Here is a 107,057-nt window from a genome sequence, read left to right on the forward strand (position 1 = left end):
TCTGACGGTTGATTACCAGATCGTCGACAACTTCTACGCCAAGGCTTCGGTTCAGTACCTCGATCCGGAAGATGCTGACGACTCCACTTCGGGCTACTTCCGTCTGCAGCGTTCGTTCTAATCTGATCTGACTTCGGTCAATCAGGAAAGCCCGGCTCTCTGAGCCGGGCTTTTTTGCATTGAGCGGACCGCATGTCAGCCCGCTGCCCGGCTCCGATGAGGCCAATTCATGTCGCCCGGAAGTGCGACGCTTCCCGGATGACGACATGCATCAAAACAACGAGCGAAAGCGCGTCGCTGATTCAAATTAGTGCTGTAGGCTTTATCGGCGGTAGGCGAGAAAAGCTCGAATGGCTGTGGGGATGCCGCCGTGATGCAGAAGCGGCGCGTGTCCCTGTCCTTCGGCGGTATGCAGGACCAGACCCGGATGCCGGCAGGCCATTTCATCGGCCGTCTCATTTGAAAGCAGAGGCGTATTTTCGCCGCGGATCACCATCAGCGGAAATTGACTCAGGCTTTCGAATTGCCCCCAGAGATCGGGCAGCGGCTGGCTGAGATCGACCGATTTCAGCGCTTCGGCAATCGCCGGGTCAAAATCGGCGACCGGCCTTCCGCCGATGTCGCGATAAAGGGCAAGCGCCATCTCGCGCCAATCATGCTCTGCAAGTGCGGTGAACGAGGCGCCATGATTACCCCTCACTATATCGACCGCCTCGCCCCAGTCTGTCGGCCTTCTGCCGCAGTTGAGGTAGTCTCGAATGCGCGCCAGCCCTTCGGCCTCGACCACAGGCCCGATATCGTTGAGGATGACGGCCTCGAGAAGATCCGGCCGTGTCGCCGCGAGCAGATGCAGGATCAGCCCGCCCCGCGACGTGCCGATGAAGATCGCCCGCTCGATGTCGAACGCCGCGCAGGCGGTAACGACGTCGCGGGCTTCCGTAGTGAGATTGTAGTTCGCCTTTTTCTCGTCCCAGGCCGAGTTTCCCCGTCCGCGCGAATCGAGCGCGATGACCCGCCGTGGTGCCGTCGTGTCCTGGGAGAGAAGCAGCGCCAGCCGATGAAAATCCCGCGTATTGCGGGTCAGGCCTGGCAGACAGATGACCGGCAGCCGTCCTGTAGTTACCGTCTCGTCCGGCCGGTAGTCGCGGGCATAAAGCGTCAGACCATCGGGAGAGGTGTAAAATCGTTCCTGGAAACCGCTTGCATAAGTATCCGGCATCGCATCCCTCGAAATCTGTTGATCCGGAAGATGTAGCCTGCTTTTCCAGCCGCGCAAACAGCGTCAGGAGGCGCTACGCCCGCCGATCAGGTCACGCTCGATATCTGTGGGCTGGCCGAGACGGGCCTTGTAGACCTCGTAATTCTCCATCACCCGCTGGACGTAGTTCCGCGTTTCGGGGAAGGGGATGCGCTCGATCCAATCGACGATCTCGTCGATCGATTTGCCGCGTGGATCGCCGTAGCGGCTGATCCATTCCGGTACCCGCTTCGGCCCGGCATTATAGGCGATGAAGGTGAGGATATAGGAGCCGCCGAAGGCGTCGATCTGCTCGCCGAGATAATGCGCGCCGAGCGTGGCGTTGTAGCCGGCATCGGCGGTCAGCTTGTCTTTCGAATAGGCGATGTTGTGGCGCTTGGCCACCGCCTGGGCAGTCCCCGGCAGAAGCTGCAGCAGGCCGCGTGCGTTCGCCGCCGAAACGGCCGCCGGGTTGAAGGCGCTTTCCTGCCGGGCGATGGCATAGGCAAGCGCCTTACCCGAGCCTGATATATTGGCATTCGACGGGATGACGCCGACCGGAAAGGCGAGCGCTGCGACATCGATGCCGCGTCCATAGGCGATCTTGCCGATCTGCAGCGACAGATGATGGTCGCCGGATTGTTCGGCCTGGGCCGCAAGCACTGCCAGTTCACCGGGGCTCTGCAGTTGCTCGGCAAGCGCGAGATAGAGAATGGCGGCCCGCCATCCATGGCCCGCCGCTTCCAGCCGGGCGATCGCCTGCACGGCTTCGCGTGCCTGGAGGCGTTGCCGGTCGGCCGTGCTCGGCGAGGGATAAGTCACGTTCAGCGTCTTTTGCCCCAGCCGTTCTGCCGCGAGTTGGCCATAGAAGGTGCCGGGGAAGGTCGCAGCCTTCCCATAAAATTCGCTGGACTTTCCAGGACCTCCGGCTTCCGCCGCGCGTCCCAGCCAATACCAGGCGCGTGAAACCGAGATCGGTCCGTTTGATGTCTGCAGGATTTTGCGGAAGTGTTTTTCCGCCGTTGCCGGATCCTGCAGGCCGCGAAGCGCGTACCAGCCGGCATGAAACTCAGCCTCGACGATATCTGTTGGGCTCGTTGCGGCGTAGTCGGCGACGATGCGATAAGCAGGTTTGAACTGTCCCTGGTCGACGAGGCCACGACTGACGATGCGCTGCTCGTTCCACCACTCGCCGGAATTGACAAGCTCGCTGCGCTCGGGCGGCATCCGGTCGAGCAGTGCCGCAGCCTCGGCATATTTGTCCTGTTTGCGCAGATATTCGATCCGCGCAAACAGCAAGCCGGCATCGCTGCGCCATCTCGCATCGACGGCGTCGAGCAGCGCGCCAGCATTGCCGGCCTTGGCGTCGACGGCGGCCCATGCCTTGTAGAGCGACTGCGCCTGGCCCATGTCGCCGAAACGCTTGGCCTGCGCCACCCGGCCGCGATACATCAGATAGTCCATCCGCGCCTTATGGTCGGCCGGCGTCAACAGCGCGGAAAATTCGATGAGGATCTTGTCCTCGGTCGCCTTGTCGAGAGCCTCTCCACGCCAGACCTTGCGGACATATTTTGCTGCCTGCGCCTGTTTGCCTGTTGCAACCAGCGCCCGGCCGAGAATGACGGCGCCCTGCATCGTCTCAGGCGCGGTATCGCCGAAGGCGGCAAGCACGGCGGATGGGGCGGGGTTTTCGTCATAGAGCGCGCGTTCGGAATAGGCACGCAGCCGCGAAAGCCCCGGCCAGCTCTTGAGCTCCTGCGCAGCACTGGCGATCTCATAGGAGGGAACGCCCTTCAATCCAGAAACGGCAATCGCCCAGGTGAGGATATGGCGGTCGAGCGTACCGTCTCGCATATTGTCTCGGATCGACAGCGCCAGCCGCGGATCCTTGTCGGAAAGTGCGTCGAGGCCGGCTTTCAGGTCGCCATTGACGGGTGCGACTGCCGGATTATGCGGAATGGCGCCTGTTGTGATCGATTCAGGCAGTGAAGTTTCAGGGATGAAGCCGAGCGGCTTCACACCGGGAATGGCGGTGCTCTCGCCGGGAAGCGGCGACGCTACGCTGCTCCACGCAGCGGCAAGAAAGCCGAAGGCGGTCAGAATCAGCACAGCTTTCTTCATCCGGGATCTCGCAACGAAAACACGCCCTGCCATTTGGCTAGAGGCATCTTAACGAAACCTTACCGTACCAGGTAAAATTCATTCACATCTGCTATCGGAATTTGCCCTAAACCGAACTCTCCGCGCTTGTCGCGATGATTTCGGCGCTCTATGGTGCGCAAAATATTCATGGAATGCGGCCGAAGCAAGGATTTGGTCGTGAGGAGCTTTGCATGTTCAATGGGTCCATTCCCGCCCTCGTCACCCCCTTCACCGATGCCGGACTGATCGACGAAGACAGCTTCGCCGCGCATGTCGACTGGCAGATCAAGGAGGGCAGCAATGGTCTCGTTCCTGTCGGCACGACGGGCGAATCCCCGACGTTGTCGCATGCCGAGCACAAACGGGTCGTGGAGCTCTGCATCGAGGTTGCCGCAAAACGCGTTCCCGTCATGGCCGGCGCCGGTTCAAACAATACAGGTGAGGCGATCGAGCTTGCCCAGCACGCCGAAAAGGTCGGCGCGGATGCTGTTCTGGTCGTCACTCCTTATTACAACAAGCCGACGCAAAAGGGCTTGATCGCGCATTTTTCGGCGATTGCCGAGGCCGTCGATCTGCCCATCTATATCTACAACATCCCCGGCCGCTCGGTCGTCGACATGACGCCGGAAACGATGGGTGTGCTCGCCAAGGCGCATGGCAATATCGTCGGCGTCAAGGATGCGACGGGCAAGATCGAGCGTGTCTCCGAACAGCGCATGACCTGCGGCAAGGATTTCCGGCAATTGTCCGGCGAGGACGCGACGGCGCTCGGCTTCAACGCCCATGGCGGCGTCGGCTGTATCTCGGTCACGGCCAATGTGGCTCCGCGCCTCTGCGCCGATTTCCAGGCGGCGACGCTGAAAGGCGACTATGGCAGCGCGCTGGAATATCAGGATCGACTAATGCCGCTGCACAAGGCGATCTTCCTGGAACCCGGTCTTTGCGGCGCCAAATACGGGCTCTCCCGGCTTGGTCGCATGAGCCGCAACGTCCGCTCGCCGCTGCTGTCGACGCTGGAGCCGGCAACCGAAGCGGCGATCGACGCCGCCCTTCGCCATGCCGGGCTGCTGAACTGAGGAGACCGGCCGTCTTCACAAGGCCGAGTCGTTCCCTTACATAAAGGGTAAGCAATGAGGGCGCGGTCTTTCGCGCGCCCTGAAGGGAATATTGTCATGGCCCCCAAAGGCAGCCAGCGCGTGGTGAACAAGGTCGTGGCCGAAAACCGCAAGGCCCGCTTCAACTACGAGATCATCGATACCTATGAGGCCGGCCTCGTGCTGATGGGCACAGAGGTCAAGTCGCTGCGCGAAGGCAAGGCCAATATCGCCGAATCCTATGCGTCGGACGAGGGCGGCGAAATCTGGCTGATCAACTCCTACCTGCCGGAATATCTGCAGGCGAACCGCTTCAATCACGAACCGCGCCGGCGCCGCAAGCTGCTTTTGTCTGGCCGTGAAATCCATCGCCTGCGCTCTGCCGTCAACCGCGAGGGCATGACGCTGATCCCGTTGAAGATCTATTTCAACGACCGCGGTCGGGCGAAGATGGAACTGGCGCTCGCCAAGGGTAAGAAACTGCACGATAAGCGCGAGTCCGAGAAGGAACGCGATTGGAACCGGCAGAAGAGCCGTCTGCTGAAGGACAATGGCTAACTAGGCCGCTTGGGGGACGATTGCCGTTTCGCACGGCAATGCTGCCGGATCAGTCCTCGATATCGCTGGCCGGAGCTACGACTTCCACCGGGCGTGGAGCCCGCTCCGCAGGGTCGCGACCGATTTCAGCCTTCAAAGACAAGAGATCGATGAAGTGGTCGGCCTGACGGCGCAGGTCGTCGGCGATCATCGGCGGCTGCGTTGCCATGGTCGAAATCACCGAAACCTTGCGGCCCCTGCGCTGTAGAGCCTCCACAAGATTGGTGAAGTCGCCGTCGCCCGAGAAGATGACGAGATGATCGACCGTCTCGGACTGTTCCATGGCATCGATCGCAAGCTCGATGTCCATGTTGCCCTTGATCTTTCTGCGACCCATGGAATCTGTGAATTCCTTGGCGGGCTTGGTCACGACCTTGTAGCCATTATAGTCGAGCCAGTCGATCAACGGCCGGATCGAGGAATATTCCTGATCCTCGATCAGAGCGGTATAATAGTAGGCGCGCAGGAGATAGCCGCGTTTCTGGAATGCTTTCAATAGTTTGCGATAATCTATGTCGAAACCGAGGCTCTTGGATGCAGCGTAGAGGTTGGCGCCGTCAATGAAGAGTGCAATTTTTTCGCGTGGGTCAAACATCGCTTACCAATCCAATGAGAGCAATCGAAATCCGCAGGACCAAAATTCAATAAAATCAATGAGTTGTGTTTTGATTCTGCTTTGATCCATATTTTAACAATTATTCATATATGAAAGATTTAGGGCACGATTCGGCATATTCCAAGCAACCCCAGGTGGAATTGTGACATTCTCCATGGAAATTTAGATCAGCCGCTTATAAAGACGAGGGGAGCCGGAATGAAAAACTTGTATTTGCCCGGTTTTAATTGTATCGGGCGTGCTAATCCCGAAATGACGACCGTAAAGGACAGGCAATGGCCCGTGTCACAGTTGAAGATTGCATCGACAAGGTGGAGAACCGCTTCGAGCTGGTTCTGCTCGCCAGCCACCGCGCCCGGCTGATTTCCCAGGGCGCCTCGATCACCATCGATCGCGACAACGATAAGAATCCGGTCGTGGCGCTCCGCGAAATCGCCGACGAAACGCTTTCGCCCGATGACCTCAAGGAAGATCTGATCCATTCGCTGCAGAAGCATGTCGAAGTCGACGAGCCCGAGCCCGATCCGGCCAGCATGATCGCCGCCGGCGGTGTCGCTGCAGCCGACAGCGAGGAGCAGGACGACCTGCCCGAAACGATCACGTTCGACCAGATGTCGGAAGAAGAGCTGCTTGCCGGCATCGAAGGCCTGGTGCCGCCTGAGAAGAGCGACGACTACTAAGCGCAGGCCGATCCCCGGTCTTATGATCCGGTCGCAGACGAACCGGAAATCATGCGATGCGAAAGTGCGATGATTACCAATCGTCAATCTTGCGCCTTTATTGCTTAGGCATATTATTGCCCATGTGTGCGCCAATCGTTGATTGGCGCGCTTTTATTTTTACCGGAGTGGCTTTGGAATGATGCGGCAGTACGAGCTCGTGGAGCGGGTTCAGCAATACAAGCCCGATGCCAATGAAGCACTGCTGAACAAAGCCTATGTCTACGCCATGCAGAAGCATGGCCAGCAAAAGCGTGCGAGCGGCGATCCCTATATTTCCCATCCGCTCGAAGTCGCCGCCATCCTCACCGACATGCACCTCGATGAATCGACGATTGCAGTGGCCCTGCTGCACGATACGATCGAGGATACGACGGCGACGCGCGCCGAGATCGACGAACTCTTCGGCGAGGATATCGGCCGCCTTGTCGAGGGGTTGACCAAGATCAAGAAGCTCGATCTCGTCACCAAGAAGGCCAAGCAGGCGGAAAACCTGCGCAAGCTGCTGTTGGCGATTTCCGACGACGTGCGCGTTCTGCTCGTCAAGCTTGCCGATCGCCTGCACAACATGCGCACCCTCGATCATATGTCGGCCGATAAGCGTGCCCGTATCTCCGAGGAGACGATGGAAATCTATGCGCCGCTCGCCGGCCGCATGGGCATGCAGGATATGCGCGAGGAGCTGGAGGAGCTCTCCTTCCGCCATATGAACCCGGAAGCCTACGACACCGTCACCAAAAGGCTGGAAGAGCTTTCCAAGCGCAACGAGGGCATCGTCAAGAAGATCGAGGCAGAACTGCGTGATCTGCTGGTCGCAAGCGGCCTGACTAGCGCCTATGTCAAGGGTCGGCAGAAGAAGCCCTATTCGGTCTTCCGCAAGATGCAATCGAAGTCGCTTTCCTTCGAGCAGCTTTCCGATGTCTACGGTTTCCGGTTGATCGTCGAAGACATCCCGTCCTGTTACCGGGCGCTCGGCATCGTCCACACCCGCTGGCGCGTCGTGCCCGGCCGATTCAAGGACTATATCTCGACGCCGAAGCAGAATGATTACCGCTCGCTGCACACCACCATCGTCGGTCCCTCCAGCCAGCGCATCGAACTGCAGATCCGCACCAAGCGCATGCACGAAATCGCCGAATTCGGCATCGCCGCCCACACGCTCTATAAGGACGGCGCCACCAATGCCGACGGCGACATTCTTTCGCGCGAATCCAACGCCTATTCCTGGCTGCGCCATACGATCGAGGCGCTGGCCGAGGGCGACAGCCCGGAAGAATTCCTCGAACACACCAAGCTCGAGCTCTTCCAGGACCAGGTCTTCTGCTTCACGCCGAAGGGCAAGCTGATTGCCCTGCCGCGCGGCGCCACCCCGATCGATTTTGCCTATGCGGTGCACACCAATATCGGCGATACCACGGTCGGCGCCAAGATCAACGGCCGCATCATGCCGCTGGTGACGCGGCTTGCCAATGGCGATGAGGTCGAGATCATCCGCTCCGGCGTCCAGGTCCCGCCCGCCGCCTGGGAGGAGATTGTCGTCACCGGCAAGGCGCGTGCCGCCATCCGCCGCGCCACCCGCATGGCGATCCGCAAGCAATATGCCGGCCTCGGCCACCGCATTCTCGAGCGCACCTTCGACAGGGCCGGCAAGATTTTCTCCCGTGAGGCGATGAAGCCGGCGCTGCATCGTCTCGGCCAGAAGGATGTCGAGGATGCGATCGCCGCCGTCGGCCGCGGCGAGATGTCCTCGCTCGATGTGCTGCGCGCCGTCTATCCCGACCATCAGGATGAGCGCGTCACGGTAAAACCCTCCGGCGATGACGGCTGGTTCAATGTCCGCAGCGCGGCCGGCATGATCTTCAAGATCCCCGGAAAGGCCAAGCCCGGTCTCGACGGCCGCCATCCGGAAGTCGACACCGACGTTGATATCGGCCCGATCCGCGGCCTGTCCGGCAATGTCGACGTCAAGTTCGCGTCGACAGGCGCGGTGCCCGGCGATCGCATCGTCGGCATCATGGACCAGGGCAAGGGCATCACGATTTATCCGATCCAGTCGCCGAGCCTCCAGCGCTTTGACGATCAGCCCGACCGTTGGATCGATGTCCGCTGGGATCTCGACGAGGCCAACAAGTCGCGTTTCATGGCGCGCATCATGGTCAACGGGTTGAATGAGCCCGGCACGCTTGCCAAGGTCGCCCAGACGGTTGCAGGCCTCGACGTCAATATCCGGTTATTGAATACGGTGCGGGTCGCTGCCGATTTCACCGAAATGATGCTCGAGGTTGAGGTCTGGGACCTGCGTCAGCTCAATCAGCTGCTCGCCCAGATGAAGGAACTGGATTGCATCGCCACGGTCCGGCGGCTCTACGAGTAGGCTTTTGTTAATCCTGACCAGCGGCTGGTCAATAAATTGCACATTTTGTGATCGTTATATGGTCGGAATGGCGCATCGAAAAGGCAAGCAATGCGCCTGATGCATGGCTGACTCCATGTTGCGGCGGTGGTAATTGACCTTTGCCGCGACTATCTTCTGGTCATCGAAACGCAAACAGAAGATGAGACAAGGTAATGTTTGAACCTATCAGGAAAATCGCTCGCGCCCTGCGCGCTCCGACCGCCCAGGAACGTGAAATGGCCTATTTGAACGGCTCGTTCGATCGTATCGATCTCGAGTTTCGTCAGCGCCAGGTCGACCGCGGTCTGTTCCGCAATCGCTGATACTGAGCTTTATACTTGAGACGAGTGAGGGACGTTATGCATAACGGACGCCCCTCGGCGTGAAAAAGCTCTTCTGTGCTGAGAGGGCTGAGCTGTTTTTTCGGCGCTATCATTTGCCGCTCTTGTCATGGTCATGTGCGCTGCACTAAATACCGGCCATGTTGTTTCGCCGTCGCAAGCCCGCGGGATTCAAGGAAAAGATGCGAGAGCTTCTATGGCCCCGCAAAGGTTTCCTTCGCCCGATCCGATACCTCTCAATGCGCATCCTGCGCCTGAGCGCTTCGCCGCACGCGGTTGCGGCCGGCGTTGCTGCCGGTGTCTTCGTCTCGTGGACGCCTTTCATCGGCGTGCATTTTGTCATGGCTTTCGTCATCACCTATTTCCTTTCCGGCAGTATGGTGGCCGCCGCCCTCGGTTGCGCCGCCTTCGGCAATCCGCTGACCTATCCCTTTATCTGGGGCATCACCTGGGAGATCGGGCATCTGCTGCTCAGCCGTGAGGATCAACTGGCCGGTCAGTCGATTGATCTCGCCGCCCTGTTTCACAAGCTGAACTTCACTGAATTGTGGAGGCCGGTGCTGGAGCCGATGCTCGTCGGCGCCATTCCGCCGGCGATCGTCACCTCCGTTGCGCTCTATGCACTGACATTCTACACCGTGAAGGGTTTTCAGACGCGCCGCCACACCCGGCTGCTGGAGCGGGCGCGTCTGCGTCTGGCGAGCCCTGCCGGCGACATGCCGAGCGTATGAACCTGGTCAATAAATCTAAGCGACGGAAGGTTCCGGCATGATCATCGGCATTGGCAGCGATCTGATCGACATTCGCCGCGTTGAGAAGTCCATCGAGCGCTTCGGCGACCGCTTCACCCATCGCTGCTTCACCGAGGTCGAGCGCGCGCGGTCCGACCGCCGGGCGAATCGATGCGCCTCCTATGCCAAGCGTTTTGCCGCCAAGGAGGCTTGTTCCAAGGCGCTCGGCACCGGTATCGCCCAGGGCGTCTTCTGGAAGGACATGGGCGTCGTCAACCTGCCGAGCGGCAAGCCCACGATGGTTTTATCGGGCGCCGCCGCCCTGATCCTCGAATCGATGCTGCCCGCGGGCCACAGGCCCGCCATTCATTTGACAATAACGGATGATTATCCCTTGGCGCAGGCCTTCGTAATTATTGAGGCGTTGCCCGAGAACCTTTGATCGCGACCTCGGGAGCGATTGAGCGCGACCCCGGACGCGATTGATGCGACCCCGGAAGCGTTTCGACGCGACCTCTCGTCGCTTTTGATGCTGTCGCCATTGCCGCAACCGGCCGAAGCCGCTAGAGAGAACGACAGAAAGAATTGCGCCGTCGCGGCGTCTTGAAGGAATAAGACTGCGTGTCCGAAAAAGTCGATACCAAGCCGAACGCCCTGTGGGAAAATATCAAAGTCATCATCCAGGCGCTGATTTTGGCGATGGTGATCCGAACCGTGCTGTTCCAGCCCTTTACGATTCCGTCCGGTTCGATGATGCCGACGCTGCTCGTGGGCGACTACATCTTCGTCAATAAGTTCGCTTACGGCTATTCGAAATATTCGTTGCCCTTCTCGCCCGACATCTTCAGCGGCCGCCTGTTCGGCGCCGATCCGAAGCGCGGCGACATCGTTGTCTTCCGCTTCCCGCCGAATCCCGAGGTCGATTACATCAAGCGCTGCATCGGCCTGCCGGGCGATCATATCCAGGTGACCGACGGCGTGCTCTACGTCAATGGAAAGCCGGTTCCGAAGGTGGCCGATGGTACCTTTACGTCGGACTACAAGCTTGATCCGGGCGCCGATGTGCCGGTCTTCCGCGAAACGCTCGATAGTGGCAAGACCTACGACACGCTCGATCAGTCTCCTGTGTCGCGCGGCGATAACACCCGTGAATTCATCGTGCCGGAAGGCCATTATTTCATGATGGGCGACAATCGCGACAACTCGCTCGACAGCCGCTTCGACGTGGGCTTCGTGCCCGCGGAAAATCTTGTCGGCCGCGCCAGCGTCATCTTCTTCTCGCTCGGCAACGACACCTCCTTCCGCGAAATTTGGAAGTGGCCGACGAACATGCGCTGGGACCGCCTCTTCAAGGTTGTTGAATGAGCAAGGCTCAGACGCTTTCTGCGGCGGACCGCGCAAAGCTTGAAGGCCTGATCGGTCACGACTTCGCCGAAAAGGAACGCCTCGACCGGGCGCTGACCCATGCCAGCGCCCGCACTGAGAAGGTCGGCAATTACGAACGGCTGGAATTCCTCGGCGACAGGGTTCTCGGCCTCTGCATCGCCGAACTGCTGTTCAGTACCTTCGGCACGGCGGGGGAAGGCGAGCTCTCGGTTCGCCTCAACCAGTTGGTCAGCGCTGAAACCTGCGCTGCGGTCGCCGACGAACTCAACCTTCACCTCTATATCCGCACCGGCGCCGATGTGAAAAAATTGACCGGCAAGCGGATGATGAACGTGCGCGCCGATGTCGTCGAAAGCCTGATCGCCGCGATCTATCTCGATGGCGGCCTCGAAGTTGCCCGCCGCTTTATCCTGCGCTACTGGCAGGGCAGGGCGGTCAGGGCCGATGGTGCCAAGCGCGACGCCAAGACCGAGCTGCAGGAATGGTCGCACGCGAAATTCGGCGTCACGCCCAATTACCGGGTTGATGAACGCAGCGGACCGGATCATGATCCGCGTTTCAAGGTGACGGTGGAAGTTGCTGGCATAAAGCCGGAAACCGGCGTAGAGCGGTCGAAGCGCGCCGCCGAACAGGTTGCGGCGACGAAGATGCTTGAGCGCGAAGGCATTTGGCAGCAATCGCCTGCCGGAAACTGACGGGACAATGACACAAGAAGAAGATATCGCGGCCGAAGCTGCCGTAGAAACCAGTGGTCCGACGCATTCGGGCTTCGTCGCGCTGATCGGGCCGACCAATGCCGGCAAATCGACGCTGGTCAACCGCCTCGTCGGCGCCAAGGTTTCGATCGTCAGCCATAAGGTCCAGACGACACGCGCGATCGTCCGCGGCATTGCCATCCACGACAACGCCCAGATCGTCTTCATGGATACGCCTGGTATCTTCAAGCCGCGCCGCCGGCTCGACCGCGCCATGGTGACCTCGGCCTGGGGCGGCGCGCGGGATGCCGACCTGATCGTGCTGCTGATCGACAGCGAACGCGGCCTGCGCGGCGATGCCGAAGCCATCCTCGAGGGCCTGAAGGAAGTCCGGCAGCCGAAGATCCTGCTGCTCAACAAGATCGACCGTGTCAACCGCGAGGATCTGCTGGCCCTGGCGGCCGCGGCCAATGAGAAGATCGCCTTCGAACGTACGTTCATGATCTCGGCCGAAAATGGCTCGGGCTGCGATGACCTCATGGACTATCTGGCGAAAACGCTTCCCGAGGGGCCGTGGTACTATCCGGAAGACCAGATCTCCGATCTGCCGATGCGCCAGCTCGCCGCCGAGATCACCCGCGAGAAACTGTTTCTGCGCCTGCATCAGGAGCTTCCCTACGCCTCGCATGTCGAAACGGAGAAGTGGGAGGAACGCAAGGACGGCTCGGTGCGGATCGAGCAGGTGATCTATCTCGAGCGCGACAGCCAGAAGAAGATTGCGCTCGGCAAGGGTGGTGAGACCATCAAGGCGATCTCGACTGCGTCACGTAAGGAATTGTCAGAAATTCTCGAGCAGCCGGTCCATCTCTTCCTATTCGTCAAGGTTCGCGAGAATTGGGGTGACGATCCCGAGCGGTTCCGCGAAATGGGCCTCGATTTTCCGAAATGAGCATGGCAAGGATTTCGTCGGCCGGCCGCCAGCTCCTTGTTTCCGCATAAAAAATCCATTTCGATCACGGAACAATTCGGTGGCTTGTGCATTCCTGGGTGAACGGCGCGCCAAGGACGGCGCGCCGGTTTTGCGACGGCAAGGGCGGGTATGGTGACGTCGAGATCGATCAATTCTTTCAAGACCCCTTGCCAGCAATGTCCTTTGCGGCCCCTGCCGCATTTCAGGGAATTCAGCCGCGACGAGCTGGAATTCGTCTCGACCTTCAAGAGGGGTGAGCTTGCCGTCGATGCCGGTTCCACCATCCTCGTCGAGGGCGCCCATAGCGCTCATCTTTTCACGGTACTTTCCGGTTGGGGCTTTCGCTACAAGATGCTGGAGGATGGCCGCCGCCAGATTCTGAATTATATTATGCCGGGCGACCTGATCGGCCTGCAGGGAACGATCGCCGGCGAGATGCAGCATTCCGTCGAAGCGCTGTCAGCGGTTTCCCTCTGCGTCTTCGAGCGCGACAGGCTGATGACGCTTTATAACAAACACCCGTCGCTCGCCTTCGACATCACATGGATCGCTGCGCGCGAGGAGCGCATTCTGGATGAGCATCTCTTGAGCATCGGCCGGCGCACGGCGCTGGAGAGAGCGGCCTACCTTCTGGCTTTCCTCTTCGAGCGCGGCAGGCAGCTTGCTCTCTTCAACGGCCGAAAATTCATCCCGATCACCCAGCAGCACATTGCCGACACGCTCGGCCTTTCCATCGTCCATACCAACAAGACGTTGAAAAAGCTCGGGGAACGTGGATTGATCCGCTGGCAGGAGCGCGGCTGTGAGGTGCTGAACGGCGAGGAATTGCTGGCCATATCAGGCTGGGAAGGGCTCGGAGAGGGCAAACGCCCGTTCATCTAGCTGGGTCCTATGTCTTTTTTAAATGCGCATTAGCATTTTGGAAAATAAGCTCGGCCGTTATCTTTCCTCGATTTGATTCTTATCGGCCGGGCAAAATGGTTTATTCAGAAATGGTGGCGGAATTCACCGATAGCGTGCCATACGGGGCACCGGAGGGCATTGATGTTGGCGAAAAGGCCGGGCGCCGAGGCAGCCGCCCGACGGAGTGCCTGGAATCATGAGCGCAATTCGTGTTCTGGTTCTTGAAGACAGTCTGATCATCGCGATGGAGGCGGAGGATATGCTGCGCTTGGCCGGCGTCGAGAATATCGATATCGTCGGGGGTGTGGAGCAGGCGAGGGCTGCCATCGCTGCGGAGACATATGATTTCGCCCTTCTCGACGTCAATCTTGGCGAAGGCATGAGCTTCGGATTTGCCCGTCATCTTCTCGATCTCGGTATTTCCTTCGGTTTCGTCAGCGGCTATTCCGATACCGGCGATTTCCCGCCCGATCTGCAGCATATTCCGCTCCTGGTGAAGCCTTTCGACGAGACGGCGATGCGTGAGTTCCTGCTGAGGCTTTTCCCGGCCGTCGCCTGATGCGGTCCATGACGGCAGACCTTTCCGATTTTCGGGGATATACGCTAGAATGGATTCGTCAGCCGTAAGGACTTCTTTCGATGCAGTGGCAGGACCATGCGATCATCCTGGGCGTCAAGCGCCACGGTGAGACGAGTGTCATCGCTGAGGTGATGACGCGTGATCGCGGCCGCCATCTCGGCCTGGTGCGCTCTGGCCGTTCGCGCGCCATGCAGCCGGTGCTGCAGGCCGGCAATGCCGTGGAGGTCCTCTGGCGTGCCAGGTTGGACGAACATCTCGGCGAATTTCGCGTCGAGCCGGTGACGCTACGCGCCGCCCGCCTGATGGAAACGGCGACCGCCGTTTACGGCGTCCAGGCGATGGGCGCTTTGCTGCGGCTGCTGCCGGAGCGAGATCCGCACCCCCACCTCTTCGATGCGCTGGAGGTCATCCTTGATCACCTGCACAACCCGGCCGATGCCGGCGAACTCTTCGTGCGTTTCGAACTTGCGGTGCTGAATGATCTCGGCTTCGGCCTCGATCTGGCCGAATGCGCCGCGACCGGCGGCCGTTCCGATCTCGTCTATGTCTCGCCGAAATCCGGCCGCGCCGTCAGCCGCAGCGCCGGCGCCCCCTGGGCGAACAAGCTGCTGCTCCTGCCGCCGTTTCTCGGTGCCGAAGGCAACCATGCGGCCGACTTCGATAGTCTCGCGGCGGCTTTCCGTTTGACGGGTTTTTTTCTGCATCGCCACGTCTATGAACCGCGCGGAATCGAAGCCGTGGCAGCCCGCGACGGTTTCGTCCAGGCGGCGCTCAAGGCGCTCAATCCGGCCTTGCCGGCGCTTTCGGGTCCGAATGGTATTTCCGCCTGAACACAGGTTTTTTACCAGTGCAAAACATCCTCCGAATTTGGCGGTTTACCCGTATGGAGGCCCTTCCTATGTCTTGGAGGACTGCCAGCCAAGGAGGATCTCATGCTGACCAAGACCGCCACCCCGACGACGATCACGCTCTGGAACGGCCGCGAAATTCCGCGTCTCGGCATGGGATGCTGGGCGATCGGCGGACCCTTCTTTGCGGGCGAGACGCCGCTCGGCTGGGGCGAAGTCGACGACGATGAATCCGTCGAAGCGATCGGCCGCGCCATCGAACTCGGCATCCGCTTCTTCGATACGGCCTCGAATTACGGCGCCGGCCATTCCGAGGAGGTACTTGGGCGGGCGATCGGCAATCGCGACGATATCGTCGTCGCCACCAAATTCGGCTTCGCCACCGACCCGGACACCAAGCAGGCAACTGGCGCCTTCGCCGATGAAGCCTTCGTCCGCCGTTCGGTCGAGACCTCGCTGCGCCGACTCAAGCGTGACCGTCTCGATCTCCTGCAGTTCCACATCAATGATTTTCCGTTGGAACAGTCGGATACCGTCTTCGATGTGCTGGAGGCGCTGCGCGCCGAAGGAAAGATCGATGCGTTCGGCTGGAGCACCGATTCTCCCGATCGCGCCGCCCGCCATACCGGCCGCCAGGGCTATGTCTCCGTTCAGCATACGATGAACGTCTTCGAGCCGGTGCCGGAAATGATTGCGGTGATCGAAAGACAGGGGCTGATCTCCATCAATCGCGGTCCGCTGGCCATGGGGCTTCTGACCGGCAAGTTCACCGCCGACAAGGCGGTGGGCGCCAAGGATGTACGCGGTGCTGCCCTCGATTGGATGGTCTATTTTAAGGACGGGCGCATGGCCCCGGAATTCGCCGCAAGGCTCGACGCCGTCCGCGATCTCCTGACCTCGGGCGGCCGCACGCTGACGCAAGGCGCACTTGCCTGGCTCTGGGCAAAGTCGCCGCGCACCTTGCCCATTCCGGGCTTCCGCACCGTCGCCCAGGTGGAGGAAAATGCAGGCGCGCTGGAAAAGGGACCGCTGCCAACCGATGTCATGGCCGGGATCGACGCCGCACTCGCGCGCGCGTGAAGATCGGTGACACTCGCCCACGCTCCCTTATTCCTGTGCTCGTCACAGGAATGAGGGAGAACGTTGCAGCGCGTGCGGAAGAAAGCAGCCTGCGCATTTCGACTCGACCTATCGCCGTGCACGAACCTTCAACGCCCAGCCCTCTGGCCTCTCTTCGACGACGCGGACGGTGTCGCCGATCTTAATCCTGCCGTTGCCGCGTGGTGTGACGTTCCAGCCGAAAAGCGGGCCGGGCACGCGCCGGTCGGCCGACATGCGGATGCGGCCCATGGCCGGCATCGGGTTCGGCACCTCACGTGAACCGGTCAGCTGGTCCTGCGTCGTCATGATGCAGCGCGAGCAGGGTTTGACGAGATCGAAGCGGATGCCGGATATTTCGATCGCCGCCCAGCGGTCCTCCGGCCAGGCCTCATCGATATCGATGACGATATTCGGCCGGAATCGTTCCATGCCGACGCTGCCTTCGCCATGGGCGGCAAGATCAACGTTCAGCGCCTTCAGCGAGCCGGTCGTCGTTACTAGGATCTGGTAGCCGTCGGTAAAGGTGACCGGCGTGCCTTCGCCGGCCCATTCGGCATTCGCCGTCCGCTGCGCCTGCCCATCGAAGAAGACCAGGCGCACCTCGCGGCCGAGCCATTCGGAAAGCTGCCGGTTGCTCTCGGGATCGGCGACGGCGGCGCTGACCGTCGATTTCCACACGGTCACATCCATGCGGCTGTCAGGCCGCGGTGGCGGCACCGATATCTCCTGTTTTCCCTCCATTAGCATCCGAAATGCGCCCGGTTCCGGGCGCAGCTCGATGCGCGCGAGATCCGGCGATTCGCGCTGGGTGATGAAATGGCCCTTGGGATCGGTGATCATCGCCCGCCGGTCGCCGTGAAGCCCGTAGGCGTCGATGTCGGCCGAAGGCAGTGCAATACCGCGGGCGCTCTTGAGCGGGTAAATAAAGAGGTCGCTGATACGCATACCCGTTCTCCTGGTTTCGTCCCCTGTTGCATGTCGCCCGGAAGTGTGCAGCGGTTCCGGGATAACGACATGCATAAAAACAAAGAGCTAAAGCGCGTCACGTGAGGCAAATTTAATGCGACGCGCTTTAGATTTCGCCCATGAAGTCCGAGAGGAAATCGCGCAGGCTCTTGTCCCGCGCGGCTGCCAGCCTGCGGCCGGTCTCGGTCTGGAATCCGTCCGCCAGTTTGAACAGCTTCGTCTGGAAATGGTCAATAGCGTAACGCTTGTCATCGAGCGGACGGTTTTCTGCCGCCGGGTCGAACGGATCATAGAGGCCAGAGCCCAGTCGGCCAGCGATATAGAAGCAGCGGGCGGCGCCGACCATGCCGATTGCGTCCAGCCGGTCGGCGTCCTGCAGGATCTTCGCCTCCAGCGTTTGCGGCGCAACCCCGGCCGAGAAACTATGCGCGGTGACGGCGTGAGCCACATCTTCGATATCCGCCGCTCTCCAGCCGAGTTCTGCCAGGATTGCCGATGCTTTTTCCGCCGCCAGAGCCGATGCTTTTGCCCGCAGCGGCGAATTCTTCTCGACGGCGACGCAGTCGTGCAGCATTACGGAAGCGGCAAGAACTCGCCCGTCGCCGCCTTCTTCAGCGTGGATGCGCATGGCGTTGCGGAAGACGCGCAGGATATGGGCAAGATCGTGCGAGCCGTCGTCGCCATCGGCCGCGTGGGCAATCAGCGCCGCTGCGAGCGTTTCATGAGGGGAGAAGGCTTGGGCTTCGAACATTGCGCCACCTTAGGACGGGGGATCGTTTTCCGTCGACAGAGCATCGGAGCGGAAGCGGATATGGATCTCGGTCAAAGCACGCGACAACGAAGGCTCGGGGACCGTTGCCGGATTTTGTAGCGGCTTGCCGTGCGAGTCGCAATTGAGGCTGGCTCAGCGTCTGGCTTCGCGAGAATGCAGCTCGCCGCCGTTCTGCAATAGGGAGAGAAGGTTAGGCACGTCAGGCGCCGGTCTCGGCGGACTGATGTGATAACCCTGGATCTCGTCGCATTCCTCGCGTTCGAGCAGCGCCAACTGCGCGGCCGTCTCGACGCCTTCGACAGTGACGCGCATGCCGAGCGCATCGCCAAGCAGGATGATCGCGTGCATGATCGCATGCGCCTCCTTGTTTTCGACGATGTCGTAGACGAAGGATTTGTCGATCTTGATCTTGTCGAAGGGGAAACTCGAGAGATAGCTCAGTGAGGAATAGCCGGTGCCGAAATCGTCCATCGAGATGCGGATGCCGCGCTCCTTAAGCGCATGCAGGATCGGCAGCACCTCGCTGAGATTTTCCATCAGCACGCTCTCGGTAATTTCAAGCTCGAGCCGCGACGGCGACAGCGCCGCGGCGGCAAGCGCCTCGCTGACATCCTGCGTGAGGTCGCTGCTGCTGAACTGGATCGCCGAAACGTTGACGGCGACCTTGATGCCCTCCGGCCATTGCGCCGCATCGCTGCAGGCCCGGCGCAAAACCCAGCGGCCGATATCGACGATGAGGCCGACTTCTTCGGCGAGCGGAATGAAATCCATCGGCGCAACGCGGCCGCGGATCGGATGGTTCCAGCGGATCAGAGCCTCGAAGCCGCAGATGCGGTGCTGCGAAAGGTCATAGAGTGGCTGGTAATGCAGCTCGAATTGCTCTCTCTCAACGGCTGCCCTGAGGTCTGCCTCGAGGGCATGGCGCAGCTGCATCTGCGCTTCCATCTCGCCGGCGAAGAAGCGCTCGCGCTTACGCCCGTCCGCCTTGGCGTGCGACAGTGCCACAGCGGCATTCTTCAGCAGGATATCGGTTTCCTTACCATCATCAGGGGCAATTGCGATCCCCATCGAGACGCTGAGCTCCACCTGTTTTTCCCCGTGCAGGATGGGCTGGGAGAGCTCACGGCGGATCTGCTCGGCCAGCACCGTCACGTTCCGTGGTTGCTGTCTGCCTGTCTGCAGGATGGCGAATTCATCCGAGCCGAGACGCGCCAGGGTGTTTTCCGAACCGGCCGAGGCTCGGATGCGCTCGGCGACCTGCTGCAGGATCTTGTCGCCGACTGACACGCCCATCGTGTTGTTGATCAATTTGAACCGGTCGAGATTGAGGTGAACAAGCGCGATCTGCTCGTTCGGCTTGCGCTGTGCGAGCGCCGCATCGACCTGCTCGCGGAAATGGATGCGGTTCGGGAGGCCGGTCAGCGGGTCGTGGTGTGCGAGATAGGTGATGCGCTCGGCCGCCTCCCGATCCTCGGTAATATCGGCATGAATGGCGATGCTGCTGCCGTCGGCAAGGATGGTCACCATGCTCTGGACGATGCGGCCGTCGTCCATCAGCCATTCGCGCCGCCGGATATTGCTGCTTGTTGCGGTCGCAGAGGAGTGCCGCCCGGCCCGGCGGGCAGCTTTGGCGCCGGCCCCCTCTGCGCCGCGCATTTTGTCGATGAGATCGGCAATGGTCGCGCCGGCGGTGACATCGTCCTGCGTCAGGCCGAAGAGCTGACCGAAGCGAATGTTGGAAAGCGTCAGCCGCTGGTCTGCATCGAAGACGCTGAGTCCGAGTGGCAGGTTGTTGAAGATGATTTCGAAGAGTCTCTGCTGTCCGTCGAATGCCTGACTGAGGGCTGACATATTTCCGCGCAGCCGGTGGTTCTCCCGCAGCAGCGTTTCAGCACATCTTTCGATCTCGTCATAATCGCTTTCATGGACGCGATAGGTCGCAATAACAAGCTCCATAAGACGCTGCGCATCGACCGATCCATCGGCCGTAACCGCCTGGCTGCATTGCTGCCAGAAGAGCGCTTCAGCTTTCATGTGGGAGCCCCTGCGGGGCGGCTTCGACCATGGTCTCCGTCCGTTGATGGACGTACCTCATCGCATTGAAAGTACTCCCTAAAGTGCCCATCAAATTGATTTTTCATAATTTAAACGTCCAGGTGGTGTCTTATTCCGCTCATTCTGGATGGGTTGGATTAATATTCGGTTGCAGTGCAGCAGCGGCAACACCTCGTTAGGCGTTTGTTTTATATGTGAAAAATCGCTGAAATACCGCAAGCCTCTTCGCCTATTTCAGGCGGGTGTTCTGCCTCAGGCCATTCCGTTAACGGTTGTCAATCATCGTTAATGAGAAGTTAACAACTTATTGACGCACCGCGCAAATCAGTTTAACCAGCGAGTCAATCAGTGATTTTCCACGTTCGTATTGCGTACAAACACCACCGACAAAAGGCGGTGAATGGAGGTTTGTATGGCCAGCACCACATCCGTTTCCGACACTTCATATGCCTATCTGGCGACACTCTCGCGGCTTGATGCCAATGGCGATGGTGTCCTCAGCCGCGGCGAACGTGCCGCCGATAAGAGGCCCGGCATCATCAAGGAACTGCTGGAAGAGGACGCCACCAGCGAGACGCAGCCGAAATTTTCCGGCAGCCTGATTGCGCTGATGATGGACTCGCGTGACAACAATACTGCAAGCAAAATCGCCGTTCCCTATCCGTTGCAGCAGATGGCGCCGATATCAGCCGATCAACCGGACGATCTCTATCGCAACACTTACGGCCAGTTCGACTTCAACGCCGTCGCCTGAACCATTCTCGAATAGGGTCATCTGCAAGCCGGCCGTTTGGCCGGCTTTGTCGTGTAAGCGTCCTTGATCAGGAACACCTTCCCGGTTGATACGTTCAGAAGGACAACCGCACGGAAGGAGACCTCCATGAAAGCCATGTGCACCATCGCCGCCCTGAGCCTGCTTGCCGTTGTATTGCCGGCAGGTGCTCAGGACAAGCAGACGGCGGTCGCCAATTTCGTCGGCAAGGACGGCAAGGAAGACGGCCGCGCGCAGCTGACAGCTGCCGCCAGCGGCGGTGTCCTGATCGAGGTCGAAATATCGGGGCTGCCGGCAAACAAATGGGTCGCTTTCCATGTTCATGAGACCGGCCGCTGCGACGCCGCAACCCACCACGAGTCGGCCGGCGGTCACTTCAATCCTGAGAAGGCCGAGCACGGCATCCTGGCGGCCAAGGGTCCACACGCCGGCGATCTGCCCAATCAATATGTCGGGCAGGACGGCATTCTCAGGGCGCAGGTCTTCGACAGCATGGTCACGCTCGACGGCAAGACCGACGGCATTCGCGGCCGCGCATTGATGGTGCACGCCAATTCGGATGATTATCGCAGCCAGCCTTCGGGTGATGCCGGGGAAAGACTGTCCTGCGGCGTCATTCAATAGCCTGCTGCATATCCCTGGACCAATATCTCACTGCCGCGTCGGTGCCGGCTTCTCCGCCGCCGCCCGGCCGTTGGACGTTTTTGCCGACGCGGCGTTCGGCGCATCCGGCACCGCGGCCGGATTGTTCTCGTCGAAGGCGAGTTTTACGCGCTTTGCCATGTCACGGCTAACCGTCCACCAGTCACCGGTCTTCGCCCAGTAGCGCAGCGTCACGAAGGTGGCGCCGTCGCCGGGACTATCGATGAAGACGCTGGGTTCCGGTGACGTCAGTACCCGGGAGTCGGCTTTGGCAAGGCCCATCAATGTTTCCATCGACCGATCGATGTCGTCCTCTACCTTGATCTTCAACTCGTTCCGCCGCGTCGCCTCGCGGCTGAAATTGGTAATCGGCGTATTCCAGAGCGTCGAATTCGGCGCCAACCGGTAGAGCCCGTCGGCGGTCCTGAGTTCGGTCGCAAACAGCCCGATTTCGCGCACCGTGCCGGCCACGCTGCTGGTCTCGATATATTCCCCGACCCGGAATGGCCTGAGTATCAGCAGCATGATGCCGGCGGCGATATTCTGCAGCGTTCCTTGCAGCGCCAGCCCAATCGCCAGGCCGGCTGCGCCGAGGGCCGCGATGATTGAGGCGGTCTGGACGCCGAACTGACCGAGCACGGTGATGAATACCAGGATGAGCAGCGCATAACGCAGCACATTGGTGAAGAATCGCGCCAGCGTCTCGTCGATGCCATGGACGCGTGACAGGCCTTCATAGGCCCAGCGGCTGGCAAAACCGGCGAGCGCCCAGCCGAGAACGAGCAGGATCACCGCCCCGAGCACGGAGAAGGAATATTGCACCGCCAGCGCGCTCGCCTGGCTGAGCGCCGTTTGCGTGGCGAGAAGGACGTCGGCTGCCTGTTGTTGCATGATCTGGCCCTGTCGGTTGTGCGTGGTCGGGGCCTAGATGGTGCGGCTGGCGGCAGCGTCAACCGCAGGCGGGCTCTCCGATCGCAAGCACGAACGGCGCGTTGCCGTCGGCATCGGCACCGCGTCCGATCGCCCGCACCGCCGCAACCAGCCGGCCGCCGCGGTCAAGCAGGGTGTCGCCGATCTCGATCAGCCGGGCATTTGGAGTCGCGAAAGGCGAGGCGGTCCGCAGCCGGCGGGCAAGGCTTTCCTCGCTCTGATCCGGCGCGAGCGAAAGGGCTGCGATCAGGGCTGCGGCGGGCGATCGCGACACGCCCATCCAGCAATGGATGAGCAGCGGCGTCTCCTGCCGCCACGATGAGGCAAAGTCGATAATCCCCCGCACATGCGTCTCGTCGGGCGCCACCAGGCCGCCGGTGCCCTTGAAGGTGATGTCGTTCATCGCAAGCGTCAGATGACGGTCAGCCGCGATCACGCCCGGTCGGTGAAAGGCCTGTTCCCTGGCGATCAGGCTGATCATGTCGCGTGCCTTGTGCCGCACCGCCATCTCGGCGATGCGCGACAGCGGTGAGACGATGATGAAGCTCACGACACCAACTCCCGCTCGGTCTCGATCGCCGCGAAGCGCTCGCAGAACAGCCGCTGTGCTTCGACTGCCGGCAGCGGCTCGATCATCAGCATCTCCCTGCTGACGCCGCGCGGCTGGCCGAAGAATTTTTGCGCCTCGGCGGGTGTGAAGCCGGCGAGCACTGTCGCCTCGAAATAGGCGGCGATCGTATCGGCCTTCTTGATCCGCTCCTTGAGGTCGCGTGAGGGATGCGGCGGTAGGCCGAAGCGCAGGTGCACAGCTGCCTCCAGCCGCTTTTCCACCGTCTTGTAGCCGCCGCCGACCACCGATTTGAACGGCGAGATCATATCGCCGATCACATATTCGGGCGCATCATGCAGCAGCGCCATCAGGCACTCCTGCGGGGACGCATCGTTGAAGCGGCGGAAAATGTCTTCGACGACGAGACTGTGCTGCGCCACCGAAAAAGCATGATCGCCCGATGTCTGGCCGTTCCAGCGGGCGACACGCGCCAGCCCATGGGCGATGTCGATCAGTTCGACATCCAGAGGCGAGGGATCGAGCAGGTCGAGCCTGCGCCCGGAGAGCATGCGTTGCCAGGCACGCGGAGCTTTCGCCACTGTCACGCGCTGGCCTCGTCGGCGCTGGTGGGAAAGGTAAGGCCGGACCATGCGGGCAGGACAAGGGAAACGGGTGTTTCGCCGGCGAGCAGCGGCGTGGCTGAGGCCATTGCTGCGCCAGCGCGGTCGATGCGCACGATCGCCAGTCCATGGTCGCCTTCGACCGAACCGAGTGTGCCCACAGGCTTGCCGGCGGCGGTGATCTCCGTGCCGCTCTCCGGCAGTGCCGTTGCGGCAGAAACGGTCACGACACGCCGGCGCGCGGTGCCGCGGTGCTGCATGCGCGAAACGACCTCCTGGCCGACGTAGCAGCCTTTCCGGAAGGACAGGCCGCCGTTGATATCCATCAGTAAGTCATGCGGGAAGGCGTCCTGCAGGGCGAAGTCCGATCCTGACGTGACGATGCCATGGCTGATCCGCAGCGCGTCGTAGAGCGCTTCTTCACCATCGCCGTGTTTGCCGGGCTGACGTATCAACGTAACACCTGCCTTGACGAAGCGACAGTCACGGACGCCCTGGCCGTCCTGAACACCCTCGGCACCTTCGCCCCAGGAAACGGTGACACCCTCTTCGGTACGCGGCGCCAGCGTGACGGCGGCGCGCAGTTTGTACATCGTCAGCCGCTTCAACAGGCCATCGCGCTGATCGGTATCCGTTTCGATCGTGTAGCCGTCACCTTCCAGCCAGATCATGAAGTCGAACAGGATCTTGCCTTGCGGCGTCAGCAGCGCCCCGGGCCGCGCCTCATCCGCCTCGAGCGAGATGATATCGGTGGTGATCAGGTTCTGCAGGAAGGATTGAGCTTCCGCGCCGCTGATAGAGAGAAGTGAGCGGTCTTTCAGGAATACAGCTGGCATGGCGGAACCTGTCGCGTTGGTCATCGCTCAGAGGTATGTCTTCATGAGATGGATCGCAAGCGCCATACGAGACGCGTAAGCGACGTGGGTCAATCACCCGCCGTGAAGAACTTCCATTTGCCATCAGGCTTAATGCCGAGGCGGTAGAAATTATATCCGCCGAATTCCTGCATGTCGGAAAGATCGCCAGCGGTGACGATGCGCAGCAGCTCGACGCGCTCCGGCGGCGTCAGCGACTTGAGGTCCTTCTCGGCGAAATAGGGCCAAACATACATCTCGTCTGCCGTACCCTGGCCGACATGCACGAAGCCGGTCGAGACGATGTCGAGCATGATGGCGAGGATCTCATCTCCGTCAGGATCGCCCGAAAGATCCTTCAGCGTGCCGATCGGATCGTCCGTGGGCTCGCCCACAGTCACCTGCGTCTGCTCGGTGCCGGTGCCCATCAATGGCCGCAGCCGTTCGAGATCGCCGGAGGCGGCCGCCTCGACAATCTGCTCGCGCATCTTGCGAACCGGCTCGGGCACCTTGTTGATGTCGTAAATCACCTCGACGGGCTTGGATGCCTCCTGAGCGCCGGGCGTCTTGTCGACACCCTGATTGTTCTGGACCAGCGGATCGGCCATGGGAACGCCTGAAGTGGTCCCGCCCTGCGGCTGGCTCTGTCCCTGAGCGCTTCCTGGCGCGGCGGGCGCGTCGTTGGCCGCCTGGCCGGGGATCTTGTGCAGTTCGGAAAGCGCGTGGGCTGCCGGCGCGAGGGAGATATTGCCGGCGGTGAGGCTGAACGCAAGCAGCACCGGCGCGAGCGGAATTCGCGAAACTTTCTCTTTACCGGTGCGCATTAAACTCTCTGATATCGATTATTGCAGGGTGCGGTTCGCGGAAAATTCGCCGGCGAGCATGCGCTCACGCAGCGAATCAAGCAGGGCTTCGGCGCTGCTTTCCCCGTGCAATCTGATGGTCTCTCTCAATGCATGCGCAATAGCGGCATCAGCGATGATCTCAGTCTCGATTCCGTCGGCCATACCGTCGGCCCAAGCCTCGTTCTGGTATTCCAGAGCCGCCTGCATCTTTTCGTGGACGATCATGTCGTCGATCTCGTTGAGGCTTGCTTCCATTGTCTTTTCCTCAAAACTTCTCATGTCTTACTGCACCGTTAACAACACTAACAGCCTTTTCCCAAAACGACACGTCCACATGCGAAAACAGGTTAATTAAACGTCAATTTCCAAAACGCGAGGTAATTTCTGTGGCAAGTGTTGCACCTTCGTTACGGTAGCGCTCTTCTGCCACGATGGCCGCTACGGTGCAATCCGTATAGACAGAGGCGAAGGCGCGGTAGCCTCGATTGAAGGCCGCAGTGAGCTTTTCCCTGCGCTGCTGCTCGCCCCCAGTCTCCGAATCGAGCAACTGCTGCATGCCGTTTCGCCACTCGTCGCCACCTGCCGCCTTGCAGAGCGTTCTGAGATAATGCACCGAACCCAATACCTCAGCGAGACGCGCCAGCTTATCGTCATAGGGCACGGTGACGGCTGGCGGCGGCGCAATCTCCTCCTGCTGAGGCGGCGTATTCTTGCCCCCCTGCGCCATGGTGGGGCCGGCGAGCACGAGCAGGAGCAAGAAAACGCGTCGAACGGGAATCATGCTCATAGTTGATATGCTGAGCATGACGGCAACAAGGCGCGCCCGATAATTTCCACTTCTATTCGCAGCCGCCAGAGCATGATGCCGAAAAGTGTGAGCGGCTTTCGGACGACATCATGCCCTAACTCTTAATCCAGAACAGCATATGCGGCCTTTCCGGCCGAATCATCCTGTTCTAACCGCTCCGCGCATTCGAGCACGCTCTGCGGCACGGGCAGCCGCCGGATCTCTTCCACCGTGTACCAGCCAAGCGCCGCCGCATCGTCGGCGGCTTCCGCCACCAGCTCCCGATCCGCCTCGACGCGAAAGACCGACAGGAAGAAGTGGCTGCTGAGGCTGCCATCGGCCGCATGCGTCTTCAGGTCATAGGTCGAAAACAGCTGGGGATTGCGCACCGAAATGCCGGTTTCTTCGCGAAATTCGCGCAGCGCCGTTTGCTCCGGCGTTTCGCCCGGTTCGGCGCGGCCGCCCGGAAAGGCATACATGTCGGCGGAAGGCGGGTTGCGCCGCAAAACCAGAAGGAATCGTCCATCGCGTTCGAGAATGGCGGAGGAGGCGGCTTTGGCGGTGGAGATCATGAGATGGCTCTTGCTGTGATGGCTCATCCTACCCGATGAATACCGCCGAAGAAATGCGAGGCTCGAAAGGTGCTTCCGTGACCTACATCATCTACGCCTTCGCCGCGGTCTTTGAGATCGCCGGCTGCTTCGCCTTCTGGGCGTGGCTGAAACTTGGAAAGCCAATCTGGTGGCTGGCACCGGGCATGGTCTCGCTGGCGCTTTTCGCCTGGTTTCTGACGCTGGTGCCGAGCGAGGCAGCCGGCCGCACCTTCGCGGCTTACGGCGGCATCTACATTGTCGCTTCGCTGCTATGGCTCTGGTTGGTCGAAAGCCGCATGCCTGATCGCTACGACGTCGGCGGGGCGCTGATCTGCCTTGCGGGAACGAGTATTATCCTCTTTGGGCAGAGAGGCTGAGGCGCCTTGACCGGACTCAAACCGGGTGCAAAGACAAGCCGATGTGTGGACGTTTCGCCCTGACAAACTCCAGCGCCGACCTGCGCGAATTTTTCTCCGGCGTCGATCTCGATGAATTTCCGGCGCGCTACAATATCGCGCCGACGCAGCCGATCCTCGTCGTCATGGCGGGCGAGGGCAGGGAGCAGGGCAGCAACTTGGCCGACCGGCGTGCCGTGCTCGTGCGCTGGGGCCTGACGCCGGGCTGGGTCAAGGACCCGAGGGACTTCCCGCTGCTGATCAATGCGCGATCCGAAACCGCGATCGGCAAGGCCTCCTTCCGGGCGGCCATGCGCCACCGCCGCGTACTCATTCCGGCTTCCGGTTTCTACGAATGGCATCGCCCGCCCAAGGAAAGCGGCGAGAAGCCGCAAGCCTATTGGATCAGGCCGCGTCAGGGCGGGGTCGTCGCCTTTGCCGGGTTGATGGAGACGTGGTCCTCGGCTGATGGTTCCGAAGTCGATACCGGTGCGATCCTGACGACATCGGCCAATGCGGGCATATCGGCCATCCACGATCGCATGCCTGTCATCATCAAGCCCGAGGACTTCTCGCGCTGGCTTGATTGCAAGACGCAGGAGCCGCGCGAGGTGGTCGACCTGATGCAGCCCATTCAGGAGGATTTCTTCGAGGCCGTCCCGGTCTCTGACAAGGTCAACAAGGTCGCCAATATGGGACCTGACCTGCATGAACCGGTGGTGATCGAAAAGCCGCTGAAGACCCCCGAGAAGCAAAGGCCTGACGGCGGCCAGCTTAGTTTCTTCTGAACGCTATCGGCCGCTTTCCTTGCTCGCGGCGATGCTTCAAGCGGATTTCTTGACGCTCGTCGGCTTGTTCTTCGCCATTAGCGATGCCGCGGCAACGGCCTTGAGACCAACGGGGCGATAGTTGGCGGCGAGATCCGGCTTAGCCGTCTGCTGTTCGCCGGTACTACTCTTCTTCGAAGTCACGGATACTCTCCTTACGTGGTTCTTCCCAGGTATTTTGTATTTTGAAGTTTCATCACGAATAGCGACAAAATGGGGACGCAGCTTATCAGGATTTGTAAACGCGCACCATAATTCGCGAGGCTTAACTGAAGCCTACGTTGGTTAATACTTACTGAAGGGGAGGGTTCCAATAAAATTGCGCAGCCGTTTTTCCCCGGGGAAAAGCGCGCAACAGTTTTCCCGCGAATGCGGGCAGTGAAGAGAGAAGGCATTTCCATCACCCGAGGAGATCAGGAAATGCGCCCGCGTCAGATGTGCCGGCCGATATCGTCGTCGCCGACGCCAGGTTCCTCGATCGTCAGCGTCCCGTACTTCCGGCGCCATTTCCGCGCGCCGAAGGGAAGCGAGATGAGGTAGGCGGCAACGGTGAAGACCATCACCTCCCAGGTGTAGCTCATCAGCAGAGCCACATAGAGCACGACGCCGAGCATCATCGGCAGCACGAGATCGCGCCGCAGCCGGTTGCCTTCCGATTTGCCCGACCAGACCGGTAGCCGGCTGATCAGCAGGAAGGCGATGACGACGGTGTAAATCGACGAGACATAGGCGAAGGTGCGGTCCGTCGCCAGGCCGAGGAAGCCGAGATAGACCGGCAGCAGCACCAGCATGGCGCCGGCCGGTGCCGGCACGCCGACGAAATATTCCGATTGCCAGCTCGCCTTGTTCTCGCGTTCGGCCATGACGTTGAAGCGGGCAAGCCGAAGCCCGGCGGCGATCGCATAGATCAGCGCGGCGATCCAGCCGAGCGAGCGCGCCTGGTCGAGTGCGAAGACATAAACGACGAGGGCAGGGGCGACGCCAAAATTGACGATATCGGCAAGCGAATCCATCTGCGCGCCGAACTTCGAGGTCGCCTTCATCAGCCGCGCTACGCGCCCGTCGATGCCGTCGAGGAAGGCGGCGAGCAGCACCATGGCGACGGCGAGCTCGTAACGGTTTTCGAAAGCCAGCCGGATGCCGGTCAGCCCGGCGCAGATTGCCAGAATGGTGATTAGGTTCGGAAAAACGAGACGGAGCGGGATTTCACGCAGGCGCGGGCCGCGGGCGGAGTCATCCGGACCATTGGGCTCGAAAGGCGGAAAGGGCGTTTCCATATCGCGTTCCAATCTGAAGCTAGAGTTTAGCTGCGGCGGCTGATGATGGGACCCTTGGTGGAGGCGAATTCGGCAATCACAGTTTCGCCGGCAATCGCCACTTGGCCGAGCGAGACGCGTGGCGCCGCACCGGCCGGCAGGAACACGTCGAGCCGCGAACCGAAACGGATCAGCCCGAAACGCTCGCCGGCATCGACAGGCTCGTTGGGGTTTGCCCAGCAGAGGATGCGCCGCGCCACGAGGCCGGCGATCTGGACGACGCCGATCTGGCCATGGCGGGTTTCGATCACCAGCCCGTTGCGTTCATTGTCCTCGCTCGCTTTGTCGAGCTCGGCATTGACGAAGCTGCCGGAGCGGTAATTGATGCTGACGATGCGCCCGCGCATCGGCGCCCGGTTCACATGGCAGTTGAAGACGTTCATGAACACCGAGATGCGCAGCATCGGCTCGGAACCGAGGTTGAGTTCGCCCGGCGGGGTGACCATCTGGATCGCAGAGACCTTGCCGTCTGCGGGAGAGATCACCAGATCGTCGTCCTGCGGGGTCACGCGTTCGGGATCGCGGAAGAAATAGGCGCACCACAGCGTGAAGATCATGCCTATCCAGAAGAGAGGCTTGAAGATCCACCCGAGGATCAGCGACGCGACGAAGAAGGCGGCAACGAAGGGATAACCCTCCTTGTGCACGGGGACGATCGTGTTGCGAACCGTGTTGAACAGGCTCATGCTGCCGGTCTCCTTGCGTTGTCGTTTTTTGCTGGTTAGCGAAAAACCGTCTCCGGGGCAATGCTGTGGCCCCAGACCTGGTTCCGACGCCGCAGTTCTGAACAACAAAAGCTTGGCCGCTGTCGCTCCCCGCTCAGCTTGCCGGGGCTAGCCGCGTGATTACGCCAAGGTCGTCGCTTTCGCGCACCTGCTTCAGATGTTCCTCCGCCTGTGTCGCCTCGCGCTGGCGGTTCCACATCGAGGCGTAGAGACCGTTCCGCTCGAGCAGGGCGGCATGCGTCCCGCGTTCGGCGATCTCGCCGCTTTTCAGCACGATGATTTCGTCGGCGCCGATCACCGTCGACAGCCGGTGGGCGATCACCAGCGTCGTGCGGTTCTTCGAAACCACGTCGAGCGCTGTCTGGATTTCCCGTTCCGTCGTCGTGTCGAGCGCTGATGTCGCCTCGTCGAGGATCAGGATCGGCGGCGCCTTGAGAATGGTGCGGGCGATGGCCACGCGCTGCTTTTCGCCGCCCGAAAGCTTGAGCCCGCGCTCACCGACCTTGGTTTCGAAACCCTCGGGCAGTGTCTCGATGAAATGAGCGATCTGTGCCACCTCGGCCGCTGCAAAGACCTCGCCATCGCTCGCCGATGTGCGGCCGTAGCGGATGTTGTAGGCGACGGTATCGTTGAAGAGCACGGTATCCTGCGGCACCATGCCGATCACCGAGCGCAGGCTCTTCTGCGTCACCGTTCGGATATCCTGGCCGTCGACGGTGATCGCGCCGCCCTGGATGTCGTAGAAGCGATAGAGCAGCCGCGACAGGGTCGATTTGCCGGCGCCCGAAGGGCCGACGACGGCAACCGTCTTGCCGGCCGGCACCTCGAAGGAAATGCCCTTCAGGATCGGACGGGCAGGGTCGTAGGCAAACTGCACGTCTTTGAAGGCGATCGCGCCCTGGCCGATGCGAAGCTCGGTCGCATCGGGCGCGTCCTTGACCTCGGCCTTGACCTCCAGGAGATCGAACATCTGCTCGATGTCGGTCAAGCCTTGACGGATTTCCCGGTAGACGAAGCCGATGAAGTTGAGCGGCGCGGAAAGCTGCAGCAGCATCGAATTGACGAAGACGAAATCGCCGACCGTCTGCTCACCACGTTGCACGGCCAGCGCCGACAGCACCAGCATGATCGTCGTGCCGATACCGAAGATGACGCCCTGGCCGAAGTTCAGCCAGCCGAGCGAGGTCCAGACATCGGTCGCCGCCTTCTCGTAGCGCTCCATCGATTTGTCGAAGCGTTTTGCCTCCATCTCTTCGTTGCCGAAATATTTGACGGTCTCGAAATTGAGGAGGGAGTCGATCGCCTTGGTGTTGGCGTCGGTATCGCTGTCATTCATCGACCGGCGGATGGCGATCCGCCAATCGGACGCGCGGATCGTGAACCAGATATAGGCCCAGACGGTAAAGGCGGTGACCGCGAGGTAAGAGAAGCCGTAGCCCCACCAGAAGATCGCCGCCGTCAGCAGGAATTCGATGACGGTCGGCACCGAATTGAGGATCGTGAAACGCACGATCGTCTCGATGCCCTTGGTGCCGCGCTCGATGATGCGTGACAGGCCGCCGGTCTTGCGCTCCAGATGGAAGCGCAGCGACAGCTCGTGCATATGCACAAAGGTCCTGAAGGCGAGCTGGCGCACGGCGTGCTGCCCGACGCTGGCAAACAGCGCGTCGCGCAGCTGGTTGAGGCCAAGCTGGATCAGGCGGGTGATGTTGTAGGCGATCACCAGGGCGATGGCGCCGGCCAAGAGCGGCGGCACCGAGCCGGCCAGATCCATCCTGCCGTTCAGCGCATCGGTCGACCATTTGAAGAAATAGGGAACCAGCAGCAGGACGAATTTAGAGATCAGCAGGAAGACCGAAGCCCAGACGACGCGCATCTTGAGGTCGGGCCGTCCGGCCGGCCACATATAGGGCCAGAGGTTGAGAAGCGTTTGCAGCAGGTTGGATTCAGAGACTGTCTTGCTGTTTGCCATGCGTGTCTCCAGCCCGGTTGGGCTTGCCGCGGTCGCGCGCTTCGATACCGGCAAGAGCGCGAAACCGGGATATGCCCGAAGCGCTTCCCCCGCCACCGCCAAATAGGATGCCGGGCAGATGAATACAACAAGTGCGGGGTTCAGGAAAAGAGAGGCCGGGCGGTTATCCCGCCCGGCCTCGTCATGTTGTTTGGCGCTTAGAGACGCTGGTGGGACATGCGCTTGCGGTGCAGTTCTTCGGCGTTCGGCAACGCATCCTTTGGCAGGCCGAAGATCTGGCCGGGGCGGATGCGATCCGGATCGATGATCTTGTCCTCGTTGGCGATGTAGATCGTCGTGTAGCGAACGCCGAGGCCATAGGTACGGCGAGAGATCTGCCACAGCGTGTCGCCGCGGCGAATGATCACCGCCGCGTTATTTGCCGTCAGTGGCGCCTGTTCGATCGTCTTCGGCTGGTTGCCGACAGCCTCGTTTACGGCCGGTGCCGTGGCCGCGGGCGCAGCCGGGGCGGGGGATGGCGAGAGTTCGGCGATCATAGCGCCGAGCTTCTCGAGTGCTGCGCCGACGGATTTTGCATCCGTCGGCAGACCCTGCAGCACTGTCAACGCGTTGGTCGCGGTCTGGGAGGCGGAGCCGGATGCCTGCTTGAAGGTATCGGGCGCGTCTACCGCCGGGCGGAAGTCGGCGAGTGAGCGCAACGCGAATTCCGTTGCCGAGCGCGCCGCCGCAAGCTGTTCGACGCCGGGCAGCTTGCCGTCGGCAAACAATCCCTTCAGCAGGCCGAAGGCCTTGCCGGCTTCGGCCTTGCGCTTGCCGAGTTCGCCTTCGTCGAGCGGCACCATCGAGGAGGCACCGTTCGCGTCGGCGGGGACGGATTGCGCGGCGACCCTGACCTGATCGCCGGCCGGGCGATTGAAATTCACCGCGGCGCGCACGATCACCTTGCCGGCGGGATCGACGACATCGACGCGGATCTTGTGGTCGCCCACCGAGAGCGCCACCACGCCGTCGATAATGAAATGGCCATCAGAACCCGCCGTGTCCTGGCCGACAAGGCTGTCGTCGGCATAACCGAGGACCTTGGCGTGGGCGCGCGTCGTGCCGGCGATGAAGATCTTGTTGCCTTCGATCTCGACGGCATTGACCATCACATCGGGCGCATTCGACTTGTCGGGTTCTGCGCCGCCGGGAATGGCCGGTGCAGTGGCCACACTGGAGGCGGCGGCAGTGAGATTAGGCGTCTGCAGTGCCAGTTCGCCGGTTGGCGCAACTATTGCACCAGGTGCAGCCAAGCTTTCGCCCGCTGCCGGCTTGTCGCCAGCCGGCGCCATCGGGTTGGAGGCATCGGCGACTTCGGTACCGGCCTTGGGCGCGGTGATGATGCGGCTTGCCGCGCCGGGTTTGGAGACCATGGCGAGCAGATTGGCGCCGTTACCGTCCTTCGGCACGGAAATGGTCGCGACTTCTTCGGAAAGTGTGCTCTTGCCGTCCTTGCCGGTGAACTTGAGTACCAGCTGGTGGTCGCCCGCCGGCAGCGGATCGTCAAGCACGGCGGCGAAATCGCCGCTCGCATCGACATCGGCAGTGGTCACCACCTTCTCGCCGTCAAGCACTTCGAGCTTGCCGTTCGGTTCGGCCGAGCCGGCAATCACGGTCGAGCCGTCGGGTTCGACGCGCAGCACGTCGAAAGCCGGAAGCTTTGGCCCGCTGTTCTCCGCTGCCGCATTCGCCGCAGCGGCGGCAGATGCGGGCGCTCCTCCGGTCAGCGCAACTTCGGCCTTGGCGATCGCGGCCAGCGCATCGGCGACATTGTCAGGCAGCGATTGCACGATGGCGAGCGCCTTTGCCGCGCCATCGCTAGCCTTGGCGGCGAGAGCCTGGGTCGCGGGATCGAGGCCATCGGGGATGGTGAAATCGGCAAGCGCCTTCAGCGCACCGACCGCTTTGGTTTTGGAGGCGGTGAGCGCATCTGCGGCCGGCCCCTTGCCGTCGGCAAACAGTGTCCTAAGTTCGCTAAGCGAAGTGCCGGCGTCGGCGGAGAGGCGGCCCACCTTTTCGGCGACCGCAGCCGAGTCGGCCACGGCGGAGCGTGATGTCTTTGCCGACTCGTTAACCGTGTTCTTGAGGTCCGTGCTGGCCTGGTTTATGGCATCGCCGACTTTGTTGGCATCGCCGCCGATACGCGGCATGACGAAAAACACCATCAGTAGGATTGCGATTACGAGCACTGCAAGGGCCAGCAAGCCGGCACGGTTCTTCATCATTATGTCTCCCAAGGCGGCAATTTGCCGTAGTAACCAAAATTGCTAGCGATTCCCGTTGCTTTTCACAAGCATTCAAAGCAATTAGGCAAGCTAGACACGCTGCTTTTCAGTCAATTTTCTTGACTGCATTGAAATGGAATAGTTGTTTCGCCTCCATGACCGACCAATCTGTATCGATTCGATCCATCTGCGTTTACTGCGGCTCAAGGCCGGGACGCGATCCCTCTCACATGGCGGCCGGGCGTGCTCTCGGAAGAGAGATCGCCGAATACGGCCTGCGCCTCGTCTATGGCGGGGGCACCAAAGGCATCATGGGCGCGGTTGCAAGCGGGGTGCTTTCAGGCGGCGGTCAGGTCACCGGCATAATTCCCGAATTCCTGATCGATATGGAAGCGACTCGCCACTCGCTCGGTCAGCTCAACGAACTTATTGTAACCCCTGACATGCATGCGCGCAAACACACGATGTTCGAGCGTTCCGACGCTTTCGTCGCGCTGCCCGGCGGCATCGGCACACTGGAAGAGATCGTCGAGATCATGACCTGGGCGCAGCTCGGCCGCCACGAAAAGCCGATGGTCTTTGCCAATATCAACGGGTTCTGGGATCCGATGATGGAACTGATGCGCCATATGACCGATGAAGGCTTCCTGCACACCGCCCACCGCGTGCAGCCGCTCGTCGTCGACGAGATCTCCGGCATCATTCCGGCGATCATGGCCCAGGCCGCCCAGCTCGCCGCCGATCGTGACGGCGAGGATGAGGTGATTTCGAAGATGTAGGTGGACGGACGGCGGGCGTCTCCTGCGCGCGCGGGTTCAGCGCCCGCGGCTTCCCTTCAGCATCGACCAGCTATAGAGGAACAGCCCCGCCCAGATTAGCGGGAAGGCGATCATGCGCGCCGTGCCGAGCGGTTCGTGAAAGACAAACACCGCGATCAGGAAGATCATCGTCGGCGCGATATACTGCATGATGCCGATCGTCGACAGTTTTAGGAGCTTGGCGCCGTTGGCATAGATCATCAGCGGCACGGCGGTAATGACGCCGCAGCCGAGCAGCAGCGTCGTGTCGGCAAGGCCGGTGCGGTAGAGATGGCCCTGGCCGCTGCCGAATTCGAGATAGAGGATATAGAGGAGGGCAGGCCCGCTGAGGATCAGCACTTCGAGGAAAAAACCCTGGTTCGGCCCGAGCGGCAGCGTCTTGCGCAGTAACGCATAGAAACCCCAGCTGATGGCCAGCGTCAGCGCCACCCACGGAATGCCGCCGCTATCGAAGGCGAGAATGGCAACGGCAAGCGCTGCCAGTGCGATCGCCGCAATCTGCAGCGGCTGCAGCTTCTCCTTCAGCAGTACCGCGCCGAGGAAGATGCTGAACAGCGGATTGATGAAATAACCGAGTGCTGCGTCGAGCGAATGGCCGGCGCCGATCGCCCAGACATAGGTGCCCCAGTTGACGGTGATCAGCGACGCCGTCAGCGCTGCCATCGCCAGCATGCGCGGCGAGCGTAGCGCCGTGGCGATATCGCTCGTGCGTCCAAGCAGGATCAGCACGATGCCGGCGAGCGGCAGCGACCAGACGATGCGGTGGGCGATCACCTCGGCCGGCGAAATATGCGCCACCGCCTTCATGTAGATCGGCAGGAAGCCCCAGAGCAGATAGGCAGTCAGCGCGAAGGCGAAGCCGCGCGGACTGTCTTCGTTCTTGGCCAAAGAAACGGATGCATCGGTCGACATCGGGTGTTTCCATCTTTGTTCTTCTTCTGATCCGGCCTAGCTTAAGCGCCGTGAATAGGCCAATTCATTTCTTTGAATGAAGGGTGAGGATTTGAAGCGGAAACGGGGCAAGGGACGGATGATGGCGGCCAAAGCCGGCATCGCCTTCTGGCAGGACCGAGCGGAATAACTTATTCCGCCGCGATCTTTCCCGCCAACTGCCGGTTCTTCATCAGCTTGTAGATTACGGAATCCATTAGCGCCTGGAACGACGCGTCAATGATGTTCTCCGAAACGCCGACCGTCCACCAGCGCACGCCGTCGCTGTCGGTGGATTCGATCAGTACGCGCGTGATTGCCTCCGTGCCGCCATTGAGGATACGCACTTTGAAATCGGCGAGCACGAGATCGTCGATTTCATGCTGATACTTTCCGAAATCCTTGCGCAGCGCCAGATCGAGCGCGTTGACCGGGCCCTCGGCATCGGCAACCGACATCAGCGTCTGGCCGTCGATGGTGATCTTGACCACTGCTTCGGACACGATCTTCACACGGCCAAGACTATCGAAGCGGCGCTCGACCATCACCCGGAAGCCTTCGATGGTGAAGAATTCCGGGATAGTGCCGAGCGTGCGGTGCGCCAGCAATTCGAAGCTCGCATCGGCGCCCTCATAGGCATAGCCGATGGACTCGTGTTCCTTGACGATAGACATCAGCAGGTCGAGCTTCGGATCGTCCTTGGCGACGGTAATGCCGCGTCGCTTCAGCGCATTGATGAAGTTCGCCTTGCCTCCTTGGTCTGACACCATGACCTTGCGGAAATTGCCGACGCTCTCAGGCGGCACGTGTTCATAGGTGCGCGGGTCCTTGATCAGCGCCGAAGCATGGATGCCGGCCTTGGTGGCGAAGGCGGAAGCGCCGACATAGGGCAGCTGGTGATCGGGCGAGCGGTTGAGCAACTCGTCGAAGGCATGCGAGAGCCGGGTGAGGTTGAGCAGCCGCTCCTCGTCGATCGCCGTTTCGAAGCGTGTGTTGTAAGCGCTTTTCAGCGCCAACGTCGGGATCAGCGTCACCAGATTGGCGTTGCCGCAGCGCTCGCCGATGCCGTTCAGCGTGCCCTGGATCTGCCGGACGCCGGCTTCGACTGCGGCGAGTGAATTGGCGACCGCTTGGCCGGTGTCGTTATGGGCATGGATGCCGAGACAGCGGCCGGGAACACCTGAAGCGATCACCGCCTCGACGATCGCGCGCACCTCCGGCGGCTGCGTGCCGCCATTGGTGTCGCAGAGCACGATCCAGTGGGCGCCGCTTTCATAGGCGGTTTTCGCGCAAGCCAGCGCATAGGCCGGATTGGCCTTGAAACCGTCGAAGAAATGCTCGCAATCGACGATCGCCTCCTTGCCGGCGCCGACCGCCGCCTTGACGCTTTCGGCGATGCTTTCGAGGTTTTCTTCATTGGTGCAGCCGAGCGCCACCGCGACATGATAATCCCAGCTCTTGGCGACGAAACAGATGGCGTCGCTTTTCGCCTGCAGCAGCCCGGCAAGACCGGGGTCGTTGGAAACCGAAACGCCCGCCCGCTTCGTCATGCCGAAGGCGACGAAGCGGGCCTGGCTGGTACGCTTCTCGCTGAAAAAGGCGGTATCGGTCGGATTGGCGCCGGGATATCCGCCCTCGACGTAATCGATGCCGAATTCGTCGAGCATCGCGGCGATCGCAATCTTGTCCTCGACGGAAAAATCGATGCCGGGCGTCTGCTGCCCGTCCCGGAGCGTCGTGTCGAAGAGGTAGATGCGTTCTTTCATGTCGTTTCCTCCCGGCGAGCGGGTGTTGTTGGAATGCGAATGCTGCCCCTCATCCGGCGCAGGACACGTCCCCTCTCCCCGCGCGCGGGGAGAGGGCTAGGGTGAGGGGCTGTCCCCGAATTTTCAGTCCGGTTTCCCGGCAAATCCATCCGTCGCCCGGATCAGCCGATCGAGAATTCCGGGCTCCGAATAGGCATGGCCCGCACCCTCAATCAGGTGGAATTCCGCCTTCGGCCAGGCCTTGTGCAAGAGCCAGGCATATTTTGCCGGGCAGGGCATGTCGTAGCGGCCATGCACGATGACACCGGGAATATCCTTGAGCTTGACGGCATCGCGGATCAATTGGCCCTCGTCCATCCAGCCGGCATTGACGAAGAAATGGTTCTCGATGCGGGCGAAAGCATAGGCGAATTCCGCCTCCTCGAACTTGCCGCTTGTCGAAGGTTCGGGCAGCAGCGTGATCGTTTCGCCTTCCCAGATGCTCCAGGCCTGTGCGGCTGCAAGGCGCACGGACCGATCCTCATGCGTCAGGCGGCGATGATAGGCATGCATCATCTCATGTCGCTCCTCCGGCGGAATGGGAGCGATGAAGCGCTCCCATTTATCCGGGAACATTTCCGAGACGCCGAACTGATAGTACCAGTCGAGCTCGGCCTTGGTCAGCGTATAGATGCCGCGCAGAATGAGTTCGGAGACGCGTTGCGGATGCGCCTCGGCATAGGCGAGCGCCAGCGTCGAACCCCAGGAACCGCCGAACACTTGCCAGCTGTCGACGCCAGCCATTTCCCGCAGCCGCTCGATATCGGCGACGAGGTGCCAGGTCGTGTTGGCGTTGAGATCCGCATGCGGCGTCGACCTGCCGCAGCCGCGCTGGTCGAACAGCATGACGTCGTAGAGGGCGGGATCGAAAAGCCGGCGATGGGTGGGCGAGAAGCCGCCGCCGGGGCCGCCATGCAGGAAGACGGCCGGCTTGGCGCCCGGCGTTCCCGAGCGCTCCCAATAGATCACATGGCCGTCGCCGACATCGAGACGGCCTGAGGCATAGGGTTCGATTTCGGGATAGAGCGTGCGCAGTCTCTCGGTCATATCTTCACGCCTTTCGCGGGCCAGACTGATGTATCGTGGTCGGGATGCTGGAAGGAGATGATCGCCTCCTGCCGGGCGTAGAAATCCGGGTCCTTATGAACAGGTGCTGCGAAGATCTCCTCGACCCAGGGCAGGCGGGCATCGTAATTCACCTGGACCTGCGGTGCGAGATCGCTGCGGTCGTCGAAGGTGCCGATCGCAAGCTCCAGCCCGCCCGGATGGCGATAGGTCATCGGCGTGCCGCAATTGCTGCAGAAGCCGCGCTCGATATTGACCGAGGACTGGAAATAGCTCGGCTCGCCGCGCGTCCATTCCATCCCCTCCTCAGGCGCGGTGACGAGCGCGGAGAAGAAGCCGCCGAACTGCTTCTGGCACATGCGGCAATGGCAGATCGAGGGCCGCCCGAGTGCGCCTGATATGCGGAAGCGCACGGCGCCGCACTGGCATCCGCCTGTTCTGATTTTATCCGTCATAGGGTTTCTCCGGGGGGCCAGCTTTTCGTATCATGGTCGGGATGCTGATGATTGCTTGCAGCGATCGCATCTTCGCGGTCGGACGTGTCTGGCTCCGGTTCCAGCGGCAGGCAGTCGATCGCGTGAAACCAGGACATCTTGCGGCCTGTATTCGACTGCATCACCGGTTTGACTGCATCGGGATCATCCAGCGAGCCGAGCGCGATGTTGATGAAATCCGTCTCCGGAATATCGTAAAACAGCGGCGTGCCGCAATCGCCGCAAAAGCCGCGCCGCACGAGATCGGACGAGCGGAACCATTTGGGCTCCCCACGCGTCAGCTCGAAATCCTCAAGCTTGGCCGCAGCAAGCGGTAGGAAATAATTGCCGGCCGCCTTCTGGCACATGCGGCAATGGCAGATATGGGGATAGCCGAGTTCGCCGCGGGCGCGATAACGAACCGCGCCGCACTGGCATCCGCCGGTATGCCCTGCCGTTTTCGTCATGCGCGATCCTCCGGTGGCCAGACTGGCGTATCGTGGTCGGGGTGCTGATAGGAAACCAGTTCGTGCAGGAACGAACCTGCCGTGAGATCCGCCTCGGTTCGCTCTGCGGGCAGCTCATGCAGGTGGTCGACGAAGCCGATCTTGCCTTCGACACCCCATTGGATGGTCGGCGGAAGCAACGACGGATCGTCGAATGCGCCCGCGGCAACCGCCATTCCATCCGGCGCCTCATAGGTCAGCGGCGTGCCGCAGTCACCGCAGAAACCGCGCTCGACGAAATTCGATGAGCGGAAGGACTTGCGCTGCCCCCTGGTCCATTCGAACTCCATCCCGCGCACGGAAACCAGCGGTGCATAATAGGCCCCGAACGCCTTCTGGCACATGCGGCAATGACAGATCGACGAATCCGCCGGTGTCCCCCGCGCCCGAAACCGGATCGCCCCACATTGGCAGCCGCCGGTGTAGGTGGTCATGGCAGATTCCTCCACCGGGATTCCAGGCTGGGCGCCAAGACCCCTCCCAACCCTCCCCACAAGGGGGAGGGCTCTCTCGTGGCGCCGCCTTCATTTCCGCTTGGAATACTTGCAATTGCGGTGAAGTCGCTTCGGAGCAGTGCCGCACCGTAGCCCCTCCCCCTTGTGGGGAGGGGTTGGGGAGGGGTTTTGACCCAACACACCACTCTCACCGCTTGACCTCCCACGTCGTCACCCGCTCGCCGGTTGCGGCATCCTTGCCGTCCTTCAGCTGAATGCCCTTTGCCGTCAGCTCGTCGCGAATCTTGTCGGCTTCGGCGAAGTTCTTCGCCTTCAGCATTTCAAGACGCATTGCGACCAGCGCATCGACCGCCGCTGCGAGAGCGTCGTCGATTTCGGCCTTCTTCGGCAGCAGGCCGAGGAGGGCAGCCGTTGCGGCAAAGGTGGCGCCCGCCGCGGCATCCGTGTGGGCGGCCTGTGCCAGCGCATGCAATGCCTGCACCGCCGCAACCGTGTTGAGGTCGTCCGCCAGCGCGTTCAGCACGCTGTCGTCGGGCTTTGCATCGCCGGCTTCCGTCGCCGGCCATTTGGCGAGCAGGCGTTCGGCCTCTTCCAGCCGCTTGATCGAGAAATCGATCGGCTCGCGATAATGCGTCATCAGCATGGCAAGGCGCAGCACTTCGCCCGGCCATTTGCGGCCGCCGAAAATCTGTGTGTGCAGCAGATCGTGGATGGTGACGAAATTGCCCTCGGATTTCGACATCTTGCGGCCTTCGACCTGTACGAAGCCGTTATGCATCCAGACGTTTGCCATCACCTCGGTGCCGTGGGCGCAGCGCGACTGGGCGATCTCGTTTTCGTGGTGCGGGAAGATCAGGTCAAGCCCGCCGCCGTGAATGTCGAAGACATCGCCGAGATAACGCCGGCTCATCGCCGAGCACTCGATATGCCAGCCCGGCCGGCCGCGGCCCCAAGGGCTCTCCCAGCCGGGTTCGTTGTGGCTCGACAGTTTCCAGAGCACGAAATCGCCCGGGTTCTTCTTGTGCACATCGACGGCGACGCGGGCGCCGGCCTGCTGCTCGTCGAGCGGGCGTTTCGAAAGCTGGCCGTAATCCGCCATGGATTTGGTGTCGAACAGCACTTCGCCGGCTGCGACATAGGCATGACCGTTGCCGATCAGCTTGTCGATGATCTCGGTCATCTCGGCGATATTGTCGGTGGCGCGCGGCTCGACATTCGGCTCCAGGCAGCCGAGCTCGGCGACATCGGCGTGAAACTGCGTCTCGGTCTTTTCGGTGACGGCGCGGATCGCATCGTTGAGCGGCAGGCCCGGATGATCTCTCAGCGCCCGCGCATTGATCTTGTCGTCGACGTCGGTGATGTTGCGGGCATAGGTGACATGATCTTGGCCATAGATATGGCGCAGCAGCCGGAACAGCACGTCGAAGATGATGACCGGCCGGGCATTGCCGATATGGGCGAAATCATAGACGGTCGGGCCGCAGACATACATGCGGACATTGTCGGCATCGATCGGCGAAAACACCGATTTCTCCCGCGTCAGCGTGTTGTACAGCTTCAGTTCCGGCGTCGCGTCCATTCCATTCTCCCAAATGCACGATCAGACAAATATCGCGACCGGCGGGCCGGGGCGTTTCGCATCTTGACTATTTGGGAGACGAAAACGGCCGGGCCAGCGCTGGCGCTAGCGAATAATCTTCCGGCAGACAATGCAGGTAACCGTTTTCATGGCGCGATTTATGGCGTGGGAATGGCATTTGGTCAAGAGGGGCGAGGAACGATCCGGCGGTACGGTTCGGCCGCCATTTTCGCGGCACAAATCGCGAATAGCCAAGTAGGAGGCTATTGAAAATAGGGGGAAATGCGTGAGAAGACTGGGCCGATGGACGATTGGAGCGACTGTAATTCTGGCAGTCGCATCCGCCGCATATTTCGCATACGATTTCGGCATGCTTCGCTTCAACAATCCATCCTTGAGCCGCTATCCGATCCAAGGCATTGATGTCAGCCATCACCAGGGCGATATCGACTGGAAGACAGTTGCCTCGCAACCGAATGTTCGCTTCGCGATGATGAAGGCGACCGAAGGCGGCGATCACCGAGATTCCAAGTTTGCTGACAACTGGCAGCGCGCCGGCGATGCTGGACTGGTCAGGGGCGCCTATCATTTCTTCACCTTCTGCCGCGCTGGCAGGGATCAGGCGCAGAATGTCCTGGCGACCGTGCCGAAGCTGCCGGGAACCCTGCCCATCACAGTCGACCTGGAATTTGTCGGCAATTGCAACAAGGTGCCGACGCTCGAGGAAATGGCGACTGAGGTGAACGCCTTTTTCACCGAGTTGAAAGGCACCTTTCCGGAAAAGCCGATTTTCTACGTCACTCGGGAGTTCTACGATCAGTATCTGAAAGGCAATGAAGCCCGCTTCCCCGAGCATTACCTCTGGCTGCGAAGCGTGTTCCAGGAACCGGCGCAGGAAGGATGCAGTCATTGGTCGATCTGGCAATTTGCCGACAACGGCACTGTCGACGGCATTCAGGGAGCGGTGGACCTCAATGCGCTATGCCCGTCGGAAACGGGCTTGACGCGTCTCTTCCCGGCCGTTGCGGCGAGGTGAGACGTCCGGCCTATTCCGGCAGGCGGTAATCGACGAGCTTGTTTTCCCGCACGATGAACAGCTTGCCCGTCTCGGTCACGCCGGGGCCCAGCAGCGGCAGGATCGCCTTGGCGACCTCGGAAGGATGCGGCAGCGTCTGCGGATCTTCGCCGGGCACGGCCTGCGCCCGCATCGCCGTGCGGGTCGCGCCGGGATCGACGCTGGTGATGCGCAATGGCGTTGACTGGCTCTCGCCGGCCCAGGTGCGCGCCAGCGCCTCGACGGCGGCCTTGGAAGCGGAATAGGCGCCCCAGAAGGGACGGCACTTGTGCGCAGCCCCGGAGGACAGGATGACGGCGCGACCAGCATCCGAGCGGGCAAGCAGCGGATCGACCGAGCGGATCAGCCGCCAGGTCGCGGTGACGTTGATGGTCATGACCTTTTCGAACACCTTCGCCTCGATATGGCCGATCGGCGAAATGACGCCGAGCACGCCGGCATTGGCGACGAGGATGTCGAGCTTGCCCCAGCGTTCGAAGATCGAGCCGCCGAGGGCGTCGATCGCGCTCATGTCGGCCAGGTCAAAGGGCACCAGCGTCGCCGTGCCGCCGACCGCCTTGATCGCGTCGTCGAGATCCTCGAGCCCGCCGACCGTGCGGGCGCAGGCGATCACATGGGCGCCGGCTTTCGCAAGCTCAAGCGCCGTGAAATAGCCAATGCCGCGCGATGCGCCGGTAACGAGCGCGATCTTGCCCTCAAGATTGATGTTCATCTGCTCCGGTTCCGGATTTGCTTGCGAAGGCGAGGGGCGTCATAGCCCCTCGGGAGGAAGTTAAAGCAGCGGCGGCTCAGCCGTTGCTGGCAAGCATCGAAAGCTTGTTGCCCATCGACTCGCCGTTCTTGTCGAGCAGGCGGGTCGGATAGTCACCGGTGAAGTAATGGTCGGTGAACTGCGGACGGGCGGGATTGCGGTCCTCGCCGCCGACGGCGCGGTAGAGCCCGTTGATCGACAGGAAGGCAAGCGAATCCGCGCCGATATATTTGGCCATGGCTTCGACATCGGCATACTGGTTGGCCAAGAGCTTTTCGGCATCGGGCGTGTCGATGCCGTAAAAGTCGGGGAAGAAGATCATCGGGCTGGCAACGCGCAGATGGACTTCGCGCGCGCCGGCCTCACGGATCATCTGCACGATCTTCAGAGACGTCGTGCCGCGCACGATGGAATCATCGACCAGCACCACACGCTTGCCTTCGATCATCGCCCGGTTTGCCGAATGCTTCAGCTTCACGCCGAAGGCGCGGATCTGCTGCGTCGGCTCGATGAAGGTTCGGCCGACATAGTGGTTGCGGATGATGCCGTATTCGAAGGGAATGCCGCTTTCCTGTGCGTAGCCGAGAGCCGCCGGCGTGCCGCCATCCGGCACCGGCACGACCACGTCGGCATCGACGGGCGATTCCTTGGCGAGGTTCATGCCCATATTCTTGCGGGTCGTATAGACGTTGCGGCCGCCGACGACCGAGTCCGGCCGGGCGAAATAGACATATTCGAACAGGCAGAGGCGCTCCGGCTGCTGTTTGCCGGGCTTGCGCGCATCGATGCTGATCGAGCCGTCAGGCTGGATTTCGCAGATGACGACTTCGCCGTTTTCGACATCGCGGACGAACTTGGCGCCGATGATGTCGAGCGCGCAGGTTTCCGAGCAGAAGATCGGCTTGCCGTCGAGTTCGCCCATGACAAGCGGGCGGATGCCGGTGGGGTCGCGCGCCGCAATCAGCTTGGTGCGCGTCATGGCGAGCATCGAATAGCCGCCTTCCATCTGGCGGATGGCATCGATGAAGCGGTCGGATGTGGAAGCGTGGCGGGAGCGGGCGATGAGGTGGAGGACGACTTCGGTATCCGAGGTCGACTGACAGATGGCGCCGGTCGCGATGATCTGGCGGCGCAGCGTCAGGCCGTTGGTGAAATTGCCGTTATGGGCAATGGCGATGCCGCCTTCCTCAAGTTCGGCAAAGAGCGGCTGGACGTTGCGCATGGCCACTTCGCCTGTTGTCGAGTAGCGCGTATGACCGATCGACATACTGCCGGGCAGCCGGGCGAGCGTCATCGGATTGGTATAGTGATCGCCGACGAGGCCCATATGGCGCTCCTGGTAGAAGCGCTTGCCGTCGAAGGAGACGATGCCCGCCGCTTCCTGTCCGCGATGCTGAAGCGCATGCAGACCGAGAGCTGTGAGTGTCGCGGCATCCGGATGCCCCAAGATTCCGAAAACCCCGCACTCTTCATGCAGCGTATCTCCGTCGAGCGGATCGTCGGTCGGGAAGGAATGGGACTGGTTCATTTCTGCGGGCCTCTGCTCTCACAAGAATGGATCGGCATTTCCAGAAATAGCTAAGCCCGGCGGAGCTGAACGCCCAGCCGGACCCCACTGCATAATTCCTTAAATCGGAATCGATTTAAGGATAAAATTATGCAGAATTCAAAGTGCTACCGTCCTTTGCGCGTCTGAAAGACGCGCGGCGCTGTAGTTCATGCTCCGCTCAAATGGCAATTGCCGGAAGGCGGGTCAAGCTCTTGAACACTGTGTCAATTCGCCGGCTGCTGTGCAGGCGCTGTCGGTGCGTCTTCCGCCGGCGCCTGGTCGCCCGTCGGCGGATTGGTGCCTTCAGCGCCCTGTGCCGGCGGCTGAAGCTTATCACGGATGCTCGCCGGTATCATCTGGGCAAATTGTTCCGGCAGAGCCGATTTCAGCTTCACGACCATCGAGTCCAGGAAGGGCTTCGACTTCGCTTCGTTGACCCAGGTCGGGCGGTGGTCGGCATCGACCAGCCAGTTCCAGAAGGCGACGGCGACGACCAGCAGCAGCACGCCGCGTGCGGCCCCGAACAGGAAGCCGAGCGTGCGGTCGAGCGCGCCGACGCGGCTATCGATGATGAAATCGGCAATCTTCATGGTGATGAAGGAGATGACGATGAGCGCGATCAGGAAGACGACCGCTGCCGAACCTATGATCGCGATGCGGTCGTCATCGGTGTATTTCTTCGCATAGGGCAGCAGGTACGGATAGAGGTAATAGGCCGCCGCTGCCGAACCGCCCCAGCTTGCGATCGAGAGGATCTCACGGGAGAAGCCGCGGACCATCGCCAGCACGGCGGAGAAGAGCACGACGCCGATGACAATACCGTCGAAAATCGTAATGGGCATGTAATTTCAACTCCAGGACTGCCGCTTGGCGGCCGTGTCGTGCCTTATCGTGTGCCTCCTATATCATCACCAATCTTGGCAATGAAAGGATCAAACCTCGTCTTCCACACGCAGCGCCCCCTTCGACCCGGCGATGCGCGCAACCAGATCCGGCAGGCTTTCGACCTCGCTCCAGCGTCCGCCGGAGCCCTTCGGCAGTTCGGTGGAGGCGGATGGAAGCAATGCTGCGGAAAAGCCCAGCTTCTCGGCTTCCTTGAGGCGCTGGGCGGTGTGCGCAACCGGCCGGATGGCGCCCGACAGGCTGACTTCGCCGAAATAGACGCAATCGGCGGGAAGGGCAATACCGGCAAGCGAGGAAACGAGCGCCGAGGCGACGGCGAGATCAGCGGCCGGTTCGGTGATGCGGTAACCGCCGGCGACATTGAGATAGACGTCGTGCTGGCCGAGCCTGACGCCGCAATGGGCTTCCAGCACGGCCAGGATCATCGACAGCCGGGCCGAATCCCAGCCGACCACGGCGCGCCTGGGCGTGCCGAGCGAGGTCGGCGCCACCAGCGCCTGGACTTCGACCAATACCGGGCGCGTGCCCTCCATGCCGGCAAAGACCGCAGCACCGGGCGATTTTTCGTTGCGCTCGCCGAGGAAGAGCTCGGACGGATTGGCGACCTCGCGCAGTCCCTTGTCCGACATTTCGAAGACGCCGATCTCGTCGGTCGGGCCGAAGCGGTTCTTGACCGTGCGCAGGATGCGGTAGTGATGGCCGCGATCGCCCTCGAAATAGAGCACCGCGTCGACCATGTGCTCGACGACGCGCGGGCCGGCGATCTGCCCGTCCTTGGTCACATGCCCGACGAGCACCATGGCGGCGCCCGTCTGCTTGGCGAAACGGATCATCGCCTGCACGCCGGTGCGCACCTGTGTCACCGTTCCCGGCGCGGATTCGGCAAGTTCGCTCCACAGCGTCTGGATGGAGTCGATGATGACGAGGTCCGGCCGCTTGCCCTCGGCAAGCGTTGCCAGAATATCCTCGACATTGGTTTCGGCCGCCAGCATCACGTCGGTATCGGCCGCCGCGAGGCGCTGCGCCCGCAGCCGGACCTGGGCCACGGCTTCTTCGCCCGAAACGTAGATGATCTTGTGGCCGCGCCGCGCAAGGGCGGCGGCCGCCTGCATCAGCAGCGTCGATTTGCCGATCCCGGGATCGCCGCCGATCAGCACCGCCGATCCCCGCACGAAGCCGCCGCCGAGCGCCCGATCGAGCTCCGACATGGCGGTATGGATGCGCGGCGCCTCCTCGATCTCACCCGACAGCGCCGTCAGCGTCACCGGCCGGCCCTTCTTCGGCGTTTTGCCGGGACCGGAGCCGATCCCGCCCATCGGGTCTTCTTCGACGATAGTGTTCCACTCGCCGCAGTTCTCGCATTTGCCGGCCCAGCGATTATGAACCGTGCCGCAATTCTGGCAGATGAATTGTGTCCTGGCCTTCGCCATCAAATACTCTTTCAGTCCGGGGTCCCGCGTGAAGCAGACGCCTGCTTCATCGAATCATTGTCGTGCCTGAGATAATGGCTATCGCGACGGATCAAAACTAATGATTTTCCCATCAGCGCCTGCCGTGCCTATCCTTTGCCTCTGCTCATCCTGAACGGTGGAAGATGTTCGATTATTCGCTCGCGCACTGGTTTGCATTTCTCTCGGCCGCGGTTCTGCTGAACCTCTCACCCGGGCCCGACATCGCCTTCATCCTCGGTCACACGATGAGAGGTGGAAAACGCGCCGGTTTTTCCGCGCTGTTCGGCGTCTGGTCAGGTGCCTGCCTGCATGTTCTGATGGCAGCGCTCGGCCTTTCCGCCGTGCTGGCCGCTTCCGCCGTGGCTTTCTCCGCGGTTAAATGGATCGGTGCCGTCTATCTCGTCTGGCTGGGAATCCAGGCTCTGCGCGCCGGCGGCGGCGATGGCCTGATAAAGGCTGCCGGTGAAAAACTGCCAGCCGCAAGGATCTACCGGCAGGGGATTCTGGTGTCGCTGCTCAATCCGAAGGTCGCGATTTTCTTCTTGGCTTTCCTGCCGCAATTCGTCGTCGAAGGGGCCGGGCCGGCATGGGCCCAGCTCATGCTGCATGGCGGGCTTATCATCGCCGTCGCCGCCTTCGTCGAGCCGCCGCTCGTCCTTCTCGGAGGGCGCCTCGCCGAGGCACTCAGACACAATCAAAAAATCGGGCTATGGCTCGATCGCGGCCTCGGCGCACTTTTCCTGGCGCTCGGCGTGCGCCTTGCACTGAGCAGCCGCTGAGGGGCGCCCTACTCCTCGTCGGCGACATAGCGCCGTTCGTGGCGCAGGCCCATGCTGGTCAGGATCTCGTAACCGATCGTGCCCGCTGCCCGCGCCACGTCATCCAGCGGCATGTTCTTTCCGAACAGCTCGACGTAATCTCCGGCGCGCACGGCGTTGTCGGGCAGGTCGGTGATATCGAAGATCGTCAGGTCCATGGTGATCCGGCCGGCGACGGGCACCTTGTGTCCGGCGACGAAGCCTTGCCCGCCCTGCGGCACGGCCTGGCGCAGCGGCACGCCGCCGCTCGACTGGCTGCGCATGTAGCCGTCGGCATAACCGGCGGAGACGATCGCCAGCCGGCTTTTGCGGCCAAGCTGCAGCGCCCGCCCGTAGCTGACCGTTTCGCCGGCCTCGACGCTGCGCACCTGGATGATCCGGGCTTCCGCCGTTGCGACCGGCCGCATCGGATTGGCCATGCCGCCGACCGCTTCGCCGCCATAAAGCGCGATGCCGGGACGGGTCAGGTCGAAGTGGTAATCCTCGCCAAGGAAAATCCCGGCCGAGGCGGCAAGGCTTGAATCGATGCCTTCATAGGCGGCGCTAACCCTGCGGAATGATTCGAACTGCCGCCGGTTCATCGCATGGCCGGGATCGTCGCCGCAGGCGAGATGGCTCATGACGAGCACCGGCGCGAAGCTTGCCGGTCGCGAGACGTCGTCGGCGAGCGCGATCGCATCGTCCATATGCAGTCCGAGCCGATTGAAGCCGGTATCGACATGCAGGGCGCAGGGATAGTCGCCGTAATCGGCAAGCACCGCCATCCAGAAGGCGAGCTGCTCGTCGGAAGAAATCACCGGCACCAGATCGTTTTCGAAAAAGCGCCGCTCGGTTCCCGGCCATATGCCTGAGAGCACGAAGATGCGCGCCTCGGGCGCATAAAGGCGAAGCGTGACACCCTCGTCGACGGTGGCAACGAAGAAATCCCGGGCGCCTGCCATATAGAGCGCTTCACCGGCATCCTCGATGCCCATGCCGTAGGCATCCGCCTTGACGACCGCTGCGGCGCGCGCCGCACCGGAGCGGCGGGCCATGTCGCGCCAGTTCTCGGTCAGCGCCGTTAGATCGACGGTCAGCCGCAGGCCCGCAGAAGCGAAAAGATCGTCATCTTCGAAGGGGATGGGAAAATCTGTCATGAATCGCCGTGAAGTAATGGAAGGAAATCGCCTAAGCCAGTCTAGAGAGCATTATGGCCAAGCGAGGTCACATACCATCCTTTGCCTGTCGCAGGATCACTTTTGTTCAAGACGCGTGCGGGCTTCCGCGATAATCTGACTGGATGCAGAACGTATCGCAAAAAGAGGCGGCGGAGGCCATGCCGCTTGCGCACGTGGAATCGGCCCGCTTCTGGCGGGATAGCCGCTTCCGCGACATGGAGTGCTTGAGCGCCACCTTCCTGACGCACGAATATGCGCCGCATGCGCATGACACGTTCAGCATCGGCGCGATCGAAAGCGGCACCCAGATCGCCACTCTCAGCGGCAGGCGGGAGGAAACCGGTCCGGGCGACCTTTATCTCATCGATCCCGGTGTAATCCATGACGGTGCTCCGGGCGGCGAGGGATACCGCTACCGGATGATCTATCCCGACATGAAGCTGTTCGTCGATATTCTGGAGGATGTGACCGGCAAAGCCTTCCATGCGACGCCCTCTTTCTCCGGCGGGCTTCCACGCGACCCACAGCTCGCCAATGCGTTTCACGCCGCCCATCGAACGCTCGAGGGCAGGGCAGGCGCGCTGGAATCCGATGAAGGAATGTTTTCGGTGCTGGCAGCGATCTTTGCGCGTCACGGCAGCGCAATCATCGTTCCCGTCGATACGCAGGAACGAAGCGCGGTGGCTCGCGCCCGCGAATACCTCATCGAAAACTTCGACAGCGATGTCGGCCTCGAGGAACTGGCCGGGGTGGCGGGTTTGAGCCGCGCTCACCTCATCCGCGCCTTCCGCAAGGAATATCACATCACCCCGCATGCTTTTCTGACGGATCGGCGCGTGCAGGTGGCCCGCCGGATGCTGCGGCAGGGGCGCATGCCGGCCGATATTGCGCTTGAATGCGGTTTTGCCGATCAGGCGCATTTCACCCGGCACTTCAAGGCGCGCACAGGCGTAACACCCGGCCAATTCCGCGCGGGCTGATCACTTTCGTTCAATACGGCGGTTTCGGGCTGGGCTACTGCTCCGCAATCTCAATAGGGAGGTTGCCATGTTGCAGCACAGCCGGCCATCCGGCGAATTTCTTGCCGGCGAGTTTTTTGCCGGAATGCGTGCCATTTTTCCGCTTGTTGTCGCCGTCCTGCCGATCGGCCTGGTCTTCGGCGCGGTTGCGGCCACCAAAGGGCTTTCGCCGCTGGAAACGACGTTGATGAGCGCGCTTGTCTTTGCCGGCGGTTCGCAATTCGTGGCCATGGACATCTGGACCCATCCGGCAAGCTGGATCGGCATTGGCTTCGCGGCCCTGCTTGTCAATATCCGCCACGTGCTGATGAGCGCGTCGATCGGCACGAAGATGCAGTCCTTCTCCGGTGTCAAACGGTATATCGCCATGCTCTTTCTCGCAGATGAGCTGTGGGCAATGGCGGAATTCCGCGCCGGCGCCGCGCGGCTGACACCGGCCTGGTATGCCGGGATCGTCACGCCATTTTATCTCACCTGGGTTGGCTCGTCGCTCATGGGCGCACTGCTCGGCGCCTTTCTCGGCGATCCTGCCGTCATCGGCCTCGACTTCGCCTTTCCGGCTGTCTTCATCGTACTGGTCATGGGTTTCTGGAAGGGGCCGGAAACCGGCGCCGTCCTTGCCGCCAGTGGTGCCGCATCCGTTGCAGTCCACCATTTCGTGCCGGGGGTCTGGTATATCGCTGCCGGCGCTCTGGCCGGGCTGGCAACGGCTCTATGGCAGAGCAGGGTGCGGGAGCAGGCGGCATGACGCTCGACCTCAACACCTTTCTCGCCATCTTCGCAATGGCTGTCGCAACAGTCTTTACCCGCGTCAGCGGCCTCGTGTTGATCCGTCATGTCGAGATGAATGAGAGGCGGAGAACGGCGATCGAGGCCATTCCGCCGGCCGTGCTGATGGCGGTCATTGCCCCGACCGCCTTTGCGGCGGGCTGGGCAGAGACCTTGGCCTGCGCGGTAACGGCAATCGCCGCGCGCCGTCTGCCAATGCTTGTGAGCGTCGTGATCGGCGTCGCAACGGTTGCGCTGTTGCGGGCCGTCGGCCTCTAAGGAAAATCGACGCGGGAAACCGCGTCAATGTTCCTCGTAATGGGTGAAGGATGGATCGGCGAGATCGGCGAAGCGGGTGAATTCCGACTGGAAGGCGAGCTTCACCGTGCCTGTCGGCCCGTGGCGCTGCTTGGCGATGATGACGTCCGCCGTGCCCTTTACCTTGTCGAACAGCGCTTCCCATTCCGGATATTTCGGATCCTGGATGTCGCGCGGCTCCGAATTTTTGACGTAGTATTCCTCGCGGAACACGAACAGCACGACGTCGGCGTCCTGCTCGATCGAGCCGGATTCGCGAAGGTCGGAGAGCTGCGGCCGCTTGTCGTCGCGGCTTTCGACCTGACGCGAGAGCTGCGACAGCGCGATGATCGGAACGTTGAGCTCCTTGCCCAGCGCCTTCAGGCCGGTGGTGATCTGGGTGATTTCCTGGACACGGTTGTCGCTGGATTTGCCCGAACCGGTCATCAGCTGGATGTAGTCGACCACAAGCACGTCGAGGCCGCGCTGGCGCTTGAGACGGCGCGCGCGCGCCGAAAGCTGGGCGATCGAGATGCCGCCGGTCTGGTCGATATAGAGCGGCACCTTCTGCATCATCATCGAGCAGGCGACGAGCTTTTCGAAGTCGGCGTCGTTGATGTCGCCGCGGCGGATCTTCGAGGAGGAGACTTCTGTCTGTTCGGAGATGATACGGGTGGCAAGCTGTTCCGACGACATTTCGAGCGAATAGAAGCCGACGACGCCGCCGTTCTTTGCCTTCATGCTGCCGTCCGACTGGACTTCGCCTTCGTAGGCGGCGGCGATATTGTAGGCGATGTTGGTCGCCAGCGAGGTCTTGCCCATGCCGGGACGTCCGGCAAGGACGATCAAGTCCGAACGCTGCAGGCCGCCCATCTTGGAGTCCAGCGAATGGATGCCGGTGGAAATGCCGGAAAGCCCGCCATCACGTTCCTTGGCGACGGCCGCCATGTCGATCGCCAGTGCTACCGCATCGTTGAAGGCCTGGAAGCCGCCGTCGTAGCGGCCGTTTTCCGCCAGTTCGAACAGGCGGCGTTCGGTATCCTCGATCTGCGACTGCGGCGGCATGTCGAGCGGCGCGTCATAAGCGATGTTGACGACGTCCTCGCCGATGGTGATCAGCGCACGGCGCAGCGCTAGGTCATAGATCGCCCGGCCGTAATCCTCGGCATTGATGACGGTGACGGCATTGCTGACGAGGCTCGCCAGATATTGCGAAACCGTCATGTCGCCGACCTTCTCGTCGGCTTTCAGGAAGGTCTTGATCGTCACCGGGTTGGCGATCTTGCCCATGCGGATGATGTCGCCGGCAACCTCGAAGATCTTTCGGTGCAGCGGTTCATAGAGATGAATCGGCTTCAGGAAGTCGGACACCCGGTAATAGGCGTCGTTGTTCATCAGGATAGCACCCAGAAGCGCCTGCTCGGCTTCGATATTGTTGGGTGCTTCGCGATAATGCTGCTCCGACGGAGCAACGGCTGCAATCTTTCGAGCGGCGTCGTTCATCATCATCCGTTCTGTCTTTTTCCAGCTCCGGATTTGCAATTCCGGACGCGAAAATCAAGAGGCTGCGAAAGGAGCCGGGGCTCGCTTTGCTTAAATCCTGAACGCTGTGCACGTTGTTCGACTTCTCCACAGTCCCGGGCGACACAAAGGAGAAATACTGCCAGTGTCACCCGCACGACACGGTCTGGGGCCGACTCAGCCCATCCGTTTCGGAGAACATTATTTTAGCGCGATGCCATGAGGCACGCAGCAAAAACATCCGGACCATCCCCAACGAAAAAGCCCGGCGCGGTGGCCGGGCTTCCCTCACGCGGATTGCTCCGGCGATATTATGCTTCGTCTTCGTCGACGCCGTCGGCTTCCGGATCGAAGAAATCTTCCGGACGCAGAGCGTCTTCGTCGACGCCGTAGATCGCGTCGACCGAGGTGAGTTCTTCACCCTTGGCCTGGCGCTCTGCCTCTTCGGCGGAACGGGCAACGTTCAGCTCGACATGGATTTCGACTTCGGCATGCAGCTGCAGTTCGACCTTGTGCAGGCCGATCGCCTTGATCGGCGTGTTCAGGTGAACCTGGTTGCGTCCGATGTTGAAGCCTTCGGCGGCGAGGATTTCGACGACGTCACGGGCAGCAACCGAGCCGTAGAGCTGGCCGGTTTCGCCAGCGGAGCGCACGACGATGAAGGACTTGCCGTCGAGAACGTCGGCGACCTTCTGGGCTTCCGACTTGCGCTCGAGGTTGCGGGCTTCGAGCGTCGCACGCTCGGCTTCGAAGCGGGTCTTGTTGGCGGCGTTGGCGCGCAGCGCCTTGCCGAGCGGCAGCAGGTAGTTACGGGCAAAGCCGTCGCGAACCTTTACGGTTTCGCCCATCTGGCCGAGCTTGGAGATGCGTTCGAGAAGAATGACGTCCATTTTCTTTTACCTTTCTTGTGTCTTAGATTTTCGTGTCGGATTGTTTGGGGGCATCGGCATCTTTCGTCGGGGTCAGCGCGATCGCCTTGCGCGTATCGCTGAGACCGAGGACGAGGATGAGGAAAGCTGGCAGCAGCATGAGCATCGAAGCCAGGTAGCTGAGGATGAGGGCCGGTATGCGCCAGTCCTTGCCGCGCGTGCGGAAATGCAGCGAGGCGAAACCGGAAAGCATGAAGCCGGCGCCGAAGGCGCCAATCACGGTGGCGCCGACCAGCGCCGGCACGCCGCCGAAGAAGCAGGCGGCAAGCCCGGCGAGGAAAATGAAGATCGAGTTGCGGTTCATGCGCAGCGACGAGGGGATGTCCTCGCGTGGGCGAAGGCCCTTGCCGGACGCTGCGACGATGCGCACGGCGAAATAATAGGCGGCAAACAGCATGCTCACCCACATGCCGCCCTGCAAAGCCGGCAGCATCAGCAGGATCAGCGACTTGGTCTGCGCGGTCGCTGCCGGATCGGGCATGAACTCCGGCTGCTGCTGCTTGAGCGAGGTGATCAGCAGATCGACGATCGGATCGGTGATCTCGGGCCCGTAGCCGATCATCACGCCGATGACGATGACGGCGATCGTCACGAGGCCGCAGAGATGCAGCAGGATATCGGAGAGCGGATACCAGGCAAGCAGATGGTCTGGGCCGCCGAGTTCGGAGGCGGGACGCGCGAGATTGGCGAGATGGCTGAGCCAGCCGGCCGGCAGCAGCGTCACCAGCGTCATGATCAGCGCGAAGGACGGCGAAATGGCGATCGCGCCGAGTGCTGCTGCCGTGACCACGGCAGCGACCGCGGCGGCATTGCCCCAGCCGAGACCGACGATCAGGATCGGCAGCGCCGAGGCCGTATAGAGCAGCGCGCTGAAAAACGACGGCTGCATGCTCGCGCCCAACACCAGCAGGGCAGCGGTCAATCCGGCGAGTGCGCCGATCAGCAGCGTTTTAAGGTTCGGTCGGTTCAAGGTCGCTGTCCTGCTTCATCAAGCAGTTAGAGGATGTTGCTGAATCGAATTCAGAAACGTCTCAACATGGGTTTTAAGAGTTCCGATCCACGCCCATCGCGGAAGGGAGGCAACCCCCAGATCAGCGATCTGGGGGTCACATATTCGATTAGGCTACGACGTAGGGCAGCAGGCCGAGGAAACGGGCGCGCTTGATCGCCTGGGCGAGTTCGCGCTGCTTCTTCTGTGAAACGGCCGTGATGCGCGACGGAACGATCTTGCCGCGCTCGGAAATGTAGCGCTGCAGCAGACGGACGTCCTTGTAGTCGATCCGCGGCGCGTTGGCGCCGGAGAACGGGCAGGTCTTGCGACGGCGATGGAACGGGCGGCGGACCGGAGCAGAGGAAGTTTCAGACATATCTCAGATCTCCCTTATACACGGTCTTCGCGCGGACGGCGCGGACGGTCTTCGCGGTCGCCGAAGCCACCTTCACGCGGCGGACGCGGGCCACGGTCACGATCGCCGAAGCCGCCTTCACGCGGGCCACGGCCGCCTTCGCGCGGACGGTCGTCGCGGTCGCGCTTCTGCATCATGGCAGACGGACCTTCTTCATGCTTCTCGACGGCGATCGTCATGTAGCGAAGAACGTCTTCGCTGATGCGCATCTGACGTTCCATTTCCTGGACGGCAGCAGCCGGTGCATCGATGTCCATCAGGGCATAGTGTGCCTTGCGGTTCTTCTTGATGCGGTAGGTGAGGGACTTGAGGCCCCAGTTCTCGATACGCCCGACTTTACCGCCGTTAGCTTCGATCACACCCTTGTACTGTTCTACGAGGGCATCGACCTGCTGAGCGGAAATATCCTGCCGGGCAAGGAATACATGTTCATAAAGAGCCATGACAGCTTTGCCTTTCTTGCGTTTGGTTCAACCCGATATTCGGCGGCTAAGCCTCAACGACTGCTCCTGATTGGGCGGACCCAGGCAAGAAAGCGTTTTCCGAGACGGTCGAGAGCGGAGACACGGGAGGCTGGAACGCTTCCGTTCCGAACGATTTCCAAGAGGAAACCGGCCCTCCGTTCAGCCACCAGCCAGAGGACCGGGTTAACGAACAGGGCGGCTTATACGGATTTTTCGCGGGAAGGCAAGCCCAATCGGACATGCGAGCCCGACGCAGACCGATCGGCAGCGTCGGGCCTGGACGAGAGGGACAGGGTCAGAGCGTCAGCGGATACTGCCGGTGCACCTTGGCGATCTCCGCTAAGACCTCGTCCGAAAGCCTCAGGTCGGCCGCGCCGATATCGACTTTCAGCTGCTCCATCGTGGTTGCGCCGATGATGGCCGAGGCCATGAAGGGCCTGGACAGGCAGAAGGCGAGCGCCATGGCGGCCGGGTCGAGGCCGTATTTGCGTGCGATCTCCAGATAGGCCTTGGTCGCCGGCTCCTGCAACGGCTGCAGGCGACCGCCGATATCGTGGTTGATCGAGCCGCGCGAGCCCTTCGGCCTCTGACCATCGACATATTTGCCGGACAAGATGCCGCCGGCAAGCGGCGAATAGGCGAGCAGCCCGACATCCTCGTGATGCGAGAGCTCGGCGAGATCGAGGTCGAAATGGCGATAGAGCAGATTATATTCGTTCTGGACGCTGGCAACGCGCGGCAGGCTCTTCTGTTCAGACAGTGTCAGGTATTTCTGGATGCCCCAGCTGGTTTCGTTGGAAAGGCCGATCGCCCGGATCTTGCCTTCCTTCACCAGTGCGCCGAGCGTTTCCAGGATGTCGAGCATATTGGCGACGGCCTTGTCGCGATCCTGGTTGAACGGATTGTAGCCCCAATTCTGGCGGAAATGGAAATGGCCGCGGTTCGGCCAGTGGACCTGGTAGAGATCGACATAATCGGTCCGCAGCCGCTTGAGGCTAGCCTCAAGCGCCAGCCGGATATTCCTCGCATCCGCACCTTCGCCGCCGCGCAAATAATCGCGGCCGCGTCCGGCGACCTTGGTGGCAAGCGCGATATCTCCGCGCTTGCCTGATTTTTCGAACCAGCTGCCGATATAGTCTTCGGTCCAGCCCTGTGTTTCCGGCGAAACCGGTGTTGTGGGATAAAGTTCGGCAGTATCGAAGAAATTGACGCCCTTTTCGACGGCGTAATCCATCTGCGCATGCGCGTCGGTTTCGCTGTTTTGCGAACCCCAGGTCATGGTGCCAAGGCAGATTTCTGAAACGGAAATGTCGGTGCGGCCGAGTGACTTGTACTTCATGAGAAAACCTTGGGAGAGAGCTGAAGCCTTGTGAAGGAGCTGAAGCCTTGGGAAGGACCGGGCAAATCTAGGCCGGATTTGGCGGAGCGCAAGAGTAAAAACCGGGCTTTTGTGCGTGCGCGACAGGCTTTGCCGAGAATGAGCCGCCACTTGACTCTGCCGGAAAGAATGTCAATTGGAGGCAAAACAGCCTCAAGGGGCGCAATCAGCGGCAAGAGCCAGGGACACGAGAATGACCATTGCTTTCACTTTTCCCGGTCAGGGCAGTCAGGCCGTCGGCATGGGCAAGGATCTCGCCGAGAACTTCGCCGAAGCCCGCGCCGTTTTCCAAGAGGTCGATGAGGCGCTCGGTGAAAAGCTTTCTCATGTCATGTTCAACGGTCCCGAGGATACCTTGACCTTGACGGCGAACGCCCAGCCGGCGCTGATGGCCGTCTCGATCGCCATTATCCGCATTCTCCAGGCCAAGGGGCTCGATCTGAAGTCCAAGGTCGCCTATGTCGCCGGCCATTCGCTTGGTGAATATTCGGCCCTTTGCGCCGCCGGCACGTTCTCGCTCGCTGACACGGCGCGGCTGCTGCGCATCCGCGGCAATGCCATGCAGGCGGCCGTGCCCGTCGGCGTCGGCGCCATGGCAGCGATCATCGGCCTCGAACATGCCGACGTCATCGCCGTCTGCCAGGAAGCGGCCGCCACCGGCGCCTGCCAGATCGCCAACGACAATGGAGGCGGCCAGATCGTCATCTCGGGCGAGAAGGCAGCCGTCGAAAAGGCCGCCGGCCTGGCAACCGACAAGGGCGCCAAGCGCGCCATCCTGCTGCCGGTCTCCGCCCCCTTCCATTCCAAGCTGATGGCGCCTGCTGCCGAGGCCATGCGCGAAGCGCTGGCAAAGGTCGCCAAGTCCGATCCCGTTGTGCCCCTGATCGCAAATGTCCGCGCCGCGCCGGTGACCACGGCCGACGAGATCGTCAACTTGCTGGTCGAGCAGGTGACCGGCCAAGTCCGCTGGCGCGAGACGGTGGAATGGTTCGCCGGAAACGGTGTCGCCACGCTTTATGAACTCGGCTCCGGCAAGGTGCTGACCGGCCTTGCGCGGCGCATCGACAAGACGATCAACGGCATCTCCGTCAACGGTCCGGCGGATATCGACGCGGCCGTCGCCGCCCTCATGGCCTGATTGGTATTTCCAGATATCCAGATATAAGGAACGTTTCCATGTTCGATCTTTCTGGCCGCAAGGCTCTCGTCACCGGCGCATCGGGCGGTATCGGCGAGGAAATCGCCCGCCTTCTCCATAAGCAGGGCGCCATCGTCGGCCTGCACGGCACCCGCGTCGAGAAGCTGGAAGCGTTGGCCGCCGAGCTTGGCGAGCGCGTCAAGATCTTCCCAGCAAACCTTTCCGACCGCGATGAGGTCAAGGCGCTCGGCCAGAAGGCCGAGGCCGAGCTCGAAGGCGTCGATATTCTGGTCAACAATGCCGGCATCACCAAGGACGGCCTGTTCGTGCGCATGAGCGACGAGGATTGGGACGCCGTTCTCGAAGTGAACCTGACGTCGACCTTCCGGCTGACGCGCGAATTGACGCATCCGATGATGCGCCGCCGCTATGGTCGCATCATCAACATCACCTCGATCGTCGGCGTCACCGGCAATCCGGGCCAAGCCAATTACTGCGCTTCCAAGGCCGGCATGATCGGCTTCACCAAGTCGCTCGCGCAGGAAATCGCCACCCGCAACGTGACGGTCAACTGCGTGGCGCCCGGCTTTATCGAAAGCGCCATGACCGGCAAGCTGAACGACAAGCAGAAGGAAGCGATCATGGGGGCGATCCCGATGAAGCGCATGGGCACGGGCGGCGAGGTTGCTTCGGCGGTCGCTTATCTTGCATCCTCCGAGGCCGCCTATATGACGGGCCAGACGCTGCACGTAAACGGCGGCATGGCGATGATCTGAAACGACAAACCGCTGGCATGGGAAGTTTTCCGCCAATAGCATGTTGAGCAATCACGAACCGTTGATTTTCTCGCTTTGCGGCAGACCTAAAGCATGTTAAGCGGGCCAATGACTGTCAACAGTCGTCCCGAGAAAGCAGACGGACCGGCGGGCTTTTCGCAAGCCTGGGACCTCTCTGAAGCCGGGTAAACGAGTTTGCCGAGGATGTCTGAAAACATCGCAGGCTGAAACAGGGTAGGGGTGCCGCAACGGCATTCCGATCAGGACATAAGGTCGAGGAAACCGACATGAGCGATATCGCAGAACGCGTAAAGAAAATTGTTATTGATCATCTTGGCGTCGATGCCGACAAGGTCGTCGAGAGCGCCAGCTTTATCGACGATCTGGGCGCTGACTCGCTCGACACGGTCGAACTTGTCATGGCTTTCGAAGAAGAATTCGGCGTTGAAATTCCTGACGACGCTGCCGACTCGATCCTGACGGTCGGCGATGCAGTGAAGTTTATCGAGAAGGCCCAGGCCTGATTCTGTAATTTTGAGAAAGGGCGGGCCTGGAGTCCGCCCTTTTCTTTTCGGCATATTTCTCCATAGAACATAAGAGACGGGGGAAAGCACGCGATGAGACGTGTCGTCATAACGGGTACCGGCATGGTATCACCCTTGGGATGCGGAACCGAGGTGACATGGTCCCGGCTGCTTGCCGGCCAGAACGGCGCCCGCCTCGTCACCGAATTCGAGGTCGACGATCTTCCCGCCAAGATTGCCTGCCGTATTCCCATCGGCGACGGCACCGACGGCACCTTCAACGTCGATCAGTGGATGGAGCCGAAGGAGCAGCGCAAGGTCGATCCCTTCATCATCTACGGCATGGCCGCCGCCGATATGGCGCTTGCCGATGCCGGCTGGCATCCTAAGACCGATGAGGACCAGATCGCCACCGGTGTGCTGATCGGCTCCGGCATCGGCGGCATCGAAGGCATCGTCGAGGCAGGATATACCCTGCGCGACAAGGGCCCGCGCCGCATTTCCCCCTTCTTCATTCCCGGCCGCCTGATCAACCTCGTCTCCGGCCAAGTCTCGATCCGCCACAAGCTGCGCGGACCCAATCATTCAGTCGTCACCGCCTGCTCGACAGGCGCGCATGCGATCGGTGATGCCGCGCGGCTGATCGCGCTTGGTGACGCCGACGTCATGGTCGCCGGCGGAACAGAATCTCCCGTCAGCCGCATTTCGCTCGCCGGTTTTGCCGCCTGCAAGGCGCTGTCGACCCAGCACAATGACGACCCGCAGAAGGCTTCGCGCCCCTATGACCGCGACCGTGACGGTTTCGTTATGGGCGAGGGCGCCGGCATCGTCGTGCTCGAGGAACTGGAACACGCCAAGGCGCGCGGTGCCAGAATCTACGCCGAAATCGTCGGCTACGGCCTGTCGGGCGACGCGTATCACATCACCGCGCCGTCCGAAGACGGCGAGGGCGCCGGTCGCTGCATGGCGATGGCGCTGAAGCGGGCCGGGCTGACGCCGGCCGATATCGATTACATCAACGCCCACGGTACCTCGACCATGGCCGACACGATCGAGCTCGGCGCCGTCGAGCGGTTGGTCGGCAATGCGGCGTCGAAGATCTCCATGTCCTCGACCAAATCGGCGACCGGACACCTTCTCGGTGCCGCCGGCGCGATCGAGGCGATCTTCACCACGCTTGCCATCCGTGACAATGTCGCGCCGCCAACGCTTAATCTCGACAACCCCGAGCGCGAAACGGCGATCGATCTTGTTCCGCACAAAGCGCGCGAGCGAGAAATCAATGTGGCGCTGTCCAACTCGTTCGGATTCGGCGGCACGAACGCGTCGCTCGTTCTGCGCCGTTACGCGCAATAAGAGACATGCGCGCGGTGTAACGGGTGTCCCTTACGCCGGCCGGTCCTCGCAGTTGCTTAGAAGAGCGTGCGGGAGCATAACGACCAGCAACGGCGCCGTTGAGCGGCGGCAGAACCTGCTTTTGCCGCATTGCTTCGCGAAATAGCGAAGTGAGGGTCAAGTTTTAGAGGATTGCCGGTGAGCGATACGACGAACCAGAGCAACGATACCCCGCAGGGCGAGAACGGCCGGCAAGGGCAGAAGGGACCGATCATCCCGAAGTCGCCGAGCGAGGCCCTGCGTCCGGAGCGCGTTCCGGAGCCGCCGAAACGGTCCAAGAAAGCCCGCGGCCAGGTCGTTCTTTTCCTGAACTTCATCATGACGATGGCGGTGCTGGTTTGCGTCGTTGCCGTCATCGGCTTCTACTACGCCACATCGACCTATCGGAACCCCGGTCCGCTGCAGACCAACACCAATTTCATCATCCGCAATGGCGCCGGTCTCGCAGAAATTGCCACGAACCTCGAGCGCAACGCGATCATCAGCGATGCCCGCATTTTCCGCTATCTCACGGCAACGCATCTTTCTGCCGGTGAGAGCCTGAAGGCCGGTGAATATGAGATCAAGGCCAGGGCCTCCATGAGCGATATCATGGAGCTGCTGAAATCGGGCAAATCAATTCTCTATTCCGTTTCCTTCCCCGAGGGACTGACGGTCCGCCAGATGTTCAACCGCATGCTGGAAGACAAGGTGCTGGAAGGCGATCTGCCGGCCGCCCTGCCGGCCGAGGGCAGCCTGCGCCCGGATACCTACAAGTTTTCGCGCGGCACCAGGCGCTCGGAAATCATCCAGCAGATGGCGGCGGCACAGCAGAAAATCGTCGATCAGATCTGGGACAAGCGCGACGCCTCGCTGCCGCTGCGATCCAAGGAAGAATTCGTGACGCTCGCCTCGATCGTCGAAAAGGAAACTGGCGTAGCCGACGAACGTGCCCATGTCGCCTCGGTTTTCTTGAACCGGCTCGGCAAGGGCATGCGCCTGCAGTCCGATCCGACCATTATTTACGGTCTTTTCGGCGGCGACGGCAAACCCGCCGACCGGCCGATCTACCAGTCGGACCTGAAGCGGGACACGCCATACAACACCTATGTCATCAAGGGCCTGCCGCCGACGCCGATCGCCAATCCCGGCAAGGATGCGCTCGAAGCTGTCGCCAATCCCTGGAAGACGCAGGATCTCTATTTCGTCGCCGATGGCACCGGTGGCCATGTTTTCGCCGCGACGCTCGAGGAGCACAATGCCAACGTCAAGCGTTGGCGCAAGCTCGAGGCAGACAAGGGCTCGGATCCCAACATCGCCGTCGACGGTCAGCCGGAAGAGCAGCCGGCGGATGACGGTGCTGCCGTCGCGCCGCCGAAGAAAAAGAAGATCAACTGACAACTTCTGGAGGCTCGTATGGCTTTGCAATCCATGACCGGTTTTGCGCGACGCGAGGGAACGAGCGGCCGCTGGCGCTGGGCATGGGAACTGCGTTCGGTCAACGGCAAGGGCCTCGACTTGCGGCTGCGCCTGCCGCCCGGCCTCGAGCGCATGGAGGCGGACGTCCGCCGCGTTGCCGGCGAAAGCTTCAGCCGCGGCAACCTGCAGGCCTCGCTCTCCGTCACCGCCGACGAGAACCGCTTCGAGGCTGTGTTGAATAAGCAGGCACTCGCTGCCGTGCTTGCTATGCACGAGCAATTGGAAGGGATAATCGATCCGTCGCCGCTGAAGCTCGATACCCTGCTTCTGGTGCGCGGCATCGTGGAATTCCGCGAAAGCGAGGATGGCGAGGAAGCGCTTGCCGCCCGTGATGCGGAAATCGCTGCCGGCCTGTTGGCAGCCCTTGCCGATCTCAGAGCGATGCGGGAGCAGGAAGGGGCGGCGCTGACCCGCATTCTGCTCGACCATATCGCGACGATCGAAGGCCTGACGCGGACGATCGAGGCTGATCCCTCACGTTCGCCGCAGGAGATCGCCGCGCGGCTTGCCGCGCAGGTCGCCTTGCTGATGGACGGCATGGCCGCGCTCGATCGCGACAGGCTGCATGCCGAAGCCGCATTGCTGGCGACCAAGGCGGATCTGCGCGAGGAAATCGATCGTCTAAAGGCGCATGTCGCCGCGGCGCGCGATCTCCTGGTGAAAGATGGTCCGGCCGGCCGCCGGCTGGACTTCCTTGCACAGGAATTTAACCGCGAATCGAATACCATCTGCTCGAAGTCGAATGCCTCGGCGGTCACCGCCGCGGGCATCGAGTTGAAAGTCGTCATCGACCAGTTCCGCGAGCAGGTCCAGAATTTGGAGTAAGACATGAAACCGGCGAAATCCTCGCCCGTGCAGATCGCCCGCCGCGGTCTGATGCTTGTCATCTCGTCGCCGTCGGGCGCCGGCAAGTCCACCATCGCGCGCACGCTGCTGGAGAAGGACAGGCAAATCGGCCTCTCCGTCAGCGTCACCACCCGGCAGCGCCGCCCGAGCGAAATCGAGGACGTGCATTATCACTTCAAGAGCGTTCGCGAGTTCGAGCGGATGCGCGATAGCGACGCGCTGCTCGAATCGGCCGAGGTGCATGGCAATTTTTACGGCACGCCGCGCGAGCCGGTCGAGCAGGCCATGGCCGAAGGCCGCGATATGCTCTTCGATATCGACTGGCAGGGCGCCCAGCAATTGCAGGAGAAGATGTCGGCCGATGTGGTTTCGATCTTCGTGCTGCCGCCGACCATGACCGAGTTGCAGTCGCGGCTGCACCGCCGCGCCGAGGATTCCGAGGAGGTCATCCAGACGCGCCTCGCCAACAGCCGCGCCGAGATCGCCCACTGGCGCGAATATGACTACGTTATCGTCAATGACGATCTCAACGCCGCGTTTGACGCCGTCCAGTCGATCGTCAAGGCCGAACGGCTGCGCCGTGACCGCCGCCACGGTATGTTCGATTTCGTCCGCGAGCTGCTGGAAGAGACGCCGTCGCTTTAAGAAAACCCCAGAAAAGCGCGAAGCGGTTTTCTACAGGCTGTTTGCCAGAAGGCAGAACTCCTCGACCGACAAGGTTTCCGCCCGGCGCGCCGGATCGATCCCGGCCTTGACGAGCAGGCGCTCGCCGCCGAGCGGTTTCAGGCTCTGGCGCAGCATCTTGCGGCGTTGTCCGAAGGCGGCCTGCGTTACCTTTTCCAGATTGCCGACAGCGCAGGGGATGGGGTTTTCGCGGGGTGTCAGATGCACCACCGTCGACGTCACTTTCGGCGGTGGCGTGAAGGCCTGCGGCGGCACATCGAAGGCCATCCGAGCTTCCGTCCGCCAGCCGCAGAGCACGCCGAGCCGGCCATAATGATCGTCGTCTTCACAGGCGACGATACGCTCGCCGACTTCCTTCTGAAACATCAGCGTCAGCGACTGCCAGAATGGCGGCCAGGCTTTCGGCAGCAGCCAGTTGACCAAAAGCTGCGTGCCGACATTGTAAGGCAAGTTGGCGATGATCTTGATCGGGCCTTCCGGCGCCAGCGCCTCGAAATCGGTCTTCAGCGCATCGCCTTCGATCACCTCCAGACGGCCGGGATAATGATCGGCGATTTCGGCGAGCGCCGGTAGGCAGCGGGCATCCCGCTCGATGGCGATGACCTTCCTGGCGCCGAGCGCCAGGATCGCCCGCGTCAACCCACCGGGGCCGGGGCCGACCTCGAAGATGGTCGCATCTTCGAGCGGGCCGGCGGTGCGGGCGATCTTCTGCGTCAGGTTGAGGTCGAGCAGGAAGTTCTGCCCGAGCGCCTTGCGCGCATCGAGGCCGTGACGCTGGATGACGTCGCGAAGCGGCGGCAGGCCATCGAGCGCTGCCATCAGCGATGGCTTTCCGCGCTGCGGCCGAGTTGGGCGGCGAGCTTCAGCGCCGCAACGAGGCTCTGCTCGCGCGCCAATCCCTTACCGGCGATGCCGAAAGCGGTGCCATGATCCGGGGAAGTGCGCACGAAGGGAAGCCCGAGCGTGACGTTGACGCTGTCGTCGAAACCGAGTGCCTTGGCCGGGATCAGCGCCTGATCGTGATACATGCAGACGGCGACGTCATATCGCGCCCGCGCCTCGTCATGGAACATCGTGTCGGCGGGCAGGGGGCCGATCGCATCGATGCCCTCGTCGCGCAGGCGCTCGATCGCCGGGCGGATGACATCCTCGTCCTCCTTGCCGATCGTTCCGTCTTCGCCCGCATGCGGATTGAGGCCGGCGACAGCCAGCCGCGGCGCCTCAATGCCGAAGCGCTGCTTCAGGTCTTCATGGGCGATCCGGCAGGTCTTCAAAATTAGTTCGCTCGTCAGCGCCTGCGGAACGTTCCGGATCGGAATATGGATGGTGACCGGAATGGCCCGGACCTTCGGTCCCGACAGCATCATGACAGGCGTCACAGGTCTGCCGGTCGCCCTGGCGGCGAGATCGGCGAGAAATTCGGTATGGCCGGGAAACCGGAAACCGGCTTCGTAGAGTACCGACTTGGCGATCGGATTGGTGACGACCGCCAGCGCCTCGCCGTTGATGACAAGCGACACGGCTGTTTCGATCGCCGCGATCGTGCCCTTCGCCGTTGCCGCATGCGGTTCGCCGGCGACCACTGCGATACCGGCAGGCACTGGCATGACGGGCAGCGCGTCGGCAAACATGCTGGCGGCCTCGCTGGCTTTATCCGTCTCGCGGATCGAAACCGAAAGGTTGAGCTGGCGGGCTCTCAAGGCCAAGACATCGGGATCGCCGATCAGGAAGAAAGGCGGCAGGCCGAGTTCACGCCGCCGGAGCCAGGCCATCAGCGTAATATCCGGCCCGATGCCGGCGGGATCGCCCTGGCTCAGCGCGAGCGGTCGCGAAAACGGTATCGTCATCGCCGGTCAACGATAGGCGATCTGCGCCTTCTTGCGCAGTTCATCCAGGTACTTCTTACTGTTTTCGTTTTCCGGGGTAGCGTCCTTGCTGTCCTTGGACTTGCCGAGGTCCTCCTGGCGGAAGACCATTTCGGCCGCCTGGTCGTCAGAAACCTGGCGCTGACTGCAGATTGCCAGATATTCGACGCCCTTGTCGGTGACGCGGGTCCCTGTGGTATTGCCTTTGGCCTGCTCGACCAGCGGCTTCCAATCCGGCGGGATCTCGGGCGCCAGCATGCGGCCGAGATCGCGCACGGAAACGTCGCGCATCGTCGCGGCAAACACCTTTGCCTGATCGCAGCCCGGAAACTTCGAGCGCGACGCCTCGGCTTCGCCCTTGCGCTTGCCGGTGATTGCGTTGCGCTTGGCTTGCGGAACGACGAAGATGATCTGCTGCAGCATATATTCTGTTGTGACCGGCTTCTGCTTGTTGTTCTGCATCATGCGTGAGACGAGGTCATAATTCGACAGCCGCGAGGTCGAACCGTAGCGGGCGTTGACGATACGCGGCCAGCTCATTTGCACGGCGATGAAAGCCTTGAAATGATCGACGCCGACGCCTGCGCGATCGAGGATCTGCGACATCTGCTCTGGGGAAAGCTTGTTGCCGGCCGAAAAGCGGGCGAAAGACGCATCGACGTCCTGCTGCGAAACCGACATTCGGACGCGGGCGACCTCTTGCCGCTTGAGCGCCTCGTCGATCAGTTGCTCCTCGGCAGCCTTGGCATCGGCCTTGGTGTGCTGAAGGCGCAGGAAGGCCTGGCGCTTGGCGACGTCGCCGCTGGTGATGGCAGTGCCGTTCACCACGGCCTTGACCTCGCTTGCGGCAAATGCTGGAGCGGCGACACCCGTCAGCAGGGCAAGCGCTGCCCCGGCGAGAAACTTGGTTATGGCTTTTTTCGCGTCAATCATCCACTGACCTCCCGATAGCGCCGCGAGACGTTGTTCGCGGCGTTTTTTACCACAGTGAAACACACGGACATCGCTTCCGTCACGGCGCGAAACCCCTATGCCTCAGATATCGACTGGCAGCAATGTCTTGTACAGGCATACGGCGAAAGAATGGCTTCAGGCCATGTTTGCGCCGGCCGCCCCTCATTGCAGGGTGTCGGTGCCGATCTTGATGTCGCCGAGCGTGCGGAAAGTCAGCCGTGCGCCGATCGTCCAGTCGCTTCCCGACTCGTCGTCGGAATCTCTGCTGTCCGTATAGGCGATCGTGAAGATCGTGCATTCGTCGTCATAAGAGAGGCCGATCGTCCGCCGGCTGATCACATCATTGTTCAGATCCCAGGCAATGCCGCCGAAAATCGACCAGTAATCCTTGAACTTGACGCTGCTGTTGGTCTGGATCTCGTCATTGTCCTCGGCGAAGCCATATGCCGGCTGGGCGCTGAGATGAGTGTAGGTCAGCTGCGTCGAGAAGGTGTCGTTCTGGTAGGCCGTCGTCAGATCGCCGCGGCGGAATTCGAAATCCTTTTCGTCGAGCCGGTAAGAGGCTGCGACGGAAACGCCGTAGGGTGTTTCGACGCCGCCAAGGCCGACATAATCGGAACGATCGGTTTCCAGGCCCGAATCCGCGCCGACATTGACGAGATCATCGGTTGCAAACGAGTTCTGGCCGGCAATCTGATAGGATTGGCCGAAGATGCCGTGCAGTTTGTAGCCGCTGTCGAAAGTCCCGGTATACTGGACGCCGAGATTGGCCCGGGTACCACCTTCGATACGGTCGTAGCCCGAGAATTTATCGCGGTCGAACAGCGAGGTGGCGTCGAAGACGAAGCTCTGCGCATCCTCGTTCGGCAGCCGGCCGGCGAGCTGCTCGTCGGGGCGGGCATAGATCTGTGCGATTGGCTCGAGAATATGGGTGCTATTCTCAGTCGTCATCAGGATCGGATAACGCAACTCCAGCCCGGCCGTGAACATTGAGCGGGTAGCCGAGTTGTCGTCGAGGTAGTTGCCGGAGTAACCGGTGGGGTCATCCATGTTCAGCGCGAAGGCGTCGCCGCGTGCAGCCAGCAGCGGCGTGATCACTAGGCCGGTCGGCGTGACATAGGTGCGCTTCCACTGCAGTTCCGCCGTCAGGCGCGAGGTCTGTCCCCTCAGGCCGCGGAATCGGTCGAAGCCGTCGACAGTGTAGAAGTCGTCATGGGTGCGCGAAATATTGGTCAGGTTGACATCAGCCGACAGTTCGCCGCCGGCCAGCGGCTGCGGTGCCACATAATGGTAGTCGAGCGACGGATAGACGATCGCCTGCTGCTTTTCCGCCGTGTTCGTCCGGTCGGCATCCTGGACGTCGAAATAGAACGCCCGCATGTCGAAATAATTCCGTTTCCCAAGTCCCGTCAGGTAGATCTGGTTGGTGCGATCCGTGCCGCTGAGGCCGCGCAGCTTATAGGTTTTCGAGAAATTATTGTCGCTCTGCATCATGACGTCCCAGCCGAACGTCCAGCGCGGATTGATGCGGAACTCCGCCTTTGACGCCACCATGCCGCGCTGCTCGGCTTCGGCATCGCTGGTGCCGGAGCTGAAATTATCCGGTTTTGCCTGGTCGATGCCGGCGACGCGCAGGATATGGGTGCCGTTTTCGAAGCGCTGGCGGAATTCGCCTTCGACGAGGAAGCCCTGGGCGGTGTAGCCGGTGGTGGTGACCGTCGCGTCCATGCTCGGCGAGATCACGTAATAATAAGGAATGGAAAGTCCGAAGCCGAGATTCTGCGATAGGCTCATCGTCGGGAAGAGAAAGCCCGACTTGCGCTTCACCGTATTGTCGGGAACTTCGATGAAAGGCAGGAAGGCGATCGGATAGCCGAGCAGCTCGAAGCGCGCACTCTCCAGGCGGATCGTGTGCGTTACGCCGTTCTGGATCACCCGCTTGGCCTTGACCTGCCAGAAAGGCGCGCGCTTCGGATCTTCGGCGCAGGGAAGGCAGGCGGTGTAGACGCCCTTGTTGAGAATCATCATCGTGCCGCCGACACGCTCGCCGCTTTCCGCGACGATACGCGTATTGTCGGCGGTTTCGATGCGCAGCGAATTCAAGAACCCGTCGGCGAAATTGTCGGTCACGTCAAGGTTGTCGGCATAGATGCGATTGCCGTCCGGGCTGACCATCTCGACATTGCCGAGCGCCATCATCCGGCCGGTCTTCTGATTGTACTCGACCTTCTGCGCGACCATTTTGTAGCCGCCATAGTTGATCTGCACGCCGCCGACCGCCGACACCAGGTCGGCATCGCGGTTGTAGACGAGTTCATTGGCCGAAAGCAGAAGCTTGGCCCCTTCAGGAATATTCTTTCCAATCGTTTGGTCGGGCGCGCTGGCCTGGCCGTAGGAGACCGCAGCACTGCCGAAATAGGTACTTAGAGTCGCGCCGACGAGCAGGGCAACCAACTGTTTACTAAAATACTTGCGGTCGCCTGCCGCCACTAGCCGTCCTCCTGATGAAGCAGAATAGTCGCACCCAACGCCAGCGCGACGATCACCGGTATCCACGTCGCCACGAAGGGGGGCACAACTCCACTGCTTCCGAATGCCTTTACAAGCACGGTGATGACATAAAGCATGAAGCCCGAAAGGATGCCACCCAGAATCACGGAGCGGGATTGGTTGAACCGGCTAAATTTTAGGGACACTGTTGCAGCAATGAAAGTCATGGCCACCAGCAGCAACGGCTGGGACAACAGAGAGTTGAATTGCGTCTCCAGCGCCTTGGTCGAGATGCCGAAGGATTTGGCTGCGGCAATGCGGTTGGAAAGGTCAAAGAAACCAATTGTTTCCGGCGCTGTCAGCCGCTCCTGGACGAAGTCCTGTTTCAGATTGGTGCGAAGTTGAACCGAAGCTTTGCGCACGGGGATTTCGCCAGGCTTGCGCTCGACAACGTTGTTAAGTTGCCAGTAACCATCTTCCAATTTTGCCGTCGCGGCGTCCTGTCTCAGAATGACCTGGCCGCGTGAATCGAAATGGATCAACACGGCGTCGATCAGCTTGGTTCCGTTCTCCTGAACCGTCTGGGCGCCGATGATGACATCGTCGCGGCCGCTGATCTGGCGCAGCCACGGAATCTGCGGCGCCTTGCGCAGAACCGCGTTTTCGCCGCGCCAGTCGGACTCGACGAGCAGCGCCTGGCGCTGTCCCCAGGCGGCAAGCGGGTTGAGCGCCGTCATCGTCAGCAGGCCCAGTATCAGCGAGCCGGCAATGAAGGGGAACATGAACTGCCAGACCGAAATGCCGGCTGCGCGCGTGACGACGAGTTCATATTTGCGGTTGAGCCCGATCAGCACCGTCATGCCAACGAAGAGCGCGATGAAAGGCACCGTCTGTTGCAGGATGAGCGGCAAGCGCACGGCGGTCATCATGATGCCGCCGCCGATCGTGTAGCCGGGCAGGCCGGACATGCGGCCCGCCGTCTCGCTGAAATCGAGCAGGAAAGAAATCGCCGAGACGCCGATCAGGAACCAGCCCATCGTCACCAGGTAGCGGCGAAAGAAATAGCGCGACAATGTCCCGAATATCATTGGGCGGCGTCTCCGCCGGTCCTGCCGGTCGCGGCGAGCAGCCATTCCTGCGTCCGTCTCCAGAAAGACGACATCCGGTCGCGAATGAACGACGGTATCGCCAGTCGTTTGTGCAGACCGAGAAAGACGATCGAGATGATGCTGCTGACGATCGGTATGGCATAGAGAACGGCGATATATTCAGGATCGGTGTCGATCTGATTGGCCGCGTAGAATGCCGCCCACCTGAGCGCGAAGGCATAGGCGAGCGCGCTCACCATCGGGTGCAGCCGCGCTTCGCGGTGCGAGCGCGCATCGCCGGCGATTGCCAGCGAAAACAGCGCAAAGACGACAGGCAGGATCCAGTCCGTCAGCCGCCGATGCAGTTCGGCGCGGTAGCTCTGAGGCCGGATCGTATAATCCTTGTCGGCCGGATCCGGATTGATCAGGAACCACAGGTCGCGGTCACTGGCGCGCAGCGTCGCCTGGCCGCGATTCTCGGTCATGTCCGAGAGGTCGAAGGAGTAGGAATCGAAATTGATCACCGAGACATTGCCGTCTGGCGTTTTCCGGTGCACCTCACCCTCATGCATGATCAGCGTCGTGCCGGTATCGTCGACGGCGCCTTCCTTCGCATAATAGATCAGCTCATACGCCGGATCGCGCTCGTCGGCGACGAAAAGGCCCTTCAGCATACGGCCGGCCATCCGCTTCGAGATCTGCACATAAAGGCCGTCATCAAGTTTGCGGAAGGTCTTTTCTTCGATCACCGAAGACAGCAGATCGGCATAGGTCTCGGCGATCATCTGGCGCACGACGGTTTTTGCGCGCGGCTCGACGACGTTGTCGACGAAGAAGGAAAAGACGCTGACGACGGCGGCAAGCAGCATGATCGGGCGGATCAGCACGCTGCGCCGCGCCCCGGCCGCATCGATGACGGTGAGTTCCGAATCGTTGTTCATCGTCGTCAGCGTCTGGGTAATCGCGATAACGAGAGCAAAGGGCAGGACAACGGGAATGATCGACGGCAGGATCATCGTCGCCAGCTTGGCGAACGAGCCGATCGACTGGCCGCTGTCAGTGACCAGGTTGATGCGCTGCAAAACCTGAGTCGTCCAAATGATCGCCAGAACGGGCAGGAGCGCCACGAGAAACATCTGGCCGACACGCCGCAATATGTATGTCTCGAGTAGTTTCATGCCTGCCCTTGAAAGCACCTGCACGCCCCAACGGCTTTGCAGGAGAAACCCTCTACGCTCTTTGTCGCGGTTTTGCGACAAGCTGGTGTCAAAAATTCATTCAATTTTCAGAATTTTTTTGATGCTGTTGCGACTCAGTTAACGCCAGCAACGCGGCGAAGACGACGAGCGACGAAAGCCATCCGAGAACGACGTCGGAAAGGTAATGCGCGCCGAAGGATAGTCGCATCGCAGGCGTCAGGATCGAGATCGCCGCCACGGGTGCTGCCAGCGCATACCGCATGGATTTGGGAACGAAGAGCAGAAGGCAGAAAAGCCAGCCGGCGCTTGCTGCCTCGCCCGAGACGAACGAGCAGTTCGAAACGCATTTTCCGGCAAGCGACCCTGCCTCGACGAAATGCAGCGCGCCGCCGAAAATGTCCGTCTGTATCGGCCGCGGCCGGCCCCAATGTTCCTTCAGCACGACATTGACGAGCAGCACCGGTCCGATCAGCAGCGTTCCGAGCGCGACTTTCAGCTTGCGCGCCCGTTCGGCGTTGAAGGTTGCGCCATGCTGCTGATAGCATTCGATGAATTTCCACACCATCACGATCGCCACCACATAGGGCAGGCGGAAGAAGATGGTGCGCAGCAGGTCGAAGTTTCCGGAGTCGCGATAGGGAAAGCCGCCGCAAATGCTTCCGGGGCCAGCCGACGCGTCGCAATCCGCATTCGCGAAAAAAAGCTGGGAAAAATAGATGTCGATGCCGGGGAAGGCGCGAAAGACGATCAACAGTGCCCACCACGCCCAGAACAGCAGCATGAATGCACCGAACGTCGTTTTAGGCAGGCGGATTACCGGACCCCGCGGGCGATTTTTCGAGAAAACTGTCAACGCGAATAACTACGAAACCAACGAAAACATGAGGGCCGTGATGGCCGCGGGCGACCATAACAATTGTCGCAAGCCATTGACAGACCCGCCAAACGCGAAATTATCCGCCGGGAACGGATTTCAAAGAATCCCTGCGGAGAAGACATGTCAGCAAAGTTCGAAATCTCATTTTCAAAGTCGGCAAAGCTCACTGGCGGCCTGGCGATCCTGTTGAAGACGGCAGAAGCCGACCGCGCTGCGGGCGCCGGCGCAGCCGATCCGGCAGGCGTGATCGCCAAGGCGGCCAGGATCGCCCGATTCTCCGCGAAATCCATGAGCGCGCTGGATATCGTCGCCCCGGAAGGCGCATCCGTCGAGCGTATCGTCGTCATCGGGCTTGGCAAGGCCGCCGACCTCACCGCCTATGATTGGCTGAAAGCCGGCGGTACCGCGGCAGCGAGAATCAAGAATACCGACAAGGCTGCCGTCTTCATCGACGTGCCCGGCCTTCAAATGAGCGCGCGGGCTGCCGCCGATTTCGCGCTCGGCATGCTGCTGCGCGCCTATAGTTTCGATACCTACAAGACGAAGAAGAGTGACGACGAGGAAAAGGCGGCGAAATCCGTCAAGGTAACGATTGTTACCGCCGATCCGGCCGGCGCCAAGAAGGCGGTTTCCGATTCCGAAGCGATCGCCGGCGGCGTCAATCTTGCCCGTGACCTCGTCAACGAACCGCCGAACGTGCTCGGCCCGGTCGAGTTCGCCGCCAAGGCGAAGGAGCTGGAAAAGCTTGGCGTCGACGTGGAGATCCTGACGGAGAAGGAAATGCGCCGTCTCGGCATGGGCGCCCTTCTTGGCGTTGCCCAGGGTTCCGTGCGCCCGCCACGCCTGGCGGTGATGCAGTGGAAGGGCGGCAAAGCCAAGGATCGTCCCGTCGCCTTCATCGGCAAGGGCGTCGTCTTCGATACCGGCGGCATTTCGATCAAGCCCGCCGCCGGCATGGAGGACATGAAGGGCGATATGGGTGGCGCCGCGGCCGTCACCGGCCTCATGCATGTGCTCGCCTCGCGCAAGGCCGCCGTCAACGCCGTCGGCATCATCGGCCTGGTCGAAAATATGCCTGACGGCAACGCCCAGCGTCCCGGCGATATCGTCACCTCGATGTCCGGCCAGACGATCGAGGTGATCAATACCGATGCCGAAGGTCGTCTCGTGCTCTGCGATGCGCTCTGGTACTGCAACGATCGTTTCAAGCCGCAATTCATGATCAATCTCGCCACGCTGACCGGCGCGATCGTCGTGGCGCTCGGCAATGTTCACGCCGGCCTGTTTTCCAATGACGATCAGCTTTCCGCCCAGCTGACGGCCGCCGGCCTTTCCACAAACGAGAAGCTCTGGCGCATGCCGCTCGGCAAGGATTACGACAAGCTGATCGACAGCAAGTTCGCCGACATGAAGAACACCGGCGGCCGGCAGGCGGGTTCGATCACCGCTGCGCATTTCATCAAGCGCTTCGTGCAGGACACGCCCTGGGCGCATCTCGATATCGCCGGCACGGCGATGGGCTCGCCGCAGGACGAGATCAACCAGTCCTGGGGTTCCGGTTTCGGCGTACGCCTGCTCGACGAGCTCGTTCGCGCCCATTATGAATCCTGATGACGGACGTTCTCTTTTATCATCTGACCGAAACCAGGCTGGAAGACGCGCTTCCGCCGCTGATCGACAAAAGCGTCGAGCGCGGCTGGCGCGTCGCCGTCCAGACCCGCGAGGCAGCACGGCGCGATGCTCTCGACGCGCATCTCTGGACGTTCCGCGAGGAGAGCTTCCTGCCGCACGGCACCGACGAGGGCGATTTTGCCGAAAGCCAGCCGGTGCTCTTGACGGTGACATCAGACAATGCCAATGCGGCGACCGTGCGTTTCATCATCGACGGCGCCGAACCGCCGCCGGTCGATGCCTATGAACGCGTCGTCTTCATGTTCGACGGTCACGACCAGCCGCAACTGGAGGCCGCCCGGGCGCAATGGAAGAAGCTGAAAAGCGAGGGGCATAATCTCACCTATTGGCAGCAGACCCCGGAAGGGCGGTGGGAAAAGAAGGCTTGAATTCGGGCCTCAGGCCAAACCGGCCTCGGTCAGAACCTTGTCGATGAAATCCTTCTTTGCGCCGGTATAGGCCGCGCGGCTCTCGGCGAATTTCTGCGCAAGGCCGATCTTCAATTCCTCATAGGCCAGCGCCAGCGGGGGATCGTTTTGCAGCCTGTCGCGGAAGAAGATGTTCCGCCTCCAGTTGAAACCTTGATATTCGACGACATGGGCGAGATGCGTGCGCGTCTCGCCGAGGACGCCTCGGCCGAAGAGGTGGTCGTCAGGCACGATATCCGCACCGGCATAATCGTAACCGATCTCATCCATCGGTCCGATACAGGCAAGCCCATCGTCGAGCCGCGGGACGCCAACCAGGATGTCGATGATCGGCTTTGCTTTGATGCCTGGAATGGCGGTGCTGCCGAAATGCTGGATATCGAGCGCCAGGGGGCCAAGCGCATCGCGAATCCTGGTCTCCTCCAGCAGATTGATCTCGCGCCATTTCGTATTGTGGTCAGAAAGTCTGACCGCCAGATGCGGGACGCCCAATCCAAACGATTCATCCTGCTGCTGCATGGAAACGGCCTTCGAGCGTTAATGCATGACGCCCTGAAGTGTGCAGCGGTTCCGAGGGATAACGATATGCATAAAAGCGTGTCGCATCAATCAAGCGTGATGCGGCACGCCTAGTGTCGCTACTTTAGCGTTGCGCAGAGGCACTGGCATCTGCCGGTGAAGGCAGCTCAGTCGTGGAACGCCTCCACGAATTTCCGCTTGCCGAGCATGAAGGCGTCGGCGACGTGGCGCAGCGGCGCCAGATCGACGTCCGATGTGCCGGCTTTGACGATTTCGGCGAAACGGCGGTAAAGCGAGGGATATTCCTGCTCCGGCTCGGCGAATGTCAGCGTGCCGTCGATGGAAAGCTTGGCGCCGCCTTCGGCGAGCACCATCTGGCCGGCTGCCGTTTCAGCGACGATGTCCCAGCTCTGCTTGCCGGTCTGGCGCCAGTCGAATTCAGCATGAACCGGCAGGCCGTCGGCGTCGCGGAAATGGATGTCGGCAGCGATTGGTGCATCGCGGTTTTCGGGGAATTCGAGCACGGCTCCGGTGATGAAGAGCCGCGGCAGGATATGGGTGACGATCGACAGCGCGTTAATGCCGGGATCGAAAACCCCAAGGCCGCCAGCCTGCCAGATCCAATCCTGGTTCGGATGCCAGTGGCGGACATCCTCCTTCCAGATCACATGCACACTTTTGATCGTCGTCGACCCCAGGAACGCCTTGGCGGCCTCGACGCCCGGCGCATAGCGCGAATGCCAGCTGGCAAACAGCGATGCGCCTTGCTTTGCGGCAAGCGCCTCGAGATCAGCCACTTCGCTCAGCGTTGCGCCGGGCGGCTTTTCCAGAAACACATGCTTGCCGGCGGCGAGCGCCTTGTAGGCCGCTTCGTAGCGATATTGCGGTGGCATGCAGAGCGAGACCGCATCGATCGACGGCTCGGCGTCGAGCATCGCCTCGATCGTCGTATAGCTGTTGATGCCTTCGACCGTGCCATGGCGGCTTGCCGTCGCGACGAGCTTGAAATCGGCGTTCTTGGCAATGGAAGGGAGGTGCTGGTCGCGGACGATCTTGCCGACGCCGACGATGGCGAGGTTGATTGGGGACATAGTTTCGCTCGAGCCTGTGAAAAGTATGATTTATTGCGCTTCTTTTAGCAGAAACGAGAGCGCCGACAAGCTCTCCCCTTCATTGTCTTCTATCCTACCGCATGATCGCCCATCTACCGCATGATAGTTTGGCGAAGGAAGCTGTAACCCATTGCCGCACGGGCGGCGCGCTCTTGTGAATTACCGTCGCCGCCGTGCCCGCCCGAGCCGAACTCGTGGAAGAACGGCCGGTGCCCGGCTTCCTCCAGCCGCGCGGCGAAGCGGCGCGCATGCGAGGGATGCACCCGGTCGTCATTGGCGGAGCTTTCGATATAGATTGGCGGATAGGTGATCTCGGTCGCCGGCCCGACATTGTGAAGCGGCGAGTAGCCGAGCATGAAATCCCGGTCCGCTGATATCTCCGGATCGCCATATTCGTCCATCCAGGCCTGCCCTGCGCTGAACAGGTGGAAGCGTGTCATGTCGAGCACCGGCACCTGGCACCAGACGGCGCCGAAATCCTGCGGATAACGCGTCAGCATCACCCCGGTCAGCAGACCGCCATTGCTGCCACCCTGGCAGGCGATGCGCGACGGCACGGTGTAGCCGCGGGCGACGAGATCGCGGGCAATGGCGACGAAATCCGCGAACGCCCGGTCTCGCCCCTGCCGCTTGGCGCTGCGATACCAGTCGGGCCCGAATTCGCCGCCGCCGCGGATATAGGCCTGCACATAGGCGCCGCCCTGTTGCAGCCAGAGTCCGGTCACGCCGGAATAGCTCGGCGACAGCGAAACATCGAAGCCGCCATAGCCGTAGAGCAGCACCGGCAGCGCGCCCTTGGTCCATTGCTTCGGCAGGACAAGCCGGTAGGCAACCCTGGTTCCGTCCTCGGAAACCGCCTCCAGCAGTTCGGATGACATATCGGTCGCATCGAAATAGCTGGGCGCTGCGGCGACGAAAATCGGCTCGGCCTCCTTGCTGCGATCCGACAGCTCCAGTCGGTAACAAGCCGGCGGCTGCAGGAAGCCCTGGCCGATGATGCAGAGCGTATCGTCGCCAAGATGCAGATCCGCATAGAGCGGTCTGAAATGGGCCGTCTGCATGTCCGCCGGCAGCGCGATCTCGCGCTGTTCGGCATCAGGCTTCGTCAGGTCCAGCACCATGAGACGCGGACGCAGCCGATCGGAGATGATGAAGACGCACCACTCGTGCATCAGCATCATCTGCGAGATCGACTGTCCTTCGCCAGGTTGAAACAGGATCCGCTCGGGCCCGAGCGGAACTGTCACCGAGCTTGGATCGAAGCGTTGCAGCACAAGGCTGCCGGTGGCAACGCGCTCATCGGTCTTTGCCCGCCACAGGCAATGATCGTGATTGAACTGGAAGTCCGCTTCCTTTGGCAGATCGATGCGCCGCTGGCTGCCGTCGTCGGCGATCAGGAAAGCGCTTGCGACGCCGATCTCATGGCTGGCGACGAAAATGTCGATCAATCCGGCATCGGCCGAATCGCCCGACAGGGCTGGGTCGATGACGAGATTGTAGCCATAGACGTCCTCGTCGGCGGCCTCGAACATGATCGCGGCCTCTTCCGGCCGCTGCCCGCGCTTCAATCGCCGCCCGACGCGCGGCCATCCGGAGCGGGTCGCCGAAAATCGGTCGATGGAGCCGAAATAGCAGATCTCGTCGCGACTCAGCCAATTGGCATGCGATCGTGCGGCCGGCGTATCGAAACCGCCCTCGACGATCTCTTTCCTCTCGGCGTCGAATTCGAGCAGCCGGAGAAGATCGGAGCCGCCGTCCGAAAGCGTGAGCAGCACCCGCGTCGGTTCCCACGGGCAGGTGACGACGCCGCGCCAGTTCCAGCGCTTGCCTTCACTGACGCAGAAGGCATCGAGATCGAAGACCGGCTCCCAATCGCCATCCGGCAGTGGCTGCTGGTCGGCAGGCAGACGGAGCCAGACGCCGAGAGGATTGTCCTTGCTCTGCCGGAAATCAAACAGCCACGCACCGCGGCGCATCGGGACGATCAGCCTGTCCTGCCGCTCGATCAGCGCCTGGATGGCGTCGCGATCCCTGGCGAATTCCGGTGTTCGCAATGCCGCGTCGGAGCGCGCGTTGTGTTCGTCGATGAACTGGCGGGTGCGCGGATCGTCGTCCGCTTCGAGATGAAGGTTCATGTTCGACCTGCCGGCTCCTGTTGACGTCGCAGAGATCTAGGGAGCCGGTCCGGACTTGGCAACCCGGCTTTACCGGGTCGTCACCAAATCGGCCGAGGCGACGAGATTGCTCGGCGCCTGCGTCTTCTTGAATTTCAGTGTCACGACCTTGTAGCCCTCGGCTTCAAGATCCGAAAGCAGGGTTGGCAGCATCGTCGCCGTGCGCTTATGGATGTCGTGCATCAGGATGATGCCGCGGCCGCGCTTGTGCAGCAGGTCCATCGTCCGCTGCGTCACGGAAGCCGGCGTGATGGCAAAATAGTCCTTGCTGTCGATATCGACATCCATGACCACCAAGTTGCGCACGGCAACCGCGGCGCGCAGCCTGTGGCTCTCGGCAAGATAGGGGAAGCGGAAGAAGGAGACGTCGGTTCCCGTCGCCTTGGTCACCGCCAATTCGCCCTTGACCACCTCGGCCATCGCCGCGTCGAAATCAAGCGAAGTCAGGTTGGCGTGGTCATAGGTGTGGCTGCCGATGGTGTTGCCGTCCTCGGCGACCCTGCGGGCCAGCGCCGGATGCATTTCGGCCATTTCGCCGACCATCATGAAGGCGCCCTTGACGCCGAACTGGTCGAGGATTGCCAGCACCTTGTCGGTCCGGCCCGGGATCGGACCGTCGTCGAAGCTCAGGATCACTTCCTTGTCCTGCAGCTTGAGATCGGCAAGCGAGGAAACCTCAAGCGTCCGTCCGGCCAGCTGGTGCCAGCCCGTCATACGCGGCGCCGCATCGTCGCCGGCATAGGCAAGTTTCCGCCCCTCGGGCGCAATCACCGAAGAGGTCTTGATTGAGGTATCTGGGGCCTGTTTGGTGGTGCTGCAGGAAGACAGGATGGCCGTGATGGCCATGCAGGACAGAATGAAAAAGCGATGCATGGAAAGGGCTCAACAAATCGGTAATGAATGTTGAGACAACCTTTCGAATTATGGTTAACGATCGGTTGAGATCGGCAGGGATTGTGCTGATACGGCACTTCGCCGCGCTTTCGCCGGAGCATGATGCCGAAAAGTGTGAGCGGTTTCCGGGCGACATCATGCTCTACTTCTTTAAAGGCCTGTGGCTATCCCGCCATCGCTTCTTCGTATTCGGCCGAAAGCGTCAGCCACTCTTCCTCGGCGGCCGCCAGTTTCGCAGCAGCCTCGCCGCGCTGCTTTGCCTTCTCGGCGGCCTTGGCGGGCGTCTTTTCATAGAGGGCCGGATCGCCGAGTTCCGCGTCAAGCGCCTGGATCTGTTTCTCCAGCTTCGCCGTCAAGGATTCGATTTCGTTTATCTTTTTCCTGAGCGGCGTCAGCGAGGCGCGCTTTTCCGCATTGAGCTTGCGCTGCTCCGCCTTGGATGTCGCGTCTTCAATTAGCTGCGGCTTTTCTTCTTTTTTTTTACCTGAAGTGACGATCAGGTCGCGGTATTCGTCCATGTCGCCTTCGAAGGTGGTCACCGTGCCGCCATTGACCAGCCACAGCCGGTCGACGGTCGCCTCGATCAGATGGCGGTCGTGCGAGATCAGGATGACGGCGCCTTCATAGTCGTTCAGCGCCTCGATCAGCGCGCGGCGGCTGTCGATGTCGAGGTGGTTTGTGGGTTCGTCGAGGATCAGCAGGTTCGGCGCGTTGAAGGCGGCAAGCCCCATCAGTAGGCGGGCCTTTTCGCCGCCGGAAAGATCCTTGGCGGCCGTTGCCATCTTCTCGGTCGCAAGCCCCATCTGCGCGACGCGGGCGCGCACCTTGGCCTCCGGCGCGCCTGGCATCAGCCGGCGCACATGCTCTACCGGCGACTGCTCGGGAATAAGATCGTCGAGCTGGTGCTGCGCGAAGAAGCCGATCTTCAGGCTTGGCGCGATTTTCACTTCGCCGCTCTCCGGCGCAAGGCGACCGGAGATGAATTTGGCAAAGGTCGACTTGCCGTTGCCGTTCGAGCCGAGCAGGGCGATGCGGTCGTCATTGTCGATGCGCAGGTTGAGGTTCTTCAGGATCGGATTGCCGGGCTCATAGCCGACAGCGCCGCTCTGGATGGCGACGATCGGCGAGGCCGGCTGCTTTTCCGGCTCGGGAAAAGTGATCGGCGTGACGTGGTCCTCGATCACTGCGGCGACGGTTCCCATCCGCTCGAGCGCCTTGACGCGCGATTGCGCCTGCCGCGCCTTGGAAGCCTTGGCCTTGAAGCGATCGATGAAGCTCTGCAGATGTTTCCGCGCCGCCTCGTTCTTGGCTTTGGCCTTGGTCTGCAGCTCGTCGGCCTCAGCCTTCTGCCGCTCGAACTGGTCGTAGCCGCCGCGATAGAAGGTGAGCTTCTTCTGGTCGAGATGGACGATCGAATTGACCGCATTGTTCAGCAAGTCACGGTCGTGGCTGATGATGATGACGGTGTGCGGATAGCGGCGGATATAGTCTTCCAGCCACAATGTGCCTTCGAGGTCGAGATAGTTGGTCGGCTCGTCGAGCAGAAGCAGGTCCGGTTCGGCAAACAGCACGGCGGCAAGGGCAACGCGCATGCGCCAGCCGCCGGAGAAGGAGGAGGCGGGGCGGGCCTGCGCCGCCTGGTCGAAGCCAAGACCGGCGAGAATGCTCGCGGCGCGCGCTTCGGCCGAATGCGCGTCGATATCGACGAGACGCATCTGGATTTCGGCGATGCGGTGCGGATCGGTCGCCGTTTCCGCCTCAGTGACGAGCGCCGTGCGTTCCTTGTCGGCTGAGAGCACGATCTCGATCAGCGCGTCCTCGGTTGCCGGTGCTTCCTGCGCCACCTGACCGATGCGCGCGGCCTTCGGGATCGATACCGATCCGGTCTCGGAGCCGAGATCGCCGGTAATGACGCGAAACAGCGTCGACTTGCCGGCGCCGTTGCGCCCGACGAGCCCCGCCTTGGTGCCCGAGGGCAGCGAGACGCTGGCATTGTCGAGAAGCAGGCGCCCGGCGATACGGGCGGAAATGTCGGTAATCGTGATCATGGCCGGCGTTTTGGCCGAAAGAACCCGTTAAGGCAAGAGCTTGTCCCGCGGCAAGATCACTTGTCTGTCGCAGGCATGCTTGTCCGCGCCTTAGTGGCCGAAAGCCTGCACCGGTCGTCGGGGGTTCGATTGTGCGGCGAGCAACGCCACCCGGGCATTGGCCTGCAGCTGCCCCGGCGTTGCTGCATCCGTGCTGAGCGCCACGCCGATCGAGATGGTCAGCCTGCCGCGATCTGCCTTGTCCGAGGCCGCAAAGACCAGATTGTCCTCGACGGAGGCGCGCAGCCGTTCGGCGATAGCAATGGCATCCTGCATGCCGACATTGGCAAACAGCACAGCGAATTCGTCTGCCTCGGTACGGGCGACGAAGTCGTTCTTCTTCACCGATTTGCGGAAAAGGCCGGCAAGTTTCTTCAGAAGCCTATTGCCGGCCTGGGTGCCGTATGTGTCGTTGAGCTCAGTGAAATTGTCGATATCGACCATGAACAGCGCACTGCCGGCCGCCCCCTCTTCGCGCTCATAGAGCGCTGATATCACCCGGTTGAGCGCGATGCGGTTGGGAAGTCCGGTGATCCTGTCGGCCACACTGGCCGATTGCATCGCCGAAATGCCGCGTTCCAGCCTCTCCAGCCGCCTGATGTCATCCTCCAGCCGGGCGCCGATTTCCGTCTCCGCCGATAGCACTGCCGCAAGCGAGGCGGAGAGATAATCGACCTCGCCGATGAAGGCTGCAAGGCTCTGGTCGTCGTGGCCGGAGACCGATTTCAGGATCGTGCTGCAGGCGCGCGCAAAGGCGTCTCTGTGCCGCAGTCCTTCCGCAAGCCGCTCCGCCACCTCGCGCAGCATCCGGCTCGCTTCGTTGCGCGACGCCTCGCCCGCCAGCCCGCAATGGCCGACGAGGCGGTATTTCAGTCCGAGCTCGTCGAGCATTGCCTGTTGCGGCTGGGGCCCAAGTGCGGCGATATCCTGCGCAAGGCCGGCATTGAGGCCGACGATCGCCTCGTGAAACAGTTCGTAATTGCGCGGCAGCGCGGTGACGTTCAGCCGCGCCAGGTGCTGGGCGATCTTCTGAATATCGGCCACATCAGCCGGGCGTGCCGCCTCGCGTGGCACCAGTGCATTTGCGCTTGCATTCTGCATGACGATCCCTCGCGATCCGGCGTTTTCTCCATCTTCCGCTATGCGCGCAAGCTTTTAAGAGACATTGAATTTTTGGTCGGGAAGCGGCGGCTTGGCAGTGGAACTGGCAAAGGCGGTTAATTCAGTCTTGATCGCGACCGCCACTCACATCCACTCGCGACCCTCGCCGCGCAAGAAATAGATGAGGTCCAGCTGGAGGCTCGGCTTGCCGAGCGCCGTCAGCGTCATGTGGCACTGGCCGCGATGATGGGTCTGATGGTTGAAGAGATGCGCCAGCGCTGGCGACAGCGGCTGGGTGATCTCGATCGGCTGCGTCACGGGCGAATAGGTGAAATTGGCGGCAAGGCTTGCGTCGTCAAGTGTGCCCGTCCAGGCAATGATCCGTTCGTCCTCGGCTTTGCGCGCGGCGGCCAGCGCATCCAGTTCTTCATAGAGCACGACATCAAGGGTCGACGGTGCGTCGCCGGTGCCGGTGAAGCGCTTCATCCAGATCCGGTCGGCCACGAGCAGGTGATTGAGCGTGCGATGGAGCGAACCGAAGAAGGCGCCACGGTCGCTGCGGAATTCCGCATCGCTGAGTTCGGCCGCCACCGCATAGACCTGGGCGTTGGCCCAGCGGTTATAAGCGGCAAACATCCGGTAATGTCTGAGCATATACGGTCTCCCTGATCGTCGCGGCAGTCTAACCCGTCTTCCCCGCAACGCGCAGTGATGCGCCCATGAAATTTCCTGATTTGATCACGGGCGTTTTCTGTCGTCGAATGGATGCAGCTTCGATCTCGAAAGGACTGCTATGACCAGAGCCCTCTATTCCCTCTGCGGCGCCGACGAACGGCGCTTCTTCTCGCCCCATTGCTGGAAGGCGGTGATGGCGCTGGCGCATAAGGGGCTCGATTTCGAGGAGATTCCGACGACCTATGCCCGCATCCGCGCCATCGGCGGCGGCGTCTCGCAGACCGTGCCGGTTCTCGACGACAATGGCCGGCTGATCCCCGATAGTTTCGATATCGCCCTCTACCTGGAGGAAGCCTATCCCGAGCGGCCGTCGCTGTTTAACGGCGAGGGCGGCAAGGCGCTGTCGCGCATGGTGGAAGGCTATTCGCAGATGATCATCCATCCGGTGATCATGCGCATCGCCCTTCTCGACATCCATGCGAATCTCGACGAGGGAGACAAGGCCTATTTCCGCGAGAGCCGCGAGGTCAGGCTCGGCAAGCCGCTGGAGGTGGTTGCCGCCGACAGCGAAGCGGAGAAGGCCGCGTTTGCCGTCAAGCTGGAGCCGCTCCGCCACATGCTGAAGTTCCAGCCCTTCATCGGCGGGCAGACGCCGCTCTTCGCCGACTATATCGTCTTCGGCGCCCTGCAATGGCTGCGTGTCTCCGCCGGCCTCACCATGCTGGCCGCCGACGATCCCGTTATGCTCTGGTTCGAACGCTGCCTCGATCTCCACCAATGCCGGGGTCGCACTGTGACAGCGGCGTGAAATTGCCGTCGACCCCTTGTTTTCGGGCGTTGGGGCGGGTAAAGACCGCCCACTTTTCCCGAGAAAACAGAGGATTTGACTATGGCGATTGAACGCACCTTCTCGATGATCAAGCCTGACGCAACCAAGCGCAACCTGACGGGCGCCATCACCAAGATGCTCGAAGATGCCGGCCTGCGCGTCGTCGCCTCCAAGCGCGTCTGGATGAGCCGCCGCGAAGCCGAAGGCTTTTACGCCGTTCACAAGGATCGTCCCTTCTTCGGCGAACTGGTCGAGGGCATGACCTCCGGCCCGACCGTCGTTCAGGTTCTGGAAGGCGAAGGCGCCATCCTCAAGAACCGCGAAATCATGGGCGCGACCAACCCGGCAAACGCTGACGAAGGCACGATCCGCAAGGTTCACGCGCTGTCGATCGGCGAAAATTCCGTTCACGGTTCGGATGCTCCGGAAACGGCTGCCCAGGAAATCAAGTACTGGTTCTCCGACACCGAAGTCGTCGGCTGAGGCCACGCTTCGGCATTGGCTGCAATGCCTTGAATTGACTCTCGAAAGCCGGGGCCTTGTCCCGGCTTTTCCTATGTCGGGCATGTTTATGCAGGACATTTATCGGTGTTCGAAAAATCGACACTGCCGTCGGGCTTGAAGACCTCCGGGTTCTTGTCATAAAGCGCGCCGACGACGAGCGGCTTGCTCGGCAGCACCGTCTGGTCGAGGTCGGAGCGGAACTGCGTCTTCAATTCCTGCAGCACCTTGCCGTCCTTGTCGACCAGCCGGACGCTGACGAAATAGGGACGGTCCTTGCGCACGCAGTGCAGCTTTTCGCTCTGCAGCGCGATCTTGTCGTCGATCGGATAGATCTTTTGGGTCAGCACCAGTGGATCGCCGCCTTCCGGGTTTTCGAATTCGGCGATGATGACCGACCCATCGGGGATCGGTCCGGTCTTCTTCAACGTCAGCAGATAGGTGGCGCTCGCCACCCGATAATTGAAGACGAAGAGATGGCCGGTGACTTCGACCAGATTTTCCGCCTGACGCTGACAGGCGGACAGCAGGAGGCCGGCTGCCGCCGCCATTGCGATGAGATGTTTCCTCATGGTGTCTCCTCCTTCTTGCGGCGATAGTGCCGGTTCGCCTTGGCGCGATTGCCGCAGACCGTCATGTCGCACCAGGCGCGGCTCCTATTCTTGCTGCGGTCGATGAAGAGCCAGCCGCAATTGCCGCAGATCTTCATGCGCTCCGGGTCGGGCATGGCGAGCAGCCGCAGCACGGAATGGGCGGTGGCCACGGCCACACTGCCGGGGCAAGCTTGGCGCAACGTTCTGGCCATCGCCTCCAGCAGCCCGGCCAGCAATTGGTCGTCACCGCCATCGAGTATACGCTTGCGGAAATAGAGGTCGATTGCCTCGCGCAGCGCGAAGAAATCCCTCTCGTTTTCTGCCGCCACCGGCGCAATATCGCCAAACAGGGCGCGTTCGGCGCAGAATTCGGCGGCCGCTTGCGGAAAATCCCGCAGCTGGTCCCTGATCGCGAAGCGGTCGATCCGCCGCGCGGAATCGTGGCGCAGAACGACGCTGTTGGCGACATCGAGTGCCAGTGCGCCGCCGGCAAAGCGGTGAGGGGTCCAGGAAAAGCTCATGCTGAAATTATAACTGGCTAAATAGGTTTTACCAGTTATAATTTTTGGAAGAGGCGGAGTGTCGAAATGGCCTATCTTCTGCAGCAATTGGCGAATGCGGTTCCGCTGGCCGCCCTCTATGCTGCGCTCGCCTTCGGTTATGCCGTGGCCTTCGGGGTGACGAAGCGGGCCGACATAACCTATGGGGCGATCTTCGCCTTCTCCGGCCAGATCCTGCTGCTGTTTACCGAACTCGCCTATGTCAGGTTCTGGCTGGTGCTGCCGGCCGCCCTTGCCGTCGGCGCCTGCGCGGCGATCGTCTATTCGCTGGCGGCGGGTCTCTGGATCGGCCGCTCGATCATGCTGCCGCTGGTCAGCAAATCGCCGAACACGGTGATCGTTGCTGCCCTCGGCATCATGATCGTGCTGATGGAGACCGCGAGGCTTGCCGCCGATACAAGGGCCATCTGGCTGCCGCCGTTTCTGAACGGCACCGTCGTCTTCTGGACTGATGGTGCATTCCAGGTGACGCTCACCTATATCCAACTGATCGATACGGCGCTGATGGCAGCCATCGTCGCTGTCGGTACGCTGATCCTCAGGCGCACGGCCTGGGGCCGCATCTGGCGCGCCGTCACCGATGATCCGCTGGCAGCCGAACTCTGCGGCACCAGCGCCAACCGCGTCTTTCTCGTCGCCTATGCCGCCGCCGCCCTGGTCGCGACGATCTGCGGCATCCTCGCCACCTTCTATTATGGCTCGATGGATTTCGGCGCCGGCCTGATGTTCGGGCTGAAGGTCCTGCTGATTGCCGCCGTCGGCGGCTATTCCGATCCGCTGCGCTCTGCGGGCGGCGCTGCCGGGCTCGCCGTCGTCGAAACCATGTGGGGCGCCTACGGCCCCTTCGTCTGGCGCGATCTCGTCATCTTCTCGCTGCTCGTCCTGATCTTGGTCATGAGCCGCAGGGAGCGTGTGGTGCTCTAAGAAATTCCAGCAAAAGTGCGCAGCGGTTTTGCGTCCGGAATTTCGTAAGACAAAAAAGGTAGGGCATCTCCGTGCTTCGAAAAAATACGGAGCTGTCCTACCTTTACTTCCACTTGTCGCGCGCCGCATCGTCGGCGTCTTTCGCCGCGACCCAGTCGCCGGCGGCGCCGTCCTTGCCGTGCTCCTTCTTCCAGAAGGGCGCTGCGGTCTTTAGGAAATCCATGACGAAATTCGCCCCATCGAACGCCGCCTGCCGATGCGGCGCGGCTGCAACGACGAGCACGATATTCTCGCCCACGGCGATCTTGCCGTAGCGGTGGATGGCGGTGAGGCCGAGCAGCCCGAAACGGGCAATGGCCAGTTCGCCGATGCGGTTCATCTCCGCTTCGGCCATGCCGGGATAATGCTCGAGCTCAAGAGACGCCAGCGTGCCGCCTTCATCTCGGCAGAGGCCGGAGAAGGTCACGATGGCGCCGACGCCGGCTTTGCCCTTGGAGAGCAGGTCGACTTCGGCCTGCAGGTCGAAGTCTTCGCGTTGGACGCGGATGGTGAGGGTGATGGTCACAGCGAAATCCTCCGCTGCTTTGAAGTTGCTGTGAAGAATGCGGAAAGGCTGTGCCGTGTCCGCCCCCCTCTGGCCTGCCGGCCGCGGGGTCGAGCCGCGGGTCTCGACCCGTCCTTCGGACCCCCACAGGTGGGGAGATCACAAGTGGCGCGCTCTTCTTGCCCATTTACCGCTTCGCCGGGCTGAAACGCCAATTCTTTGAGGAGGCCCGTGCGTCCAGCCAATCTCCCTCCTTGTGGGGGAGGTGCCTGGCAGTGCAGAGGGGGGTAGCGACACTGCACCACCATCACCGCCTCATCCCCCCGTCATCGGCGGAAAAATCCCGATCTCACGGGCGGCGCCGATCGGCTCATCATGCTCGACATGCTCCATGTCCAGCGCCACGCGGATCACCTCGGGATATTGAAGCGCGGTCTCATATTCTTCGCCCAGCGTCTTCAAATGATTCAGGAGATCGGCAACGGTGACGACGGAGGAGGGGAGGTCGATCTCCTCCTCGTCCTTGCCGATGCGCTCGCGCACCCATGCGAAATAGACAAGCCGCGTCATTCCTCGTCATCCACGATATGTTTCAGCCCGGCGCGGAAATAATCATAGCCGGTATAGATGGTCAGCAGCGCGGCGATCCACAGCAGCGCGATGCCGGTCTGCGTCGTGTAGGGGAAAATCTCGTCGCCGGCCGGGCCGGCGAGCAGGAAGGCGATGGCGACGAGCTGCAGCGTGGTCTTCCACTTGGCGATCCGTGTGACCGGCACGCTGACCTTCAGCGCCGCCAGATATTCACGCAGGCCGGACACCAGGATTTCACGGCAAAGAATGGTGATCGCCGCCCAGATCGACCAGCCGGCGATGGTCTGGTCGGCTGCGACCAAGAGCAGGATCGAGGCGACCAGCAGCTTGTCGGCGATCGGGTCGAGCATGCGGCCGATATTAGACGTCTGGTTCCAGATGCGCGCGAGATAGCCATCGAGGAAATCGGTGAGCGAGGCGATAACGAAAATCCAGAGCGCCACCCAGCGCGCCGTGTTGCTGATTGACAGCCTGCCCTCGATGAAGAAACAGAGAACGATCAGCGGCACGGCGAGGATGCGGCCGTAGGTCAGAAGATTGGGAATGCTGTACGCACGCGATGCCATGGGATCGTTTCTCTGAATTGATGCGCCGCTGTAGCGCCGCGCGTCTTGCGAAAATCGATTCCGATTTTCGGGCCGATGCGGTAGATGACGGCTTTGACCGTAAACCGTCAACATTCTTTCTGTCTTTTCATTGCCTTTGCGTGGAATTTGCGACGGACCCCGGTTATTTCGCGGCGTCGTCGTGGAAATGGTTATAGACCTGCTTCGCAACGGCTTCCGAAATGCCTTCCACCGCCATCAGGTCCGAAAGGGCGGCGCGCGAAACCGCCTTTGCCGTGCCGAAATGCTGCAGCAGCGCCCGTTTACGCGACGGGCCGATGCCGCCGATCTCGTCGAGCGGGTTCTTGATCATTTCCTTCTTGCGCCGAGCCCGGTGCGAGCCGATGGCGAAACGATGCGCCTCGTCGCGCATGCGCTGGATGAAATAGAGTACCGGATCGCGCGGCGGCAGCGTAAAACTCTCGCGTCCCGGCGGGAAGAAGCGCTCGCGCCCGGCATCGCGGTCGACACCCTTGGCGATGCCGATCGCCGTCACGCTGTCGGTGATCCCGAGTTCGTTGAGGATGCCGCGCACCGCTGTCATCTGCCCCTGGCCGCCATCGATGAGAATTACATCCGGCCAGGCCGGGAAGGGCATGTCGGCGGCGTCGATAGCGGCCTTTTCTGCCGTCCGATCGGGAATGCCTTCCTCCTTGATCAGCCGTGAGAAGCGCCGCGTCATAACCTCCTTCATCATGCCGAAGTCGTCTCCGGGGGTGATGTCGGTCGATTTGATGTTGAACTTGCGGTACTGGTTCTTGACGAAACCTTCCGGCCCCGCCACCACCATGCCGCCGACGGCGTTGGTGCCCATGATATGCGAGTTGTCGTAGATTTCGATGCGCTGCGGCGCATAGGCCAGCCTGAACGTGTCCTTGAAACCTTCGAGCAGCCGCGACTGCGACGCCGTTTCGGCGAGCTTTCGCCCATGCGCCTCGCGCGCATTGCCGACGACGTGATCGACCAGATCGCGCTTCTCGCCGCGCTGCGGCACCAGGATGGAAACCTTGTGAGCGGCCTTTTGGCTGAGTGCGGCCGCGAGCAGTTCCATCTCCTCGATCGTTTCCGACAGCATGATCTGCTTAGGCACCGGCTTGTCGTCGTAGAACTGGGCGAGGAAAGCGTTCAGCACTTCGGCGCCGGAAAGCTGCGGATCGGCCTTGGGGAAATAGGCGCGGTTGCCCCAGTTCTGGCCGGTGCGGAAGAAGAACACCTGGATGCAGGAAATGCCGCCCTCGTGGTGGATGGCGAAAACGTCCGCTTCCTCGACGCCCGCCGGGTTGATGCCCTGATGGCTCTGCACATGCGACAGGGCCGCCAGCCGATCGCGATAGATCGCCGCCCGCTCGAAATCGAGGTCCTCGGCCGCCTGGTTCATCGCCTCGGCCATATGCGACTTCACCTTCTGGCTCTTGCCGGAGAGGAAGTCCTTCGCCTCCTGCACCAGTTCGCCATAACCTTCGTCGCTGACCTCGTGGGTACATGGCCCGGAACAACGCTTGATCTGGTAGAGCAGGCAGGGGCGTGTGCGGGTTTCGAAGACACTGTCCGTGCAGGTGCGGATCAGGAAGGCGCGCTGCAGCGAATTGATCGTGCGCCCGACGGCACCCGCCGAAGCGAAAGGCCCGAAATAGTCGCCCTTTCGCGCCCTCGCACCGCGATGCTTGAAAATCGCCGGCGCCCGGTGGTCGCCGGTGATGAGGATATAGGGAAAGGACTTGTCGTCACGCAGCAGCACGTTAAAGCGTGGCCGCAAGCGCTTGATAAGATTCGCCTCCAGGAGCAACGCTTCGGTCTCCGTGCGCGTCGTCACGAATTCCATGTTTGCCGTCTGGCGCACCATCTGGGCGATGCGGTTGGAATGCACGCGGCCGACGGCATAATTGCCAACGCGTTTCTTCAGGCTGCGCGCCTTGCCGACATAGAGCACGTCACCCTCGGCATTGAACATGCGGTAGACGCCGGGGCTATTCGGCAGCCGCTTGACGAATTCGCCGATCAGATCCGCGCCGATCAGCCCAGTCTCGTTGATGCTGCCCGCGTTCCAGTCGACCGCAGCCGCAAGCGGGGCTGCGGCGGAAAGGTCGCCTTCCACCTCGATATCGTCTTCGCTCTCATCCGTATCGTCGTAGAGAACGCCGCCATCCGGCAGCTTTCGTCCGTTCATTCCGTAATCTCCGCCACATCGGGCGTCTGCCAGGCGAGGTGCTGGCCGCCGTCGAGGGCAATCATCTGGCCGGTGATCGAGGGCGTGTCGTAAAGGAAGCGAATCGTTTGTCCGAATTCCTCCAGCGCCGGCCCTCGCTGCAGGATAAGGGCTGAGACCTGCGCTTGGAAGTCCTCCTGCGACTGCCGCTCGCTCGGCATCGCGGGGCCGGGGCCGATGGCATTGACGCGGATGCGCGGCGCCAACGCCTGGGCAAGCGTCTGCGTCGCCGTCCACAGCGCGGACTTGGAGAGTGTATAGGAATAGAAGCTGGGTCTTAACGCCCAGACCCGCTGGTCGATGATGTTGACGATCAGTCCCGCGGTCTCGGCGGGCATCTGCTGCGCGAAGGCCGCTGCGAGGATCGATGGCGCACGCACATGCAGGTCGAAGTGCAGCGCCCATGTGGCGGCGTTGAAACCACGCGCGGAATCATGCTGGAAAACCGACGCATTATTGACGAGCAGATCGAGTGGCCCGAGCGCTTCCGACGCCTTCGCTACCAGCTCGGCCGTTTCGCCGATATCGGTAAGATCGGCCTGCAACGCGATCGCTCGTTGCCCCTTCTGCCGCAATTCCGCCGCCAGCTCTTCGGCTTCGCCGATCGAGTCGTTGGCGTGGATCGCAACGGAAAAGCCATTTGCAGCAAGGTCTTCGGCGATTGCCCGGCCTATTCTTTTGGCGGCCCCGGTTACAAGGGCCGAGCGAAGTCTTTTGTGGTTCAAAATCCTGCCTTCTGATCCCGCGAGTCTGTCTGTCGACTATATAGGCGCGGGCGGAGATTATATAAATAGGCTGTGGCGGTTGCGTCGGCGGACGGGATATTCTATGTATTATTTAAGAATGCGATTTGATAAAATAAGTATTTTCAGTTTAACTCTTCAGTAGGGTTAATGAATTGTATGTTGCGTCAAAGCAACATCGAATTTCGGCCATGCGGCAGCCACAATGATATCACAATTTGGCTCTTTCAAATCCGCATTTGAGTTCCAATTTCAGTCTCGATCCGGAAGGGACATCTGGCAAATATCCCGCCGATGCTTCACTGATAGACAGTGATCAAGCGACGCGGGACTGAAAGGAGACTAAGTATGCGTGTACTCATTGCTGGCCTCATGGCCTCCGTTTTTGCAATTGCGGGCGTCTCGGCAGCTCAGGCGGCCGATGCCGTCGACCAGGTTCCGGAAGCACCGGTCGCCCAGGACGCTCCGGTCAAGCCGGCCGGTAACTGGGAAGGCTTTTACCTCGGCGGCGCCGGCACCTACAACATGGGTGACTTCGGTTCCGACCGCCACACCTATGGTTTCGGCGGCCAGGTTTTCACCGGCTACAATTGGCAGCAGGGCCAGATCGTTTACGGCGTTGAATCCGATCTCGGCTACAGCGGCGACGACGTCTCCTCGGGCGGCGTCAAGAACAAGTACGGCTGGAACGGCTCTGTCCGTGGCCGCGTCGGTTACGACATGAACCCGTTCCTGCTCTACGGCACGGCCGGTCTCGCCCTCGGCGACGTCAAGGTTTCCGACGGTACCTCGGACGAAAGCAAGACCAATTACGGTTATACCGTCGGCGCCGGCGTCGAAGCCTTCGTGACCAACAACATCACGACGCGCTTGGAATATCGCTACACCGACTACCAGAGCAAGGACTACAACCTCGACTCCGGCAGCTTCTCGCGCGGTTACGACGAAAACAGCGTCAAGCTCGGCATCGGCGTCAAGTTCTAAGCCGAGAACAATCGTTCAAGCATGAAAAAGCCGGGCACATCGCCCGGCTTTTTTGCGGCCTGCTCGATGCCGATTTAACGGACTATGCTGTCGGCTTGAGCTCCTGATGGGCAGGGAATTTCTTTTCGAACTGCGCCAGCCAGTCGACCAGCGGCGCTTGATCGGCTTCCCACTGGCCCTTGAAGCGCAGGTCGAGATAGTCGAGCGTGGCGGCCAAGGCGAAATGTCCGCCATTGAGCTTCTTGCCTGATTTCGGCGGATTGGCGCTGAGATGTGCAAGCCCGCTCGTCGCCTTCTTCCATTGCCGATCGATCCAGGGCTGATGGATCTTTTCCTCATCGCGAAAGCGCCGCTCGTAGATGATGGCGAGCAGGCAGTCGCAGATGCCGTCGCAGAGCGACTCGAGGACCTCCGCATCGGTGCGTTTGCCCTTCTTGGCGGGATAGAGCTTGCCCTTCGCCAGCCGGTCGAAATAATGCATGATCGCCACGCTGTCGAAGACCGCGGCGCCATCATCGGTCAGAAGCGTCGGGATCTTGCCGAGCGGATTGTTGTCCACCAGGATCGCCGGCCCGGCATTGGTGTCGACCCGGATGGCATTCAACTCCAGGCCCAGGAAATGCGCGGCCATCCGCACCTTGCTGGAATAGGGGGAGGCGGGCGACCAAAGCAGCTTCATGGGGACACCTGATGAGATTGTAAAACGACGGGCCGGGACTATTCCCGAAGCCGATTTCCAGGTCAATCGTCCTTGACCGCCTTTGTCTCGCCGCGCAGCCAGAAGGCCCGGTGCGAGGCGAAACGGTCCTGGGCCAGATGGTCTTTTAGCGCTGGCAGCAGCTGGTGCAACTCGTCCTTCAGCGTGAAGGGCGGATTGACGATGACGAGGCCGGAGCCGGTCAGTCCCGTGATGCCGCGGTCACTGCGAACAATGAGCTCGGCGCAGAGCATCTTCGGGATATCGAGCGCCTGCAGCGTCTCGTGGAATTCCTTGATCGGCGCCCCCTTCTTCAGCGGATACCAGAGGCAATAGGTGCCGCCGGGAAAGCGGCGATAGGCTTTTTCCAGTCCTTCGGCCAGGCGCTGATATTCGTCCTCTTCCTCGAAAGGCGGGTCGACGAGCACGATGCCGCGCTTCTCCTTCGGCGGCAGATGCGCGCCGAGCGCCAGCCAGCCGTCGAGCTCGGTAATGCGGGCGTGGTGATCGCCCTCGAACAGCCGGTGCAGCCTGAAGTAATCCTCGGGATGCAGTTCCATTGCCGACAAGCGGTCCTGCGGCCGGAACAGTAGCCGCGCGAGTTTCGGCGATCCGGGATAGAAGCGGATGCCGCCCTCAGGGTTGATTTCGCGGATGGCTGCGAGGTAGGGCTCTAGCAGCTCGGCAACCTGAGGTCCGAGATCGGCCTCCATCAGCTTGCCGATGCCCTCGAGCCATTCGCCTGTCTTCTGCGCCTCCTCGGAGGAGAGGTCGTAGAGCCCGATGCCGGCATGCGTGTCGAGCACGCGGAATGCCCCATCCTTCTTCTGCATGTAGCGGATCAGCCGCGCAAGCACGGCATGTTTCAGCACATCGGCAAAATTGCCCGCATGGTAGATGTGGCGGTAGTTCATTTTCGCTGATGTCCGTATGAATTCGCGTCATGGGGAGTTTTTGTGGCTTTTGGCCGTGCAAGCCTTGCAATATACAAATGCCATGAACATTGCGACCCCCATCCACGCCAAATCCTCGAAGCAGGACACCAGGGTTGGCCACACGGCCTGTCCGCACGACTGTCCCTCCACCTGCGCGCTGGAGGTCGAGATATCAGAGGATGGCCGCGTCGGCCGTGTCCGCGGCGCACACGATCACTCCTACACATCAGGCGTCATCTGCGCCAAGGTCGCCCGTTATGCCGAGCGGCTCTACCATCCCGAGCGCTTGATGCATCCCTTGCGCCGCACCGGCGCCAAGGGGGCAGGGCAGTGGCAGCAGATTTCCTGGGACGATGCGCTGGATGAGATCGCCGAAGCCTTTGTGAAGGCCGAGGCGAGCGACGGCAGCGAGGCGATCTGGCCCTATTTCTATGCCGGCACGATGGGCTGGGTGCAACGCGATTCGATCGATCGCCTGCGCCATGCCAAGCGTTATTCCGGTTTCTTCTCGTCGATCTGCACCAATCCGGCCTGGACCGGCTTCACCATGGCGACCGGCACCCTGCGTGGTCCCGATCCGCGCGAGATGGGCCGCACCGATTGCGTCGTCATCTGGGGCACCAATGCGGTGTCGACGCAGGTCAATGTGATGACCCACGCCATCAAGTCGCGCAAGGAACGCGGCGCGAAGATCGTCGTCATCGACATTTACGACAATCCGACGATGAAGCAGGCCGACATGGCCTTGATCGTCAAGCCGGGCACCGATGCGGCACTCGCCTGCGCCGTCATGCATATCGCCTTCCGCGACGGCTATGCCGACCGTGAATACATGGCGCGATATGCCGACGATCCCGAAGGTCTCGAAGCGCATCTGAAGACGAAGACCCCGCAATGGGCGGCCGATATCACCGGCCTTTCGGTTGAGGAGATCGAAGCTTTCGCCCGCCTCGTCGGCACGACGAAAAAGACCTTCTTCCGCCTGGGTTACGGCTTCACCCGCCAGCGCAATGGTGCGGTCGCCATGCATGCGGCAGCCTCGGTCGCCACCGTCCTCGGCTCCTGGCAATATGAGGGCGGCGGCGCCTTCCATTCGAACAGCGATATCTTCCGCATGAACAATGCGGAACTGACCGGCAGGTCGATGAAGGATGCCGATATCCGCATGCTCGACCAGTCGCAGATCGGCCGGGTGCTGACCGGCGATGCGGTGGCGCTGCGCCATCGCGGCCCGGTGACGGCGATGTTGATCCAGAACACCAATCCGGCAAACATCGCCCCCGAGCAGCGGCTGGTCAGACGCGGTTTTGCCCGCGACGACCTCTTCGTCGCCGTCCATGAGCAGTTCATGACCGAAACGGCGGAGATTGCCGATATCGTCATTCCCGCGACGATGTTCGTCGAGCACGACGACATCTATCGGGCCGGCGGCCAGAACCATATTCTGCTGGGGCCGAAGCTGGTCGAGCCGCCGCCAAGCGTGCGCACCAATCTCTTCGTCATCGAAGAACTGGCCAAGCGCCTCGGCGTCGCCGATCGCCCGGGCTTCGGTTTTACCGCCCGCGAGATGGTCGACCGGGTGCTCGAATCGAGCGGCCTGCCGGATTACGATCATTTCCTCGAACACAAATGGTTCGATCGCCAGCCGGCTTTCGAGGAGGCACACTTCCTGGACGGTTTTGCCCATCCGGATGGCAGGTTCCATTTCCGCCCGGACTGGATCAACCAGCCGGCGCCTAACAAGCCGCCGGCCGCCGTCGGCGTGCTCGGGCCGCATGCAGAGCTTCCGGCCTTCCCGGATCAGGTCGATGTCATCGAGGTCGCCGATCCCGAGCATCCCTTCCGCCTCGCCACATCGCCCGCCCGCAACTTCCTGAATTCGAGCTTCTCCGAAACCAAGACCTCGCGTCAGAAGGAAGGCCGCCCCGAAGTGATGATCAATCCGGCCGACGCCGAAGCCAATGGCATCGCTCATGGCGATCTCGTCCGCATCGGCAACAGCCGCGGCGACCTGCGCATCCACGCCCGCATCACCACCGAAGTGAAATCAGGCGTGCTGATTGCCGAGGGACTCTGGCCGAACAAGGCGCATATCGACGGCGAGGGGATCAACGTCCTGACCGGCGCCGACCCGGTCGCGCCCTATGGTGGGGCCGCCGTGCACGATAACAAGGTCTGGCTTCGCAAGGACGCAGCATGATGCAGCCGAAATCACGGGTGAAGATCGTCAGCGAGGAAACGCTGTCGAATGGGTGGACGCGGTTGAGCAGCTATTTGCTCGACTATATCGACCGTAGGGGCGCGACCCAGCAGCTGAAGCGGGAGGTCTACCACCGCACGCCGGCCGCCTGCGTCCTGCTTTACGATCCGAAACGCGATCTTGTCGTTCTCGTCCGCCAGTTCCGGCTTGCCGTGCATCTCAATGGCGACCCCGCCTGGATAATCGAGGTGCCTGCCGGCCTTCTCGACGACGATCATCCCGAACAGGCGATCCGCCGCGAGGCGATGGAAGAAACCGGTTACCAGCTGCGCGATGCGCGCTTCCTGTTCAAATGCTACACGTCGCCGGGCGCCTTTGCCGAAGTCGTCCACTTCTTCGTCTCCGTGATCGACATCGCCGACCGCGTTGCCGAGGGCGGTGGCCTAGACGAGGAGCACGAGGATATCGAGGTCCTGGAAATCCCGCTCGACGAAGCCGCCCGGATGATCGAAACCGGCGAGATCTTCGACGCCAAGACGATCATGCTGCTGCAATGGGCGTTGTTGAACAGGAATAAACTTCGATAGCGGATGAGCGGTCTCGGGCAAGCCGTTGGGTTGGGCTCAAGACGGTTTCGCTATCGCGGTTGTGGCGTTCGAAAATTTCATACGTTTGTCACGAAGCGGTTCTATCCGCTGCGGTCTGTCAATCATCGATGCGGTTAGGAGAAAGCCCATGTGGCTCAGCAATTTCACCCTCGTTCTCCCAAACGAGGTGGTGAGTGAAGGTTCCGTGCGTGTTGAGGATGGCGTCATCGCCGAGATCCGGCCCGAGCCAGTAGCGGCTGCGACCATTGATGGCGGCGGACGGCTGCTGATGCCCGGATTCGTCGATCTCCACGGCGACATGATCGAGCGCGAGATCGCGCCGCGGCCGAATGCGACGATGCCGATCGATTTCGGCATCCACGAACTCGACAAGAAACTTGCCGCCGCCGGCGTCACCACGGCCTTCGCCGCCGTCTCTTTCGCCACCGAAAGCGTCTACGGCCACGTCCGCTCGCTGGAGACGACTGCGGCGGTGATCGAGGGCATCAACCGCCTGCGCGACGACCTGCTGATCGACCACCGCGTCCACGCCCGCTACGAAATCACCAATGTCGGCGCTGCTCCGGCGCTCGAGCGCCTACTGAATGCCAACCAGATCGACATGGTCTCGCTCACCGACCACACGCCGGGGCAGGGCCAGTACAACAACCTGCAAAGCTACATCCTCAGCATTTCCGAGCGCCGGGCCATCTCCGAGGAAATGGCCGCCGAAATCGTCGCCAAGCGCATCGCCATGCGCAGCAATCCCGAGATCGAAGCCAAGCTCAAAGACATCGTCGCGCTGTCGCTGAAGCACAAGCTGTCGCTCGCCTCGCATGATGATGACAGCGTCGAGAAAGTCGCCGAAATGCACGATCTCGGCGTCACCATCAGCGAGTTTCCGGTGACCGCAGCTGCAGCCGAAGAGGCGCGCCGCCGCGGCCTCTGGACGCTGATGGGCGCGCCGAACGCGCTGCGCGGCCAGTCGATGTCGGGCAATCTCAGCGCCCTCGATGCCGCCAGAGCCGGCCTCTTGAGCATCATCGCCGCCGATTATCATCCGGCCGCCTTCGTGCCCGGCATCTTCAAGCTCGCCGAGATGGTGGAAGGCGGCCTGCCGGCTGCGGTCGCCATGGCGACCGGTAACGCCGCCCGCTCCGCCGGCCTCTCCGACCGCGGTGAGATCGCCCTCGGCCAGCGCGCCGATCTGGTGGCGGTCGAGCCGGGTGACATCAACCGCATCCGCGCCACCTTCCGCGCCGGCCGCTTCGTCTACAGCGACGGCACCCTGCATCCGTTGCGGGCGCTGGCGGCTTAGGTCGAAAAAACGTGATTGTCATCTCAGCAAGCAGCATGCCTTTCATCTTGTGTCGAAGGTGAAGGACTTGGCATGCTTCGGTGGGGCTGACAGTCGACGCTTTCCTAACTAAATTCAGGTCTAAGTTGCGCCAGAGCCGCTTTACTTCCTTGCGGCGCTTATGATGATGTCCACCCGCGAACCGCTATGGCAAATGGAGCAGGCAGATCCGTGGATGTGTGCAAAAAGAGGGCGAACGGTGAAGGTCACGGGTATTTTGGCGGTTGGAAGCTATGCTCCCTTCCGCAATGGGATATTTTCGATTGAGTATCGGACAGCCAATGAAGCGTAGGTCGTTCCTGTCGTCACTGTGCGCATTGCTCATCTCGTCTTGCCAAGGCGAGAGTGCGGCCGTCCGTTTTAAGGTCATTGCTTCCGCGACGGTTGATGGCCGACCGGTCGAAAGTTCATCAGTGATGGAAATCGGCTATTCCAAGGTAACGCACAGCCTGATCGGAAATGGTGGAGCAACACGTCTCTACGGCGAGGCTTTGATTTTCGAACTTGGCGGCAAAGGTACAATTTACATCTTGCCAATTCAGCATGATCCCAACAACAGCCTCACTCAAGTTTACGAGTATGCAGTTCTGACAACCTTGGGCATAAAGAATAGCGTCGGCTCTCTATCTGAAGCAGATTTCGCCGTGCTACGCAGCGCAACTGGGCGGTATCCCTTCAAGCTTAAAACGACGCGACTGCCGGTAATAGTATCGTTCAAGAACGAGAGCGATCCAAAAACCATCTATGAGATTCGGCCGAGCGAGATTGGCCGATACTTTCCAGGTGTTCAGTTTGCAGGCTTAGATTTGGAAATTACGACCGACCGTATCAGCTATAAGTTGCGAAAACGGCTTCCCTGGCTCAACACTACTGTTGAACCAAGAGAGATTTTCCCCCGCGACCCTCCAGGGGTCTCACGCCCCAGAGATGAACTGCCCTTTAGCTATATGATTACGCCAGCGGACTTTTTTGGGTAGCTGACGATAGACATGCTTTCCGCTCCGAAAGGATCGGCTGTGATAGTAGATGGTAACGATATTGCTGTGAAGTTTACTTAAGCGCGGTCACCAATCAGCGAAACCAGCTGGGCCTTGGGCATGGCGGCGGAAGCCTCAGCGCCCACCGCCTTACTGCCTTCCATCGTCACTCGGCCTTCGGCAAACAGCCGCAGCGCCTGCGGATAGATCTGGTGCTCGACGGTGAGCACCCGCGCGGCGAGGCTTTCGGCCGTGTCGCCGGAAAGGATCGGGACCGCCGCCTGGCCGATCGTTGGCCCTTCATCCATGCCTTCGGTGACGAAATGTACCGTGCAGCCGGCGATGCGCATGCCGGCGTCGATGGCGCGCTGATGGGTATGCAGGCCCGGAAACAGCGGCAGCAGGGAAGGGTGGATGTTGAGCATCCGGCCTTCATAACGCTGGATGAAAGTCGGCGTCAGCAGCCGCATGTAGCCTGCGAGGCAGAGAATATCGGGGGAAAGCGTATCGAGGGCGGAAAAGATCGCCGCCTCGTGTGCATCCTTGCTGTCATAATCCTTGCGGGGGAAGGCGAAGGTGGCGATACCCTCGGCGGCCGCCTTGGCAAGCCCGCCGGCATCCGCTTTGTCGGAGACCACGCCGACGATTTCGGCTGGGTAGTCGCTGGCCTTGGCCGCCGCGATCAGCGCCATCATGTTGGAGCCGCTGCCTGATATGAAGACGACGACGCGTTTGCGCGGCGTGCTCATAGGGCAAGCGTGCCCTTGTAGACCGTGCCGGCAGCGCCTTCGTCGCGGGCGATCATCCGGCCGAGGGTAATGACCTTTTCGCCTTCGGCCTCCAGTGCTGCGGAAACCGCGGCGACGTTCTCTTCAGCGACGACGACGATCATGCCGACGCCGCAGTTGAAGGTGCGCAGCATTTCTTTCGCCTCGACGCCGCCGGATTGGGCGAGCCACGAGAAGACCGGCGGAGCCTTGACGGCATCAAGATCGATCTCGGCCGCCAGATGCTTCGGCAGCACGCGCGGAATATTTTCCGGGAAACCGCCGCCGGTGATATGGGCGAGCGCCTTCAGCGCACCTGTCTCGCGGATCGCCTTCAGGAGCGGCTTCACATAGATACGGGTCGGGGTGAGCAGGGCTTCGCCGAGCTTCTTGCCTTCGAGGAACGGTGCCGGCGCATCCCAGCCGAGGCCGGAGAGTTCGACGATCTTGCGCACCAGCGAGAAGCCGTTGGAATGGACGCCGGAGGAGGCGAGGCCGAGGATCACGTCGCCCTCGGCGATATCGCCGGAAGGCAGCAGCCTGCCGCGTTCGGCGGCACCGACGGCAAAGCCGGCGAGATCGTAATCGCCAGAGGAATACATGCCGGGCATTTCAGCCGTCTCGCCGCCGATCAGCGCGCAGCCGGCTTCGCGGCAGCCGGCAGCGATGCCGCCGACGATCGCCGCGCCCTGGTCGGGGTCGAGCTTGCCGGTCGCGAAATAGTCGAGGAAGAACAGCGGCTCGGCGCCCTGCACGACGAGATCGTTGACGCACATGGCGACGAGGTCGATACCGACGGTGTCGTGATAATCGGCATCGATGGCGATCTTCAGCTTGGTGCCGACGCCGTCATTGGCGGCGACCAGAACCGGATCGTTAAAGCCGGCGGCCTTGAGATCGAAGAGCCCGCCGAAGCCGCCGATTTCGCCATCGGCGCCGGGACGGCGGGTCGAGCGCACCGCCGGTTTGATCTTCTCGACAAGGAGGTTGCCGGCATCGATGTCGACGCCCGCATCGCTGTAGGTCAGGCCGTTTTTTCCAGACTGGCTCATGCTGGTCTCCGATGGCTATTTCAGGGCAGACGCGCCGCGTCATCTGCCGGTCGCAATTGCATGACAGGGGCGTTTATGCAAGCGCTGCATGGCAAAAGCCCCCAATTTCCCGCGTCTTCCCCGGGGCCTTTCCGGGATTTGCCGCGACAGGGTTGACCATCTTTGCGCCTGCACCCTATGTGCTGAATGGCTGCGTCGGTTCGGATGCGGCGTTTGGCGGCGGAAAAGCGATCAGCGGGGAAGCGATGCCACAGCAAGTCAGCGGCAACAGTCTCAAGCGTCAGATTTTCTTCTGGCTGATCGTGCTCGTCTTCTTCATCGCCTTTCTCTACGTCTTCAGCTCGATCCTGCTGCCCTTCATCGCCGGCATGGCGATCGCCTATTTCCTCGATCCCGTGGCCGATCGGCTGGAGCGGCTGGGTCTGAGCCGCATGATGGCGACGGTCGGCATCCTCATCGCCTTCGTCATCGTCTTTGCGCTGGCGCTGATGATCCTCATTCCCGTGCTGATCAGCCAGTTCAACGATTTCGCCGAGCGGCTGCCGGGTTATATCAGCCAGCTACAGCAGTTCATCGACAATTCGAAAAACTCGCTGCTGCCCGATTGGGTCAGAAGCCAGGCCGGCACGATCAAGGATAATTTCTCCGGCATCCTCTCCGAAGGCATGGGCTTCTTGACCGGGCTCTTCGCGCAGATCTGGAATTCCGGCAAGGCGATCGTCGACGTCATATCCCTGCTCGTCGTCACCCCCGTCGTCGCTTTCTATATCCTGCTCGATTGGGACCGCATGGTCGCCAAGGTCGATCAGTGGATCCCGCGCGACTATATCAGCGACGTCCGCCAGATCGCCAGCGAGATCGATCAGGCGATCGCCGGCTTTATCCGCGGTCAGGGCTCGCTCTGCCTCATCCTCGGCATTTATTATGCCGCCGGTCTGTCTCTCGTCGGTCTGAATTTCGGCCTGCTGATCGGGCTCTTTGCCGGCATGATCAGTTTCATTCCCTATGTCGGCTCGCTGGTCGGCCTCGTTCTCGCCATCGGCGTGGCGATCGTTCAGTTCTGGCCGGATTATCCCTGGATCGGTCTGGTGCTCGCCGTCTTCTTCAGCGGCCAGTTCCTGGAAGGCAACATTCTGCAGCCGAAGCTCGTCGGCTCCAGCGTCGGCCTGCATCCGGTCTGGCTGATGTTTGCGCTGTTTGCCTTCGGTGCCCTCTTCGGTTTCGTCGGGCTTCTGGTCGCGGTGCCGGCGGCGGCTGCCGTCGGTGTGCTTGTCCGTTTCGCGCTTTCGCGTTACCTTCAGAGTGATCTTTATTTTGGCGGGTCATCCGGTGGCCGCGCCCGGAAGACGAAATCAGTTCCCAATGAATGACGTGAAGAACGCTGATCCGAAGCGCAAGGCCGGAGAGCAGCTGCCGCTGGTCTTTTCGCACGATGCCGCAAGCGGACGTGACGATCTCCTGATCTCGGACCGTCTCGCTGCCGCGGTGTCGATCGTCGATGCCTGGCCCGCATGGCCGTCGCAGGTTGTTGTGCTCGCCGGCCCGGTCGGTTCGGGAAAATCGCATCTGGCCCGCATCTGGCGGGAGTTGAGTGGCGCCGTCGAGATCCATCCGGAACTCGGCTCGGACGCTGCTATTGCCGCCGCCGCCGGCCCGGTTTTATTCGAGGATGCCGATCGCCTCGGTTTCGACGACAATGCGCTGTTTCACGTCATCAACAGCGTGCGCGAAAACGGCACCAGCCTGTTGATGACAAGCCGTCTCTGGCCGATCTCCTGGCCGGTTTTGCTGCCGGATCTGCGCTCCCGCCTGAAAGCTGCCACCGTCGTCGAGATCGGCGAGCCCGACGAGGCGCTGTTGTCGCAGGTGATAGTCAAGCTCTTTGCCGACCGGCAGGTTTATATAGATGACAAACTCGTGCTCTATATCGTCAACCGGATGGAGCGATCGCTGAACGCGGCCCAGATGATCGTCGAAAGGCTTGACCGGCTGGCCCTGTCGCGAGGCACAAAAATCACCCGGTCTCTTGCTGCTGAAGTATTGAATGAATTGGGAAATTCGGAGCCGGCCGATTGACTGTCACAGTTCCGTCGTGAAACTGATATAATTGCCTTCGGCGATTGAGAACGGGGTGGACCATGGATAGCGCAGTCGCAGAACATCAGGAACTTACTCCGGAAACCAACGACAACACTCCCCCGCTGGAAGAGCTGCTCAAGAGCCCCGAGCGCTTCATCAACCGAGAATTCTCCTGGCTGCAATTCAATCGCCGCGTCCTGGAAGAGACTTTGAATACCGAGCATCCGCTGCTCGAGCGCGTCCGCTTCCTGTCGATCTCGGCTGCCAACCTCGATGAATTCTTCATGGTGCGTGTCGCCGGCCTCGAGGGCCAGGTGCGCCAGAACATTGCCATCCGCAGCCCCGACGGCAAGACGCCGGCCGAGCAGCTCGACTCGATCCTGCAGGAGATCGACCATCTGCAGATGGAGCAGCAGGCCTCGCTTGCCGTGCTGCAGCAGTATCTCGCCAAGGAAGACATTCTGATCGTGCGTCCCGGCGCCTTGAGCGATGCCGACCGCCAGTGGCTGGCCGCCGAATTCGAACAGGCAATCTTTCCAGTCTTGACGCCGCTGTCGATCGATCCAGCCCACCCGTTCCCGTTCATTCCGAATCTGGGCTTCTCAATCGGCCTGCAGCTCGTCAGCAAGAACGGCCGCGAGCCAATGACGGCGCTGCTGCGTCTGCCGGTGGCGCTCGATCGTTTCGTCCGTCTGCCGGACGATGGAAACACCATCCGCTACATCACGCTCGAAGATGTCGCCAACGTCTTCATCCACCGGCTCTACCCCGGTTACGAGGTGCAGGGCTCCGGTACGTTCCGCGTCATCCGCGACAGCGATATCGAAGTCGAAGAAGAGGCCGAGGATCTCGTGCGCTTTTTCGAAACGGCGCTGAAGCGCCGCCGCCGTGGAAAGGTCATCCGCATCGAGACCGATTCCGAAATGCCGGCCTCGCTGCGTCAGTTCGTCGTTCAGGCGCTGAATATTCCTGATAATCGCGTCGCCGTTCTGCCGGGCCTTCTGGCGTTGAACACCCTATCGGAGATCACCAAGGCGCCGCGCGACGATCTCAGATTTCTTCCCTACAATGCGCGATTTCCCGAGCGCGTCCGCGAACATGCCGGCGACTGCTTCGCCGCCATCCGCGAAAAGGACATGGTCGTCCATCATCCCTACGAATCCTTCGACGTGGTGGTCCAGTTTCTTCTCCAGGCTGCGCGCGATCCTGACGTCCTGGCAATAAAGCAGACGCTTTACCGCACCTCCAACGATAGCCCGATCGTCCGCGCGTTGATCGACGCCGCCGAAGCCGGCAAGTCGGTGACGGCGCTGGTCGAACTCAAGGCCCGCTTCGATGAAGAGGCGAACATCCGCTGGGCGCGCGATCTCGAGCGCGCCGGCGTGCAGGTTGTCTTCGGCTTCATCGAGCTCAAGACCCACGCCAAGATGTCGATGGTCGTCCGCCGCGAAGAAGGCAAGCTCCGGACCTATTGCCACTTGGGAACCGGCAACTACCACCCGATCACCGCGAAGATCTATACGGACCTGTCCTATTTCACCTGCAATCCGGTCATCGCTCATGACATGGCCAACATCTTCAATTTCATTACCGGTTATGGTGAGCCGGAACAGGGCATGCAGCTTGCAATCTCGCCCTATACAATGCGCCCGCGCATCCTGCGCCACATCGAAGAAGAGATTCAGCACGCCAAGAACGGCGCTCCGGCGGCGATCTGGATGAAGATGAATTCGCTTGTCGATCCTGACATCATCGATGCGCTCTATCGCGCCAGCCATGCCGGCGTCGAGATCGATCTCGTCGTGCGCGGCATCTGCTGCCTGCGTCCGCAGGTGCCCGGTCTCTCGGAGAAGATCCGCGTCAAATCGATCGTCGGCCGCTTCCTCGAGCACAGCCGCATCTTCTGTTTCGGCAACGGCCACGGTCTGCCGTCCGACAAGGCACTGGTTTATATCGGTTCGGCCGACATGATGCCGAGAAACCTCGACCGCCGCGTCGAAACCATGGTCCCACTGACGAACCCGACCGTTCATGAGCAGGTTTTGTCCCAGATTATGCTCGGCAACGTGATTGACAATCAGCAAAGCTACGAGATATTGCCCGACGGTACGTCGCGGCGCATGGAAGTGCGCAGAGGCGAAGAACCGTTCAATGCGCAGCAGTATTTCATGACCAATCCGAGCCTGTCGGGCCGTGGTGAAGCTCTGAAGTCCAGTGCGCCGAAGCTGATCGCCGGCCTGCTCGAAGGCCGCAACAACAAGTAATACTGGACCTAAATGGTTGAATCTGAAGCCCAGGGGCGCCTTCCGGGGATCGCCCCGGTCTCCGTTGTCGACATCGGATCGAATTCCATCCGTCTCGTCGTCTACGAAGGCCTGTCCCGCTCGCCGACCATTCTTTTCAACGAAAAGGTCCTCTGCGGCCTCGGCAAGGGCATTGCCGTCACTGGCAAGATGGATGAAGACAGCGTCGGCCGGGCTCTGGCAGCGCTGCACCGTTTCAAGGCCCTGTCCGACCAGGCGCGGGCCGCCACCATGTATGTGCTGGCGACCGCCGCCGCCCGTGAGGCGAGCAACGGCCCCGATTTCATCCACCAGGCGGAAACCATCCTCGGCCGCAGGATCCGTGTGCTCTCCGGCGAGGAGGAGGCGAAATTCGCCTCGCTCGGCATCATCAGCGGCTTCTTCAATCCCGACGGCATTGCCGGCGACCTCGGCGGCGGCTCGCTGGAGCTGATCGATATCAAGGGCAAGGAGTTCGGCAAGGGCATTACGCTGCCGCTCGGCGGCCTGCGCCTGTCTGAATATACAGGCGGGTCGCTCGCCAAGGCTCGCACCTTTGCCCGCAAGCAGGTGAAGACGGCAAAGTTGCTGTCGAAAGGCGAGGGGCGCACCTTCTACGCCGTCGGCGGCACCTGGCGAAACATCGCCAAGCTGCATATGGAGATGACTCATTATCCGCTGCATATGATGCAGGGTTATGAGGTCTCGCTTGAAGCGATGATGCTGTTCCTCGAACAAGTGGTGACCGCCCGCGATTCCAAGGAGCCGGCGTTGCAGGCCGTTTCCAAGCACCGTCGTTCGCTGCTGCCCTTCGGCGCCGTCGCCATGAAGGAAGTGCTGAGCGCGATGAAGCCGTCGGTGATTTCCTTCTCGGCGCAAGGCGTGCGCGAGGGCTATCTCTATTCGCTGTTGTCGGAGGCCGAGCGCCGCCTCGATCCACTGCTTGCCGCTGCCGGCGAACTGGCGATCCTGCGTGCCCGCTCGCCCGAGCATGCCCGGGAGCTCGCGGAATGGACCGGCCGCATGATGCCCTTGTTCGGCGTCCAGGAAACCGAAGAGGAAAGCCGCTATCGTCAGGCCGCCTGTCTGCTCGCCGATATCAGCTGGCGGGCCCATCCCGACTATCGCGGCCTGCAGGCGCTGAACGTCATCGCCCACTCCTCCTTCGTCGGCATCAGCCATCCCGGCCGCGCCTTCATCGCGCTGACCAATTATTACCGTTTCGAGGGCCTGCACGACGACGGCGCCACCGGCCCGCTGGCGCAGATCGCCACCCCGCAGTTCATCGAACGCGCCAAGCTGCTCGGCGGCATGCTGCGCGTCGTTTACCTCTTCTCGGCCTCGATGCCCGGCATCGTCAAAAGCCTGAGCTTCCGCAAATCCGCGAACCCCGACCTCGACCTCGAATTCGTCGTGCCGCCCGAATACCGCGATTTCGCCGGCGAACGCCTGGACGGCCGCCTGCAGCAACTGTCGAAGCTGACGAATAAGAGGTTGGCGTTTCGATTCGAGTAGGCCGATTTGCGGCCGTTGTCTTGCGCCGCCGCCCCTCCCGCTCTCCCTCATTCCTGTGCTCGTCACAGGAATCCAGCTACCGCGCGTCCGCGTGGTGAATGACTCTTCCCGACAAAGGTAGTTTCCCGCGCCCAAGGACTTGGGCGCCCTGGATTCCTGTGACGAGCACAGGAATTGTCTCTCAAATCTGTGCTTTACTGCAGGGGAAGCTGGGATC

At 61.4% G+C, this 107,057-nt stretch carries 106 protein-coding genes and 2 pseudogenes; 46 read left to right on the forward strand and 62 right to left on the reverse strand.

All coding sequences use genetic code 11. From position 1 onward, the window contains the following. Positions 1–121 (forward strand): annotated as a pseudogene (locus ATY29_RS36405) (porin); the annotation flags it as partial. 201 nt (positions 122–322) lie between these two features. Here the strand turns inward: ATY29_RS36405 and ATY29_RS15225 are convergent. Then, on the reverse strand, positions 323–1,219 hold the full coding sequence (locus tag ATY29_RS15225) for an alpha/beta fold hydrolase (protein WP_097536809.1): 897 nt from the start codon (positions 1,217–1,219) through the stop codon (positions 323–325). 63 nt (positions 1,220–1,282) lie between these two features. Then, a complete protein-coding gene (locus ATY29_RS15230; RefSeq protein ID WP_097536810.1) occupies positions 1,283–3,358 on the reverse strand; it encodes a lytic transglycosylase domain-containing protein in 2,076 nt (691 codons plus the stop codon). Positions 3,359–3,570: 212 nt separating this feature from the next. Between ATY29_RS15230 and dapA the strand changes: the two genes are divergently transcribed. Beyond that, positions 3,571–4,455, forward strand: a complete 885-nt coding sequence (gene dapA, locus ATY29_RS15235; RefSeq protein WP_025415772.1) for a 4-hydroxy-tetrahydrodipicolinate synthase — start codon at positions 3,571–3,573, stop codon at positions 4,453–4,455. A gap of 96 nt (positions 4,456–4,551) precedes the next feature. After that, positions 4,552–5,031: an SsrA-binding protein SmpB gene (gene smpB, locus ATY29_RS15240; RefSeq protein ID WP_012557117.1), complete on the forward strand. Its 480-nt coding sequence runs from the start codon at positions 4,552–4,554 to the stop codon at positions 5,029–5,031. Positions 5,032–5,080: 49 nt separating this feature from the next. Here the strand turns inward: smpB and ATY29_RS15245 are convergent, their stop codons facing one another. Further along, positions 5,081–5,665: a LabA-like NYN domain-containing protein gene (locus ATY29_RS15245; RefSeq protein WP_003574262.1), complete on the reverse strand. Its 585-nt coding sequence runs from the start codon at positions 5,663–5,665 to the stop codon at positions 5,081–5,083. 296 nt (positions 5,666–5,961) lie between these two features. Here ATY29_RS15245 and rpoZ point away from each other — a divergent pair, with 296 nt between their 5' ends. The 12 genes and pseudogenes from rpoZ to ATY29_RS15305 all read left to right on the forward strand — a co-directional run bounded on the left by rpoZ (position 5,962) and on the right by ATY29_RS15305 (position 16,334). Beyond that, positions 5,962–6,366: a DNA-directed RNA polymerase subunit omega gene (gene rpoZ, locus ATY29_RS15250; RefSeq protein ID WP_003574261.1), complete on the forward strand. Its 405-nt coding sequence runs from the start codon at positions 5,962–5,964 to the stop codon at positions 6,364–6,366. A gap of 178 nt (positions 6,367–6,544) precedes the next feature. Next, positions 6,545–8,779 carry a RelA/SpoT family protein gene (locus tag ATY29_RS15255; RefSeq protein WP_003574259.1) on the forward strand — a complete coding sequence of 745 codons (2,235 nt, stop codon included), beginning with the start codon at positions 6,545–6,547 and terminating at the stop codon, positions 8,777–8,779. 194 nt (positions 8,780–8,973) lie between these two features. Continuing rightward, positions 8,974–9,123: a DUF3563 family protein gene (locus ATY29_RS15260; RefSeq protein ID WP_003574257.1), complete on the forward strand. Its 150-nt coding sequence runs from the start codon at positions 8,974–8,976 to the stop codon at positions 9,121–9,123. A gap of 158 nt (positions 9,124–9,281) precedes the next feature. Beyond that, on the forward strand, positions 9,282–9,872 hold the full coding sequence (locus ATY29_RS15265) for a DUF2062 domain-containing protein (RefSeq protein ID WP_003574255.1): 591 nt from the start codon (positions 9,282–9,284) through the stop codon (positions 9,870–9,872). Positions 9,873–9,909: 37 nt separating this feature from the next. Continuing rightward, positions 9,910–10,314 carry a holo-ACP synthase gene (acpS, locus tag ATY29_RS15270; protein WP_025415773.1) on the forward strand — a complete coding sequence of 135 codons (405 nt, stop codon included), beginning with the start codon at positions 9,910–9,912 and terminating at the stop codon, positions 10,312–10,314. A gap of 179 nt (positions 10,315–10,493) precedes the next feature. Continuing rightward, positions 10,494–11,237, forward strand: coding sequence for a signal peptidase I (lepB, locus tag ATY29_RS15275; protein WP_003574251.1), 744 nt, complete (start codon positions 10,494–10,496; stop codon positions 11,235–11,237). After that, positions 11,234–11,953: a ribonuclease III gene (gene rnc / locus ATY29_RS15280; protein ID WP_003574249.1), complete on the forward strand. Its 720-nt coding sequence runs from the start codon at positions 11,234–11,236 to the stop codon at positions 11,951–11,953. The genes lepB and rnc overlap by 4 nt, the downstream gene beginning before the upstream one ends. Positions 11,954–11,960: 7 nt before the next feature. Beyond that, the gene (gene era / locus ATY29_RS15285) at positions 11,961–12,902 is read left to right on the forward strand and encodes a GTPase Era (RefSeq protein ID WP_003574248.1); all 942 of its coding nucleotides are present in this window, start codon (positions 11,961–11,963) and stop codon (positions 12,900–12,902) included. Positions 12,903–13,052: 150 nt separating this feature from the next. After that, positions 13,053–13,805, forward strand: a complete 753-nt coding sequence (locus tag ATY29_RS15290) for a Crp/Fnr family transcriptional regulator (RefSeq protein WP_097536811.1) — start codon at positions 13,053–13,055, stop codon at positions 13,803–13,805. Between the two features lie 95 nt (positions 13,806–13,900). After that, positions 13,901–14,385, forward strand: a pseudogene (locus tag ATY29_RS15295) (response regulator). 80 nt (positions 14,386–14,465) lie between these two features. Beyond that, positions 14,466–15,236 (forward strand): DNA repair protein RecO, encoded by a 771-nt coding sequence (gene recO / locus ATY29_RS15300; RefSeq protein WP_003574244.1) that lies wholly within the window; start codon positions 14,466–14,468, stop codon positions 15,234–15,236. Between the two features lie 102 nt (positions 15,237–15,338). Further along, complete coding sequence (locus tag ATY29_RS15305; RefSeq protein WP_097536813.1) at positions 15,339–16,334, forward strand: aldo/keto reductase; 996 nt, start codon at positions 15,339–15,341, stop codon at positions 16,332–16,334. Between the two features lie 108 nt (positions 16,335–16,442). Here the strand turns inward: ATY29_RS15305 and ATY29_RS15310 are convergent, their stop codons facing one another. The 3 genes from ATY29_RS15310 to ATY29_RS15320 form a co-directional block, all read right to left on the reverse strand. Next, the gene (locus ATY29_RS15310; protein ID WP_097536814.1) at positions 16,443–17,300 is read right to left on the reverse strand and encodes an MOSC domain-containing protein; all 858 of its coding nucleotides are present in this window, start codon (positions 17,298–17,300) and stop codon (positions 16,443–16,445) included. Between the two features lie 127 nt (positions 17,301–17,427). After that, the gene (locus ATY29_RS15315; RefSeq protein WP_003574240.1) at positions 17,428–18,072 is read right to left on the reverse strand and encodes an HD domain-containing protein; all 645 of its coding nucleotides are present in this window, start codon (positions 18,070–18,072) and stop codon (positions 17,428–17,430) included. Between the two features lie 153 nt (positions 18,073–18,225). Next, entirely contained in the window at positions 18,226–20,127 is a 1,902-nt protein-coding gene (locus ATY29_RS15320) for a putative bifunctional diguanylate cyclase/phosphodiesterase (RefSeq protein ID WP_097536815.1), read from the reverse strand. Between the two features lie 433 nt (positions 20,128–20,560). Here ATY29_RS15320 and ATY29_RS15325 point away from each other — a divergent pair, with 433 nt between their 5' ends. Further along, positions 20,561–20,902 (forward strand): hypothetical protein, encoded by a 342-nt coding sequence (locus ATY29_RS15325; protein WP_097536816.1) that lies wholly within the window; start codon positions 20,561–20,563, stop codon positions 20,900–20,902. A gap of 126 nt (positions 20,903–21,028) precedes the next feature. After that, complete coding sequence (locus ATY29_RS15330; protein WP_003574235.1) at positions 21,029–21,544, forward strand: superoxide dismutase family protein; 516 nt, start codon at positions 21,029–21,031, stop codon at positions 21,542–21,544. Between the two features lie 27 nt (positions 21,545–21,571). On the opposite strand, the gene ATY29_RS15335 is transcribed toward ATY29_RS15330, so the two are convergent. From ATY29_RS15335 to ATY29_RS15370, 8 genes are all read right to left on the reverse strand, one after another. After that, entirely contained in the window at positions 21,572–22,453 is an 882-nt protein-coding gene (locus ATY29_RS15335) for a mechanosensitive ion channel family protein (RefSeq protein ID WP_003574233.1), read from the reverse strand. Positions 22,454–22,511: 58 nt separating this feature from the next. Beyond that, positions 22,512–23,042: a tyrosine phosphatase family protein gene (locus ATY29_RS15340; RefSeq protein ID WP_025415779.1), complete on the reverse strand. Its 531-nt coding sequence runs from the start codon at positions 23,040–23,042 to the stop codon at positions 22,512–22,514. Further along, positions 23,039–23,647 carry a YfbR-like 5'-deoxynucleotidase gene (locus ATY29_RS15345; RefSeq protein ID WP_003574231.1) on the reverse strand — a complete coding sequence of 203 codons (609 nt, stop codon included), beginning with the start codon at positions 23,645–23,647 and terminating at the stop codon, positions 23,039–23,041. The genes ATY29_RS15340 and ATY29_RS15345 overlap by 4 nt, the downstream gene beginning before the upstream one ends. Continuing rightward, positions 23,644–24,498 (reverse strand): CAF17-like 4Fe-4S cluster assembly/insertion protein YgfZ, encoded by an 855-nt coding sequence (gene ygfZ / locus ATY29_RS15350; protein WP_097536848.1) that lies wholly within the window; start codon positions 24,496–24,498, stop codon positions 23,644–23,646. Before ygfZ ends, ATY29_RS15345 begins: the two co-directional genes overlap by 4 nt. Before the next feature lie 89 nt (positions 24,499–24,587). Then, positions 24,588–25,340: a hypothetical protein gene (locus ATY29_RS15355; RefSeq protein ID WP_025415781.1), complete on the reverse strand. Its 753-nt coding sequence runs from the start codon at positions 25,338–25,340 to the stop codon at positions 24,588–24,590. An 18-nt stretch (positions 25,341–25,358) separates the two neighbouring features. Continuing rightward, complete coding sequence (locus ATY29_RS15360; protein WP_003574226.1) at positions 25,359–25,616, reverse strand: hypothetical protein; 258 nt, start codon at positions 25,614–25,616, stop codon at positions 25,359–25,361. Between the two features lie 103 nt (positions 25,617–25,719). Then, positions 25,720–26,166: a TIGR02301 family protein gene (locus ATY29_RS15365; RefSeq protein WP_003574223.1), complete on the reverse strand. Its 447-nt coding sequence runs from the start codon at positions 26,164–26,166 to the stop codon at positions 25,720–25,722. Positions 26,167–26,270: 104 nt separating this feature from the next. Continuing rightward, on the reverse strand, positions 26,271–26,720 hold the full coding sequence (locus ATY29_RS15370) for an NUDIX hydrolase (protein WP_003574221.1): 450 nt from the start codon (positions 26,718–26,720) through the stop codon (positions 26,271–26,273). A 77-nt stretch (positions 26,721–26,797) separates the two neighbouring features. Between ATY29_RS15370 and ATY29_RS15375 the strand changes: the two genes are divergently transcribed. Continuing rightward, the gene (locus ATY29_RS15375) at positions 26,798–27,118 is read left to right on the forward strand and encodes a YnfA family protein (RefSeq protein ID WP_097536849.1); all 321 of its coding nucleotides are present in this window, start codon (positions 26,798–26,800) and stop codon (positions 27,116–27,118) included. A gap of 41 nt (positions 27,119–27,159) precedes the next feature. After that, positions 27,160–27,924 (forward strand): SOS response-associated peptidase, encoded by a 765-nt coding sequence (locus tag ATY29_RS15380; RefSeq protein ID WP_025415783.1) that lies wholly within the window; start codon positions 27,160–27,162, stop codon positions 27,922–27,924. 36 nt (positions 27,925–27,960) lie between these two features. Here ATY29_RS15380 and ATY29_RS36900 read toward each other — a convergent pair whose 3' ends face one another. The 5 genes from ATY29_RS36900 to ATY29_RS15400 form a co-directional block, all read right to left on the reverse strand. Then, on the reverse strand, positions 27,961–28,107 hold the full coding sequence (locus tag ATY29_RS36900; protein ID WP_003574218.1) for a hypothetical protein: 147 nt from the start codon (positions 28,105–28,107) through the stop codon (positions 27,961–27,963). A 287-nt stretch (positions 28,108–28,394) separates the two neighbouring features. After that, positions 28,395–29,240 carry a CDP-diacylglycerol--serine O-phosphatidyltransferase gene (gene pssA, locus ATY29_RS15385; protein WP_003574216.1) on the reverse strand — a complete coding sequence of 282 codons (846 nt, stop codon included), beginning with the start codon at positions 29,238–29,240 and terminating at the stop codon, positions 28,395–28,397. A gap of 26 nt (positions 29,241–29,266) precedes the next feature. Continuing rightward, entirely contained in the window at positions 29,267–30,073 is an 807-nt protein-coding gene (locus tag ATY29_RS15390) for a phosphatidylserine decarboxylase (protein WP_310855719.1), read from the reverse strand. Between the two features lie 25 nt (positions 30,074–30,098). Then, positions 30,099–31,976 carry an ABCB family ABC transporter ATP-binding protein/permease gene (locus ATY29_RS15395; protein WP_003574214.1) on the reverse strand — a complete coding sequence of 626 codons (1,878 nt, stop codon included), beginning with the start codon at positions 31,974–31,976 and terminating at the stop codon, positions 30,099–30,101. A gap of 197 nt (positions 31,977–32,173) precedes the next feature. Beyond that, positions 32,174–34,240, reverse strand: a complete 2,067-nt coding sequence (locus ATY29_RS15400) for a LysM peptidoglycan-binding domain-containing protein (RefSeq protein WP_097536818.1) — start codon at positions 34,238–34,240, stop codon at positions 32,174–32,176. 155 nt (positions 34,241–34,395) lie between these two features. Here ATY29_RS15400 and ATY29_RS15405 point away from each other — a divergent pair, with 155 nt between their 5' ends. Beyond that, a complete protein-coding gene (locus tag ATY29_RS15405; RefSeq protein ID WP_003574211.1) occupies positions 34,396–35,019 on the forward strand; it encodes an LOG family protein in 624 nt (207 codons plus the stop codon). A gap of 36 nt (positions 35,020–35,055) precedes the next feature. Here the strand turns inward: ATY29_RS15405 and rarD are convergent, their stop codons facing one another. The 7 genes from rarD to cysS form a co-directional block, all read right to left on the reverse strand. Continuing rightward, positions 35,056–35,970, reverse strand: a complete 915-nt coding sequence (rarD, locus tag ATY29_RS15410; RefSeq protein ID WP_025415787.1) for an EamA family transporter RarD — start codon at positions 35,968–35,970, stop codon at positions 35,056–35,058. A gap of 170 nt (positions 35,971–36,140) precedes the next feature. Continuing rightward, the gene (gene cimA, locus ATY29_RS15415; protein WP_097536819.1) at positions 36,141–37,754 is read right to left on the reverse strand and encodes a citramalate synthase; all 1,614 of its coding nucleotides are present in this window, start codon (positions 37,752–37,754) and stop codon (positions 36,141–36,143) included. A 123-nt stretch (positions 37,755–37,877) separates the two neighbouring features. Next, the gene (gene pip / locus ATY29_RS15420) at positions 37,878–38,840 is read right to left on the reverse strand and encodes a prolyl aminopeptidase (protein WP_003574203.1); all 963 of its coding nucleotides are present in this window, start codon (positions 38,838–38,840) and stop codon (positions 37,878–37,880) included. Next, positions 38,837–39,313, reverse strand: coding sequence for a GFA family protein (locus ATY29_RS15425; RefSeq protein WP_025415789.1), 477 nt, complete (start codon positions 39,311–39,313; stop codon positions 38,837–38,839). Before ATY29_RS15425 ends, pip begins: the two co-directional genes overlap by 4 nt. Continuing rightward, entirely contained in the window at positions 39,310–39,798 is a 489-nt protein-coding gene (locus tag ATY29_RS15430) for a GFA family protein (RefSeq protein ID WP_003574201.1), read from the reverse strand. The genes ATY29_RS15425 and ATY29_RS15430 overlap by 4 nt, the downstream gene beginning before the upstream one ends. Continuing rightward, positions 39,795–40,271, reverse strand: coding sequence for a GFA family protein (locus tag ATY29_RS15435; RefSeq protein WP_025415790.1), 477 nt, complete (start codon positions 40,269–40,271; stop codon positions 39,795–39,797). The genes ATY29_RS15430 and ATY29_RS15435 overlap by 4 nt, the downstream gene beginning before the upstream one ends. 208 nt (positions 40,272–40,479) lie before the next feature. Continuing rightward, a complete protein-coding gene (cysS, locus tag ATY29_RS15445; RefSeq protein ID WP_025415791.1) occupies positions 40,480–41,871 on the reverse strand; it encodes a cysteine--tRNA ligase in 1,392 nt (463 codons plus the stop codon). 286 nt (positions 41,872–42,157) lie between these two features. On the opposite strand from cysS, the gene ATY29_RS15450 reads away from it, so the two are divergent. Then, positions 42,158–42,907: a glycoside hydrolase family 25 protein gene (locus tag ATY29_RS15450; RefSeq protein WP_025415792.1), complete on the forward strand. Its 750-nt coding sequence runs from the start codon at positions 42,158–42,160 to the stop codon at positions 42,905–42,907. A 10-nt stretch (positions 42,908–42,917) separates the two neighbouring features. Here the strand turns inward: ATY29_RS15450 and ATY29_RS15455 are convergent, their stop codons facing one another. The 4 genes from ATY29_RS15455 to radA form a co-directional block, all read right to left on the reverse strand. Further along, positions 42,918–43,658, reverse strand: coding sequence for an SDR family NAD(P)-dependent oxidoreductase (locus tag ATY29_RS15455; protein ID WP_003574196.1), 741 nt, complete (start codon positions 43,656–43,658; stop codon positions 42,918–42,920). Positions 43,659–43,734: 76 nt separating this feature from the next. After that, on the reverse strand, positions 43,735–45,225 hold the full coding sequence (gene purF, locus ATY29_RS15460; protein ID WP_025415794.1) for an amidophosphoribosyltransferase: 1,491 nt from the start codon (positions 45,223–45,225) through the stop codon (positions 43,735–43,737). A gap of 245 nt (positions 45,226–45,470) precedes the next feature. Then, on the reverse strand, positions 45,471–46,088 hold the full coding sequence (locus tag ATY29_RS15465; protein ID WP_003574193.1) for a CvpA family protein: 618 nt from the start codon (positions 46,086–46,088) through the stop codon (positions 45,471–45,473). 90 nt (positions 46,089–46,178) lie between these two features. Next, positions 46,179–47,579, reverse strand: a complete 1,401-nt coding sequence (radA, locus tag ATY29_RS15470; RefSeq protein WP_025415795.1) for a DNA repair protein RadA — start codon at positions 47,577–47,579, stop codon at positions 46,179–46,181. Positions 47,580–47,743: 164 nt separating this feature from the next. Between radA and ATY29_RS15475 the strand changes: the two genes are divergently transcribed. After that, complete coding sequence (locus ATY29_RS15475) at positions 47,744–48,379, forward strand: LysE family translocator (RefSeq protein ID WP_003574191.1); 636 nt, start codon at positions 47,744–47,746, stop codon at positions 48,377–48,379. Positions 48,380–48,387: 8 nt separating this feature from the next. Here ATY29_RS15475 and alr read toward each other — a convergent pair whose 3' ends face one another. Beyond that, positions 48,388–49,554 (reverse strand): alanine racemase, encoded by a 1,167-nt coding sequence (gene alr, locus ATY29_RS15480; protein ID WP_097536820.1) that lies wholly within the window; start codon positions 49,552–49,554, stop codon positions 48,388–48,390. 179 nt (positions 49,555–49,733) lie between these two features. Here alr and ATY29_RS15485 point away from each other — a divergent pair, with 179 nt between their 5' ends. The 3 genes from ATY29_RS15485 (at position 49,734) to ATY29_RS15495 (ending at position 51,641) form a co-directional block, all read left to right on the forward strand. Continuing rightward, the gene (locus ATY29_RS15485; protein ID WP_097536850.1) at positions 49,734–50,555 is read left to right on the forward strand and encodes an AraC family transcriptional regulator; all 822 of its coding nucleotides are present in this window, start codon (positions 49,734–49,736) and stop codon (positions 50,553–50,555) included. 67 nt (positions 50,556–50,622) lie between these two features. Further along, positions 50,623–51,342: an AzlC family ABC transporter permease gene (locus ATY29_RS15490; protein WP_097536821.1), complete on the forward strand. Its 720-nt coding sequence runs from the start codon at positions 50,623–50,625 to the stop codon at positions 51,340–51,342. After that, the gene (locus tag ATY29_RS15495; RefSeq protein ID WP_097536822.1) at positions 51,339–51,641 is read left to right on the forward strand and encodes a branched-chain amino acid transport AzlD family protein; all 303 of its coding nucleotides are present in this window, start codon (positions 51,339–51,341) and stop codon (positions 51,639–51,641) included. The genes ATY29_RS15490 and ATY29_RS15495 overlap by 4 nt, the downstream gene beginning before the upstream one ends. 24 nt (positions 51,642–51,665) lie before the next feature. Here ATY29_RS15495 and ATY29_RS15500 read toward each other — a convergent pair whose 3' ends face one another. The 6 genes from ATY29_RS15500 to ATY29_RS15525 all read right to left on the reverse strand — a co-directional run bounded on the left by ATY29_RS15500 (position 51,666) and on the right by ATY29_RS15525 (position 57,318). Next, positions 51,666–53,162 carry a replicative DNA helicase gene (locus ATY29_RS15500; protein ID WP_003574186.1) on the reverse strand — a complete coding sequence of 499 codons (1,497 nt, stop codon included), beginning with the start codon at positions 53,160–53,162 and terminating at the stop codon, positions 51,666–51,668. Between the two features lie 329 nt (positions 53,163–53,491). Beyond that, positions 53,492–54,070, reverse strand: coding sequence for a 50S ribosomal protein L9 (rplI, locus tag ATY29_RS15505; RefSeq protein ID WP_003574185.1), 579 nt, complete (start codon positions 54,068–54,070; stop codon positions 53,492–53,494). Between the two features lie 22 nt (positions 54,071–54,092). Further along, the gene (locus tag ATY29_RS15510; RefSeq protein WP_097536823.1) at positions 54,093–55,079 is read right to left on the reverse strand and encodes a DUF2232 domain-containing protein; all 987 of its coding nucleotides are present in this window, start codon (positions 55,077–55,079) and stop codon (positions 54,093–54,095) included. Positions 55,080–55,227: 148 nt separating this feature from the next. Further along, a complete protein-coding gene (rpsR, locus tag ATY29_RS15515) occupies positions 55,228–55,476 on the reverse strand; it encodes a 30S ribosomal protein S18 (RefSeq protein WP_003547038.1) in 249 nt (82 codons plus the stop codon). A 14-nt stretch (positions 55,477–55,490) separates the two neighbouring features. Next, positions 55,491–55,958, reverse strand: coding sequence for a 30S ribosomal protein S6 (gene rpsF, locus ATY29_RS15520; RefSeq protein ID WP_003574183.1), 468 nt, complete (start codon positions 55,956–55,958; stop codon positions 55,491–55,493). Positions 55,959–56,274: 316 nt separating this feature from the next. Beyond that, complete coding sequence (locus ATY29_RS15525; protein ID WP_097536824.1) at positions 56,275–57,318, reverse strand: aldo/keto reductase; 1,044 nt, start codon at positions 57,316–57,318, stop codon at positions 56,275–56,277. A gap of 232 nt (positions 57,319–57,550) precedes the next feature. On the opposite strand from ATY29_RS15525, the gene fabD reads away from it, so the two are divergent. From fabD to gmk, 7 genes are all read left to right on the forward strand, one after another. Continuing rightward, entirely contained in the window at positions 57,551–58,495 is a 945-nt protein-coding gene (gene fabD, locus ATY29_RS15535) for an ACP S-malonyltransferase (RefSeq protein ID WP_025415799.1), read from the forward strand. A 38-nt stretch (positions 58,496–58,533) separates the two neighbouring features. Further along, positions 58,534–59,271, forward strand: a complete 738-nt coding sequence (gene fabG / locus ATY29_RS15540) for a 3-oxoacyl-[acyl-carrier-protein] reductase (protein WP_003574178.1) — start codon at positions 58,534–58,536, stop codon at positions 59,269–59,271. Positions 59,272–59,558: 287 nt separating this feature from the next. Beyond that, the gene (locus ATY29_RS15545; protein WP_003547058.1) at positions 59,559–59,795 is read left to right on the forward strand and encodes an acyl carrier protein; all 237 of its coding nucleotides are present in this window, start codon (positions 59,559–59,561) and stop codon (positions 59,793–59,795) included. Between the two features lie 93 nt (positions 59,796–59,888). After that, entirely contained in the window at positions 59,889–61,151 is a 1,263-nt protein-coding gene (fabF, locus tag ATY29_RS15550; RefSeq protein WP_097536826.1) for a beta-ketoacyl-ACP synthase II, read from the forward strand. Positions 61,152–61,328: 177 nt separating this feature from the next. Continuing rightward, positions 61,329–62,567, forward strand: coding sequence for an endolytic transglycosylase MltG (mltG, locus tag ATY29_RS15555; RefSeq protein WP_097536851.1), 1,239 nt, complete (start codon positions 61,329–61,331; stop codon positions 62,565–62,567). A gap of 18 nt (positions 62,568–62,585) precedes the next feature. After that, a complete protein-coding gene (locus ATY29_RS15560) occupies positions 62,586–63,473 on the forward strand; it encodes a YicC/YloC family endoribonuclease (RefSeq protein ID WP_025415802.1) in 888 nt (295 codons plus the stop codon). Positions 63,474–63,476: 3 nt separating this feature from the next. Then, the gene (gene gmk / locus ATY29_RS15565; protein ID WP_003574170.1) at positions 63,477–64,139 is read left to right on the forward strand and encodes a guanylate kinase; all 663 of its coding nucleotides are present in this window, start codon (positions 63,477–63,479) and stop codon (positions 64,137–64,139) included. Between the two features lie 30 nt (positions 64,140–64,169). Here the strand turns inward: gmk and rsmA are convergent, their stop codons facing one another. The 7 genes from rsmA to ATY29_RS15600 form a co-directional block, all read right to left on the reverse strand. Beyond that, a complete protein-coding gene (rsmA, locus tag ATY29_RS15570) occupies positions 64,170–64,997 on the reverse strand; it encodes a 16S rRNA (adenine(1518)-N(6)/adenine(1519)-N(6))-dimethyltransferase RsmA (RefSeq protein WP_025415803.1) in 828 nt (275 codons plus the stop codon). Then, positions 64,997–66,025: a 4-hydroxythreonine-4-phosphate dehydrogenase PdxA gene (gene pdxA / locus ATY29_RS15575; RefSeq protein ID WP_097536827.1), complete on the reverse strand. Its 1,029-nt coding sequence runs from the start codon at positions 66,023–66,025 to the stop codon at positions 64,997–64,999. Before pdxA ends, rsmA begins: the two co-directional genes overlap by 1 nt. A gap of 6 nt (positions 66,026–66,031) precedes the next feature. Then, the gene (locus ATY29_RS15580; protein ID WP_003574164.1) at positions 66,032–66,976 is read right to left on the reverse strand and encodes a SurA N-terminal domain-containing protein; all 945 of its coding nucleotides are present in this window, start codon (positions 66,974–66,976) and stop codon (positions 66,032–66,034) included. Between the two features lie 183 nt (positions 66,977–67,159). Then, on the reverse strand, positions 67,160–69,487 hold the full coding sequence (locus tag ATY29_RS15585; protein WP_025415804.1) for an LPS-assembly protein LptD: 2,328 nt from the start codon (positions 69,485–69,487) through the stop codon (positions 67,160–67,162). After that, the gene (gene lptG / locus ATY29_RS15590) at positions 69,487–70,575 is read right to left on the reverse strand and encodes an LPS export ABC transporter permease LptG (RefSeq protein WP_003574161.1); all 1,089 of its coding nucleotides are present in this window, start codon (positions 70,573–70,575) and stop codon (positions 69,487–69,489) included. The genes ATY29_RS15585 and lptG overlap by 1 nt, the downstream gene beginning before the upstream one ends. Beyond that, positions 70,572–71,753, reverse strand: coding sequence for an LPS export ABC transporter permease LptF (gene lptF / locus ATY29_RS15595; protein WP_003574159.1), 1,182 nt, complete (start codon positions 71,751–71,753; stop codon positions 70,572–70,574). Before lptF ends, lptG begins: the two co-directional genes overlap by 4 nt. A 100-nt stretch (positions 71,754–71,853) precedes the next feature. Continuing rightward, positions 71,854–72,627, reverse strand: a complete 774-nt coding sequence (locus ATY29_RS15600) for a phosphatase PAP2 family protein (protein WP_025415805.1) — start codon at positions 72,625–72,627, stop codon at positions 71,854–71,856. 144 nt (positions 72,628–72,771) lie between these two features. On the opposite strand from ATY29_RS15600, the gene ATY29_RS15605 reads away from it, so the two are divergent. Both ATY29_RS15605 and ATY29_RS15610 read left to right on the forward strand, forming a co-directional pair. Next, on the forward strand, positions 72,772–74,262 hold the full coding sequence (locus tag ATY29_RS15605; RefSeq protein ID WP_097536828.1) for a leucyl aminopeptidase: 1,491 nt from the start codon (positions 72,772–72,774) through the stop codon (positions 74,260–74,262). Next, positions 74,262–74,711, forward strand: coding sequence for a DNA polymerase III subunit chi (locus ATY29_RS15610; RefSeq protein WP_097536829.1), 450 nt, complete (start codon positions 74,262–74,264; stop codon positions 74,709–74,711). Before ATY29_RS15605 ends, ATY29_RS15610 begins: the two co-directional genes overlap by 1 nt. Before the next feature lie 9 nt (positions 74,712–74,720). On the opposite strand, the gene ATY29_RS15615 is transcribed toward ATY29_RS15610, so the two are convergent. The 7 genes from ATY29_RS15615 to ATY29_RS15650 form a co-directional block, all read right to left on the reverse strand. Beyond that, the gene (locus ATY29_RS15615; RefSeq protein WP_097536830.1) at positions 74,721–75,269 is read right to left on the reverse strand and encodes a GrpB family protein; all 549 of its coding nucleotides are present in this window, start codon (positions 75,267–75,269) and stop codon (positions 74,721–74,723) included. A gap of 167 nt (positions 75,270–75,436) precedes the next feature. Continuing rightward, positions 75,437–76,360, reverse strand: coding sequence for a Gfo/Idh/MocA family protein (locus ATY29_RS15620; protein WP_025415806.1), 924 nt, complete (start codon positions 76,358–76,360; stop codon positions 75,437–75,439). A 113-nt stretch (positions 76,361–76,473) separates the two neighbouring features. Then, on the reverse strand, positions 76,474–78,516 hold the full coding sequence (locus ATY29_RS15625) for a prolyl oligopeptidase family serine peptidase (RefSeq protein ID WP_097536831.1): 2,043 nt from the start codon (positions 78,514–78,516) through the stop codon (positions 76,474–76,476). Positions 78,517–78,585: 69 nt separating this feature from the next. Next, on the reverse strand, positions 78,586–79,428 hold the full coding sequence (locus ATY29_RS15630) for a polysaccharide deacetylase family protein (RefSeq protein WP_097536832.1): 843 nt from the start codon (positions 79,426–79,428) through the stop codon (positions 78,586–78,588). A 185-nt stretch (positions 79,429–79,613) separates the two neighbouring features. Further along, positions 79,614–81,497 carry an ABC-F family ATP-binding cassette domain-containing protein gene (locus ATY29_RS15640; RefSeq protein ID WP_097536833.1) on the reverse strand — a complete coding sequence of 628 codons (1,884 nt, stop codon included), beginning with the start codon at positions 81,495–81,497 and terminating at the stop codon, positions 79,614–79,616. A gap of 90 nt (positions 81,498–81,587) precedes the next feature. Then, a complete protein-coding gene (locus ATY29_RS15645) occupies positions 81,588–82,637 on the reverse strand; it encodes a GGDEF domain-containing protein (RefSeq protein WP_003574144.1) in 1,050 nt (349 codons plus the stop codon). Positions 82,638–82,781: 144 nt separating this feature from the next. Next, the gene (locus ATY29_RS15650) at positions 82,782–83,291 is read right to left on the reverse strand and encodes a DinB family protein (RefSeq protein ID WP_097536834.1); all 510 of its coding nucleotides are present in this window, start codon (positions 83,289–83,291) and stop codon (positions 82,782–82,784) included. A 139-nt stretch (positions 83,292–83,430) separates the two neighbouring features. Here ATY29_RS15650 and ATY29_RS15655 point away from each other — a divergent pair, with 139 nt between their 5' ends. Together ATY29_RS15655 and ndk are read left to right on the forward strand one after the other, a co-directional pair. Next, a complete protein-coding gene (locus ATY29_RS15655) occupies positions 83,431–84,120 on the forward strand; it encodes a glutathione S-transferase family protein (RefSeq protein WP_097536835.1) in 690 nt (229 codons plus the stop codon). An 81-nt stretch (positions 84,121–84,201) separates the two neighbouring features. Then, positions 84,202–84,624, forward strand: coding sequence for a nucleoside-diphosphate kinase (gene ndk, locus ATY29_RS15660; RefSeq protein WP_003574140.1), 423 nt, complete (start codon positions 84,202–84,204; stop codon positions 84,622–84,624). 86 nt (positions 84,625–84,710) lie between these two features. Here ndk and ATY29_RS15665 read toward each other — a convergent pair whose 3' ends face one another. Further along, positions 84,711–85,214 (reverse strand): hypothetical protein, encoded by a 504-nt coding sequence (locus tag ATY29_RS15665; protein WP_097536836.1) that lies wholly within the window; start codon positions 85,212–85,214, stop codon positions 84,711–84,713. Further along, on the reverse strand, positions 85,211–85,756 hold the full coding sequence (locus ATY29_RS15670) for a CGNR zinc finger domain-containing protein (RefSeq protein WP_097536837.1): 546 nt from the start codon (positions 85,754–85,756) through the stop codon (positions 85,211–85,213). Before ATY29_RS15670 ends, ATY29_RS15665 begins: the two co-directional genes overlap by 4 nt. Before the next feature lie 66 nt (positions 85,757–85,822). Here ATY29_RS15670 and ATY29_RS15675 point away from each other — a divergent pair, with 66 nt between their 5' ends. Continuing rightward, positions 85,823–86,719: a branched-chain amino acid ABC transporter permease gene (locus ATY29_RS15675; RefSeq protein WP_025415811.1), complete on the forward strand. Its 897-nt coding sequence runs from the start codon at positions 85,823–85,825 to the stop codon at positions 86,717–86,719. Positions 86,720–86,822: 103 nt separating this feature from the next. Here the strand turns inward: ATY29_RS15675 and ATY29_RS15680 are convergent, their stop codons facing one another. The 5 genes from ATY29_RS15680 to ATY29_RS15700 form a co-directional block, all read right to left on the reverse strand. Continuing rightward, positions 86,823–87,284, reverse strand: a complete 462-nt coding sequence (locus ATY29_RS15680; RefSeq protein ID WP_097536838.1) for a molybdenum cofactor biosynthesis protein MoaE — start codon at positions 87,282–87,284, stop codon at positions 86,823–86,825. Positions 87,285–87,578: 294 nt separating this feature from the next. After that, positions 87,579–87,833: a molybdopterin converting factor subunit 1 gene (gene moaD, locus ATY29_RS15685; protein ID WP_097536839.1), complete on the reverse strand. Its 255-nt coding sequence runs from the start codon at positions 87,831–87,833 to the stop codon at positions 87,579–87,581. Next, positions 87,830–88,420: a CDP-diacylglycerol--glycerol-3-phosphate 3-phosphatidyltransferase gene (gene pgsA, locus ATY29_RS15690; RefSeq protein WP_003574129.1), complete on the reverse strand. Its 591-nt coding sequence runs from the start codon at positions 88,418–88,420 to the stop codon at positions 87,830–87,832. The genes moaD and pgsA overlap by 4 nt, the downstream gene beginning before the upstream one ends. 163 nt (positions 88,421–88,583) lie before the next feature. Beyond that, the gene (gene uvrC / locus ATY29_RS15695) at positions 88,584–90,626 is read right to left on the reverse strand and encodes an excinuclease ABC subunit UvrC (RefSeq protein WP_097536840.1); all 2,043 of its coding nucleotides are present in this window, start codon (positions 90,624–90,626) and stop codon (positions 88,584–88,586) included. After that, the gene (locus ATY29_RS15700) at positions 90,623–91,390 is read right to left on the reverse strand and encodes an SDR family oxidoreductase (protein WP_003574125.1); all 768 of its coding nucleotides are present in this window, start codon (positions 91,388–91,390) and stop codon (positions 90,623–90,625) included. Before ATY29_RS15700 ends, uvrC begins: the two co-directional genes overlap by 4 nt. 366 nt (positions 91,391–91,756) lie before the next feature. Here ATY29_RS15700 and ATY29_RS15705 point away from each other — a divergent pair, with 366 nt between their 5' ends. Next, on the forward strand, positions 91,757–92,392 hold the full coding sequence (locus ATY29_RS15705) for an outer membrane protein (RefSeq protein ID WP_025415814.1): 636 nt from the start codon (positions 91,757–91,759) through the stop codon (positions 92,390–92,392). 82 nt (positions 92,393–92,474) lie between these two features. On the opposite strand, the gene ATY29_RS15710 is transcribed toward ATY29_RS15705, so the two are convergent. Together ATY29_RS15710 and ATY29_RS15715 are read right to left on the reverse strand one after the other, a co-directional pair. Further along, positions 92,475–93,071 (reverse strand): glutathione S-transferase, encoded by a 597-nt coding sequence (locus ATY29_RS15710; RefSeq protein ID WP_097536841.1) that lies wholly within the window; start codon positions 93,069–93,071, stop codon positions 92,475–92,477. 62 nt (positions 93,072–93,133) lie between these two features. After that, positions 93,134–94,003: a 23S rRNA (adenine(2030)-N(6))-methyltransferase RlmJ gene (locus ATY29_RS15715; protein WP_097536842.1), complete on the reverse strand. Its 870-nt coding sequence runs from the start codon at positions 94,001–94,003 to the stop codon at positions 93,134–93,136. A gap of 16 nt (positions 94,004–94,019) precedes the next feature. On the opposite strand from ATY29_RS15715, the gene ATY29_RS15720 reads away from it, so the two are divergent. The 4 genes from ATY29_RS15720 (at position 94,020) to ATY29_RS37190 (ending at position 99,145) form a co-directional block, all read left to right on the forward strand. Further along, positions 94,020–96,224 (forward strand): molybdopterin-containing oxidoreductase family protein, encoded by a 2,205-nt coding sequence (locus ATY29_RS15720; RefSeq protein WP_097536843.1) that lies wholly within the window; start codon positions 94,020–94,022, stop codon positions 96,222–96,224. Next, positions 96,221–96,811, forward strand: coding sequence for an NUDIX domain-containing protein (locus tag ATY29_RS15725; protein WP_003574117.1), 591 nt, complete (start codon positions 96,221–96,223; stop codon positions 96,809–96,811). The genes ATY29_RS15720 and ATY29_RS15725 overlap by 4 nt, the downstream gene beginning before the upstream one ends. A 148-nt stretch (positions 96,812–96,959) precedes the next feature. Next, positions 96,960–98,129 (forward strand): alpha-D-ribose 1-methylphosphonate 5-triphosphate diphosphatase, encoded by a 1,170-nt coding sequence (locus ATY29_RS15730; protein WP_003574115.1) that lies wholly within the window; start codon positions 96,960–96,962, stop codon positions 98,127–98,129. A gap of 302 nt (positions 98,130–98,431) precedes the next feature. Further along, positions 98,432–99,145, forward strand: coding sequence for a hypothetical protein (locus tag ATY29_RS37190; RefSeq protein WP_193550360.1), 714 nt, complete (start codon positions 98,432–98,434; stop codon positions 99,143–99,145). A gap of 77 nt (positions 99,146–99,222) precedes the next feature. Here ATY29_RS37190 and purN read toward each other — a convergent pair whose 3' ends face one another. Together purN and purM are read right to left on the reverse strand one after the other, a co-directional pair. Continuing rightward, on the reverse strand, positions 99,223–99,894 hold the full coding sequence (gene purN, locus ATY29_RS15745; protein ID WP_097536845.1) for a phosphoribosylglycinamide formyltransferase: 672 nt from the start codon (positions 99,892–99,894) through the stop codon (positions 99,223–99,225). Next, positions 99,891–100,964, reverse strand: coding sequence for a phosphoribosylformylglycinamidine cyclo-ligase (purM, locus tag ATY29_RS15750; protein WP_097536846.1), 1,074 nt, complete (start codon positions 100,962–100,964; stop codon positions 99,891–99,893). Before purM ends, purN begins: the two co-directional genes overlap by 4 nt. Before the next feature lie 245 nt (positions 100,965–101,209). Here purM and ATY29_RS15755 point away from each other — a divergent pair, with 245 nt between their 5' ends. From ATY29_RS15755 to ppx, 4 genes are all read left to right on the forward strand, one after another. Then, on the forward strand, positions 101,210–102,334 hold the full coding sequence (locus ATY29_RS15755; protein WP_025415821.1) for an AI-2E family transporter: 1,125 nt from the start codon (positions 101,210–101,212) through the stop codon (positions 102,332–102,334). Then, complete coding sequence (gene hdaA / locus ATY29_RS15760; protein WP_097536847.1) at positions 102,327–103,040, forward strand: DnaA regulatory inactivator HdaA; 714 nt, start codon at positions 102,327–102,329, stop codon at positions 103,038–103,040. The genes ATY29_RS15755 and hdaA overlap by 8 nt, the downstream gene beginning before the upstream one ends. 62 nt (positions 103,041–103,102) lie before the next feature. Then, positions 103,103–105,307 (forward strand): RNA degradosome polyphosphate kinase, encoded by a 2,205-nt coding sequence (locus ATY29_RS15765; RefSeq protein WP_003578402.1) that lies wholly within the window; start codon positions 103,103–103,105, stop codon positions 105,305–105,307. 12 nt (positions 105,308–105,319) lie between these two features. Beyond that, positions 105,320–106,840, forward strand: coding sequence for an exopolyphosphatase (gene ppx / locus ATY29_RS15770; RefSeq protein WP_003574103.1), 1,521 nt, complete (start codon positions 105,320–105,322; stop codon positions 106,838–106,840). Positions 106,841–107,057 lie beyond the last annotated feature (217 nt).

The organism is Rhizobium hidalgonense (genome assembly GCF_002914525.1).
GTDB classification, from domain to species: Bacteria; Pseudomonadota; Alphaproteobacteria; order Rhizobiales; family Rhizobiaceae; genus Rhizobium; species Rhizobium hidalgonense.

Excerpts from the sequence above, each read along its gene's own strand:
- ATY29_RS15225 (WP_097536809.1), bottom strand. The coding sequence starts at position 1,219 with ATGCCGGATACTTATGCAAGCGGTTTCCAGGAACGATTTTACACCTCT.
- ATY29_RS15230 (WP_097536810.1), bottom strand. The coding sequence starts at position 3,358 with ATGAAGAAAGCTGTGCTGATTCTGACCGCCTTCGGCTTTCTTGCCGCT.
- dapA (WP_025415772.1), top strand. The coding sequence starts at position 3,571 with ATGTTCAATGGGTCCATTCCCGCCCTCGTCACCCCCTTCACCGATGCC.
- smpB (WP_012557117.1), top strand. The coding sequence starts at position 4,552 with ATGGCCCCCAAAGGCAGCCAGCGCGTGGTGAACAAGGTCGTGGCCGAA.
- ATY29_RS15245 (WP_003574262.1), bottom strand. The coding sequence starts at position 5,665 with ATGTTTGACCCACGCGAAAAAATTGCACTCTTCATTGACGGCGCCAAC.
- rpoZ (WP_003574261.1), top strand. The coding sequence starts at position 5,962 with ATGGCCCGTGTCACAGTTGAAGATTGCATCGACAAGGTGGAGAACCGC.
- ATY29_RS15255 (WP_003574259.1), top strand. The coding sequence starts at position 6,545 with ATGATGCGGCAGTACGAGCTCGTGGAGCGGGTTCAGCAATACAAGCCC.
- ATY29_RS15260 (WP_003574257.1), top strand. The coding sequence starts at position 8,974 with ATGTTTGAACCTATCAGGAAAATCGCTCGCGCCCTGCGCGCTCCGACC.
- ATY29_RS15265 (WP_003574255.1), top strand. The coding sequence starts at position 9,282 with ATGTTGTTTCGCCGTCGCAAGCCCGCGGGATTCAAGGAAAAGATGCGA.
- acpS (WP_025415773.1), top strand. The coding sequence starts at position 9,910 with ATGATCATCGGCATTGGCAGCGATCTGATCGACATTCGCCGCGTTGAG.
- rnc (WP_003574249.1), top strand. The coding sequence starts at position 11,234 with ATGAGCAAGGCTCAGACGCTTTCTGCGGCGGACCGCGCAAAGCTTGAA.
- era (WP_003574248.1), top strand. The coding sequence starts at position 11,961 with ATGACACAAGAAGAAGATATCGCGGCCGAAGCTGCCGTAGAAACCAGT.
- ATY29_RS15290 (WP_097536811.1), top strand. The coding sequence starts at position 13,053 with ATGGTGACGTCGAGATCGATCAATTCTTTCAAGACCCCTTGCCAGCAA.
- recO (WP_003574244.1), top strand. The coding sequence starts at position 14,466 with ATGCAGTGGCAGGACCATGCGATCATCCTGGGCGTCAAGCGCCACGGT.
- ATY29_RS15305 (WP_097536813.1), top strand. The coding sequence starts at position 15,339 with ATGCTGACCAAGACCGCCACCCCGACGACGATCACGCTCTGGAACGGC.
- ATY29_RS15310 (WP_097536814.1), bottom strand. The coding sequence starts at position 17,300 with ATGCGTATCAGCGACCTCTTTATTTACCCGCTCAAGAGCGCCCGCGGT.
- ATY29_RS15315 (WP_003574240.1), bottom strand. The coding sequence starts at position 18,072 with ATGTTCGAAGCCCAAGCCTTCTCCCCTCATGAAACGCTCGCAGCGGCG.
- ATY29_RS15320 (WP_097536815.1), bottom strand. The coding sequence starts at position 20,127 with ATGAAAGCTGAAGCGCTCTTCTGGCAGCAATGCAGCCAGGCGGTTACG.
- ATY29_RS15325 (WP_097536816.1), top strand. The coding sequence starts at position 20,561 with ATGGCCAGCACCACATCCGTTTCCGACACTTCATATGCCTATCTGGCG.
- ATY29_RS15330 (WP_003574235.1), top strand. The coding sequence starts at position 21,029 with ATGAAAGCCATGTGCACCATCGCCGCCCTGAGCCTGCTTGCCGTTGTA.
- ATY29_RS15335 (WP_003574233.1), bottom strand. The coding sequence starts at position 22,453 with ATGCAACAACAGGCAGCCGACGTCCTTCTCGCCACGCAAACGGCGCTC.
- ygfZ (WP_097536848.1), bottom strand. The coding sequence starts at position 24,498 with ATGCCAGCTGTATTCCTGAAAGACCGCTCACTTCTCTCTATCAGCGGC.
- ATY29_RS15355 (WP_025415781.1), bottom strand. The coding sequence starts at position 25,340 with ATGCGCACCGGTAAAGAGAAAGTTTCGCGAATTCCGCTCGCGCCGGTG.
- ATY29_RS15360 (WP_003574226.1), bottom strand. The coding sequence starts at position 25,616 with ATGGAAGCAAGCCTCAACGAGATCGACGACATGATCGTCCACGAAAAG.
- ATY29_RS15365 (WP_003574223.1), bottom strand. The coding sequence starts at position 26,166 with ATGCTCAGCATATCAACTATGAGCATGATTCCCGTTCGACGCGTTTTC.
- ATY29_RS15370 (WP_003574221.1), bottom strand. The coding sequence starts at position 26,720 with ATGATCTCCACCGCCAAAGCCGCCTCCTCCGCCATTCTCGAACGCGAT.
- ATY29_RS15380 (WP_025415783.1), top strand. The coding sequence starts at position 27,160 with ATGTGTGGACGTTTCGCCCTGACAAACTCCAGCGCCGACCTGCGCGAA.
- pssA (WP_003574216.1), bottom strand. The coding sequence starts at position 29,240 with ATGGAAACGCCCTTTCCGCCTTTCGAGCCCAATGGTCCGGATGACTCC.
- ATY29_RS15395 (WP_003574214.1), bottom strand. The coding sequence starts at position 31,976 with ATGGCAAACAGCAAGACAGTCTCTGAATCCAACCTGCTGCAAACGCTT.
- ATY29_RS15400 (WP_097536818.1), bottom strand. The coding sequence starts at position 34,240 with ATGATGAAGAACCGTGCCGGCTTGCTGGCCCTTGCAGTGCTCGTAATC.
- ATY29_RS15405 (WP_003574211.1), top strand. The coding sequence starts at position 34,396 with ATGACCGACCAATCTGTATCGATTCGATCCATCTGCGTTTACTGCGGC.
- rarD (WP_025415787.1), bottom strand. The coding sequence starts at position 35,970 with ATGTCGACCGATGCATCCGTTTCTTTGGCCAAGAACGAAGACAGTCCG.
- cimA (WP_097536819.1), bottom strand. The coding sequence starts at position 37,754 with ATGAAAGAACGCATCTACCTCTTCGACACGACGCTCCGGGACGGGCAG.
- pip (WP_003574203.1), bottom strand. The coding sequence starts at position 38,840 with ATGACCGAGAGACTGCGCACGCTCTATCCCGAAATCGAACCCTATGCC.
- ATY29_RS15425 (WP_025415789.1), bottom strand. The coding sequence starts at position 39,313 with ATGACGGATAAAATCAGAACAGGCGGATGCCAGTGCGGCGCCGTGCGC.
- ATY29_RS15430 (WP_003574201.1), bottom strand. The coding sequence starts at position 39,798 with ATGACGAAAACGGCAGGGCATACCGGCGGATGCCAGTGCGGCGCGGTT.
- ATY29_RS15435 (WP_025415790.1), bottom strand. The coding sequence starts at position 40,271 with ATGACCACCTACACCGGCGGCTGCCAATGTGGGGCGATCCGGTTTCGG.
- cysS (WP_025415791.1), bottom strand. The coding sequence starts at position 41,871 with ATGGACGCGACGCCGGAACTGAAGCTGTACAACACGCTGACGCGGGAG.
- ATY29_RS15455 (WP_003574196.1), bottom strand. The coding sequence starts at position 43,658 with ATGAACATCAATCTTGAGGGCAAGATCGCGCTCGTTACCGGCGCATCG.
- purF (WP_025415794.1), bottom strand. The coding sequence starts at position 45,225 with ATGAACCAGTCCCATTCCTTCCCGACCGACGATCCGCTCGACGGAGAT.
- ATY29_RS15465 (WP_003574193.1), bottom strand. The coding sequence starts at position 46,088 with ATGCCCATTACGATTTTCGACGGTATTGTCATCGGCGTCGTGCTCTTC.
- radA (WP_025415795.1), bottom strand. The coding sequence starts at position 47,579 with ATGGCGAAGGCCAGGACACAATTCATCTGCCAGAATTGCGGCACGGTT.
- ATY29_RS15475 (WP_003574191.1), top strand. The coding sequence starts at position 47,744 with ATGTTCGATTATTCGCTCGCGCACTGGTTTGCATTTCTCTCGGCCGCG.
- alr (WP_097536820.1), bottom strand. The coding sequence starts at position 49,554 with ATGACAGATTTTCCCATCCCCTTCGAAGATGACGATCTTTTCGCTTCT.
- ATY29_RS15485 (WP_097536850.1), top strand. The coding sequence starts at position 49,734 with ATGCCGCTTGCGCACGTGGAATCGGCCCGCTTCTGGCGGGATAGCCGC.
- ATY29_RS15490 (WP_097536821.1), top strand. The coding sequence starts at position 50,623 with ATGTTGCAGCACAGCCGGCCATCCGGCGAATTTCTTGCCGGCGAGTTT.
- ATY29_RS15495 (WP_097536822.1), top strand. The coding sequence starts at position 51,339 with ATGACGCTCGACCTCAACACCTTTCTCGCCATCTTCGCAATGGCTGTC.
- ATY29_RS15500 (WP_003574186.1), bottom strand. The coding sequence starts at position 53,162 with ATGAACGACGCCGCTCGAAAGATTGCAGCCGTTGCTCCGTCGGAGCAG.
- rplI (WP_003574185.1), bottom strand. The coding sequence starts at position 54,070 with ATGGACGTCATTCTTCTCGAACGCATCTCCAAGCTCGGCCAGATGGGC.
- rpsR (WP_003547038.1), bottom strand. The coding sequence starts at position 55,476 with ATGTCTGAAACTTCCTCTGCTCCGGTCCGCCGCCCGTTCCATCGCCGT.
- rpsF (WP_003574183.1), bottom strand. The coding sequence starts at position 55,958 with ATGGCTCTTTATGAACATGTATTCCTTGCCCGGCAGGATATTTCCGCT.
- ATY29_RS15525 (WP_097536824.1), bottom strand. The coding sequence starts at position 57,318 with ATGAAGTACAAGTCACTCGGCCGCACCGACATTTCCGTTTCAGAAATC.
- fabD (WP_025415799.1), top strand. The coding sequence starts at position 57,551 with ATGACCATTGCTTTCACTTTTCCCGGTCAGGGCAGTCAGGCCGTCGGC.
- fabG (WP_003574178.1), top strand. The coding sequence starts at position 58,534 with ATGTTCGATCTTTCTGGCCGCAAGGCTCTCGTCACCGGCGCATCGGGC.
- ATY29_RS15545 (WP_003547058.1), top strand. The coding sequence starts at position 59,559 with ATGAGCGATATCGCAGAACGCGTAAAGAAAATTGTTATTGATCATCTT.
- fabF (WP_097536826.1), top strand. The coding sequence starts at position 59,889 with ATGAGACGTGTCGTCATAACGGGTACCGGCATGGTATCACCCTTGGGA.
- ATY29_RS15560 (WP_025415802.1), top strand. The coding sequence starts at position 62,586 with ATGGCTTTGCAATCCATGACCGGTTTTGCGCGACGCGAGGGAACGAGC.
- gmk (WP_003574170.1), top strand. The coding sequence starts at position 63,477 with ATGAAACCGGCGAAATCCTCGCCCGTGCAGATCGCCCGCCGCGGTCTG.
- rsmA (WP_025415803.1), bottom strand. The coding sequence starts at position 64,997 with ATGGCAGCGCTCGATGGCCTGCCGCCGCTTCGCGACGTCATCCAGCGT.
- pdxA (WP_097536827.1), bottom strand. The coding sequence starts at position 66,025 with ATGACGATACCGTTTTCGCGACCGCTCGCGCTGAGCCAGGGCGATCCC.
- ATY29_RS15580 (WP_003574164.1), bottom strand. The coding sequence starts at position 66,976 with ATGATTGACGCGAAAAAAGCCATAACCAAGTTTCTCGCCGGGGCAGCG.
- lptG (WP_003574161.1), bottom strand. The coding sequence starts at position 70,575 with ATGATATTCGGGACATTGTCGCGCTATTTCTTTCGCCGCTACCTGGTG.
- lptF (WP_003574159.1), bottom strand. The coding sequence starts at position 71,753 with ATGAAACTACTCGAGACATACATATTGCGGCGTGTCGGCCAGATGTTT.
- ATY29_RS15605 (WP_097536828.1), top strand. The coding sequence starts at position 72,772 with ATGTCAGCAAAGTTCGAAATCTCATTTTCAAAGTCGGCAAAGCTCACT.
- ATY29_RS15610 (WP_097536829.1), top strand. The coding sequence starts at position 74,262 with ATGACGGACGTTCTCTTTTATCATCTGACCGAAACCAGGCTGGAAGAC.
- ATY29_RS15615 (WP_097536830.1), bottom strand. The coding sequence starts at position 75,269 with ATGCAGCAGCAGGATGAATCGTTTGGATTGGGCGTCCCGCATCTGGCG.
- ATY29_RS15620 (WP_025415806.1), bottom strand. The coding sequence starts at position 76,360 with ATGTCCCCAATCAACCTCGCCATCGTCGGCGTCGGCAAGATCGTCCGC.
- ATY29_RS15625 (WP_097536831.1), bottom strand. The coding sequence starts at position 78,516 with ATGAACCTTCATCTCGAAGCGGACGACGATCCGCGCACCCGCCAGTTC.
- ATY29_RS15630 (WP_097536832.1), bottom strand. The coding sequence starts at position 79,428 with ATGCATCGCTTTTTCATTCTGTCCTGCATGGCCATCACGGCCATCCTG.
- ATY29_RS15640 (WP_097536833.1), bottom strand. The coding sequence starts at position 81,497 with ATGATCACGATTACCGACATTTCCGCCCGTATCGCCGGGCGCCTGCTT.
- ATY29_RS15645 (WP_003574144.1), bottom strand. The coding sequence starts at position 82,637 with ATGCAGAATGCAAGCGCAAATGCACTGGTGCCACGCGAGGCGGCACGC.
- ATY29_RS15650 (WP_097536834.1), bottom strand. The coding sequence starts at position 83,291 with ATGCTCAGACATTACCGGATGTTTGCCGCTTATAACCGCTGGGCCAAC.
- ATY29_RS15655 (WP_097536835.1), top strand. The coding sequence starts at position 83,431 with ATGACCAGAGCCCTCTATTCCCTCTGCGGCGCCGACGAACGGCGCTTC.
- ndk (WP_003574140.1), top strand. The coding sequence starts at position 84,202 with ATGGCGATTGAACGCACCTTCTCGATGATCAAGCCTGACGCAACCAAG.
- ATY29_RS15665 (WP_097536836.1), bottom strand. The coding sequence starts at position 85,214 with ATGAGGAAACATCTCATCGCAATGGCGGCGGCAGCCGGCCTCCTGCTG.
- ATY29_RS15670 (WP_097536837.1), bottom strand. The coding sequence starts at position 85,756 with ATGAGCTTTTCCTGGACCCCTCACCGCTTTGCCGGCGGCGCACTGGCA.
- ATY29_RS15675 (WP_025415811.1), top strand. The coding sequence starts at position 85,823 with ATGGCCTATCTTCTGCAGCAATTGGCGAATGCGGTTCCGCTGGCCGCC.
- moaD (WP_097536839.1), bottom strand. The coding sequence starts at position 87,833 with ATGACGCGGCTTGTCTATTTCGCATGGGTGCGCGAGCGCATCGGCAAG.
- pgsA (WP_003574129.1), bottom strand. The coding sequence starts at position 88,420 with ATGGCATCGCGTGCGTACAGCATTCCCAATCTTCTGACCTACGGCCGC.
- uvrC (WP_097536840.1), bottom strand. The coding sequence starts at position 90,626 with ATGAACGGACGAAAGCTGCCGGATGGCGGCGTTCTCTACGACGATACG.
- ATY29_RS15705 (WP_025415814.1), top strand. The coding sequence starts at position 91,757 with ATGCGTGTACTCATTGCTGGCCTCATGGCCTCCGTTTTTGCAATTGCG.
- ATY29_RS15710 (WP_097536841.1), bottom strand. The coding sequence starts at position 93,071 with ATGAAGCTGCTTTGGTCGCCCGCCTCCCCCTATTCCAGCAAGGTGCGG.
- ATY29_RS15715 (WP_097536842.1), bottom strand. The coding sequence starts at position 94,003 with ATGAACTACCGCCACATCTACCATGCGGGCAATTTTGCCGATGTGCTG.
- ATY29_RS15720 (WP_097536843.1), top strand. The coding sequence starts at position 94,020 with ATGAATTCGCGTCATGGGGAGTTTTTGTGGCTTTTGGCCGTGCAAGCC.
- ATY29_RS15725 (WP_003574117.1), top strand. The coding sequence starts at position 96,221 with ATGATGCAGCCGAAATCACGGGTGAAGATCGTCAGCGAGGAAACGCTG.
- ATY29_RS15730 (WP_003574115.1), top strand. The coding sequence starts at position 96,960 with ATGTGGCTCAGCAATTTCACCCTCGTTCTCCCAAACGAGGTGGTGAGT.
- purN (WP_097536845.1), bottom strand. The coding sequence starts at position 99,894 with ATGAGCACGCCGCGCAAACGCGTCGTCGTCTTCATATCAGGCAGCGGC.
- purM (WP_097536846.1), bottom strand. The coding sequence starts at position 100,964 with ATGAGCCAGTCTGGAAAAAACGGCCTGACCTACAGCGATGCGGGCGTC.
- ATY29_RS15755 (WP_025415821.1), top strand. The coding sequence starts at position 101,210 with ATGCCACAGCAAGTCAGCGGCAACAGTCTCAAGCGTCAGATTTTCTTC.
- hdaA (WP_097536847.1), top strand. The coding sequence starts at position 102,327 with ATGAATGACGTGAAGAACGCTGATCCGAAGCGCAAGGCCGGAGAGCAG.
- ATY29_RS15765 (WP_003578402.1), top strand. The coding sequence starts at position 103,103 with ATGGATAGCGCAGTCGCAGAACATCAGGAACTTACTCCGGAAACCAAC.
- ppx (WP_003574103.1), top strand. The coding sequence starts at position 105,320 with ATGGTTGAATCTGAAGCCCAGGGGCGCCTTCCGGGGATCGCCCCGGTC.